Below are 83,533 nucleotides of genomic sequence, written 5' to 3' on the forward strand. Positions count from 1 at the left end.
GTCGCAGCCCTCCTCCTGGCCCTAGGCCGCCCCGGCCCACCCATCTGGCCCGACATAGACAACGAATGGTCCACCGCCGCCGCCCACCTCTGCCACGCCGCCCAAGTCCCCCTACTCGCCTTCTACATAGCCACCTCCGACCACCTCTACCAACCCCTGCTGGCCAACCCACTGGCCGCCTGAGACATGCAAAACTAAGCCGCGTACCGGGAGCGGGAAGGACGATCGATGAGCATCGCATTCGTGGGTCATGTCGGGCCGTGGACCATCGAAGACATCGAGGCAATCCCTGGTGGTCATCGACCGTGCTGCCACAGCAACTGACAACTGGCGATGCCCAAGCGCCGCCGTGCTGCTTGCGGTGGAAATCGTTTCACCTCACACGCAGCCGCAGGATCGGATCATCAAACCCCAGCTCTACGCCGAAGCGGGTATCCATCACTACTGGCGCCTGGAGCCAGACGGCCACCCGCACCTGATCGCATCCAAGCTCAGCAAGGGCAGGTACCGCCGGACGCTCACAGCGCTCGGGGGAGTGGTCTCCACGATCGAGGCGCCTTACCCGATCCGACTGGACCCGGCTGCTCTCGTCCGGCAATAGCCCTGCACAGCTGACCCCGGCTGGTCGACAACTCGCGGTCAGCGGACTCCGCGGGGGCGGAACTGGATGCTGATGCGAGGCCCGATGCGGCCGCTGGCTTTAGGAATGGCGTGCTCCCAGGTGCGTTGGCAGGAACCGCCCATGATGATCAAGTCGCCGTGGCCGAGCGGGTAGCGGATGGTGGAGCTGACCGGGCCGGCCGAATTGCCGGGCCGGGGCCGGAGGGCCAGGACGCGGGGTTCGCCGACGGACAGGATCGCGACCATGGTGTCTTCGTGGTTGCCGCGGCCGATGCGGTCGCCGTGCCAGGCGACGCTGTCGCGGCCGTCGCGGTAGAAGCACAACCCGGCGGTGCGGAACGGCTCGCCGAGCTCTTCGCGGTAGTGCTCGCTCAAAGCGTCACGAGCCTCGTCAAGGATCGGCACCGGAAGGTCATGACTCTCCTCGTAGAAGCAGAGCAGTCGCGGCACGTCCACCACGCGGTCATACATCTGCCGCCGCTCAGCGGCCCAGGGAACATCCCGGACCAACCGCTCGAACACCTGGTCCGCGCCGGTCAACCACCCCGGCAACACATCGACCCAAGCGCCCTGCCCAAGCTCCGCCCGTGTGATTCCATCGAGAGACCCCAACCCGGGATCCTCGAAAGCATCCAGCAACGAGCCCTGAAGATCAGCACCCATGCGAGGGACTGTACCTTAGATTCGAACATATGTTCCCCTCGGATCATGTAACGATGTCTCGTCCGTGGGCCCATCAACCTGGAGGTGCCGTGAAGCTTCTGCTCACATCCGGAGGCGTGTCGAACGACAGCATCCGCGATGCGCTGGTCGATCTGCTGGGCAAGCCGATCTCCGAGTCGCGGGCGCTCTACATCCCGACGGCGCAGTGGGGCCACCCGATGCTGGGACCCCAGTCCGTACGACGCAGCGTCGTCGGCGAGCCGCCGTTCCACAGGCTGACGAGCCTGGGCTGGGCGTCCTTGGGTGTCCTGGAGCTAACCGCGCTGCCCACCATCGGCGAGGAGCGGTGGCTGCCGTGGGTCCGAGAGGCCGACGTACTGCTGGTGGACGGTGGTGACGCGACGTACCTGTCGCACTGGATGCAACAGTCGGGGCTGGTCGACGTCATCCCGACGCTATCCGAGACGGTCTGGGTGGGGATGAGCGCCGGCAGCATGGTTCTGACACCGCGGATCGGTGACGACTTCGTCAGCTGGCCGGACGCGCCGGACGACCGCACGCTCAGCGTCGTCGACTTCTCGATCTACCCGCATCTGGACCACGAGCAGATGCCCGACAACACCCTGGCCAACGCAGAGAGCTGGGCCGCCGACATCGCCGGTCCTGCCTACGCCATCGACGACGAGACCGCCATCAAAGTGACCGGCGGCGGCACCGTCGAGATCATCTCCGAAGGCCACTGGAAGGCCTTCCCCGCCTAGCCGCCGACTGCTAACTCACTGGAACGGCCGGACCTCGATCTTGCGGTCGCAGACCTTCGAAGCCTCGGTGGCCAGCTTGAGTGCTGCATCCAGGTCAGGCGCTTCCCACACCCAGACACCGGCCAGATACTCCTTCGACTCCACGAAAGGCCCGTCGCTCAGCACTGCCTGCTCGCCACGGTTGTCGATCACCGTTGCCGCGCTCGTGTCGGCGAGGCCGCCCGCGAAGACCCAGTAGCCCTCGGCGACCAGCCGCTCGTTGAACTCGCTGATGGCAGCCTGCCGGTCCGTGCTGCCGGGGTTGGCTTTGTCGTCGATCACGGAAACCAGAAACTGCATCCGAAACTCATCTCCTCCGGGTGTCCTGTGGGGAACAATAAGCCAGCGTTCTCACTTCGACCCGGAGGTCCATCATGGCCAGCAAGCTCACCGAGTTGGCGATCGACTGTGCCGACCCGGGCGCGTTGTCCCGCTTCTGGTGCGCAGTCCTCGACTACGAGGTGCAACTCGTCGAGGAAGACCTCATCACGATCGGTTCCCCGGCAGTCCCCGAAGGCCGGAACCGCCCCGGCCCGCTGCCGCCCACGCTGACCTTCGTCTACGTCCCCGAAGCGAAGACGGTCAAGAACCGCATCCACCTCGACGTCAATCCCACCGATCGCGACCAGGACGACGAGGTCCGCCGCCTGATCGACCTAGGTGCGCGCCCCGCCGACGTGGGCCAAGGCAACGACGCGACCTGGGTTGTCCTCGTGGACCCCGAGGACAACGAGTTCTGCGTCCTCGCAGGCCGCCACCCGTGAGCACCTCTGGGAAGGTGCTGATCCGCAACGTCGACGTCCTGCTCGTCCCCTCGACTGGTGAATGCATCATCGCCACCGCCCAGGACATCCACCTGGCTGACTCGCTCATCACCGCCATCGTCCCCACCGGCACCAAGCCGCCCGAACCACCCCAAACAGCCGGTACGACGCCAGTCGCGCCCGTCGAGGCAATCGACGGCACCGGCCTGCTCGCCGTACCGGGCCTGATCAACTCGCACACGCATAGCCCGATGGTGATGATGCGCGGTGCCGCCGAGGATCTGTCGATCGACGACTGGTTCAACCAGCGCATCTGGCCGATGGAGGTGAACCTGACCCCCGAACGCGTTCGCGTCGGCGCCCGCCTGGCCTGCGCCGAGATGCTGCTCGCCGGAGTGACCACCTTCGTCGATCACTACTTCCACGCCGACCAGATCGCCCAGGCCGCCATCGAGTCCGGCATCCGCGCCGACCTCGCTCCGACGTACTTCTCCTCAGTTGGCCCCGAAGGCATCGACGCAGCGATCGCCACCACCCGCGACCTCGCCACCCTGCACCCGCGCATCACCGCCAGCCTCGGCCCGCACGCGACCTACACGGTCTCGGACGACGACCTCCGCCGTACCGCAGATGTCGCCCGCGCCGAAGGCCTCCGCATCCACCTGCACGCCGCTGAGACCGAGGCCCAAACCCAAGCCTCCGTCGACAAACACGGCGCCACCCCGATCGAGATCCTCGACCGCACCGGCGTCCTCGACGCAGGCGCCCTCATCGCCCACGGCTGCGGCATCCGGGCCACCGACCTGCCCATCCTGCAGCGCTACGCCGACCGCACCGCGGTCGCCACCTGCCCCAAGGTCTACCTAAAACTTGCCATGGGCAACGGAACGCCCATCAAGCAACTCCAGGAAGCCGGCATCCCCATCGGCATCGGCACCGACGGCGCAGCAGTCCACAACACCCTCGACGTCTGGGAATCCCTCCGCCTGCTGGCCCTCACCCAAAAACACCAGCAAAACAACGCCGAATCCATGCCGCTGTCCGAAACCCTCCGCCTAGCCACCCGCGCCAGCGCCGCCGCAGCCGGGCAGCCCCACTCCCTAGGCGCCCTAGAACCGGGCCGCCAAGCCGACATCACCCTCCTAGACCTCTCCGCTCCCCACAACCAACCCCTGCACGACCCTCGAGCAGCCCTCGTCTACTCCGTCCGAGCCTCCGACGTCCACACAGTCCTGGTCGCCGGCGAAGTAGTAGTCCGCAACCGCCAGCTAACCAAACTCAACCTCCCCGAAGTCCTAGCCGAAGCCAGCGCTCTAGCCCACACCCTGGTCGACCTGAGCAACGGCGGCACCATCCAGCACTACGCCCCCTGACCCCGCCACAGTCCGGGCGTCAGCGCCCGCCTTGAGCCCCCACCAGGCATCAACGCAGACCGCAGATGACTGAACGGTGCTCAAGGCCTCGCCTCGGTGGCACCTTGTGTCCGCATCAGTCATTTCTGCGGGCTCCAGATGACTGAACGGTGCTCAAGGCCGCCCGTCTTCACTTGTGATGGGCCGGACATGCGTGTACCCCGGCCATGATCGGCCGGGGCACACTCACATCAGCTGTGGATCCTGTGGATCAGGTGATCGTGAGGGTCCGGATGGCGCTGTAGGCCAGGGTGTGGTCGCCGTCGCTCGGGAAGTAGACGCGGTAGGCGATCTTGCCCTTGGCGGTCGGCTTGATGCCGAACGCGTAGGCGCCGGTGGAGCCCAGCTTGGCCGAGCCGGCTGCGGTCCACGTCTTGCCGACGAGGCGCTGCAGCTGGACGGACTTGCCGGAGTGCGCCGGGTTGATAACCCCGCTGAGCTTGGTCGACGAGCCCAGCTTGATCGACGACGGCGACAGCGTCGACGAGATGGTCGGTGTGACCAGGACGGTGATGTCGTTGGTCCGCGTACCCATCAGGTCACCGTTGCCGGCGAAGGTCAGCATGTAGACCGCCGAGTAGCCCGGCTTGAAGGTGTAGCTGACCGTGCCCGTCGAGGACGAGCCCAGCGTGGCCAGCAACTTGAACGCCGTCCCGTTCGCCGGCCGCGAGTAGAGGCTCATCGGCAGCGTCGGGTACGCCTTGCCGTCGATCCCCAGCGTGCTGCCCTTCAGCGTGATCGTCCCGCCGATGTTCAGCTTCGCGGCGGTCGTCGAGATCCCCGACTTCATGCCCTTCAGCTGCGTCGAGTTCCGCGCACTGACCTTGCCGGACCGATCCTTGGCCCAGGCGGCGTAGGTGTAGGTCACTCCCTGGGGGAGCCCGACATTCTGGAAACTCGACGCCGTCCCGGAGTAGACCAGGGTTCCGCTCGTCAACGTCGGTACCGAGGTGCCGTTGAACCGCCGCACGATGATCTGGTCGAGGTCACCGAGTGCCGGGATCTTCCACGACAGGTTCGCCTTCTGGAACGACCCAGTCGCGTCGAACGCCCCAACCGCTGCCGGCGCCAGATCGACCGTCGAGAACACACTGCTGAACGGCGCCAGCGCCGTACCGCCGGTCTCCTGCACACCACTCACAACAATCCGGTACGGCGAGTTGTCGAGCAACGCGGCCGTCGGAGTCAGCGTGACCGTCCGAGTGTCCTCGGCGTACGCCGGTGTCGTCGCGACGACTGCACCGGTCTTGCCGTTGACGAGCTGAACCGTCTGGTCGGTCACCGTCGCCGCGTCAACCGGCCGAGCGAACGTCACCGCGGGCTTGACCCCGACCGGCTGTCCGAGCGAGAGGTTGTTCGGCGTCGCATTGGTCACCGGGTAATCGGTGCCAGCGGCGCTGCCAGCGGTGCCGGCTTCGACCTTGACCGAGTAGGCCCGAGCATCACGAGTGCCGTTGGAGTTGCGCACCGCAATGTAGGTGTCGCCCTCCAACGCACTGACATTGGTTGCCGCGGTCAGCGGCGCCCAGATGGGGTTGCCGTCGCCGTCCGCGTCCGGATAGGCATTCTCGGCAGCGCCGATCGCCTGCAGCTGGCTGTTGTACACGTCGACTCGCGGTGCGAAGTTGGCCCAGCGCACGGACTCGTCGAACTTCGGCCCGGTCACGGAGATCCGCAGGTTCCGCGCGGCGGCTGAGCTCACCTTGTACCAGTCGACGTCACCTTCGGTCACGGTCGAGCCGGCGGCTGTCGTGGTGACAACGGTCGCCCGCGCCGGCTGGTCGTTGTTGTCTGCGGCGGCGACGGGGAAGTCTGTCGTCCACCGGCCGCCGAGTGCGCCGTACGCGTCAAGGACGCCGGCGCCGTAGAACTTGTCGGCACCACGCGGGCCGGCGTCCCGGGCAGCCGACTTGATCCGGGCCTTGATCTGGTCCGGCGTGAGGGTCGGCCACTTGTTCTTGATCAGGGCCGCGATGCCGGACACGATCGGCGCCGAGCACGAGGTACCGGTGCAGTACCAGTAAGGCACGTTCTGCGGAGGGGTCATCGACCGAACACCGGTGCTGAGGATGTCGGTGCCCGGTGCCGCGACATCCACCCAGTCGCCGTACGAGCTGAAGCCGACGAGGTTGCCGCCGGGGTCCGTCGCGCCGACGGTGATGACCTCGGGGTAGGCCGCAGGGTACCGCGGAAGCCCGAGGCCCTGGTTGCCAGCAGCAACCACTATGGTCACGCCCTTGGCGACCGCACGCTTGACGGCGTCGTGCATGATCGTGCTGTCGGTGCCACCGCTCAGCGACATGTTGATCACCTTGGCGCCATGCGCAACGGCCCAGTCGATGCCCTCGACGACGTCAAGGTCGTCACCGCTGCCGTCGGCGCGCAGCACCTTGACCGGCATCGCCTTGACGTTCCAGCCGATACCGGCGACGCCCGCCTTGTTGTTCGCGGCGGCGGCGATGATGCCCAGCGTCATGGTGCCGTGACCGTTGTCGTCGATCGGACCACGGTTCGGCGAGGTGGTGTTGACACCGGGAACCAGGTGCCCCACCAGATCCGGGTGACCGGCGTCGACACCCGTGTCCAGGACGGCGACAACCTGACTGCCGGTCGTCTTCGACACGTCCCAGGCCTGCGGCATCCGGATCGTGTTGAGGTAAACCTTCTGGTCCTCGTCGTAGTACGAGTCGTTCGGGATGGCGTCGATGTGCCGGATGTAGTTCAGGGAGGCCAGCTCGACAGTCGGGTCCGCCTTGGCCTTCTTCAGCAGTTCGGCTGCCGAGTCGGTGCCGGTCACCTTCACGATGTTCGGCGTCAGCGATGCCTCACCGGATGCGCGGAACCGCGACAGCGCGGCGGTCCGGGCCTTGCTCGTCGCACCCGGCTTGAACTTGACGATGACCTGGTTCGGCTGGAACTCGGTCTTGGCGGTCTGTGCACGGGACGTGAAAGCGGGCCGGTACGGCCCCGGCTCGGCCGCGTTGCCGGCAGAACCGGTCAGGACGACCAGCGAGCCGGCGATCATCGCCGCAGGAACGCCTACGCGCACCAAATGGGCAGGGCGGAACTTCAAGGGGACCCCCCCAAGGGTCTCAGAGTGTCAGTGACCGGAGTATCGCAGGATTTCGGTCCACTCCGCCTGCCTGCTGTGATGTCAAAACGCGCAACCCGGGTGTAGGCCACGCCAAGCCGGGGAAAATCGAGCCTTCGCCCGATCCGGACGTATCTATTCGTCGCCGATGGGTTCTGCAGCTTGATGCAAAAGAAGTAACGGAGCGATTGCGCGTAGCGATGAGCGGGTCGCTGGCCAGCTCTGCGATTGCCCGTCGCAGTTGCCGTCCCAGGTCAGCGTGAGCTGGGGAGTCATATGTTTGCCCTGAATCGTTCCCGAGGTTCCCGCCGCCAGAGGTTCTCGCGCGGTGTGGCAGTCGTCGTGTCACTTGCCTTGCTGCTCAGCGGGCAGGAGGCCCTGCAAACGGCTGAGGCTGCGCCGACGGCTGATCCACCGCCCTTCCCGACGAAGGTCGCTTCGAGACCGGATGTGGTTTCGGCTGCGGTCTCAGCACGCTCACAGGGGTCGAGAGTGGAGATCGAATCGCTCCGCTCGGAGACCGAATCCACCTGGGCGAACCCCGACGGCACCATGACGACCGAGGCGCACACCGCGCCGGTCCGGTACAAGAACGCTGCCGGCCAATGGCGTGCGATCGACCTGAACCTCGCGAAAGCCGCTGATGGATCGGTCGCTCCGAAAGGCCACAAGCTCGGACTGCGTCTCGGCAAGCGTGCCGCTGTCGCTGGGAGTACCTTCGCCTCGGCGGCCGCAGGCACGAACCACCGAGTCGACTGGATGTCGCCGTGGAAGTTACCTGAGCCGACGATCGTGGGCACCAAGGCGACCTACGCCGATGTGCAACCTGGGGTCGACCTGACCATGGATGTACGCCGGAACGGATTCGAAACAGACTTCGTCGTCAAGAGCCGTCCGACGACGGCGCCGGTCTGGCGCATCCCACTGCGCGCACAAGGGCTCACCGCTCGTCAGACCAAGAGCGGCTCGATCGAGTTCGTCGACGAGAAGAACGTCGTACGGTCTCGGGTCCCGGTCGCCTACATGTGGGACGCGGCTACCAATCCAGCGACGGGTGACCCGCTGAACAAGACGCTCGTGAAGTTGTCGATCGAGCAGGTGTCACCAGGTCGATTCACGCTGGTGGTCGCTCCCGATGCGCAGTGGATATTGGATCCGGCCCGACAGTTCCCGGTGACCATAGACCCGACTTACGCCTCGGCCACCGTTCTCCCGACCTTCGATACCTTCGTCCAGACCTCAGTCGCGACAGACCTGTCCAGCTGGGTCGACCTGCGGGCCGGGAAGAACGGCACTCACATCGAGCGGACGTTCTTCAACTTCCCGACCGGCGGATTCCACAACAAGGACATCGTCTCGGCGTCGCTGTCGCTCTACCAGTACGGCGCGATGACCTGTACGCCGACCGCCGTCAATCTGTACTCCGCCGGGGGAACATCAACCTCGACGAACTGGGCGAATCAGCCCGCGATGCGCGCTACGGCTTCCGGCGCGGTGACCGTGTCCAAGGGGTTCTCCAGTTCCTGCGCGGCCGGCCGGATCAGCATCCCGATGACAGACCTGGTCCGTGAGTGGGCCGCGGCCACGCAGTACGTCGGAGCCGGCGTCGGTCTGAAGGCCGCCAACGAATCCGACGCCAACTTCTGGAAGCGCTTCGGCTCCAGTGAGTCGTCGACCGACCCCTTCATCTCGTACACGTGGAACCGGCCGCCCGGTGCACCGGCCACAGTGACGCCGACCGAGGCGGTCTCCTACGCGGCTCCCGGCGAAACGACGGGGAACCTCTACTCGCCGACGCTGCGTCCCTGGGTCACGACCAAGGCGACCGATCCGGACGCGAACACCGTCAAGCACATCTTCGAGTTCTACACCGGCAGCGGATCGACCCTGAGCGTCAAGGGCACCTGTACTTCATCCGTCGTCGCCTCGGGCGCCACCTCCGGCTGCCGCCCGGCAGCCGATCTGCCGGACAACACCCTGCTGTACATTCGGGCGAAGTCCAATGACGGCCGGGCCGACGGTCCTTGGGTGGGCTACAACCAGCGGCTGCGCACCGCGGCGACGGCTCCGCAGACGCCGACAGTTTCCTGTCCGGCGCCGTACCTGAACGGAACGTGGCAGGACGATGCACCGGCTGAGGATTTCCAATGCACGGTGACTGCGCCAGGCAACGGATACAACGCACCTGGGTACCTCCACGTCACCCGGCTTGCGAATTTCTCGACCGACGGGCGGCCGGGTACCTCGACCGAGACCGTGAAGATCACGCCTTCCAGCGATCCCCTGGTTGCGCGGTATTCGTTCGTCGTCCACAAGACCCGCGGCGGTCTCTACCAGATCTCCGCTCAGGCCGAGAGCCCGTCTGGCAAGCTGTCCGCGACGTCGGACATCTACAGCTTCGGTTGGGGCAAGGCGACGATGATCTCGCCGGCCCCGAACGAGACGACAGTCGCGACCGGCAAGCTGAAGATTGTGGCGTCCGGCCCGCCGCGTCTGCAGTCACCGGTTCCGACGGCCAAGGTCCGCTGGCGGGTGTCGGGGTACGGAAGCGCCGACGAAACCAATGGCTGGAACGAGGACTCAGCCGAGCTGTCGGTTGCCGATCAGCGGGGCCTGAGCGTGCTCGTACAGGGAGAGTGGGACACGGCTTCGGCCAAGACCGACGCCTTCCTGGACTCGAACCCTGAACTGGCCGGAATCCAGCCGACAACGCTGAACCCGAATCATCCGGTCCAACTCGATGTCCAGGTCTGCCTCAACTACAGCAATGTGGTCCAATGCACCTGGTCGCAGTCACCGAAGACGACCGTTCAGCGGGTTCCGCATGCCTTCGACGATCAGTTCCCGGTGGAAGATGCCGGACCGGGATCGGTATCACTCTGGACCGGCGAGTTCACCACCCAGGCGACCGATGTCTCTGTCCCCGGCTACGCGGGTGATCTGTCGATCTCGCGTACACATGCGTCGTATGGCGACGAGGCTGACGGCCCGGAGGCTGTCTTCGGTCCCGGCTGGGTCGCCGAGTTCGATGGTGCGGATGCTGGTGGTGGGGGGTTACGGGTCGTGGACTCCAGCCGCGTCGACGGCACACTGGCACTCGTTTCCGGCGATGGGACCAGCCTGATCTGGAAGTCTCCTACCGGCGGACGCCGGGTGGTGGAGTTCTCCTCCGGTGTATGGCAGCCCGCTAACGACGATACCGGGACCAGCGGTGCCAGGTTAGTGGTCAGCGGCACTGGCCTCGCCACGAAGATCACCTACACCGATGAGGAAGGCGCAGTCACAACCTACTTACCCCTCGACGCGCCCTCGCCGTTCGCTCCGACCCGATTCCGCGTCAACACGATCGCGGAGCCAGGTGTCGAGTCGAAGACCAGCTTCAGCTACGACGACTCCGGCCGGGTACTGCGCATCCTTGCGCCTACTCCGCCTGGAGTTGCCTGTCCGGCGGCAGGCGTGCTGAACCCCGGCTGCCGTGCGCTGCGTTTCGCTTACGGCACGGATGGGCCGACAGCGAATCGGCTAGTCGATGTCTGGCTCGACATCTACAACCCGAACAAGACCGGCGGTGCCTCCATGGACGCCGTACAGGTCGCGCATTACGTGTATGACGGTAACGGCCGTCTTGCGTCGGTCACCGATCCGCGGTCGAGTCTCACAACCGAGTACACCTACAACTCGGCGAATCAGCTCACATCGCTCAAGCCGCCGGGGCAGATCCCATTCAAGCTGAATTACGTCCAGGCAGGCTCGCAGGCAAAGCTGAACACTGTCACCCGCGACCGTCCTGCCGGCGATTTGGCGGGCGGAACAGCCACACTCGGCAAATACGTCTACGACATCCCACTGTCAGGCGGCGGGTTGCCGGATCTCTCGGCTGCCTCCGTGGCTCGGTGGGACCAGAACGCCGTACCGGCCAAGGCCTATGCAACGTTCAGTGCCGACCACGTCCCGGCAGACCCCCCGAACGCAGACGATTGGCAGTACGCCACGCTCCAGTACGCCGACGACAACGGCAATGTTGTGAACACCGCGGATTACGGCGCCGGCGCTTGGCAACTGACCGCCACCGACTACGACGGTCAAGGCCATGCCGTCCGAGAACTGGACGAGCGCGCACTGCGACTCATCCTCGATGGCACGGTGCCGCCTGCAGCGGCGAACCAGTACGCGACGATCACGAAGTACAACAACGACATCCTGAATGTTACTCAGGACAGGGTGATCACACCGGCCGGCACCCTAATCACCGATGTTTTCGAGCCGGCTCGTTGGGCCGTCTTGAAGGATGGCTCCACTCGCTGGGCGAGGAAGCACCTCCACACGGCATACGATGAAGGAGCTCCGGACCAGGGCATCAACCCGGACACCGATACGCCGTACCGATTGGTGACGAGCGAGACCGTTTGGGCCAACGACGCAGCGACCGGTGCCGACATCGAGAAGTTCAGTCAGAAGCTGACCAATTATGACGCGCCGGTCAGCGGCGACGGCTCGTTGTGGAGGCTCGGTCAGCCCGGGAAGAGCGCCACCGACGCCAACCTGAACGGCGCTATGGATGCTGGTGACATCACGTCCGTAACTCGATATGACGCTGAAGGACGCATAGTCGAGACTCGTCAGCCGGGCTCGAACGGCGCAGACGCTGGAACGTTCAAGACGGTCTATTACACCGCGGCAACGGCCACTCCCGCCGCTTGTGGTGGAAAGGGGCATTTGGCCGGGCTTGTTTGCCAGGCGGGGCCTGCCGCCGTTCCGAGTTCAGGGCAGCCGTTGCCGACGACGACAACGGCGTTGTATGACTATCTGTTGTCGCCTACTTCGACCGTCGAGACCTCCGCCGGTGTGACGCGGACGAGAACCACGAGCTACCTCGCAGACGGTCGGGTCAAGACGACCAAGCTCGTTGTGGCTGGATTGTCTGGCTCGAAGCCGAACAGTGAAAAGGAGACGACGTACGACGCCGCAACTGGCCTGCCCACCAAGGTCACCGCACGCCAGACCGACGGGGCAATCAGCACAGTGACGACCGGCTACGACGGGTGGGGCCGCAAGACCAGCTATCAGCCGAGTGGCGACGGTGTCACGACTACGAACTACAATGCCACCGGCGATATCGCGTCGACGATCGATTCGAACGGATCGACCAGATACACCTACGACGGCGCTGACGTACTCGGACGCAACGAACATCGAGGATTGGTCACCAAAGTCGATGTCGAGGTGGCTGGCATCACCTTCACCTCAGCCGGTTCGTACAACGCGGCTGCCGATTTGACGGTTCAGAAGTTGCCTGGCGGTGTGTCCCAAATAAGCGAGTTCGACAATGCCGGAGAGCAGACCGGGCTCCGGTATACAGGCAAGGTGACGACGACGAATGGCGACGGCACCACCACGGTCGATCCCAATGGAGCATGGCTGTCGTGGTCACTTGAAAGGGACGTGTCCGGACGCATCATCCATGAATGGACACCAGACGGTGCCGCGTTCCAATCCGCAACGCCATACGATCGCGGTTATGTCTATGATGCGGCAGACCGCTTGATCCAGGTCCGCGACCGCACCGGGACGGCGTCGGCTGAAGGTGAATCATGCCAGACCAGGTCTTACCAGTACGACGTCAGCAGCAACCGCCGCAGTAAGGCAACTGCTGACGTCGCTGACGGTGCCTGCCCAACCGGTGGGGGCGTGGTCGAGAACCGTGACTTCGACACGGCGGATCGGCCATCGACGCACACCTATGACCAGTTCGGCCGAACCACTTCAATTACCGCAGCCGACTCTCCGAAGTCAGGCGTCGGGGCGACGAGCATGGCATATTACGACAACGACATGGTTCGAAGCGTTGCTGTCGGTTCAAGCACGACCACATATGAGTTGGACGCCGCAGACCGTCGAGCCAAGGAAACTACGGCGATCGCCGGTGGCGCAACAACGACAATTACCAGTCACTACAGCGACGAGTCGGACAATCCCGGTTGGGTAGAGACAGTTTCGGGCCCGCGCCGCTACGCGGTATTGGCGGACGGTTCCCTTGGCCTCACCATCGACAATGAGAGCGTCGAACTCGCCTTGGTGAATCCGCACAACGACATTGTCACCACTGTCGAGGTTCCGCCGGGGAGTGCTGTCGCCGAGACGCTGGGCGGATGGAATAAATTCGACGAGTTCGGTGAGGGTTCAGGCGATGGTGTGTCGACCGGTCCGATGGACTATGGCTGGCTGGGTGGTGCACAGCGTGCAACCACTCCGTCAGGCCTCACGCTGATGGGGGCAAGAGTCTACAACTCCGCCACCGGCACGTTCACGTCGACCGATCCTGTGCGCGGCGGTAATGCCAATGCCTACAATTATCCCGCGGATCCGATCAACCGCTCGGATATCACCGGAAAGCAGAATGATAAGGGTTCGGGGGGTGGTGGCGACCGTGGGAAGACTTCGTTAAAGCAGAAAAAGAAGGCACTGAAATGGGCTAAGAAAGTTATGAAGAGAGCCAAGAAGATTCTAAAGAAGGCCAGGAAATCGCCTGGTGCGAGACGGAATCTCACTATGTGCTACGCAGCCATCGCCGCCGTCGGAGTTGGCGTATTTGGAGTCGCCGCCGGCATCGTTTTCCTAGCTGCCGCTATCGGGTTAATCCTCTTGATTGTGTCGGTGGTTGAATTGCTGATTGCGTTGGTAGCGTTCTATGAGAAATGTGTTTGGATCTAATGGGTATCCTATTTGAAGTCAATCGACGGGGTAATCCTATGCATCCGATAGCTTCTGGCTTATTCGTTGTCGTTCTAGCTGCGATGGTTGCTATTTTTCGATCGTTTATGATCGTGGCGATCGGAGCCGCCGCGGTCGCCTTCGCACTGGGAAGTTTCGTGCCCGCACTAAGTTCCCGGCAGGCGAGTGCCCTGGGAATGCGTCGTGTCCCGAGATGGGGGTCTGCCCTGATGATTTGCCTGCATCTGTTCGTGTCGGCGCTCGCGGCGTACATCGCCTTGAAAGGCAGCACGAATGATCTACGTACGGCGGGGTGGGTTGGCCTAGGACTGTATGTCGTTGTCGGCGCGGCTGTCGTGGCGATGTTTCGCAGCGCAAACAGTGTAGATAATACTGAATGATGAATTTGAATCTGTGGACTGAGTTCTTGCTGGCTGACGGCGTGAATCGCGATGCATTGGAAGATCAAATTTTCCGCCAACTGATTTGGTAGCTGGATTGACAGAAGTAGCCCCCAATCGTACCCAATGCGGTTGGGGGCTGCGGGAAGCACTTTGTTCTAGGTCTAATTGGACTGGTGACGAGGGGGTGCGTGCGCGGATCCCTATAAGGCGGTGAAGTACCAGCGTTGGCAAGACCCGTCGTGGAAGGGCCAGACGATGACGTCGGCGCTGCGGGCCGCCAGATGCCGAGGCAAGTGGATGGTGCGGAACACTCGAGGCTGGCGCGAAGTGTGGGAGTCGTACTTCATCACTTACTACGCGATAACACAGGGTGGATACCGGCACTGCCCGCCGGGGCAGCCCCGGCCGAGCTGCCGATAGCTGATCGACTGGTCCGATGAGAGTGGTGCAATGGACGATGACGACCTTGCCGAGGAGATGCCGGTGCTGCGGCTCGGATTCTTCCTGGGCGAAGATCCCCGTGGTTATGGAGAAGGTCTGGCCTTCGCCGCCTGGGACCGGTGTTTCGACAGGGTCGAGGCCGATGCCGAGTGGGCGCAGTGGTGGCTGGAGCTCGGTGAGCGGACGGCTGAGTTTCACGGGCTGGTCGACGTGCAGGCGGTGGCGATACGGCGGTGGTGGAGCCGGGCTGGTGAGCGACCGAAGGTCAATGTGACGGTGCCGGTAGGTGAGTTGGAGGCGGCAGCGGATCTCGACCAGTACTTCGCTGAGTTGTGCCAGGAACTGTGGCAGCGGATCGCGGCGAAGTGTGGGTGGCCGGCGCCGCCCCAGCGGTTGCCGTGACGATGGGGTGGGGCTGTTGCCCCACACCATGCGCGCGGGGGACTACTACACGGCGGTGAAGTACCAGCGTTGGCAGGAGCCGCCGTGGAAGGGCCAGACGATGACGTCGGTGCCTCGGGCGGCGGAGCAGCCGGCTACGTCGAGGGACTTGCCGGAGCCGGTGCCGATGATCTTGTAGGCGCCGCCGATGATGGGTTCGATGGTCCAGGTCTGGCAGTCGGTGCCCTGGTCGTCGAAGAGGTCTACGGGGGTGGCGTCGGCGGTGGAGCAGCCGGCTACCTCCAGGGCTTTGCCGGTGTTGCCGTCGAGGATCTTGAAGGTGTTGCCGGCGGTGCGGACGATGTGCCACTGCTGGCAGGGGCTGTCGAGGATGCGGTCCCACATCCGGACGTTGGCGCCGTTCTGAGCCTGGCAGTCCTGGACGTCGAGGTCGAAGCCACCGACCTCGGCCTTGATCCGGTAGACGCCGTCGGTCATCGGGGGCGGCGGGTTACCGGCGACATCGAGGAAGTTGCTGTCGATGTTGATGGTGACGCCGCCCCACGTCTCGTTGTGGTCGCCCTTGTACTGGTGCAGGCGCTGGTGGTTGGACCACAGGCCGGCGGGGATGTACTGACCACCGTTGGTGTCGGCGGCGTTGTTCCACCAGGCGAACCAGAGGTGGTCGGGCATCAGCCAGCGGGAGTCGCCGGCGGAGTTGGCCAGGTCGCGGCCGCCGGAGCCGGCGCTGCTGTAGACGCCGCTGAGGTAGCCGCGCGAGTGCAGCGTCTCGGTCCAGCCGGAGATGTAGGACATGATCGCGTCGCGGCAAGCGACGGTGCTCGTGTATGCCTCGATGTCGGAGTAGAGAGCGCTCCCCGGGCCGATCCCGAGTGCTGCGGCCGCATCGGCCGACACGTTCGCTGAGCTGGCGCCCTGGGAGCGCGCGGTGCCCAGGTCGAAGGACATCTTCGGGTTCCGGCTACCGCACGGGGCCTGGTAGCCGACGTCGATCGGGATGAACGACCAGCCGTTGGCGGCGTTCGACGAGACCCAGGAGGCGGTCAGGTTCGCCTGGGTGCAAGAACGCGATGACCCGCTGATGTAGATGCCGACGGCTTTGAACGGCGAGGACTTCCAAGCGTTCATAGCGCCCAGCGACGGTGCCGTGCACTGGTCGAAAGCCTGCTGGTTGATCATGGTGCCGGGGGCAACGATCGACGCGGCGGGAGCCATGGCAGTCGCGCGTGGACGGACCAACGACGCCGAGGCGGCCTTCGAGGTGACGCGGCCGCGGCCGAGGATCTGCCGGACCGAAGCCTCCCCCGACGCACCGTGAACAGCAGTCACCAGTACGCCGGCATCCTCGACGCCGACCTGGATCTGGTTGTCGGCCGAGGGCGCGGAAGCGGCCGCCGTACCAACTGCGGCGACGGCGGCGGCTCGGGGAGCGGCGCCGGAGAGCGGTTCCAGGATCAGGCCGGCGGTGCGGCCGGCCAAGTGGGCCGGGCAGTTCTGCTGAGCGGCGGGCCGGCCGAGATAGACCGCGGGGCGGTCGAAGCGCACACAGGCCGACGGGTCCTTCGTCAGGTCGACGACCTGCCAGGACTTCGGTACGGCGATCTGGTACCCGTGGTAGCTGATGGTCCGTTCGTCCGGCGCAGCCTGCGCGGGGCCGACCGCGGTGGCTGCGGTGAGTACCAGCGCGGCGCCGGTGAGTAAGGTGAGAGGACGGTACATGAGCACTTCCTCGGTGGGGCGGGAGTGGTTGTCGTCTAGTGGACTGCTCCGGATCCGTCTTGCTCAAGCCTTTCGACTCTGGTGTTACATCGATGCAGGGAGTAGTCATGACAATGAGCCCCGAAGCAGCCGGCTGGCGGCGTGCTCCGTTCACCGGAGCCGGGCTGACCTACGACTGTTTCGAGAAGGGCGAGGGCCCGGGCGTCGTCGTCATCCCAGAGATCCCCGGCCTGACGCCGGACGTCCTCGGGTACGCCGAACATCTCGTCAGCGAAGGCTTCACCGTCGTCATCCCGTCACCCTTCGGTACGCCGGGAAAACCGGAGAGCGCTCTCTACACGCTCGGGATCGTTGCCCGGCTGTGTGTCTCGAAGGAGTTCCGCGCGTTCGCCGCCAACGCGGAGCGACCGATCACCCAGTACCTGCGAGCCGTTGCTCAAGATCTCGCTGCTCGGACGCCGGGTCAGGGAGTCGGCGTGATCGGGATGTGCTTCACCGGTGGCTTCGGCCTCGCCACAGCGGTCGACGACGTCGTGCTGGCGCCGGTCCTGAGCCAGCCGTCGGTTCCGCTGCCGTTGACGGCCAAGCTGCGCCGCGATCCCGGACTGTCCCGCCGCGAGCTCGACGTGGTCAAGCAGCGCACCCAGACCGACGGGCTGTGCGTCCTCGGCCTGCGCTTCAGCAAGGACGGCATGGCGCCGGCTGACCGCTTCGCCACCCTGCGTGCCGAGCTGGGTGACGCCTTCGAGGTCATTGAACTCGACTCCGCTCCCGGCAACGCCGACGGCTACAGCAAGAGCGCGCACTCGGTCGTGACGCGCGAGGTCAAGCAGAACCCGCCCAACTCGGCTTTCCAGGCCCGCATCCGGACGGTGGAGTTCTTCCGCGAGCGCCTGACACCTGACGCCCAGTAATCGGACCGTCCGGTCTCCCTGACCGTGCGTACGGCGATGTTTCGTTGCGGTGCGCAAAGGAGATAAAGCACTGGGTAACGCGCGGTGACAACCTCTGGTTGAAGCGGCGATGACGTGCGACGATCAGCCCCGGTGTCCATCCATGGGCACTGGTACGGCACTTCCAGGGGGCGGAAATGAACGGGCGGACTGCACAGGACAGCAGAGTTCCGGTGGAGCCTAAGCTCACCGAAGCGACACCGGAAGCAAAACCTGAGGCACCGGTGGCCGAGGAGGCGATCGCCGAGCAGCACTGGTCGGAGCGGCCGATCGGCCGGGTCGAGGTGCCACCGCTGGGAGAGTTCAGTACGCCGGTCCGTGTCGACGAGATCGCGGTTGCCGCGATGGCGCTGTCGGAGAACCTCGATGCCGCCACCCGCGGGATGCCGGAATCCGTTGCCCTGCGTGAGTTTCGCCGCGAGCTCGACCAAGCGGCGAGCACCTTTCGGACCTTGGCGGGCAAGCTCCAGGCGACCGCCGGAAGCCTGGTCAGACTCGCCGCGAACGACGGTGAGAGCTGCGGTGTCGGTTGGGGTGTCTGCCCCGATCACGGCCTCACGCTGATGAACGTGGGGGAGACCGTCAGCTGTCACATCCTCGGCTGCAACCAGGAGAACGAGGGTGCGGTCGAGCGCTGTGAGCATCCGGTGGCCTACCGCGTGGTTGATGCCGCAGGCCCGGCGCTGCTGACTTGCGCCGGGCATGCGATCGCTTGTCGCCTCTATCTGGAAAACCCGGTCATCACCGCGGCCGGCGACAGCATGGAGCTCTTCTAAGTACCAAGTTGCTTAGGTGATCCGAACCGACGTCAACTGGTCGTTGGCGTTGGGTGACAGTGTCACGAAGTTCGGGGTGTCGGCGGTCCGCACCCAGGTCTGTCCCGTGAAGTTGTCCTCGGCAAAGATTGTCACCGTCCACCCCGCCGGAACACGAACCGACGAAGCCCAGTTGTCCTGCACCCCGGCGCTCACCAGTTGCGCCCGGGTGTAGTTGCCCTTGGCAAGCAGCGCGCCAGCGGTGCCGCCGTAGTCGATGTGCTGGTAGAAGGTCACACCGCTACTGCCTTGGGCCGGCCAGGGCACGGTCGGCCGGGTCGCGGTCACCGGCGACTGACCTTTGAACATCCGGCCGCCGTCTCCTGTCAACCGCAGATAGTAGTCCGAGGTGCACGCCGTACCGTCTTCGTCGAGTGCCCGGATCCCAGACCCAGAAGGGATCCAGGCTGCGCTCTCCGCGGTCTTCGCGATCTGGTTGCCCTCGTTGTACTCGTCGAACATCGAGATGTAGAGACCCTGGACGCCGACGCGCGTGAGGTTGTAGAACTGCCGCCACATCAGGTCGCCGTGCCGCCGGTGTCCCGATGACAGATCGCCCGGAATCACGCACGGCTGATAGTCGATCCCGTGTGCGTTGCAGTCGGCTTGGTCCTGCTGATTCACGTTGTTGTAGTAGTGATCGGCGCCCGCGACGTCCTGGATCCGGCCGACCATCCACGGCGACAGCATGTTGAACGCGTGGTACACGTCGAGATAGCCAGGACGCGAGTCCTCGTTGCCGTTGCGCCAATGCGTCGGTACGCCGCCGATGACGTACAGGCCCTGATTCTTGAACCAGTTCACGACTTCCAGGCAGACCGAGGCCGGCCAGGTCTTGTTCGGCTCGTTGAATCCGAAGCCCCAGATGCAGATGACGGGCTTGCCGTTCTGCCGCGCGTACGCCGGTGACGAGGTGTACGCGCTCATCTTGTTGAGCCAGTCGGTTTTCATCTCCGACTGCATGTTCTGCCAGTCGGTGGCGTCGTACATGATGTAGAACTTGCGCCCGTACTGCTCCGCGGCCTGGCGCACCTTGACCGCCATCGCGTCGCGGGTCGGGCCTTCGCCGCCGGTCGGGTTGAACCGCTGCAGCGCCGCCGTGTCGCAGCCGTTCTGCTGCATCCATAGGAAGTGCGTGTCCACGGTCTGCTGCGTGTACGACGAGAAAAGCCTTGCAGGCTGGCCGTTTCCGAGATTCGAGTACGCCGTCTGGTACGTCGAGGTGTACTCGCGCATGTCCGGCCAACTCACGATCGCGGTGTTGCTGGGGGCCGGCGGCTGGCCCCAGTTGTTGCTCCAGTGCCACCAGGCGTTGATGGGGGAACCATCGCCGGGCGCTGCGAACCAGCCCTGGTAGCCGACGGTCACTTTGCCGACGACATCACCGGGGGGACTGGCCGCATAACTCAATTCTGGGAGGGATCCGGCCGCGGTGGCTGCGGCGGCGGAAGCGAGCAGGGTACGTCGAGAGAGCTTCATGGGCGGTCTCCAGGGAGGCGGAGAGTGCAAATTGTGAACAGGGTGTTGCAAGAAATCGATCGTGACAACCCCTTGACGCGAAACTCTCCGAAACTTAGTTTGTTGGTTCAACAGACAAAGTCTGTGATCGGGCTCACAACAGCATGAGGGGTGGGGTGGCATGACGCTGACTGACGGACGCCGTCCTGGCGATCGAGCAGTTGCCGCCGATCACGTTTCCCTGCGCCGCAACAACCTCTCGGTCGTCCTGCGCCACGTCCGCGAATCAGGCCCGAAGTCGCGGGCCCGGATCGCGGCCGACACCGGCCTGAACAAGGCGACCGTCAGCAGCCTGGTCGCCGAGCTCGTCGAGCGCGGTCTGCTCCGCGAAGGCTCCGCCGATTCCACCCGTGCCCTCGGCCGCCCCGGGCAGCTCGTCGAGCTCGACGGCACCGGCGTCTGCGGCGTCGGTGCCGAGGTCAACGTCGACTACCTTGCCGTCACCGCGCTCGACCTGGCCGGCGCCACCGTCCTCGAACGCCGCGTCCCGGTCGACGTCGCCCACCTCGACCCCGGTACGACGCTCGACCGGCTCGCCGACCTGATTCGGGAAGCCGTGGCGGCCGTGGAAGCGCGGTCCGGCCAGCTCGCCGGCGTCACGCTCGCCGTGCCCGGTCTGGTTCGCGATGACACCGGCGGTCTGAGCCTCGCCCCGAACCTTGGCTGGGGTGAGCTCGAGGTCGCCGCCGAAATGCGGTCCCGGCTCGGCGAACCGTCGTACGCGCTGCTGATCGACAACGAGGCGAACCTCGCAGCACTCGCGGCATACTCGGAGTTACGCAAAGATGGCAGAGTGCAAGATCTCGTCCTTCTGACAGGCGCGGTCGGTGTCGGTGGCGGTGTCGTCTCCAACGGGCACCTGCTCCGCGGTGGTCGCGGCTACAGCGGTGAGGTCGGGCACATGCCGGTCGCTCCGGACGGCCGGATCTGCGGTTGCGGTCGCACTGGCTGCTGGGAGACCGTGGTCGGCCTGAGTGCTTTGCTGCACAAGGCAACCGACAGCGACGACCCGGTCCGCGACCCGTCGCTCGATGTCGAGCAGCGGCTGGCCGCCATCACCCAGCGCGCCGAGGACGGCGACGCTCGGACCCTGAACGCGCTCAAGGATGTCGGTGCCTGGCTTGGCATCGGGGGAGCGATCCTCGTCAACATCCTGAACCCTGATGTCCTCGTGCTCGGCGGCTACTTCGCCGCCCTCGGCCCGTGGCTCAAGGAGCCGCTCGAACAAGCCATCCGCGATCGCGTGATCGCACCGAACGGCGGCGGCTGCCGCGTGGTCCGCTCCGAGCTCGGGTTCGCTGCTGCCGTCCGTGGCGGCGCACAGATCGCGCTCGACCAGGTTTTCGTCGACCCGACCATGATCGGCCGGGCGGAATCAGGAGTCGCTCAATGAGTGAGGCCGCTCTGCTCACCATGACTGGCATCGTCAAGGAGTTCCCGGGAGTCCGGGCCCTCGACGGTGTCGACCTCGACGTCCGGGCGGGGGAGGTGCACTGCCTGCTCGGCCAGAACGGAGCCGGCAAGTCGACGCTGATCCGGGTGCTGACCGGCGCTCACCAGCCCGATGCGGGCGCGATCCAGATCGACGGCGAGGACGTTCAGCTGAATAGCCCGACGGCCGCGATCGATCGCGGGATCGCCGCGATCTACCAGGAGCTGGACCTCGTCCCCGGCCTGTCCGTGGCGGAGAACATCTTCCTCGGTCACGAGCCGTCGACCTTCGGTTTCAGCCGCCGCCACGAAGCAGCGCTCCGGGCGCGCGAGATCCTCGAGGGCCTCGGCCACGGTGAGATCCCGGTACGGCGTGAGGTCGGCTCGCTGCCCGCGGCCGGTCAACAGGTCGTGAGCATGGCGAGAGCGCTCTCCCGTGACGCTCGCCTGATCGTCATGGACGAACCCTCCGCCGTACTGGATCCGGAAGAAGTCGCGAACCTCTTCCGGGTGATCAAGGGCCTGACCGAGCGCGGCGTGGCCGTCGTCTACATCAGCCACCGCCTCGAGGAGATCCGCGAGATCGGCGACCGCGTCACCGTGCTCAAGGACGGCGCGACCGTTGCGACCGGTCTGGACGCGCGGGAGACGCCGACGCAGGAGCTGATTCGGTTGATGACCGGCCGCTCGATCGAGTACGTCTTCCCACCCCGCGCCGAGATCCTGAGCACCGCCCCGGTCGTCCTGTCGGTCGAGGGACTCAGCCGCCCTGGTGAGTTCGCTGAGATCTCCTTCGACGTCCGTGCCGGCGAGATCGTCGGCTTCGCCGGCCTGGTGGGTTCCGGCCGCTCCGAAGTACTGGAGACCGTGTACGGCGCTCGCCGAGCCGCAACCGGATCGGTTCACGTCGACGGCAAGCGACTGAAGCCCGGCCGAGTGCAGTCCGCGGTGAAGGCCGGTGTCGGCCTGGCCCCTGAGGAGCGTAAGAGTCAGGCGCTGCTGATGGACGAGGCCGTGTTCAAGAACATCACGGTGTCGTCGATGGAGCGTTTCGCCAGCGTCGGTTTCCTGAACCGGACCGCCGAGCGCCAGGTCGCCACCCAACTCGCCGAGTCGCTCGACGTCCGCCCGCCCGGCGTCGACCGTCCGGTCCGCAACCTGTCCGGCGGTAACCAGCAGAAGGTCGTGCTGGCTCGCTGGCTCCTGCGGGACTGCCGGGTGTTGCTGCTCGACGAGCCCACGCGTGGTGTCGATGTCGGCGCCCGCTCCGAGATCTACGCCCTGGTCCGCAAGTTGGCCGCCAGCGGTGTCGCGATCGTGCTGGTCTCCAGCGAGGTCGAGGAAGTGCTCGGTCTGGCCGACCGGGTCGTCGTACTGCGGGAGGGGCAAGCCGTCCACACGGGACCCGCACAAGACATCGACGAGCACCAGGTGCTCGACTTGGTAATGGAGGGAAGCTCGGTGTGAGTGAGGCACCTTTGGATACAACGACTTCGACCCAGGCGACAGTGGTCCCGCCGACAGCGCAAAGAAACAGCGGTCTGCTGAGCACCGGAGTCGGCCGGAACCTCGGTCTCGTGGTGGCGTTGGTCGTGTTGTGCATCGTGGGGGCGGTGACCGCAGGCGACACGTTCGCGACCGGGCCCAACGTGCTGACGATCCTGCGGCTCGCAGCAACGATCGGCGTGGTCAGCATCGGGATGACGTTCGTGATCACCGGCGGCGGGATCGACTTGTCGGTCGGAGCGATCCTGGCGCTGTCCTCGGTCTGGGCCACGACGCTGGCCACCCAGCAGATGGCCGACAGCTACGGCTGGATCGTCATGGCCAGTACGGCGCTCCTGGTAGGCGCCGCGTGTGGCCTGGTCAACGGAATACTCGTTGCCTACGGCAAGATCGTGCCGTTCATCGCGACCCTTGCGATGCTGGCAGCGGCGCGCGGCCTGGCCGAGACCATCTCCGACCGCCGGACCCAGATCGTCGCGAACAACTCGTTCGTCGACTTCTTCGGTGGCTCGCTGATCGGCGTACCGGTCCTGGTCTGGATCTTCCTGCTGGTCGCCGCGGCCGGCTGGGTGGTCCTGAACCGGACCACGTTCGGGCGCCGTACGTTCGCCGTCGGCGGGAACGCCGAAGCGGCCCGCCTGGCGGGCATCAAGGTTCAGCGTCACACGGCGGCGCTCTACGTCCTGGCCGGGCTGTGCTGCGGTATCGCCGCGGTGATGCTGATGGCACGGACGACCACGGGCAGCTCGACCCACGGTCAGTTCTACGAGCTCGACGCGATCGCGGCGGTGGTGATCGGCGGCACGCTGCTGTCCGGTGGCCGCGGCACGATCGTCGGCACGGTGTTCGGCGTGCTGATCTTCAGCACTCTCAACAACGTCTTCACCCTGAACAACCTGAGTATCTCCGCCCAGTCCGTCGCGAAGGGCGTGATCATCGTGATCGCCGTCCTGCTGCAGCAACGCCTCGCCAGCCGCACCACCAGTTCCTAGGAGACACTGATGTCCCATTCCGCCCGTACCATCATCGTTGCCGGCATCGGCGTGCTCGCCCTGGCCGCCTGTACCAGCAACACCCCGAAGGCCGACCCCAGTGACGCGGCCAAGACGCAGGCCGTGAGTGCCGGCAAGAACGACGAACCCGGCAAGAAGGTCAAGATCGGCTTCTCCGCCCCGGCCGCCGACCACGGCTGGATGGGTGCGATCACCAAGGCCACCCAGGCCGAGGCGAAGAAGTACTCCGACGTCGAGCTGGTCGTTGCCGAAGGCACCAACGACGTGAACCTGCAGATCAGCCAGGTGGAGACCTTCATCAACCAGAAGGTCGACGCGATCGTGCTGCTGCCCTTCGACGGTGCCGCGCTGACCGCGGTCGCCACCAAGGCGATGGAGGCCGGCATCACGGTCGTCAACGTCGACCGGGAGTTCGGCAGCCCGGCCGCGGCGCGGACGACAGTGCTCGGCGACAACTACGGCATGGGTGTGTCGGCCGGCGGCTACGTCTGCTCGCAGTTGAAGGACAAGAAGGACTCGATCGTGGCGGAGATCGCCGGCATCGACTCGCTGCCGCTGACTCAGGACCGCAGCAAGGGCTTCAAGGACGCACTGGCCGGCTGTGGCCTGAAGGTCAACAACCGGGTTGCGGCCGAGTTCACGGTCGAGTCCGGTGAGAAGGCGGCGGCCAACTTGTTGCAGGCGGCCCCGAAGATCGACGCCATCTGGAACCACGACGACGACCAGGGTGTCGGCGTGATGGCCGCGATCAAGAACTCCAACCGCAAGGACTTCTTCCTGGTCGGTGGCGCCGGTTCCGCGAACGTGATGCGCGACATCAAGGCCGGTACGTCGTTGGTCAAGGCCACCGTGGTCTACCCGTCCACGCAGGGTGCCGACGGCGTCCGCCTGGCCCGGCTGCTGCTCCAGAAGAAGGCTCTCGGCGACCTGGTGGAGGTCGAGGTCCCGCGCAAGGTCCAGCTGTTCGCGCCGGTCGTCACCAAGGACAACGTCGACCAGTACCTGCCGACCGCCTTCGAAAGCTGACAGACATGACCGATCTGGGTATCGGGTTGATCGGCTATGCGTTCATGGGCGCGGCCCACTCGCAGGCCTGGCGGAGCGCACCGCGCTTCTTCGACCTGCCGATCAACCCCACGATGAACGTTCTGTGCGGCCGCAACGCGGACGCCGTACAGGCTGCTGCGGGCAAGCTGGGCTGGCAGGAGACCGAGACCGACTGGCGCAAGCTGCTCACCCGCGACGACGTACAGGTCATTGATGTCTGTACGCCGGGGGACAGCCACGCCGAGATCGCGATCGCGGCTCTAGAGGCCGGGAAGCATGTGCTGTGCGAGAAGCCGCTTGCGAACACGGTCGCCGAGGCGGAAGCCATGGCCGCGGCGGCTGCAAAGGCCAACGCGCAGGGCATCCGCTCGATGGTCGGGTTCACCTACCGCCGGGTCCCGGCGATCGGGCTGGCCCGGCAGTTGGTTGCCGAGGGCAAGCTCGGTACCATCCGGCACGTCCGGGCGCAGTACCTGCAGGACTGGATTGCCGACCCTGAGGCGCCGCTGTCGTGGCGCCTCGACAAGGAGCGGGCCGGCTCGGGTGCGCTCGGCGACATCGGCGCGCACATCGTCGACCTGACGCAGTACATCACCGGCGACACCATCGCCGAGGTCAGCGGTCAGCTCGAGACCTTCGTCAAAGAACGCCCGGTCGCCTCGTCGGAACACACCGGCTTGTCCGGTACGGCGGGGACCGAGCGCGGCCCGGTGACCGTCGACGACGCGGCGGTCTTCCTGGCGAAGTTCGCCTCCGGCGCACTCGGTGTCTTCGAAGCCACCCGTTTCGCGACCGGTCGCAAGAACGCGATCCGGATCGAGATCAACGGCAGCGACGGCAGTCTCGCGTTCGACTTCGAGGACATGAACGTCCTGCACTACTACGACGCAACCGAAGACTCCCGGACGGCCGGCTTCCGTCGCATCCTCGCGACCGAGGCCGTCCACCCGTACGTCGAGGCCTGGTGGCCACCGGGTCACCTGCTCGGCTACGAGCACGGATTTACCCACCAAGTCGTCGACCTGGTCACCGCGATTGCCGAGGGTACCGATCCGGCGCCGTCGTTCGCGGACGGGCTGCAGGTCCAGCGAGTGCTGGCCGCGGTCGAGACCAGTTCGACGTCTCGACAATGGCAGGAGATCTCCTCATGAACGCATATACGCCCAGCAGGGACGACAAGTTCTCGTTCGGTCTGTGGACCGTCGGCTGGGAAGGCGTCGACGTCTTCGGTACGGCGGTCCGGCCCCCGATGGACCCGGTCCACGCGGTCGAGAAGCTCGCGGAGCTCGGCGCCGCCGCGATCTCGTTCCACGACGACGACCTGGTCCCGGACGACAAGACCCGGACCCAGACCCTTGAGCGCTTCAGCAAGGCGCTGGCCGACACCGGCATCGTCGTCGAGATGGCGACCACCAACCTGTTCAGCCACCCGGTCTTCAAGGACGGCGGTCTGACCGCCAACGACCGCCAGGTACGGCGCTATGCGCTCGCCAAGGTCCTGCGCAATCTCGATCTGGCCGCCGAGCTGGGCGCGTCGACGTACGTGCTGTGGGGCGGTCGCGAAGGTGCGGAGTCCGGTGGCTCGAAGGACGTCCGCGCGGCGCTGGACCGGTACAAGGAGTCGATGGACATCCTGTGCGCGTACGTGCGCGAGCAGGGCTACAACATCCGGTTCGCGATCGAGCCGAAGCCGAACGAGCCGCGCGGTGACATCCTGCTGCCGTCGATCGGCCATGCCATTGCCTTCATCAACGATCTCGCGGACCCGGAGCTGGTCGGGATCAACCCCGAGGTCGGTCACGAGCAGATGGCCGGCCTGAACTACGCGCACGGAATCGCCCAGGCGTTGTGGCACGGGAAGCTGTACCACATCGACCTCAACGGTCAGCACGGTCCGCGGTTCGACCAGGACCTGCGGTTCGGGGCCGGGAATCTGCGTGAGGCCTTCTGGACCGTCGACGTACTGCAGGGAAGTGAAGGCAAGCCCGGGTACGACGGGTTTGTGCACTTCGACTACAAGCCGCCGCGCACCGAGGACGAGGACGGTGTGTGGGAGACCGCGCGCGGCTGTATGCGCAACTACCTGATCCTGCGGGAGAAGGTGGCTGCCTTCCGGGCCGACCCGGAGGTGACCGAGGCGCTGGCTGCGGCCCGCGTGACGGAGTTGTCCGAACCCACCCTGGCCGAGGGTGAGAGTCTGGCCGACCTCCGTTCCCAGACCTACGACCCGAACGCGCTGGCCGAGCGCGGACTCGGATTCGAGAAGCTGGACCAGCTGGCGATGGAGCACCTGCTCGGCGTTCGCTGATCCTTCTGCAGTACCTACACATCCCGCGCAGGGCAGAGCACGGGAATTGTTGGAGCGCGCACCTTATCCGACCCATGAGGAGCTCCGCATGATCCAGCTACGCAGGCATGGCACGATTGCCGTTGCCCTCGTGCTCGCCCTGGTGGCGACTGTGCTGGCCTCGTCGCCGGCCCGGGCCCATCCCGGGCACGGTGACGAGACCTTCAACGCCTTGATCTTCAGCAAGACCGCCGGGTTCCGGCACGACTCCATCCCGGCCGGCATCCAGGCCGTCAAGGACCTTGCCGCCGGCAACAACTTCACGGTCACCGCGACCGAGGACGCCTCGCTGTTCAACGACACCGAGCTGGCCAAGTACGAGGTGGTCATCTGGCTGTCAACGACCGGCGACGTCCTGAACGCGGACCAGCAGGCTTCCTTCGAGCGGTACATTCGCGGTGGCGGCGGGTACGCCGGTATCCACGCAGCTTCGGACACCGAGTACGACTGGCCCTGGTACGGCAAGCTCGTCGGAAGCTACTTCGACAGCCACCCGGCCGGTACGCCGACCGCGACGGTCAAGACCGAGGATCACGCGCACCCGTCGACCGCCGAGGCGCCGACCACCTGGCAGCGCACGGACGAGTGGTACAACTACAAGACCAACCTGCGGGGGACGGTGCACGTCCTCGAGTCGCTGGACGAATCGTCGTACAGCGGCGGCAACATGGGCGTCGAGCACCCGATCACGTGGTGTCAGGACTACGACGGCGGCCGCGCTTGGTACACAGGCATGGGGCACACGATCGAGTCCTTCGCCGACCCGACGTTCCAGAAGGTGTTGCTCGGTGGCATCAAGACCGCCGCCGGTGTGCAGCCCGCTGACTGTGGTGCCTCGCTGAGCGAGAGCTACGAGAAGGTCACCCTCGACGACAACACGTCGAACCCGATGGAACTGACGATCGCCAAGGACGGCCGGGTCTTCTACATCGACCGCAACGGCGCGGTGAAGATCGTCAAGACCGACGGCACCGTGCTGACCGCCGGGACCCTGAACGTCTATACCGGCCAGGAGTTCGGTCTGCTCGGGATCGCGCTCGACCCGGCCTTCGACACCAACGGCTATCTCTATCTGTACTACTCGCCGGCTGCGGCCGATCCGCACGACCGTGTCTCGCGCTTCAAGGTGACTGGTGACACTTTGGACCTCGCCAGCGAGAAGCAGGTCATGCGGATCGACACCCAGCGCGACCAGTGCTGTCACGCCGGTGGTGCGCTGGAGTTCGATGGCAACGGCAACCTTTTCATTGCCACCGGCGACAATCGGAACCCGTTCGACTCCGACGGCTACTCGCCGATCGACGAGCGTGCGGGTCGCGCGGCCTGGGATTCCCAGGGCAGTTCCGCGAACAGCAACGTGCTCAATGGCAAGGTGCTGCGGATCCACCCCGAGGCCGACGGAACGTACACCGTCCCGTCCGGCAACATGTTCCCGCCAGGTACGGCGAAGACCCGCCCCGAGATCTACGCGATGGGCTTCCGGAACCCGTTCCGGATCGGCATCGACCCGACCACCAACCACCTGTTCGTCGCCGACTACGGTCCCGACGCCGGCCAGGTCTCGCCGACGCGCGGTCCGGATGGACGGGTCGAGTGGGACGTCCTGGACAAGCCAGGCTTCTACGGCTGGCCCTACTGCGTCGGCGCGAACACGCCGTACAACGATCACGACTTCGCGACCGGTACATCGGGTGCGACGTTCAACTGCAACGCCCCGGTCAACAACTCGCCGAACAACACCGGTATCAGTCAGTTGCCGGCAGCAATCCCGGCCTCGCTGTGGATGGGTAAGTCGACCACCGGCTCGCCGGAGATCGGTGGCAGCGGCGCGCCGATGACCAGCGGTGCCTACAAGTTCGACGCCGCCAGTACGTCGGATCGCAAGTGGCCGGCGTACTTCGACGGCAAGGCAGTGTTCGCCGACTGGAACGACAGCCGGTTGTTCTCGGTCCAGCTGAACGACGAGCGGACGGGCGTCAGCGATGTGTCGCGGATGCTGGCGAAGCTGAACTTCATCCGGCCGCACGCGTTGCAGTTCGGACCGGACGGTGCTCTCTATGTCATCGAGTGGGGGAGTGGTTTCGGCGGCAACAACGCCGACTCCGGGATCTACCGCATCGACTATGTGCAAGGGAATCGGGCTCCGATTGCCCAGTTCTCCACCGACAAGACCTCGGGGCCGACGCCGCTGGCGGTCGCCTTCGACTCGACCGGGTCACGTGATCCGGACGGGCAGCCGATCACGCTGGCGTGGGACTTCGACGGCAACGGGACGACGGACAGCACCGAGCCGAAGCCGTCGTACACCTATACCGCGCCGGGTGTGTTCACCGCGCGGTTGACGGTGACGGACTCGGACGGCCGGACCGCGGTGTCGAACAAGACGATCACGGCCGGAAACACCGCACCGACGATCGCGATCGAGGCGCCGCTCGACGGTGGGTTCTTCGAGTTCGGCGACACGATCCGCTACAAGGTGACGGTCACCGATCCCGAGGACGGGACGATCGACTGCAACGACGTCATCACCCAGCCCGCGCTCGGGCATGACGAGCACGCGCACGACTACGAGCAGTACCACGGGTGTGAAGGCACGTTCCCGCTGCCCGGTGACCAGGGGCACGTCGGGGCGAACATCTTCGGCATCGTCAAGGTGACCTACACCGACAAGGGCGCTCCGGGCAGTGGCCGGATCACCACGCAGAAGATCGTTCAGCTGCAGCCGAAGACGCGCGAGGCCGAGTTCTTCAGCGAGACCGGCGGTCCGGGCGCGAGCGGCGGCGTACAGGTCGAGAACACCGGCGACACGGCCGGTGGCGGGAAGAACATCGGCTGGATCGACGACGGCGACTGGTGGGGCTGGAAGCCCACGAACCTGACCAACATCAACCAGCTCCAGCTGCGCGCGGCATCGCCGGATCTCGGCGCGACCGTGCAGGTCAGGCAGGGTTCGCCAACCGACGGTCCGGTGATCGCGACCATCCAGGTGACGCCGACCGGTGGTTGGCAGACGTACGGCGACTTCACCGCGCCGGTGAGTGGTGCATCGCTGGCAAGTGGCCCGCTGTACTTCGTGAAGACGACCGGGCAGCTGAACGTCAACTGGGTGAAGTTCATCGGTAAGGGCGTCACGGACAACCAGCGCCCGTCGGTGACAGTCCAGGCGTCGACGACGCAGGGCAAGGCGCCGCTGAAGGTCGACTTCACGGCGGCCGCGACCGATCCGGAAGGCGATCTGCCGCTCTCGTACACGTGGAGTTTCGGTGACGGTGGGACGGCGACCGGAGCCTCGGTCAGTCACACCTACACAACGGCTGGGACGCATACAGCTGTCGTGACCGTGACGGACTCCCGCGGTGCAGCCGGTACGGCGAAGGTCGTGGTGACGGTGGATTCGCCGGCGCTGCCGACTTGCCTGACCGGCCGGTCGGATGGGTTCGACGGGACTTCGCTGAACACCAGCCGCTGGTCGTCCGTTGTTCGTGGCAACCAAGAGCTCTCGGTTGCTGACGGCAACCTGAAGCTCCCGCTGACGGCGACCGACCTCTACGGCACCGGCAACACGGGGACTCCGAACCTCGTGCTGCAGCCGCTGCCGGCCGGTGCCTGGCAGGCAACCACGAAGCTGACTCTGCCGGCTCGCCTGGCGTATCAGCAGGCTGGGTTGCTTGTGTACGGCGACGACGACAACTACGCGAAGATGGTGATCCAGGGGCGATCGACCGGGGCACCGTCAGCGGCGGACCGGATCTTCCAGTTCATCCGCGAGGAGAACGGCGTACCGAACGAGGTTTCCGGATCGAACACGGCCAACCTGGGCGCGGCATACCCGGATACCGTGTGGGTGCGGTTCACCTCCGACGGTGCGAACCTGAAGGCGGCCTACTCCGCGGATGGTTCGACGTACACGGAGATGCCGGAGACCAAGCAGCTGGCCGGGATCTCGAACCCGCGGATCGGTCTCTTCGGCCTGGCCAACCGGACCGAGGCGCTACCGATCACGGCGTCGTTCGACTACTTCCAGCTGACGCCGGACGACACCGCCGAGCAGCCGGCACCGGACGACGAGTTCACCGGTACGACGCTCGACGCGTGCCGCTGGTCGGGCATCGTCCGGCCGGACCCCGCGGCGTACCGGGTGACCGGTGGCGGGCTCGAGATCGACACCAGCAAGGGCGACATCTACCAGGGCACGGCGACGAACCCTCGCAACCTGATGGTGCAACCAGCACCGGACGGTGACTGGACGATCGAGACGAAGGTCGATGGGTCGACATTCGACGAGGCTTTCCAGCAAGCAGGTCTCCTTGTCTACAAGGACGATGCGAACTATGTGAAGCTGGACTACCTGACCACGAACCCGCCGGGATCAACAGTTGCCCGAGGCATCGAGCTGCGCAGCGAGATCGGCGATGTACTGCAGCAACCGCAGCCTGGTGCTGGGGCGACGCAGGGTGTCTGGTGGTTCCGGCTGGCCAAGAAGGGATCGAACTTCACCGGGTCGTACAGCTCGGACGGGCTGACCTGGACGGCCATGCAGTCGGTCGCGAACACTGCGTTGGCGACTGGGGCGAAGTTCGGGGTCTACGCGTTCGGTGTGGACCAGGCGGCTTCGAAGACGGCTAAGTTCGAGTACTTCAAGCTGGTGCGGGACACGACGGCGCCGACTGTGGCGCTCTCGCTGAACCCGTCGACGCCTTCCGGCCTTGCCGGTTGGTGGACCGATGAGGTCGCGGCAACCGCTCTCGGAACGGACGACCAGGGTGGTCAGACGTACCTGGAGCAGAAGGTTGGCGACGGCAACTGGTCGGAGTACACGACTCCGGTGAAGTTCACCGCCGACGGCACCCACACCTTGCAGGTGCGGGCGTCCGACACCGCCGGCAACGTGTCGGAGCCGGCAACGGTGACGGTCAAGATCGACCGTACGGCGCCGACCGCGACGGTGACCGGTCTTGCGCCGGGTGCGTCGCTCGGGGTTGCTTCGACGGCGACGGTCAGTGCCAAGGCTGCGGATGCGGGTTCCGGTCCGGACGGCGTGACACTGGCGATCGACGGGAAGGCGGTAGCGGCCGGCGGGAAGCTTGACGGCGCCGTCCTCGGGCTCGGTGCGCACAAGCTGACCGCGACCGCGCTCGACAAGGCGGGCAACAAGTCGGTGACGACAGTGCAGTTCGCCGTCGTCTCGTCGTACTCGGAGGCGGTGAAACTCGTAGAGCGCTTCCGCCTCTCCGGGAAGGTTTCTCCGGCCTCGGCCGTGGTGATGAAGGTGCAGCTCGGACTGGCAGAACGTGCCGTCGCCCGCAAGCAGCCCTTGGTCGCACGGATTGCCATGGACTTGTTCCTCAACCAGGCCAAGACGGTGAAGGACGTGCCGACCCGCACGTTGCTGACCGCCGTCGGCCAGGACCTGAGGAGCAAGATCCGCTAAAGACGTCACCGCTGGAGAGCGCTTCCGTCCCCGGGTGGTTCGGCCCCATCCGGGACCGGGACAGAGCGCTCTCCGGCGGTCGGCGGGGGACCATGCGGTCCTCGTCCCCGGCGGCACCCGCGCTCCGGTGTCGCCGGGGGCACCCACCCCCTGTTCGATGAGTTTGTGCTAGTTGAGGAGTTTGTGATGGCGCGACCGATCACCCTGTTCACCGGCCAGTGGGCCGACCTGCCGTTCGAGGAAGTCGCCCGGCTGGCGTCGTCGTGGGGATACGACGGCCTCGAGATCGCCTGCTGGGGCGACCACCTCGACGTACGGCGTGCTGCCGAGGACTCGGCGTACGTCCAGGGCCGGCTGGACATCCTGGAGAAGTACAACCTCAAGGTCTGGACGATCTCGAACCACCTGCTCGGCCAGGCGATCTGCGACGACCCGATCGACCAGCGGCACGAGGCGATCCTGCCCGCCCACATCTGGGGTGACGGTTCACCCGAAGGTGTCCGGCAGCGTGCAGCCGCCGAGATGGCGACGACCGCCCGCGCGGCTCGTGCGCTCGGTGTCGACGTTGTGGTCGGTTTCACCGGCTCGTCGATCTGGAAGACCGTCGCGATGTTCCCGCCGGTTCCGGCGGCGATGGTCGAGGCCGGCTACCGAGACTTCGCTGACCGCTGGAACCCGATCCTCGACGTCTTCGACGAGGTCGGTGTTCGCTTTGCCCACGAGGTGCATCCGTCCGAGATCGCCTACGACTACTGGTCGACCGTTGCCACGCTGGAGGCTATCGGCCACCGCGAAGCGTTCGGCCTCAACTGGGATCCCTCACACTTCGTCTGGCAGGACCTCGACCCGGTCGGCTTCCTCTGGGACTTCAAGGACCGCATCTACCACGTCGACTGCAAGGACGCGAAGCGCCAGGTCGGCAACGGCCGCAACGGCCGCATGGGCTCCCACCTCGCCTGGGGCGACCCCCGCCGCGGCTGGGACTTCGTCTCCACCGGCCACGGCGACGTACCGTGGGAAGCCTGCTTCCGCATGCTCAACACGATCGGCTACACGGGCCCGATCTCCGTCGAATGGGAAGACGCCGGCATGGACCGCCTGGTCGGCGCCCCCGAAGCCCTCAACTTCGTCAAGACCCTTGCCTTCGACCCACCCACCGCCGCCTTCGACGCAGCCTTCTCCTCGTAATCCGACGGACCGGGCTCGCCTTTGTCGGCGAGCCCGGCGGGACATCTGGGGCTCATCAGAACTCAGGTGTGATCGTTGTCCCGGAACGCGTCTTTGCACTGCAGGTTGCGAACCGAGTTGTAGACGCACACCGTCACGCCTGCCTTCGCTACCCGCTTGCTGCTGGTGGCTCTGAAGCCCCCTAGGTTGGTGCCGTCGGAGCCGCAGCCGTTGGTGTCCGCACCGACGTAGTCAGTTTCGAAGGTTCCGTCGGTGTACACCATCTTGGTGTAGACACGTACCGGAAGGTTGTCACCGGGGCACACATCGCGCACCTTGAGGTTGGTGTAGTCGACGACTGTCGAGCTTCTGAAGGTGAGAGACGCCGACCCGATCCCACCGCTGCCGGAGCTTCCCTCGGTGTATACGCGAGCGGACACCGGACCGTCGGTCGCCTGTGCAGGACCCGCGACCAACGAGACGCTCAAGACCGCTGCGACCCCTACCACTGCCCTCAGAACGCTTGCCTTCATCGATCCTCCAAAGAGATGGTCCCCCGAGCCGGCTTGTGCCGCCCCGGTGAATGCGTCCCGAACCTATGCGTTGTCGCCGACGTGTCTCTGCCCGTACCGCACCCGTACCGCACCCGTACCGCGCGCGGGGCCTTGTCTGTCTGTCATGCGGGGCCGATAGGGTGTGGTGTCACTACTGCACCTAGGAGCAACGAGTGCCTCACGTCATCGCCGAGGTCTCGCGAACGTTCAACGGGTTTCTGCTGCTGCCGAATCGGACGCGGACCGATTGCTCGGCTCGAACCGGGCGCGCAACTGGCAGCCACGTCAACGTCACCGTGCGAGACACGCCGGCCCCATGAGTGGTTGGCCTGCAGCGCCGGAGTTGCGCCGGCCGCGGATCCTGCGGCAGCGGTGGCTGGATCTGACATTTCTGCACTGGGCGGTGAATCCTGCCGCGGTGGCGCATCTCTTCCCGCCCGGTGCACGGCCTGACGTTTTCGAAGGGCGCACGTACGTCGGTCTGGTTCCGTTCCGGATGGTTGGGACCGGGCTGCCGCATGGGCCTGCGATCCCGTACTTCGGTACGTTCCTCGAAACGAATATCCGCCTGTACTCGATCGACTCGGCGGGCCGGCGTGGTGTCATCTTCCTCAGCCTTGATGCGGACCGGCTCGCGGTGGTGTCGGCCGCTCGCGCGGTGTTCGCTCTCCCGTATCGGTGGGCTCAGATGACCCATACCGTTGCCGGGAGCACCCATACCTATGCGTCGACACTGCGCTGGCCCGGTGTGTCCGCGGCCGCCCTGATCGCGGTCGACACCGGGCCAGCCGTCCCGACTGATCCACTGGCGGAGTTCCTGACAGCTCGCTGGGGACTTCACACCCACCGAGCTCGCCGTACCTGGTACCTGCCGAACTACCACCCGACGTGGGAGCTGCACTCCGCCACAGTCACCAAGCTGCACATGCCGGGTCTGTTCCCATCAGTCGGCCTACCCGAGCCGGTCGGGCTGCCCGACCACGTGCTGCACAGCCCCGGCGTACCAGCGGAGTTCGGGCTGCCAGTCAACCCGTCATTGCGGCCGTCTGCTTCTCGATGAACGGGATGCCGGCCTGCCCGGCCCACCGGTTGACCTCGGTCGCCAACGCCTGCGATCCCGCCACCTCACCTTCGTCCTTCAGCAGCACGCACAGCAGCACTTGCTGAGCGAGCGCTCCCAGTAGATGCCCGATCTTCTGCCGTAACTCGGTCGACCGCTCCCACTGTGCTCGCGCGAGCTTCAGGTCACCGGCGGTGTGCGCATGGTCGCCGAGGTGCCGCAACGCGAGAGAAATCACGAGATCATCGAGAGCGCTCTCTCCGAGCTCCAGCGCCTCGGTGTAGTGCTTGAACGCCGCGTCCGAGTCGCCGACCAGATTGTCGGCGATCGCCCCCGCGTAGAACGCGGCCATCCCGGCCCGGCCGTTGTCGGGAGCGATGTCCTGCAGTAGAACCGCCTTCGCAACCAGCGAATCGCCACGCTCTTTGGCCCCGCTGAACAGCGCCGGAGCATATTCGGAGCGGAGCTGCAGCAACGCGGCATCCCAGCCAGCCGTTGCATCAGGCAACACTTCGAGCGCCCGCCAGAGAGCAGCGAGAGCGCGCTCTCCGGTCTGCGTCTGCCGCGCAAAGTCTTCATCCACCGCCACCTCGGCCAACGCCAACGCCACGGCGCGAACATCCGCCGCTTCCACCGGCTGCGTCGCCTCCAGTAGCCCCCGGGCAACACCCCACTGTCCCGCCAGCACCAGCTGTCCCGCCGCGGCAGCCACCGCTGACACCTCGACCTGCACCATCTGACGTCTCCTCACCGATCGCGAACCGAGCTCTCCGAAAGTACTTCGACGTCGAAATGTTTGACAACTAAGCTTCAGTGGGTGAAAAGTTAGACGAGTGAAAGAAGACTTCGTGACCTGGCACGTCGACCAGTGGGAGCGCGAGATCCCCGGCTTCGACCGCCGCGTCGAGGGCATCGCCGTCCGTCTGCAGTCCCTCGGCCAGTATCTCGACCGCAGTCGTGACGCCGTCCTCGCGAAGTACGACATGCAGTGGTGGGAGTTCAAGACGCTCCACCTGCTGCGCCGCAACGGGGCGCCGTACCAGGCAACTCCTGGCGAGCTGGCCAAACACCTCTCGATGTCACCCGCCGCCCTCACCAACCGCCTGGACGCCCTCGAACGCCGCGGCTACGTCGAGCGCCACCACGACCGAGACGACCGGCGCAAGGTCCTCGCGCGCCTCACCCCGGCTGGTCTGGGCATCTGGCAACGCGGTGTCGGCGACATCCAAGACGTCGAGCAGTCCCTGGTGCGCTCTCTCCCCGCCGCCGAGCAAGACCAACTCGAGGCCCTGCTGCGCACCCTTTTGCAGGCGACTGAGAACCCTTCTTCATGAAAGAGTTTTTGCTGTGATTGACGACAAGATCGCGCGACTACTGTCGGCGTACGACGAACAACTGCGGGGCACCAGCGAGAGTGCCGACGTCCCGACGAGCACCGACGGCCCGGTGATCCGCGTCGAGTATCCGCAGCGAGGGTTTGTGAGTTACCGCTCTCTCGACGGTCTCGACAGCGCCGAGATCGACGCGTTGATCGCCCGCCAGCGGGACTACTTCGCAGCGAAGGGCCAGCCGGTCGAGTGGAAGCTGCGCGGCCACGACCTTCCGGCCGATCTTCCGGACCGGCTGCGGGCAGCCGGGTTCGTGCCCGAGGACCAGGAAACCGTCCTGATCGCAGAGGGCGCTGACATCGTGCAGCGCTTGCAGGGACGCGACACGGTCGACGGCATCACCTTCCGCCTGGTCGGCGACCGTGCCGACTTCGAGCGGATCGCCGCGATGGAGTCGACAGTCTGGAACGACGACTGGTCCTGGCTCACCGACGACCTGGTACGACGCCACTCCAGCGGCCTGACCGACGTCTATGTCGCCGAGGCGGACGGCCACGTCGTGTCCGCAGCCTGGGCGGTCTACAAGCAGAACACCGAGTTCACCGGCCTCTGGGGCGGTTCAACCCTCGCCGAGTGGCGCGGCCGCGGCATTTACAAGGCCCTCGTCGCCGTCCGCGCAGCCCAGGCCGTTGCCAAGGGCTACAAATACCTCCACGTCGATGCCTCGGACGACAGCTCGCCGATCCTGCAGCGCCTCGGGTTCCAGGCCGTAACCACCACAACGCCGTACGTCCACAGCGTCCAGCCGTAACAGGCACTGGTAAGAGGGGTACTGACAGGGTCTGGTGCCTGCGCGGCTGTGACGTAGCGTGAAGTCATGGCCGCCAAGAACGACTCCAGCAGCAACGACCTCCGGGAGTTCCTGACTACCCGCCGGGCCAGAATCACCCCTGAGCAGGCCGGGCTGTCCATCTTCGGCGCCAACCGGCGGGTCAGTGGGTTGCGGCGCGAGGAGGTCGCGCTGCTCGCGGGGATCAGTGTGGAGTACTACATCCGCCTGGAACGCGGCAGCGCCGGAGGTGTTTCCGACGGCGTGCTCGACGGGCTCGTCCACGCGCTTCAGCTCGATGAGGCCGAGCGCGACCACCTCTACCGGCTGGCCCGTTCCGCTGCCAAGCCCGCCGGCCGGGCTCCACGCCGTACGCCGGCGAAGAAGCGCGTGCGTCCCGTCGTCCAGCGGATCCTCGACCAGATGGCGATGCCGGCGTACCTGCGCAACGGGCTTTTCGACGTACTGGCAGCTAACGATCTCGGTCGCGCCTTGTACAGCCCGCTGTACGAGCACGCCGCGATCCACACGCCCGGCCGGCCTCCGAACAGTGCGCGGTTCTGCTTCCTCGACCCCACTGCGACGGACTTTTTCGTCGACTACGACAAGTCCGCGAACGACTGCGTCGCGTTTCTGCGCGCGACGGCTGGGCACGACCCGTACGACAAGGACCTCTCCGATCTGGTGGGTGAGCTGTCCACCCGCAGCGACGACTTCCGGCGCCGCTGGGCGGCTCATGACGTCGGCTACCACCGAACCGGCCGTAAGCGCCTCCACCATCCGCTGGTCGGTGACCTCGAGCTCGACTTCGAGGCTTTCGAACTCGCCGGCGATCCCGGTCAGCGCATCAACGTCTACACCGCGCCGCCGGAGTCGGCCTCCGAGGAGGCCCTGAACCTCCTGGCCAGCTGGACCACCCGCGATCCCGCAACCACCGTTGCTCACCTCGACACGAAGGATTGACCATGCAATTCCGACCTCTCGGCCGTACCGGCGTTCAGGTCAGCCCGCTGTGCCTCGGCGCGATGATGTTCGGCCCCTGGGGCAACGACGACCGCGCCGACTCGATCCGCATCATCCACCGCGCACTTGATGCCGGTATCAACTTCGTCGACACCGCCGACGTCTACTCGGCCGGGGTCTCCGAAGAGATTGTCGGCCAGGCCCTCGACGGCCGGCGCGACGAGGTGTTCCTCGCCACGAAGTTCTTCATGCCGATGAATCAGGACGATCCGAACATGCGCGGCGGTTCACGGCGCTGGATCATCCGTGCGGTGGAGGATTCGTTGCGGCGGCTCGGCACCGACTACATCGACCTTTACCAGGTCCACCGGCCGAGCCCCGGAACCGACGTCGAGGAGACCCTCGGCGCGCTCTCCGACCTGGTCCGTCAGGGAAAGATCCGCTACCTCGGTTCGTCGTCGTACTCCGGCTCGCAGATCGTCGAAGCCCAATGGGCCGCCAGGGAGCGGAACTCGCAGCGGTTCGTCACCGAACAACCGCCGTACTCGCTGCTCGTCCGCGGCATCGAGTACGACGTTCTCCCAGCCACCCTCCGGCACGGGATGGGCACCCTCACCTACAGCCCGCTCGCGGGTGGTTGGCTCTCCGGCCGCTGGCGCAAGGACTCGGCTTCCGCGCCGACCTCCTCCGCGCGGCCGCCGGCGCGCTTCGACATGTCGACGCCGGCCAACCAGCGCAAGCTCGAAGCCGTCGAACAGCTCGCGGTACTTGCGGAGAAATCCGGTATGACGCTCATCCAGCTGGCCGTTGCCTTTGTCATCAATCACCCTGGCGTCACCTCGGCGATCATCGGCCCGCGCACGATGGAACAGCTCGAAGCATTTCTGCCGGCCGCTGACATCGAACTGCCGGCCGACGTGCTGGACCGCATCGACGAGATCGTCGTGCCTGGCGTGACCGTCAATCCCGCCGACAACAGCTACGGCGATCACGAGCTGCAAGCCGGCCAACGGCGCAGAACTCTCCCAAGGAGTGCATGATGCAGAACCTGACGCTGAACAACGGCGTACAGATGCCTGCCCTCGGCCTCGGTGTCTTCCAGACGCCGCCCGAGGAGACGCGGACCGCGGTCACCGCGGCTCTAGGCGTCGGCTACCGGCACGTCGACACGGCCGCTGCCTACGGTAACGAGCGCGAAGTCGGCCAAGCCATCCGTGAGTCTGGAATCCCACGGGACGAGTTGTTCATCGAGACCAAGGTCTGGATCAGCGACTACGGCTACGACCAGACGTTGCACGCCTTCGACAAGAGCGCTGCCAAGCTCGGCATCGACCAGATCGACCTGCTGATCCTCCACCAGGCGCTGCCCAGCGACTTCGGCAAGACTCTGGATGCCTATCGCGCGCTGGAGACTTTGCTTGCCGATGGCAAGGTTCGCGCCATCGGTGTCAGCAACTTCATGGTCGACCACCTCCGCGGCCTCCTCGACGCTGCCACCGTGGTGCCCGCCGTCAACCAGCTCGAGATCCACCCGTACTTCCAGCAACGCGAAATCCAGGCGCTCGGCAGCGAGCACGGCATCATCAACCAGGCCTGGTCACCGATCGGCGGCATCACCTTCTACCGCGACAGCGGCCACACCAGCGCGCTGGAAGATCCCGTCATCGGTGAGATCGCGCGAGCGCACGGCAAATCACCGGCCCAGGTGATGCTCCGCTGGGGACTCCAGCACGGCCGATCCGTCATCCCCAAGTCGACCAAGCCTGAGCGGATCGCGCAGAACCTCGACGTCTTCGACTTCGAACTCACCGCCGACGAGCTCACTGCCATCGACGCCCTCGAGACCGGCAAGCGTGGCGGTCCCGAGCCCGAAAACATCACGGTGGCAAACTTCGGAATCCAGATCCCCGAAGCCTGAGGAGGTTTCATGAGTACCTGGAACGCCGGCGAGCTGCAGGCCCTGGATCGGATCGGTGAGATTCGCGTCGCCGGGCGCCGGCAGGACGGATCGCTGCGTACGCTCACGATCATCTGGCACGTTGTTGTCGACGGGAGTCTGTACGTGCGGTCCGTGCGGGGTGCCGAAGGAAGCTGGTACAAGGGCGTCCGGCGGCATCATGAAGGCGCGATCGTCTGGGACGGCACGACCCGTGACGTTGTCTTTGTCCCGGACACCACGGTCGACGACGAGATCGACGCGGCTTATCTGCAGAAGTACGGCAACGGATCGCCGACCCGTGCGATCACCAACGCCGCGGCCAGAGCGACCACCCTCCGCGTCAAACCCAGGTAGCTTTTTCCGATCCGGGGGAGAACTCAGGATGCGGAAAGACCTGCTCGCCGGGCTCGCGGGTCCGACCTAGGATGCGGGGGTGGATGGCGAGTTGCTGGACGAGTTCTTGCGGGCGAACGTCGACGACAACCTGGGTGTGTACGGGATCTGCGTGTACCAGGACGGATCGCCGTTGGCCGAACGGCGGATGCGGTCCGACGACCGGGTGAACCTGTACTCGGTCTCGAAGACCTTCACGGCGGTCGCGGTGGGGATGGCCGAAGCCGAGGGGCGGTTGGGGCTCGACGAGGTACCCGTTCGCCGAGAGCGACTTGTTCCTGCGTACGTATGAGTTGGCACGGTTCGCGCAGCTTCTGTTGCAGGAGGGCGAGTGGGAGGGCCGGCAGCTCGTCCCAGCCGTCTATGTACGCCGGATGACGGACGACGCCTTCGATACCAGCCACCTCGTCGATCCGGGCGACCTCGACCACGGCGATCGCTGGACGCACGGCTACGGGCCCGGTGTCTGGATCGACAAGGGCGATACCTACCGGATGGACGGCCGGTACGGGCAGTACGCCCTGATCAGCCCCTCGGCGCGCACAGCGATCACCGTGACGGCGCACGCCGAGGACGATGGCAAGCTACTGGACGTGCTCCACCAATTGCTCGAGCGGATCTAGCTATCTCTCCCTGTCTCAGGCACGTCTCCGAGTCTTTCAAACTTTCCGGAGTCAGCTGAGGCGGAGGATGGTCTCCTCGATCTCGGCGCCGCGGGCGTTGGCGTAGCCGGTGTCGGTGCCGGTGATGACGAAGCCGGCTTTCTCGAGCACGCGGAGGGAGCCGGCGTTGTCGCTGGCGGCTCGGGCGTGGATCGGCCGGGTCGGCACGATCTGGAGCAGCAGCGCCAGCGCCTGGCCGGCGATGCCTTGGCCCCAGAAGGCGCGGCCGACCCAGTAGGTGACCTCGGTGTCGCCTTCCATCTCGAAGCTGCCGACGGTCCCGGCGAATTCGCCATCGCGGGTGATCGCGAGGAAGGTGAGCTCAGGACTCGACCGCAGCCGGGCGACGTGGGCGTCGAAGGCGGTGCGGTCGTTCGGGTCTTTGGAGGTGAAGGCGGCCATCCGGACCGACTCCGGGTCCCGCATCATCTCGAACAGTGCGTCGAGGTCGCCGTCCTCGACGTCTCGCAGTTCCACCTCAGCCATGGTTGCGTCCATGACCGCAACGTATCAACGGCTTCGGACAGTTTCAGTCGCGGAGGCGTCCGACGATGAGGTCGGCGACGGCGCGCATGCCGGCGGCGTTCGGGTGGTAGGGAGCGAAGCCGCGAGCGAGGCGGAACGGGTTCAAGGAGAAGCCGGTCGTCCAGGGTTCGGGGGAGCCGATGGCGTGGTCGCGGCTGGCGGCGGAGGCGGCGATCAGGTCGACGCCGGTGGCGGCTGCTGCTTTGGCGAAGGCGCCGGCCAGGCCGTCGGCCATGATCGCGATGCTCGGCAGTTGCTCCTCGTTGAGCGGTACGTCGAGGCGCGGGCGGGTGCTCGGACCGACCAGCGTCAGGTAGTCGACGAGCAGGATGCGCGCGTTCGGAGAGCGCTCTCGGACGTTCTCGACGACGGAGGTCAAGGAGTCCGCTGCCGCTTGGTAGGCGGTGTCGTCCTTGAGGTAGCTGACACGGGCCCGGATCCGGTTGGCGGCTCGACGGCCGAGGACGGTGGCCGGCTTGGCGAGAGTGTTGAGCGCACTGCCTCGCATGAACGTACCGACGTACTCGAGATCGTTGCCGCCGGCGGTGATCGTGACGAGCGCGGTATCGGGGCCGAGGGCATCGAGCTGCGGTGGCGCCTCGTCCTGTTGCGTGTCGAGCAGATGCGCGGTGGTGGCGCCGGAATATGTGACGTCGGTGAGTTCGAGTTCGAGGTCCGCAGCGACGAGGTGCGCGTAGTTGCGGCCCGATCGGGCCGCGGGCTTGTGCACGATCGGGCCGATTCCGGGACCCGCTGCGAACGAACTACCAAGGGCGACGTACCGGCTGCCGGGTGGGATCACGGCCCCACCCTAGCGGCGACCTGGCAGCATGGCTCTCGCACGGTGACTGACCGGAATGGGGTCGGTGATGTCACAACGCAGACAGCTCGCCGGTCATCACCTGGGAAACCAAAACACCCCTTGAAGGGATCCACTCATGCGCGCAGCAACTCGGGGAGCGCTCTCTGCGTTCTCGATCACCGGTCTGGCAGCGGCGACACTCGTCGGCGTACCGGCCACCGCGAACGCGACGCCGCCGTCCGGAGTCACCGGCGAGATCCTGTGGCAGAAGACGGTCGGCGACACCGACATCGTCTACCGCAAGATCACCATTCAGCCGGGCGGTACGACCGGCTGGCACTTCCACGACGGCAACCTGCTCGCCCGCGTCGCCGAAGGAACGCTCGACCACTTCGGCAGCGACTGCAAGTCCGACGGTCACTACCCGAAGGGCTCGGTCTTCCGCGAGCCCGACCACCAGACCCACATCGGGCGCAACCTGACCGATAAGCCGATCGTTCTGCTGGTGTACTACTTCAACCCGAAGGGTGCGCCGCTGTCCGAAGACGCAGCGAACCCGGGCTGTTCGTTCCAGTGATCCAAGGTCCGCCGGGGCAGATCACGACGCCCCGGCGGGCACCCTCGCCGTACCGGTCGCTCCACGCCCCGTCATAATGCACCGCGTGAGCGACGATGTGTTCGGAACGGCCGGAATTCGCGAACGAGTGCTGGCAGGGTGGTCAGCAGCACCAGTGCGGTTCCGGGAGGACGCGAACGCCGAAGAAGATCTCGCTCTCGGCGGGTACGTCGACCGCCTGGTCATCGAGCTCGCCCAGAACGCCGCCGATGCCGCTGTGCGGGCCGGCGTTCCCGGCCGAGTGCTGTTCGAGTTCCGCGGGAACACGCTGGTCGTCGCCAACACCGGTACGCCGCTGTCCGCGGAGGGCGTCGAGTCCTTGGCCACGCTCCGTGCGTCGGCAAAGCGCGACGCGGTCGATGCGACGACGGGTTCGGTCGGACGGTTCGGGGTCGGCTTTGCTGCTGTTCTTGCGGTGAGCGACGAGCCGGTGGTGTTGTCGCGCACCGGTGGTGTGCGGTTCTCCAAGGCCGACACCGCCGACGCCATTGTGGCGCTCGGTGCGGTTGGTCTGGACACCGAGGTACGACGACGTGACGGCAAGGTCCCCGTCCTGCGGCTGCCCTTCGATGCCGAAGGCGAGCCGCCCACCGGGTACGACACGGCCGTCATCCTGCCCTTGCGCGACGACGCCGCAGCCTCTCTCGTCAACCGCCTGCTCTCCGAAGCCGGCGACCCGCTGCTGCTCGCGCTCCCCGGTCTCGCTCGCATCGAGATCGTCACCGACGCCGAAACCCGCGTCCTCGAAGACGCTGAATCCCGCTGGTGGATTCACCAAACCGGCGGCACGTTCGATCACGCAGAACGCGAACAGCTCCTCGCCGACCGCCCGATCGAAGAGCGCTCTCGCCCGTTCTACTCCGTTCTCTGGGCCCTCCCACGCATCCCGGAAACCGCGCTCCCGAACGTCGTACAGGCTCCAACCCCCACCGAGGAAGCGCTCTCCCTCCCCGCGTTGCTCCTGGCAACCTTCCCCCTCGATCCAACCCGCCGCCACGTCGCGAACGGTCCGCTCACCGACCGCCTGGTGCAGGAGGCGGCGACCGCCTACGCCGAACTCCTCCGCCAACGCGCCGAGGAGAGTGGGGGAGCGGTACTGCAGCTGGTGCCGACCGGGCTGGCAGCTGGGGTGTTGGATCAGGCGCTGCGGGAGGCGATCCTGGCGGTTCTCCCCACAACGCCGATGGTGCGGGCGGTGGAGGACGGGGCGTTGCTTCGGCCGCGGGATGCGGTGGTGGTTGATGGAGCTGATGACGCGTTCAATCGCGTGCTGGCACCGATCGTTCCGGGGCTGATCGGGTCGGCTCGGCAGGACCGGTTGGCGCTGGATGCGCTTGGGGTCCGGCGGCTGGAGCTGGCCGAGGTGGTTGATCAGCTCGGGACCGCCGCCGCGGACGAATCTCCGGAGTGGTGGAGCGTTCTCTACGCATCTCTCTCCGGCATGGTGACGGACGCGCTGCTGCGGGAATCCCTTGGTACGTTGCCGGTTCCGCTCGCCGATGGCCGACTCGTTCGCGGCGCCCGCGGGTTGCTGCTGCCCGGCCCGGAGATCCCCATCGACGTGCTCAAAGAGTTCGGCGAGTACGGCGTTCGCGTCGTCCACCCGACCGCGGTTGACCCGGCGCTCGAACGGCTCGGCGCGATCCCGGCCTCACCACGTTCCCTGCTGGAAGACAGCGCCGTACGGGCTGCTGTTGAGCATGCCGCAGAGGCAGAAGACCCGGAAGCGGTCTCCCACGCGGTGCTCGGCTTAGTTGCGACAGATCCTGCGCAGGCGGAGGGCCTGTGGTGGCTCTCAGACCTCGTACTGCGTGATGCGGACGGCGAGCTGGTCCCAGCAAACGCTCTCGTCGTTCCCGGCTCCGACGCTGAGGCAGTGCTGGACGACGAGGAGGTCGCACCGGTCGATCCCGCCGTCCTCGAACGCTATGGTCTGCCGGCGTTGGCGGCGGTCGGAGTCCTCGCCACCCTCGGCACCGTCACCTCGGCGGATGTCGCGCTCGATCGGTTGCCGGAAGAGCTCAAGGATCTGGACGGCATCGAGGACTGGGCCTATGACGTTGCCCCGGACGGTTCCCGGTACGGCGCGACGGTCGGCGAACTCATGGCGATCCGCGACCTCGACTGGATCAAGGAAGACGCCTGGCCGCGTGTCCTCGGCATTCTCGGCAGCGAGCCGGACCTCCGTCGCGCCCTTGTCACTCAGGTCCGCGTGGTCGGGCCGGACGACCGCCCGCTCGGCGTACCGTCGTACTCGGCGTGGTGGATCAGAGAGCGCGTTCTCCTCGAGAACGGCGAACCACTCGCCGGCCGCGCCGATCCCGACGCCGACCCTGTCCTCGCCGCGTTCCTGGATGCGGCGCCGGAGTGGACCCGCGGTCTCGACCCCGAGGTGCGTGCTGCCGTTGGTCTGGTCCGCCAGGTCGGCGACCTCGACGCTGACGGCATCAGCCTGGTGCTGGAGCGCTTGGCCGACCCCGAGCAGGAGATCGCAGAGAGCGATCTCCTGCGTTTCTGGCGTCAGCTCGGCACGCTGCCGCTGTTCCCCGGTGATGCACCTGAGAAGGTCCGGGTGCTGGGGGAGGACGGCTGGACCGAGGTGGTCGACGCCGAAGCAGCAGTCGTCGCAGACAACCCGATGTGGTTGCAGCGCGCCGACCTGGGCGGCTTCGTCCTCGCTTCAGGCGCGGCGGCGGACGGTTTGAGCGATCTCCTCGACGTACCGCTTGCCCATGAAGTTGCCGAGGGCAAGATTGACGGCACCGGTACGGCGGCCGACGTACCGGACCTGGTGTTCGAATTCGTCCCCGAGGCGCCAGCCGTGTGGTGGGAACACGAGGAGCTCACCGTCGACGGCGTCGAGGTCTCGTGGTGGGTCGATGCCGACGGCGCCCCGCACGCCGCAACCTTCGACGGCCTCGCCAAAGCCCTCGCCTGGGCCAGCTCTCGCTGGGACCGCCGCCACGTCATCCGCGCCGTCCTCAACGAGCCCGACCGCACCTCCGAACTCCTCGCCGACGCCGCCTACGACGACTAGGGCGACGCCACGCGCGCGGTAAGTAGCGCGAGTCTCATCGTGAACACAGCGCCGCCTGCCGGTCCGGTGTTCACGGTGAGGCTGCCGCCGTGGCGACGGACGACATCGCGGGCGATCGCCAGCCCCAGGCCGGCGCCACCGTCGTCGCGGCTGCGGGCATCGTCGAGCCGGACGAACCGCTCGAAGATGCGCTCCCGCTGGTCCTCAGGCACTCCGGTGCCGTCGTCGGCAACCTCCAGTACGGCGTCGTCGCCGTCGCGGCGCAAGGTCAGGACCACCTCGGTTGCCGCATGCCGTTGCGCATTGGCCACCAGGTTGTCCACCACCCGGCCGAGCTGCGAGGCGGAACCTCGAACCAGCAAGCTGGTGCTCTCCGCGATCCGTACGCCGTCCGGTTCCAGCAAACCGGCCAGATCTACCTCGGCGGCCTTCGCGGATTGCTCGCCCGAGTCGAGCCGGGCGAGCAGCAGCAGGTCCGAGGCGAGCTTCTGCAGCCGGACTGTGTCTTGGATAATGCCGTCGAGGTTGAGCAATTCGGGATGGGCCGCACCGATCTCCAGCTGGGTCCGCAGCGACGACAGCGGATTGCGCAGCTCATGCGACGCGTCCGCGACGAAGCGGCGTTGCCGTTCCTCGGAGGCCTCCAGTGCGGTCAGCGTCTCGTTGGTGGTCCGGGCCAGCCGGGCGATCTCGTCCTGCGAGTCCGGCTCCGGGACCCGGCGGGACAAGTCGGTGCTGGCGGTGATCGCGGCCATCTCGCTGCGGATCGCCGCGACCGGGCGCAGCGCCCGCCGGGCAACCAGCCAGGTCAGACCGCCGACCAGCAGCAGCAACGGCGGCAGCCCACCGGCCATCGCCAGCCGGACGGTCCGTACGGCGCTGTGCTCGAGCTTGAGCGAGGAGGCCACGTAGACCGTGAACGGCTCACCGGCCGGGGTGGTCGCCTGTTGGCTGGTCCAACGGAATTCGAGTACGTCGGTGGCCCGGACCTCGGTCAGAGTGGGCGTCGGCCCGGCCTTCGGGCGGCCGGCCACGAGCCCTCCTTCGCCGGGGACGACCTGTACGGGGTCGCCCGGGGGCAGGGTGATCGACGCCGGCGGAGTGCCCGATTCGAGTTCCGTGACGACAAACGTGGCCTTGGCCGATGCATCGGTGCCGACGTTGTCCTCGAGGTCGGCCTGCAGGAACGCCAGTACGGCGACCCCGGTGGCCACCAGCGCGGCCCCGATCACGAAGGTGACCCCGATCGCTGCCCGGACCGGCACCGAACCGAAGAACCTATTCACTGCCGGCCAGCCGGTAGCCGGCGCCGCGCATCGTCTCGATCAGGCCGGCGCCGAGTTTGCGCCTGAGTGCACTCACGTAGACCTCCACGAGATTGGCGTCACCTTGGTAGGCAAGGTCCCAGACGTGCTCCAGGATCTCGGTCTTGGAGACGATGCCGCCGGCCCGGACCACCAACTGCTCCAGGACGCAGAACTCCTTGGCCGTCAAGGTGACGTCGGCCCCGTCGCGGGTCACCCGCCGGGCGCCGCGGTCGATCACCAGATCGCCGATGCGGACCACTCGCGCGACGATGCGGCCCTGCCGCCGCAGCAACGCCCGGATCCGGGCGATCAGTACCATGTAGGAGAAGGGCTTGGTCAGGTAGTCGTCGGCCCCGGCGTCCAGCCCCTCGGCCTCGTCGTAGTCGCCGTCCTTCGCGGTCAGCATCAGGATCGGCACCGGGTTGTGCGCCGCCCGCAGCTCCGCGCAGATCCGGTACCCGTTCATTCCCGGCAGGTTCACGTCGAGCATGACGAGGTCATAGGTCCCAGTTGTTGCCTTGAGCAACCCGTCCGGGCCGTCGTAACTCACGTCGACGGTGAATCCCTCGACCGTGAGACCCAGGGCCAGGGACGTTGCGAGCCGTTGCTCGTCCTCCACGATCAGCATCCGCATCGGTTCAGTATTGCCGACGCTTCCTGAACGAATCTTAAGAATTCAGGCTGGCCTCATAATTCAGGCTGGCTTCAGCATCGGTCGAGCAGTGTTGCCCTCGTCAACCGCTCAACCGGAGAGGTAACCCCCTCGATGAGGCACAAACTCAGCACCGCCGCGGCCGCCGCCACGGCGCTGGCCCTGGCCATCAGCGCCCTGCCCGTGATGCCCGCCGCAGCACAATCCATCGACGGTATGCCCAAGGCTGCCGTGTCCGGCTGGATCGCCCTGCCCACGGGCGACCAGGTCGCCGTCAATACCGCAGGCAAGCCGATCGGGGTCCGCCGGGCACCCGGCCGCGAACAGATTCCGCTCCAGCTCAGCCGGGACCGCGGGCACACCTTCGTCATCCCGCTGGACGCCGCGCGACTGGTCGACTCCGGCCGGGTGGACCGCCGCCTCTTCGACGTCACCCTGCTGAGCCGCCCCGAGTACGTCGCCTCCCGGCGCAAGGGCGTCAAACTCATCGTCGCCTACGACGGCGGCGGTCAACGGGCAGCAGCAGCCCGGACGTTCCCGCGGATCAACGCGGACGCCGTCACAGCGCCCGACTGGAACCAGTTGACCCGTACGACGACTCAGGGCCCGTCGGCGTTCCGGGAAGTTGCCGAAGGCATCAAGAAGGTCTGGCTCGACGGTGTCCGGAAGGCCAGTCTGGACAAGAGCGTGCCGCAGATCGGTGGACCGGCCGCCTGGGCCGCCGGATTCAACGGCAAGGGCACCAAGATCGCCGTACTGGACACCGGAGTCGACGAGACGCATCCGGATCTGGCCGGGCAGGAGATCGGCGGCAAGAACTTCACCGACTCCGGCGACAAGGACATGTTCGGCCACGGCACGCACGTCGCGTCGATCGCCGCCGGAACCGGCGCGAAGTCCAAGGGCAAGTACAAGGGCGTTGCGCCCGGCGCCAAGATCCTCGACGTGAAGGTGCTCGGTGACGAGGGCTCAGGTGATGACTCCGCCGTCATCGGGGGGATGGAGTGGGCGGCCGCGCAGGGCGCTGACGTCATCAACATGAGCCTCGGTGGCACGGACACACCCGGGATCGACCCGCTGGAGGAGGCGGTCAACCGGCTGTCGGCCCAGACCGGCACGCTGTTCGTGATTGCCGCCGGCAACGATGGCGAGGGCGGGGCCCGAACGGTCGGCTCACCGGGTAGCGCCGATGCCGCGCTCACTGTCGGGGCCGTCGACAAGTCCGACAAACTGGCCCCGTTCTCCAGCACCGGTCCGCGCGTCGGCGACGGCGGGCTCAAGCCCGATGTCACAGCCCCGGGCGTGGACATCGGGGCGGCTGCCGCCCCCGGCAATCTGATCGGCCAGCGGGCGCCGAAGCCGGCGGACGGCTACATGGCGATCTCCGGTACGTCGATGGCGACGCCACACGTGGCGGGTGCTGCCGCGATCCTCGCGCAGCAACACCCTGACTGGACCGGCGACCAGATCAAGGCTGCGCTGACGGGGTCGACCGTCGGCGGCGCGGGCTACTCGGCATTCCAGCAGGGCACCGGCCGGATCGACCTGCGCAAGGCGATCAAGCAGTCGGTGATCGTCAAGGACGGACCGCTCTCCTTCGGCACCCAGCAGTGGCCGCACACCGATGACAAGCCGCTCAGCCGGAAGATCACCTACCGCAACCTCGGCAAGACGCCCGTCACATTGGATCTGTCCGCCACCACGCTCGGGCCGGACGGCAAGCCCGCGCCGGTCGGGTTCTTCACGCTGGGCGCCAAGCAGCTCACCATTCCGGCCGGCGGCGAGGCCTCGACCACGCTGACGGCCAATTCCAAGCTTGGCGGCAAGGCCGACGGCTTCTACAGCGCGTACGTCACGGCGACCGGTGGAGACCAGTCCGTCCGGACAGTGGCCGCCATCGAACGCGAGGTCGAGTCCTACGACGTTGCAGTCAGCCACCTCGGCCGGGACGGCAAGCCGGCCAAGGCCTACAGCACCTTCTTCGATGGGCTGACGGGTCCGGCCAAGGATCAGCGGCTGTTCCTGGCCGGCCCGGCCGTGAGCATGCGGCTGCCCGCGGGCCGGTACCTGCTCAGCTCGACCATCTTCGTCTCGCCCGACCTTGGCGACTGGAAGGGCGCTGACTGGATCAACCAGCCGGTCCTCCAGGTCGGCAAGGCGGGCAAAATCACTGTCGACGCCCGGACCGCCAAGCCGGTCAGCGTGACCGTCCCCGATCCGAAGGCCGTCTCACAGTTCATCCTCATCGATGCCGCAGTAACGACAGCCGGGACCACGATGGGGCGCGGCTGGATGCTGGAGTCTTTCGCCGGATTCCGCACCGCGCACCTCGGGCCGAAGGCCAAGGCCGGTGAGCTCAACCAGCAAGTGCGGAACCAGTTCGCCAACGGAGACTCCCTCTACTCCGTTGCCGGAGCAAACAGCGGCACCAGCTATCTCACCGGGTACACCCAGCGGGTGGCCAAGAAGGACCTGGCGAAGGTTGTTGTCCGGCTCGGCGCTTCGGCTCCGGGCAAGCAGGGCTTTCTCATTCCTCAGGGTGAGGTCGACGGCGTAGGGACTTTCGACGCTGCCTACGATGATCGCCTTCCCCGCACGGTGACGGTCTACCTGACCACCGCACGGACGAAGTGGGCTTTCGGGTTCGGGCAGGTCGGCGCCGCCGGGACCGAAGCTGAGTACTTCAGCGACACGAAGGCCTACCAACCGGGCACGACCACGACCGAGGACTTCAACATCGGGGTGGCCGGGCCGAAACTTGCCAAGCACCTCGGACTGTTCCGCGATGGCGACAAGATCTCCGGATGGCTCCCGCTGCTCGCCGACGGCGCCGGGCACCTGGGCGGTTCGGAGCACGAGAAGGCGAGCACAACGCTCTACCGTAACGGCGTGAAGATCGGATCCAACGACGATCCGCTGCTCGGTAAGCAGCCGTTCACCGTTCCGGCCGGCCCAGCGGACTATCGCCTCACCGCGACGATCACGCGTTCAGCTGCTGTTGCGGCGACCTCGTCGAAGGTCAGCATCACTTGGGGCTTCCGGTCCGGGCATACGACGGCCAGGACGAAGCTGCCGGCCTCGGTGGTCCGGTTCCATCCGTCGCTCGGACTGGACAGCAAGAGCAAGGCCGGGGCGACGGTGAAGATTCCGGTGACCGTCGAAGGCGCCAAGCCGAAATCGCTCACGGTCGACGTCTCGACCGACGGCGGCAAGCACTGGTCGAAGGCAGCCGTTGTCGCAGGCAAGATCACCGTCAAGAACCCGGCGCCGGGTGGCAGCATTTCGCTCCGCGCGCACGTGGTCGACCAGCAGAACAACTGGGTCGACCAGACCATCCTGAAGGCCTACCTGGTCTGAGGCCGGTGGGGCGTCCAGCCGGACGCCCCACCACGCTTTACGACCTCGCAGAGTCCGGCTGAAGCAGCGCCTGCAGGTGGGGGCTGTCGATGCTGAGCGTGAGAGAGCGCGCTCTGGCGTTCCCCTGTGGGTCCCCGAGGTCGGCGAGGTGGAGGTAGGCGCGGGCGAGGAGTTCGCGAAGATCGCAACGAGCGGCGAGGTCTGAGAGCGCGGTGGCCAGTGGGCGAGCTCGGTCGGAGTCGCCACGGGCCAGCGCTCCGGTGACGGCGGCATCCAGGACATAGGCGTGCACCCACTGATACCGATCAGGTTCGCGACCAGCCCGGGAGAGAGCGCGATCCAGCCAGTCTCTCGCGGCTGCATGATCACCGCGTGCGGTGTGGAGCAGTGCGAGGCCGCGGCCCGCCATCCCTTCCCAGCAAGGGTCGTTGAGCTGGCATCCCAGCGCCCAGGCTTCCTCGAATCCGCTGGTGGCTTCGTCGAGATCCCCGGCGTACAGGTCGAGCTCGGCGGCCAGAGCCTGCGGCCAGAGCCTGCGGCCAAGGCAGGAAAGCGATCCAGCGCTCACGCCGGACCAAATCCAAAGCACCCCGTACGGCGACAGCCGCGTCGGCGTACTCGGCCCGCAACAGGTGTGCGCGCCCGACGAGTGACCAGGACCAGGCTTGTTGCCGCGGATCACCGCAGCGCGCAGCGAGCTCGACGGATTCGCCGAGTTGCGCGAAGGCGGCCGGGTAGTCGCCGCGGTCGGAGGAGTTCATCCCACGAACGCCGAGGACGGCAGCGCGTTCCTCGTCGGTCTCGGCGGCTTGCTGGGCGCGATCGAGCCAGCCGTCGGCGGTCCGGCGGCGACCGGCCTGGACCTCGATGAAGCCGAGTTCGCGGAGCGCGAGAACGGCAGTGGAGCGCTCTCCGGCCTGCTCTGCCACGAGAAGCGCTTCGTGCAGGACGATCGCGCCTTCCTCATCGTGACCGCGGATGGCGTGCACCAGTGCACCGCCGAGCGCCGCAAGCGCGCGGGCTTCGAGCGTTTTGTCGCGGCACTGCACCGCCAGGGTTGCGGCTTGGCGCAGGCACTGGAGACCGGCGTCGACCGCGCCCGCGCCGATCGCAGCCCGCCCAGCTTGAAGCTGGCTCACGGCAGCGGCCCGCCCGCTGAGCGCCGGGCTCGGAAGAGATTTGAGCGTCGCAGCTTCGTACAACGACGAGGTGACGTCGATGCCCAGCTCCCGCTGGAACAGGTCCACGCACTGCTCGATCTGCCGCAACGCCGTGATCCGGTCGCCGGACGTGGCGAGAGCGCGGATCAGGAGCTCGTGATTGCCTTGCTCGTGCGGATTGATGCTGACAGCCTTGGTAGCAAAGGGAATCGCCTCCTTGGCCTGGCCGGACGCGAGCCGGGAGATCGCTCTCTGGCGTAGCTGCGCCTCGATCTCACTCGCCACCCGGCGCCGCTCAAGCAGCAACCAGGACTCGAACTCCGGGCAGCCATCCAGCTCGATCCCCTCAAGTAGTTCACCGGCGTTCAGCAGCTCGTCCTCAGCCTGCAACCGAAGAACGTCGACGCTGATGGAAGCACCGAGAGCGCTGCCCACCGGATCACCGGTGAGGAGACCCGGTACGCCGATCGCCCGCCGCAGCTCGGCCAGCGACCAGCGCAGTGCGCCGAGTGGGTCATCGGCGTCGGCGAAGAACAGCTCGGACAACCGCCGTCGGCTGGGCGGCCGCTCGGCCAGCAACAGATAGCCGAGCAGTCCCCAAGCCTTCCGTCCCCGAGGCTGCCGAGTCACCGGCTCCAACCTCGGTGGACCGAGCAACCGGATCCCCACCACCACAGATCTCGCCCCCTCGCTGAGACCTACAGTCTGGCCTCTCAGCGCCGAGTTGCCACCACCTCGAGGTATTCGGCTCGCGCCGCGACCGTGCCGTCGGTCGCGTAGTCGAAGGCTCGCGGTACGTCGGCCAGGTCAGCCGCGAACCGGTGCTGGTCCTCGCCGTCGAGCGTGCCGGACAACCGAGTAATCGGGCCGTAGTTGTCGACGAACCACTGAGCGAAATGCTCCGGCGAGTGGTACCGGAAGACGAACTCCCGCTTGGTGATCGCGGTGAACTCGACCCGGTCGCCGAACAGCTCGTACAGGTGCTGTTCGGTGCCCCACAAGGTGGGGGACTGGACACCGGCCGGCGGCGGCGCCCACTTCGTCACGGTCTTGAAGAGCTGGCCGACCATCCCGGTGGGAGTCCAGCTGGAGAGCGCGATCCTGCCGCCCGGCTTGGTGACCCGGAGGAGTTCGTCCGCGGCCTGCTGGTGATTCGGCGCGAACATCACGCCGACCGTGCTCAGCACCACGTCGTACGACGCGTCCGGCAGCGGAAGGTTTTCGGCGTCACCCTCGATGAATGTCACCGGCAGGTGTTCGGCGGCGGCGCGGTCGCGGCCCTGCGCCAGCAGGTTGACCGCGTAGTCGACACCGGTCGCCTCCGCGAACCGCCGTGCGGCCGCCAGTGCCGCATTGCCTTGCCCGCAAGCAACATCGAGAACGCGCTCTCCGGCGCGGAGATCGGCGGCCTCGGCCAGCAGTTCCGCGATGATCTGCAACGTGTTGCCGACCCGCGGATAGTCGCCGGTCTCCCACCCGGCTCGCTGGTTCTTCTTGATCGCCTCGTAGTCGATCGCCGTACTGGTCATGCGAGTTCCCCCAAAGTTGCCGGATGTGGCCACGGCGGTGGCCGTCGTACCGAGGAAATCCGGTCACCGTGTGACGCGGCGTGTGATGGCCACGGTGTGATCGCTCGTTCACGCCGTCACGGACAGCGAAACATCGTTGTCAGAGGTTGGTATATCGACTGACCTGTGGGTTTGGCCTCGGTTTTGCAACGTGGCAACGAAGTCTTGCCAACGTTGTCATCGCTACTTATAGTCCGTGACACCTCTCGGTCGGTGATGCCGTGGTCAACGCAACGGAAACGGAGGTGACTTTCGTCATGGACGCAGAGTTCCCTGAGAACGGACACCCGCAGTTCGAAAACGTAGCCGAGGTAGTTCGCTACCAACTGAGCCGCCGAAGTCTGGTCGGCGGCGGCGCCGCCGCCGCGCTGACCGGAGTACTGGCCGCCTGCTCCGGCGGTGGCTCGTACTCCGACAAGCCCGCCAACGACAAACCCGTTGCGACCAAGTCGGTCCAGATCGGCAAGGCCAACATCCCGGTGCCTCGGGATCAGACGATCATCGTCGGTCAGACCGAGTTCACGGTCTTCGACAGCTTCAACAACATGATCCCGAACGGCGCGCCGGGCAGCGGCGGCTACGAGATGTGTCGCGAGGCGATGTTCTATCTCAGCTTCGCCACCGGCAAGCTGACACCGTGGCTGGCCACCGGCTACAAGTACAACGCCGGCAACACCGAGCTGGCGATCACCTTCGATCCGGCGGCCAAGTGGAGCGACGGCAAGCCGCTCACCGCGAACGACTTCAAGTTCACCGTGATGCTGCTGCGCGACCGCCCGGAGCTGTTCGGTGGTGGCGGCGAGCTGAAGGAGTTCGTCAAGGAGATCGAGATCCCGGACGCGCAGACTGCGGTGATCAAGCTGACCAAGGCGACGCCGCGGTTCCACTACAACTTCATCTCCGCGATCTACGCCGGGTTCGACATCATGCCCGAGCACATCTGGAAGTCGCAGGACCCGACGAAGTTCAAGAACAATCCGCCGGTCAAGAGCGGCCCGTACAAGCTCAAGCAGGCCATCCGGAACCAGAAGATGTTCGTCTGGGAGAAGGATCCGAACTACTGGAACAAGGCCAAACTCGACGTCGGGCCCCAGTACGTCGTCTACCAGAGCACGTCGAAACAGGCCGACCAGGCGGCTCTCGCGTTCGAGCGGGCCGAGTTCGACGTCGGCTCGATCGACGAGCAGCACGCCAAGCAGCTGCGCAACACCGGCTATCCGAACCTGGTCACCACGCAGTTCAACGACCCGAACCCGCGGGTGCTGTGGCTGAACTGCGACCCGTCGCGTGGGGTGATCTCCGAGCCGAAGATGCGCTGGGCGATCAACTACTGCCTGGACCGGGAGAAGATCGGCAAGTCGATCTGGCCGGTCGAGGTGCCACCGGCGATCTACCCGTGGGCCGACTACCCGACCAACGAGAAGTGGAAGAACGACGAGCTCGCGAACAAGTACAAGTTCGAGTTCAACCCGCAGAAGGCGGCCGCGCTCCTCGACGAGATCTGCCCGAAGAACCCCGCCGGCAAGCGGATGTACAAGGGTAAGGAGATCAACCTCGAGATCATCACCGCCTCACCCGTCGACGGTGGTGAGTACGCGATCGCCAACGTGCTCAAGACCGAGCTGGCGAAGGTCGGCGTACCGGCCACCCTGCGGGCGCTGTCCGGCAGCGTGCACGGTGAGAAGTTCGAGCGCGGTGAGTACGACATCGACTCCAACTGGGCCGGGATCGCGTTCGATCCCGCGCAGCTGTACGCCGACTGGGAGAGCACCAGGGCGCAGCCGATCGGCAAGAACGCCGCAGGCAAGAACAAGATGCGCTACCGGAACCCGAAGTTCGACGAACTGTCGCGCAAGCTCGCCGCGATGGACCCGGCCGCGCCGGAGGCGAAGCCGCTGCTCGACCAGGCACTGGAGATCTACTTCCAGGACCTCCCGCTGCTTCCGGTGATCCAGACCGGCTATCCGTCGTACTTCAACACAGCCTTCTGGACCGGCTGGCCGACCGACGACGACCTCTTCGAGGTGCCGCTGAACTGGTGGCAGCACTTCATGTTCATCCTCGCCAAGATCAAGCCCACTGGCCAGAAGGGCCCGGCGTGACGGCTGAAGCGCCGCCGGAGGAAGCTGCCGACAGGACCCAGGACTCCGCACCCTCGCCGGGGGTGCGGGCCTGGATGGCGCGGCATCCGCTCGCGGCGTACGCCGTCCGCCGGTTCGGGCTTTATCTGGTGGAGTTGTGGGGAGCGCTCACCATCGCGTTCTTCTTCTTCCGGCTGATGCCCGGTGACCCGATCCAGACGCTGATCCAGAGCCTGCAGCAGAACTACATCTACAACGCGCAGGCCTCGGCCGAGATCATCGCCCGGTACCGCTCCGAGTTCGGGCTCGACGGCAACATCTTCTCGCAGTACCTGAAATACATGGAGAAGCTGATCCTGCACGGCGATCTGGGGCCGTCGCTGATCAGTTACCCGACTCCGGCCCAGGACGTGATCCTGAGAGCGTTGCCGTGGACCATCGGTCTGCTCGGAATCGCGGCTGTCCTGTCCTGGATCTTCGGTCTGGCACTTGGTGCGGTCGCGGGCTGGCGGCGCGGCAAGCTGGGCTCCCGGATCCTGACGAACCTGTCGATCGCGCTCTCGCACGTTCCCTTCTTCTTCGTCGCGCTGATCCTGGTCTACGTCTTCGCGTACACGCTGGGCTGGCTACCGGCCCGCTCGGCGTACGACTCCAACATCAGTCCAGGCTTCGATCTCGCGTTCATCGGCAGTCTGCTGAAGTACGGGTTGCTGCCAGGACTCTCGATCGTGCTGATCGGAACGTTCGGCTGGATCCTGTCCACGCGGATGCTGATGGTTCCCGTTCTCGGTGAGGACTACCTCGTGTACGCCGAAGCCAAGGGCCTCAAGCCGTGGCGGATCCTGACCCGGTACGCCCTGCGCAACTGCTACCTGCCGCAGGTCACCGCGTTCGGTATCTCGCTCGGCTTCATCTTCAACGGCAACGTCCTGGTCGAGCAGCTCTTCAACTACCCAGGCCTCGGTACGACGCTCGTCACCGCGATCCAGCAGTTGGACTTCAACACGATTCTCGGCGTCACGGATATCGCGATCTTCTCGGTGCTGACCGCGGTCCTGCTGCTCGATCTTGTCCTGCCGCTGCTCGATCCGCGCGTGAAGTATTGGAAGTGATGCCGATGCGAATCCTGACAGCTGTCCTACGAACAATCCGGAACAGCCCGCGGTTGGCGATCGGGCTGGCGATCCTGCTCGTGATGGTGCTGATCGCGGTGCTGAGTCCGCTGATCGTGAAGGGGATCGGCGGATCGACCGATCCGCTGGAGCTGGCGGCGTACGAGCGGTGGTTGGTGCCCGGCCCGGGGCACCTGCTCGGCACGGACCAGTTCGGGCGCGACGTGCTGGCGATGGTGGTGAGCGCGCTCTCGGTCTCGCTGCAGATCGGCGCGATCGCGGGAGTGATCTCGACGGTGGTCGGTGTGGTCGTGGCCTTCGTGGCCGGCTACAAGGGCGGCTGGATCGACGGGATCCTGTCGACGTTCACCGGGATCCTGCTGGTGATCCCGACGTTCCCGTTGCTGATCGCGCTCTCGGCGTACGCGAAGAACGTGAGCCTGTTCCAGGTCGGCGTGATGATCTCGATCTTCTCCTGGCCGTTCGCGGCCAAGACGATCCGGTCCCAGGTGCTCAGCCTGCGGTCCCGCCCGTACGTCGATCTGGCCCGCGTCACCAAGGCGCGTGACCTGGAGATCATTACGACCGAGCTCCTGCCGAACCTGCTGCCGTTCATCGGGGTCGGATTCGCCTCGTCGGCGCTCGGCGCGATCTTCGGTTTGGTCGGGCTCGAGGTGATCGGGCTCGGTCCCGGTGGCGTGATCGACCTCGGGCAGATCATCTTCACCGCGATCAGCACCGGCGCGCTGACCCTGGGCGCCTGGCCGATGTTCGTCGTACCGATTGCGTTGCTGACCTTGTTGTTCGCCGCGCTGAACATGGTGAACATCGGCCTCGAAGAGGTCTACAATCCGCGGCTGAGGGGAGTGGCCGGTGAGTGAATCGGTGAAGGAATCCGCCAAACACAAGGGGACTTCGGCCGACTCCGATTCGGTGCTGGAGATCAAGGGGCTGGACGTCACCTACTCGACCAGCCGTGGCGACGTACAGGCTGTTCGTGGTCTGGATCTCGCCGTCCGCCGGGGCGAGATCCTGGGGATCGCGGGGGAGTCGGGCAGCGGGAAAAGCACGCTCGCCGTGGCGCTGCTGCGGCTGCTCAAACCGCCCGGCAAGGTGACTGCCGGCTCGGTGATGTTCCACCCGGCCGGGCGGTCGCCGGTCGATCTGCTGAAGGTGAACGGCGAAGAGCTCCGGGTCTTGCGATGGAGCGCTCTCTCGTATCTCCCACAGGGATCCATGAGCTCGCTGAACCCGGTGATGCGGGTGCAGGATCAGTTCAAGGACGTGATCCTGGAGCACGCGCCGGCGCGCAAGGACTCGCTCGGTGAACTGATTCCGCGGTTGCTCAGCCAGGTTGGCCTGGAGCCGCGGGTCGGCCGGATGTACCCGCACGAGTTGTCTGGCGGAATGAAGCAGCGGGTGCTGATGGCGATCGCGGTCGCGCTCGAACCTGACCTGGTGATCGCGGACGAGCCGACGACCGCGCTCGACGTGACGATCCAGCGGGTGATCCTGCAGTCGCTGGCCGATCTGCGCACCGATTTCGGTGTCACGCTGATGGTCATCTCGCACGATATGGGCGTGCATGCGCAACTCGTCGACCGAGTCGCGGTGATGTACGAAGGCCGGTTGGTCGAGGTGGGCGACGTACGGCAGGTGTTCAAGGATCCGCAGGATCCCTATACCCAGCAGCTGATCGAATCGATCCCGCGGGTCGGAAGGAGATCATCGTGAAGTCCGAACTGGAACTTAGGGGCGTGCAGCAACGATTCCACGCCCGTGGGGTCGCCTCCGGGTACATCACCGCCGTCGACGACGTGAGCTTCACCCTCGCCGCCAAGCCGCCGCAGGTCGTCAGCCTGGTCGGCCAAAGTGGCAGCGGGAAGAGCACGATCGCGCGCAATGTGCTCGGGTTGCAGAAGCCGACCGCAGGGAGCGTTCTCTATGGTGGCAAGGACATCTTCAAGCTGAGTCGAGCCGAGTACGACGCGTATCGGCGCGATGTGCAGCCCGTGTTCCAGGACCCGTACGCGATCTTCAATCCGTTCTACCGGGTGGATCGCGTGCTCTGGAAGGCGCTGAAGAAGTTCGGGCTGACCAAGAGTCGCTCGAAGGGTCTCGAGCTGATCGAGGAGTCGCTGCGAGCAGTGCGGCTGGAGCCGGAGAACGTTCTCGGGCGATACCCGCATCAGCTGTCGGGTGGTCAGCGGCAACGCATCATGCTGGCGCGCGTGCACATGCTGCGGCCGTCGTTCATCATCGCCGATGAACCGGTCTCGATGCTGGATGCTCAGGTGCGCAAGCACTTTCTGGACATCCTGCTCGACTTCCAGCGTGAGCACGCGATGACGACTCTCTTCATCACGCATGATCTGTCCACCGTGTATTACCTCGGTGGCGAGGTCATGGTGATCAACAAGGGGCAGATCGTGGAGCGCGGTCCTGTGTCGACGGTTATGCATGAGCCGTCCCATCCGTACACGAAGCTCCTGCTCGACTCGATTCCGCAGCCTGATCCGGATGCGCGTTGGACCAGTCGGATCAGTGTCGATGAGCTTGAAGAGCGTGCTGATGCCAAGGCTGCTCCGGCGCCGGAGGCTCCTATTCTCTGAATCCTTGTTCGAAGTCTCAGCTACCTCGCCGCTCCGGACAAGCCGGGCACGTCGCTTGTGGCTGGTCGCCGCGGCGGCCGCGTTACAGAAAGAGCTTGGCTGGGCCCGGCACGGGGTTGAGGTACTGGCGAGGTCGGCGATCGCGTTCCCGCCGCTTGAGGTGCTCGCTATGGTTGCGGCCGGTAGCGGGGAAGCCTGGAAAGTGACCCTTGCTGGTGGTGAAAAGCGCTGGCAAGGAGGCCGGGGGTACTGCCGTGCCCGGCTGACCCTGGCTGCCGCGCTGGTGGCCCTTTTCGTCGCGGCGCTGTCCACTGGTCGGGGGTTCGTGGGCTGGGTGGTGGGCGTGAACAAGTAATTACCTGTCCCGGCCCACCACTTCTTGTTCAAGCCCCCGGCTGTTGGCCCGGCTGGCCGCGTCGGCGCTCGCTACGCGTGAGTTTTTCGGCGTATGGACCCGAAAAATCCCCGCGTAGCGCGAAACGGCAGGCGGATCCGCCAGTGGAACTCCCCAGTGCCCGATTCGTCAGGTATCCGGGCGGGCTGGGGAGCGAAACTGACCTGGAATGATAGGTAAAGCTCCCCAGCCCCACCGACCAGCCCGCCTGGAGAGCTGGGTGGAACGTTTTGTGCAAATGGCGACATGAAGTTTCCACACTGGCGCCGCTTTTCCACCTCAGCCATAGCGGGCACCTCAAGCAGCGGGCACGCGATCGCCGACCTCGCCAGTACCTCAACCACGCGCCGGGCTCAGCCAAGCTCTTTATGTAACGCGGCCGCCGCGGCGAGCAACCCCAGGCAACGTGTCCGGCTTGTCCGGTGCGGCGAGCAACCACACACCCGCCATACCGGACCATCCGCCGCAGCCAACGTCCGAAGAGCCGGACCCGGACGTCAGAAACTGCGGCGGTCGCTGGGATCAAACAGTCCGGATAGCCGGATCGCTCAGACCCGGCTGGCCGGTTTCTACGTGGCCGGCGAAGCGGCGTAGGTACGACTTATCCGTTGCGGTGGTGACAGAGACGTCGTACCAGCGGCGAGTGGTGGTGACTAGGTGAGTTGTCTTGCCTGGTTTGAGGTTGAGGGTTTTGGGGCGGCCGCCGTAGGTGCTGGTGATGGTTACCGCACGGGCGATGTCGGTGGTGAGTATGAGTTTGACGTCGCCCGAGCTGGTGTCGCGCGCGGTGACCTCGAGGCCTGTGGCCGGCTTGCCGTTGAAGGTGCGGAGGTAGCCGTTCGCGCTGTGCACGGTGAGGTTGTAGACGCCGCCGTACGAGGTGGCGTTCCAGCTGTCCGAGATGGTTTTGCTGGCTGACGTGGTGTAGGTCCACGGGCCGTCGGTGCGGTTGTAGGCGGCGACGAGGAACTGCGCGCCGGCGTGTGCACCGGACGAGAAGGTCAGCGTGTAGCGGCCGCCTGCCGAGGCGCCGTCGACGGTCGATGCATAAGGCAACGGCCTCGTACGGCGGGAGCCACGCTCCTGCGCGGGGAGTTCGCCGAGCGGGGGCGCCGCCGGCACGTAGGTCGGGTGCCGCTCGTTGTCCGGCGGCTCGTAGGCGGCGGTGTCGGGGAGCGGGACCTTCTGAGCGTGTGCCGTGTCGAAGTCGAAGGCCGAGGTCAGGTCACCGCAGATCGCCCGCCGCCATGGCGAGATGTTCGGCTCTTCGACGCCGAACCGCTTCTCCATGAACCGGATGACGGATGTGTGGTCGAAGACCTCGGAACACGTGTAGCCGCCGGTGCTCCACGGCGAGACCACGAACATCGGGACCCGCGGACCCAGTCCGTACGAGCCCGCGCCGTACCGGCTGTCGCCCGGGAAGTTGTCCGGGGCAACGTTCACGGTGGACAGGCCCTGGTTCGCGTCCTTGGGCGGGAACGGCGGCACGATGTGATCGAAGAAGCCGTCGTTCTCGTCGTAGGTGATGAAGAGCGCGGTCTTGCTCCACACCTTCGGGTTCGAGGTGAGGGCGTCGAGGACGCGCGAGATGTACCAGGCGCCGTAGTTGGTCGGCCAGTTGGAGTGCTCGCTGAACGCCTCGGGGGCCGCGATCCAGGAGATCTTCGGGAGCCGGTCGGCCTTCACGTCCGCACGCAGCTGGCCGAAGTAGTCCTCGCCGGCCTTGGCGTTGGTGCCGGTCCGGGCCTTCTCGTAGAGCGCGTCCCCGGGCTTCGCGTTGCGGTAGTTGTTGAAGTACAGCAACGAGTTGTCGCCGTAGTTGCCGCGGTACGCGTCGTCGATCCAGCCCCAGCCGCCCGGCCCGTCCAGGCCGTCGCCGATGTCCTGGTAGACCTTCCACGAAACGCCGGCCTTCTCCAGCCGCTCCGGGTACGTCGTCCAGCCGTAGCCGGCCTCGTCATTGCCGAGCACCGGGCCCCCGCCGGTCCCGTCGTTGCCCGTGTATCCGCTCCACAGGTAGTACCGGTTCGGGTCGGTCGCACCGATGAACGAGCAGTGGTAGGAGTCGCAGAGCGTGAACTTGTCCGCGAGGGCGTAGTGGAACGGCATGTCCTCGCGGGTCAGGTACGCCATCGTGGCGACGTGTCCCTTGCCCGGGATCCAGTTGTCGTAGTTGCCGTTGTTGATCGCCGCATGCCCATCCGGCCAGCTGTGCGGCAGCCCGGTCAGGAACTGCAGCCCGAGATCGTCGGCATCCGGATGGAACGGCGGCACCTCCTTGCCGGTCTTGTCCCGCTGATAGAACACCGGCCGCCCGTTCTCCTGGACCACCGGCCGCGGATCCCCGAACCCCCGCACCCCCTTCATCGTCCCGAAGTAGTGATCGAACGACCGGTTCTCCTGCATCAGTACGACGATGTGCTCGACGTCGTTGATGTCGCCGTACCGGTGGTGCGCCGGGATCGCTGCGGCCTGCTCGATACTGTTCGCCATCGCAGCGAACCCGGCCGAAGCACCGGCCAGCTGCAGGAACCTGCGGCGATTGATGTCTGGCATGCGTATCTCCTGTCGGACGGGTGAGGCGGATGGAGTGTTGACCACCAGCACTGCATCGGAGGCACCCTAACCTGAACGATTAACCGACGGAAGATGAACTTTCCTGTTTCCAAGTGATCAGTTTCAAGCTGAAGTGAGCAAAATGACACCGCGCCTCCGATCTCGGGTGAGACCGAAGGCGCGGTGGTGAGGACTAGCGCTTGATGGCCACGCAGGTGGCGGTGGCGGTCTTGGAGGGGTCGCTTTCGGATTTGGCGGTCAGGGTGACCGTCGCGACCGGGGTGCGGCCGGCCTTGGTGTGGACCGGGACGCTGATCTGCTGGCCGGCGTTGGCGGTGGTGAGGGCGTTGGGGAGGGAGACCTCCCAGTCCTTGCCGTTCACCTTCGCCGACAGGCGGTAGACGTCGCCCTTGAGGTACGTCGCGACGTCCTCGGGGTGGGTTGACGCGGCGCCTGCCTTGCCGGTGTTGGTCAGCTTGAAGTTGCAGGTCTGGAGGCCTGCACGACCCGGTACGGCGACAGTCGGCAGGACGCGGACGCCGCGCTTCTGGGCGCCGGCGCCGTCCAGCGAGCGGATCGCCACCGTGTACGACAGCACGCCCGCGCGGTCGCGTCGTACGTTGGTGATGTAGAAGTGCAGGCGGTTCGCGGAGTCGGTGTACTCGTATTCGCTGCCCGAGTTCGTTCCCGCGTGGAAGAGGGCGTCGGAGAGCTGGCGGTAGTCGCCGATGGTGATCGGGACCTTGGTGCCGTCGGGCAGCACGTAGTCGGTCATGTTGATGTCCTGCGGGTTGGCGTCGATGACCCACTCGAACGGCGCTGCGTCCTGGTTCTTGGTCTTCGCCAGCAGTACGCCGGAGTCGGGCGTGAACGAGTCGGTGCCTTGGCGGTCCACGACCTCGACCGTGTAGTTGTTGTAGCCGCGGCCGTCGCAGAACGGGTCCTTCGACGTGTCACAAGCTGGCGCGAGGTCGCCGGCACCGCCGAGCTGAATGTTCACCCCGGACAGCCCCTTAGGACCTGGAACGTTGGTGCGCGCGGTGACGTCCGCGATCACCACACCGGAGGTCGCGAGCGCTTCCCGCGACAACCGGAGAACGTTCTGCTCGTCGACCATGTTGAGCTTGATCTTGTTGCGCAGCATGTGTTGCGCACCCATCGAGGCGCCGCCGGTCGCCGGGATCATCCACCGGCTGTGTGGACCGCCAGGCCCGTTGAACGTGCCGCGGCTGAGCATCTCCCACGGTCCGCTGTAGTCGCGGCGGGCCGGAACACCGAACGGGTTGTTGTAGTTGTCGCCGATCCCCAGGATGTGGCTGAACTCGTGCGCGTACACGCCCATCCCGGAGCTCTCCGCCTGCGTCGACGAACCACCTCCGGCGTTCGGCCAGATCGTCGAACCGGCGGCCCACGACGTCCATTCGACGTACCGGGTGTCGGACCAGTTCGGCATCGCGGGGTCCGGCGGACCGAACGCGTCGCTGACATCCTCCTTGGTCGGGAACTTCATCGACCCGAACTCCTGCCAGGTCGACGACTCGTCCTGACCGGCACTGAGGAAGAACACGAAGTCGAACCCGGCAGGTACCTGTGTGCCCTGATCCGCGACCCAGGCCGCGCGGCCGTCGGTGCGGATGTTCTTGGTGCAGTTGTCAACGGCCGGGCAGTCGCTCGGCTTCTGCATCTCCATGGCGTATTCGTACGACTTCCCGGGCATCCGGTAGGGACCGAACCCGGTGAGATCCACGCCGTACCGGCCGCCGGAGTCCTCCATCCAGTACTCGTGCAGCGTGCGACCGCGGTTCAGGTCACCCGGTGTGTTGAGGAAGTTCTGGTAGAACTTCGCGACCTGGTCACGCGGTACGCCGTTCGCCTCGACGCTCGGATTACCGAACACCGTCGCACCCTTGGCCTTCGTCACCACGAAGTCCTCGTTCGGGTAGTCCAGCAGCACCAGCGCACCCTTGAACGTCCGCTGCGACCCCTTGACGTTCGGGTCGGCCCAGTTCGTGCCGGGCGGCTTCTTGTAGTCCGACCACGTCATGTGGTCGGGGTTCTCCCAGTTCTGCGGATCGATTGGCCCCGGCAGCCCGTTGGCTCCGGAGGTCGCGATCCGCTGGTCGGTTCCTGACTCCTGCCACGGCTGCTGCTGCGGCCAATGGGGGTACTGCCACGAGTTCGCAGGATCCGGTGGAAGGGTCGCAGTGGGCGCGGCAAGCGCCATGGTCGGCGCCGAAATGGCGGCCAGTATGGCGGCCAGACGCAGGGCGACTCGATATTTCCGTTGCTCAGACACGGGCGGGCATCCGATCGACGATCAGGGGGGTACAGGGTCAATTTCAAGTACGGGGAGCAGCCATGAGCATGCCTGGTCATCACCCCTGACCACAACCAATGAGATGACTGTATACAGTATGTCGTTGAAGTGGTTACTCTGGCGGCGGCGGATGGAGGAGTTATGTACACGGTCACCGACCCGGCGACGGGAGTGCTGGTGGAGGAAGTACCGAACTCGACCGAGGCGGAGGTCCAGACAGCAATCGGGCGGGTCCATGCGGCCTACCCAGCCTGGCGGGCGCGCACGGTGGGGGAGCGGGCCGCGATCGTCGATCGAGCAGCTGACCTTTTCGAGGAACGAGCGGACGAGCTCGCTGCGATCATGACGCGGGAGATGGGCAAGCGGGTCAACGAGGGCCTGGGCGAGGTCGGCATCGTCGTCGACATCTTCCGGTACTACGCCGAGCACGGCCCGACGCTTCTCGCGGACGAAGCGCTGGACGTCAAAGGCGGTCAGGCGGTGATCACCAAGGGACCGCTTGGCCCCCTGCTCGGGATCATGCCGTGGAACTTCCCGTGTTATCAGGTGGCGCGGTTCGTGGCGCCGAATCTGGTGCTGGGCAACACGATTCTGCTCAAGCACGCATCGATCTGCCCGCATTCCGCGCAGGCGATCGAAGACATCCTGCACGACGCCGGCGTACCAGAAGATGTGTATGTGAACACGTTCGCGTCGAGCCGGCAGATCCCCGGGATCCTGGCCGACGACCGGATCGTTGGCGTCTCGCTGACGGGCAGCGAGCAGGCCGGGATCTCGGTCGCGGCCGAGGCGGGGAAGAACCTCAAGAAGACCGTGCTGGAGCTCGGCGGCTCCGACCCACTCATCATCCTCGACACCGCCGACATGGACGAGACCGTCAACGCCACCGCGACCGCGCGGATGCGGAACTGTGGTCAGTCCTGCAACGCGCCCAAGCGGATCATCGTCCTCGCCGACCTGTACGACGAGTATGTCGACCGCCTGAGTAAGCGCGTCGCGGAGTACTACGTGCCTGGCGATCCAGCCGACCCCGACACCAGGCTCCCGCCGCTCGCGTCGATCGCGGCGGCAGACGAAGTCGCAGCCCAAGTGGCCAAAGCCGTCGAGCAAGGCGCAACGCTGAAAGCAGGCGGCCGCCGGATCGGCCCCGGCGCCTACTTGGAGGCGACCGTGCTGACGGATGTCCGGCCCGGCACAGATGCTTACTACGAAGAGATTTTCGGTCCGGTCGCGATCGTCTTCAGAGCAACCGACGAGGACGATGCGATCCGGATCGCCAACGACACCCCGTTCGGCCTCGGCGCCAGCGTCTGGGGCACTGACCCCGCCCGCCTCCGCCGCGTCGCCGATCGCATCGACGCCGGCATGGTCTACGTCAACCGGGCCGGCGGCTCCCAGGCCGACCTCCCCTTCGGCGGTATCAAACGCTCCGGCATCGGCCGCGAACTCGGGCCCGCCGGCATCGAGGAGTTCATGAACCACAAGTCCATCCGGCTGTAAGCACTGGCAGCTTGGGGACACTGAGCGATTCGTCCGGCCAGAACGCTTCAAACTGAAGTTGTGAACCGATCAGTGATGAGCACTCTCAGGCGCCGGTGGATGTTCCTCGTCCCCGGCGCACTGGTGCTGGCACTGGTGGTTGCTGCAGGCATCGTTCGGTACGACGCCGGCCGCATCGACAGCGTGGTTGTCGGCGCGCGGGAGGCGGGGGACTGTACGACGGTGCAGCTCGCGGCTGCGCAGTTCGATTCGTTGCATCGGATCGTCGCTGCGGGGAAAGCGAAGCGGGCCAAGGAGGATGTTGCGGCCTGCGATCGGTTGGATGGCGCGGATGCGGAGTTCAAGGCGGCCCTGTGGTCGACGACCGGGCAAGCGAAGGGGGCGCTCGGGGTTCTTGATCAGGTGCTGGCGGATCCGCGGCAGCGGGGCACGACGACCGCGGTGCTCGACGACTTCCTGGCGAACCTGCGGGTGACGGATTCCTGTTCGGCGGTTGTGCTTGCTGATCAGTTGCAGGCGCGCAAGGTGAGTCCGGTGTTGCAGGAGCGGATCCGGTCGGCGCTGGTAGAGATCGAGCCGGCCGCTCTGCGGGCGTGTGCGGCTGAGCGGATGAAGGACTCGGCGTGGGATGAGGCGCACAACCTCTATCGACGTGCGGTCGATCGCTATCCCGACGATCTGCGCGCAGGCGAGGCGCGGGCCGGGGCGGTGAAGGCGAACCAGCAGCAAGAACTGGAGAACGTGCAGGAGCTGATTGACGACCCTGAGTCCTACTGCGACAGCCCCGCGAGGTACAGCGCGGCGCCGCCGTACCGGCGTGGGCTGAATCGGGCCGTTGTCCTCGGCAGCTCGATCGAGAACTATGCCGCGCGGCTGCCCAAGCAATGGCGGACGAACGACGCCGCCGCGGCCACGACCGTGACGTGTGCGGAGGTCGCGATGGGCAAGGCCGTGCGGACCTGTCCGTACTTGCCGAAGCTCGGCTTCGAATCGATCTACGTGACCTTCCACAAGATGGTGCTCTCGCTGAAGGTCTACGAGCTGCGGACCGGGAAGCGGGTGGTCAACAAGAAGATTTTGGTCGACGGACTGGCCTGCCCGAACACCCTGCACTACCAGTCGAGCACGGGCTTTTCTGACCCGGATCCCGCGCAATTTGTGGTGGTGCCGGACAAGAATCTGCGGGCGGCCTTCCAGCCGTCCATCGTTCGACCCTGATCTCACCTCTTTTCCGGGGACCGAGGAGCGTTTATCGTGGCGCACCTGATGTGACCGCCCAGTCACATTCCGTGAGGAGAGAGGCTGCAGATGAAGCGATTCCGCCCCCTTCGTTCCGCCCTGCTCGCAACCACCTGTGCGGTGGGGCTGGTGGCCGGCGCGACGACCGCGACCGCCGCCAACCCGTCGACGACGCATGAAGCCGCCACCACCAAATCCCAGCAGGCCGAAGTCACGAGCTTCTGGACCCCCGAGCGGATGCGATCCGCCGTACCGATCGGCCAGTTGCTCACACCCAAGCAGCGCATCGACACCGGCGCGATTCCAGCAGGTAAGCCGAAAACCGTGGCCCCGACTGCGTTCCCGAGCGGGGGAGGTGCGTGGACCGGCGGCGGGAAGATCGTCTCCACCGAGGGCCGCGTGTTCTTCACCTACACCGGCCGTACGGCGTCCTGCAGTGGAACGGCCGTCACCAGCGGCAACAAGAGCACGGTCATCACGGCCGGGCACTGCGTGAAGCTCGAGGGCGCCTTCCACACCAACTGGGTGTTCGTCCCTGCCTACAACAACGGCGCGACGCCGTACGGGACGTGGACTGCGAAGAAGACCTATGCGACGCCGCAGTGGGTGGCCAGTGAGGACATCAACTACGACGTCGGTGCTGCGGTCGTGAACCCGCTGAACGGCGCAAACCTGACCGATGTGGTCGGTGGGCAGGGCATCGCGTTCAACCAGGCGCGCGGCCAGAACATGTACGCCTTCGGCTACCCGGCAGCGGCGCCGTACGACGGCACGAAGCTCGTCTACTGCAGCGGCAAGGTCTTCAATGCGTTCATCTCCGACGGCATCGGCATGACGTGTGACATGACCGGTGGCGCGAGTGGCGGCGGCTGGTTCCTGTCGTTCAGCGAGTCGACCGGGGCCGGCATCGTCAACTCGGTCAACAGCTACAAGATCAACATCATCCCGACCTGGATGTTCGGCCCGTACTTCGGCGCCGACGCCCAGAACCTGTACGCCACGGCGCAGGCCGGCTGAACGGCGAGTCCTAAGTCTCGTTGACAGACCCAGCCGCTCCTGTGAAGCTCAGCTCTATGAGCGAACCTCAGGACGGCCCGCGCACCCGCACCTTCAGCTGGCCGGACCCGGCCGAGATCTCGGCCCACGTCGGGACGACGTCCGGTCTCGAGATGCTGCAGGCGATGGCCGCCGGGAAGATCCCCGCCCCGCCGATCCTCCAACTGGTCGGCGGGACCGGGATCGAGGTCGAGGAAGGCAGCGTCACGGTGATCATGCCGGTCCAGGAATTCCACTACAACCCGCTCGGCACGGTGCACGGTGGCGTGATCGCCACCCTGCTCGACACGGCCGCAGGCTGCACGGTGCACTCGACGCTTCCGGCCGGGACCGGCTACACCTCACTCGACCTGAACACGCGCTTCATCAAGCCGGTCACGGTCAAGTCCGGCGAGCTGCGCTGCACCGGTCAGATCATCAGCCGCGGTCGTCGCACTGCGGTCGCCGAGGCCAGGCTGGTGGACGAGCGTGGGACCTTGCTGGCCCACGCCACATCCACCTGCCTGATCTTCGAACTAGGCCAGTAGCTTCTCGACGGCCGACAACCGCACGCAGACGGTCAGGCCGGCGACCGCGGTCTCCAGCTCGTCGAGTTCCGGGTACGTCGGTGCGATCCGGATGATGCTGTCGGTCGGGTCGTCGCCGTACGGGTGGGTGGCCCCGGCCGGGGTCAGCGCGATACCGGCCGCCTTCGCCTTGGCGACGACATCGGCGGCGCAGCCCTCGGGCACCTGCAAGGTGATGAAGTAGCCGCCGGTCGGTGCGTTCCAGGACGCGAACCCGCTGTCGCCGAGCTCGGCGGTCAGGATCTTGTCGACGGCCTCGAACTTCGGCCGGATCAGGCCCGCCAGCTGGCGCATGTGCTCGGTCAGGCCGTCGGTGTCGCGCAGGAACTGCACGTGCCGGAGCTGGTTGACCTTGTCCGGCCCGATGCTGCGCTTGACGGTGTGGCTCGCCCACCACTTCAGGTTGGCCGGCGATGCGCCGAAGAAGGCGACCCCGGCACCCGCGAAGGTGATCTTCGAGCTCGACCCGAACACGAAGACGCGATCCGCGTTCCCCGCCTCGGCAGCCAGCGCCAGTACGTCGGCCAGTTCGTCGTGCTCGTCGGTGAGGTGGTGCACGGCGTACGCGTTGTCCCAGAAGATGCGGAAGTCCGGCGCGGCCGTGGTCATCGCGGCGAGCCGGCGAACCGTCTCGTCGGAGTACGTCGTACCGGTGGGGTTGCTGTACTTCGGGACGCACCAGATGCCCTTGATCGAGGCGTCGGCGGCAACCAGCCGCTCGACCTCGTCCATGTCCGGGCCGTCGGCGGTCAGCGCGACCGGGATCATCTTGATGCCGTAGCGCTCGCAGATCCCGAAGTGCCGGTCGTAGCCCGGCACCGGGCACAGGAAGCTGATCTCGTCGTCGGCCCAGCGGCGCTCGGCGCCCGGCACCTGGCCGAGCAGCGCGAACACGATCGCGTCGTGCATCAGCTCGAGGCTGGAGTTGCCCAACGCGAGCAGCTGGTCGGCCGGCACCTGCAGGCTGCCGGCGAAGATCGCGCGCAGCTCGGGCAGCCCGTTGGTCCCGCCGTAGTTGCGCAGGTCGGTGCCGTCGGCCGAGACCGCACGCTCGACCGCGCCGAGAATTCCGTCGGCCAGATCGAGCTGCCGCGGCGACGGTTTACCGCGGGTCAGGTCGAGCTTCAGCCCCTTCGCGGCAAGAGCGTCGTACTCCGCCTGGGCGCTGTCTCGCTGCGCCGTCAACTCTTCCACCGTCAAGGCTGAACCACCCACGACATTTCCCTTCGCTGCAATCGTTACGCACAGCTTAATGGGATCCGACGGTGAGCTATACCACGGGTCAACGCCCGCCGCAGTTCGGGAACTTCGGATTCCAGGGCGGGCAGGGGACGTGGCCGGTCGGCTTCGTCGGCGGCGGGCCGTTCGGCGGGATTACCGGCGGGATGCCGGGTGTCACCGGGGGAGTGACCGGCGGCGGCACCTTGCTGCCGTTGGACAGCCAGAGCGTGACCGTCGCGCCAGGTAGGGCGCCGTCCTCGGTGCGCGGGCTGGTGTAGGCGACCGTGCCGGCGACTGCGTCGGAGTCGACCTGCGTCTCGGCGATCGCGACCTTGAAGCCGAGCGCCTCGAGCTGGGCGGTCGCCTGCTCCGGCGTCATCCCCTTCACCGCCGGCAGGTCCTTCACGTTGCCGCGGATCGTCTTCTCGTCCGGCTGGACGAACTTCGACGACGGGAGCCCCTTCAGGATGCTGCGCATCACGGCTTCCCAGATCGGACCCGCCGTACCGGAGCCGGAGGCGTCGCGCAGCTTCCGGCCGTTGAAGGTCTGACCAATCAGGTTCCTGGCCGGCGGCGTCGCGTCGGCGACCACGGAGGCGGCCGCGTACTTCGACGAGTAGCCCGCGAACCACACGGCCTTGTTGTCGTCGGTGGTTCCGGTCTTGCCGCCCAGATCGCTGCGGCCGAACTTCAGCTTGCCGCCGGTGCCGCCCGGCTCCATCACTTGGTGCAGCACGTAGTTGACGCCGTCCGCGACCTGCGGGGTCATCACCGGCTTGCAACTGCGGCCGGGCGTCGCGATCGACTTGCCACGGACGCTGGCGACCGCGGTGATCACCTGCGGGTTGCAGAACACGCCGCGGGCCGCGAACGTCGCATACGCACTGGACATCATCATCGGCGTGATCAGACCGGCCGAGCCCAGTGTCATCGACGGCACCTGCTCGAGGGGGTCCTCGGTCTGGGCGTCACGCATGCCCATCTTCGCTGCGAGGGTGGCGATCGGGCACAGGCCGACCTGCTGGGACAGTTGCAGGAAGTAGGTGTTGGTCGAGGCGCGCGCTGCGTCGATCATCGACGGGTCCGGGACGGTCCTGGTCGAGTTCTTCGGGGTGTAGTCGGGGTCAGAGGTGACGCCGGTACACGTCTTGAAGTCCTGCCCGCTCATGTCGAGCACCTGCGGGGAGTTGATCCGGTAGTTGAGCGGGACGCCCTTCTGGATCGCGGCGGCGATGGTGAACGCCTTCATCGTCGATCCGTTCTGGAACCCGCCGAACCCGCCGGGGTAGGACTTCTCGACGTTGTAGTTGTAGGCCGTCTGGTTCTTCTTGAACCCGTACGGCTTGCTCTGCGCCATCGCCTTGACCAGACCGGTGGTCGGTTCGACGACGGTGATCGCGGCGACCGCGCTGTCGGTGGGCTTTGAGTGCTGGTCGATGGACTTCTGCGCGGCGGCCTGCATCTTCGGGTCGAGCGAGGTCCGGATCGTCAGGCCGGCCGTCTGGATGTAGTCCTCGCGGTCGTCCTTGGTCTTGCCGAAGACCGGATTCTCCTTCAGCTTCGCCCTGACGTAATCGCAGAAGAACGGGTACGGCGAGCTCGCGCAGCCGTTCGGCACGACCTGCACCTTGCGCGGATCGATGACGGCGGTCTTCATCGCCGCCGTCGCCTGCTTCGCGCTGATCATGCCGAGGTCCCGCATCCGGACCAGCACAGTGTCCCGCCGGGTCTTGGCCTTCTTCGGGTTGTCGGTCGGGTCATAGCCGACCGGGTTCTTCACCAGGCCGGCCAGCAAAGCGGCCTGCTGCAGGTTCAGCTTCGACGCGGGCACCCCGAAGTAGTGCTTCGCCGCGGCCTCGACGCCGTACGAGCGGCCGCCGAAGAAGGCGAGGTTCAGGTAGCGGCGGAGAATCTCCTCCTTGGCGACCTTCTGCTCGACCGCGATCGCGTAGCGCAGTTCGGTGAACTTGCGCTCGTAGCTGTCGGCGGTCGCGGCCTGCCGCTCCTGCGGCGTCTTCGCCTTCGCGACCAGGCTGAGCTTCACGTACTGCTGGGTGATGCTGGAGCCACCCTGCGACACCCCACCGCCGGACTGGTTGCGCAGCAGCGCGCGCAGCGTGCCCTTCGCGTCCAGCGCACCGTGCTCGTAGAACCGGTCGTCCTCGATCGCCACGATCGCCTTCAGCATGATCGGGTTGATCTGCTTCAGCGTGACCTCGGTCCGGTTCTCCTCGTACAGAGTCGCGATCCGTGAGTCGTCGTTCGCCAGGATGACCGTCGCCTGCCGCGTCGGAGCGATCTCCAGGTCCTGCGGGAGGTACTGGACGGTGTTGTGCGCGGTCTCGGTGGTCACGCCTGCCAGACCGGCCAGCGGGAGCGCCAGACCGGCCACGAGAGCGCCGGAAAGTGCGCTCACCAGCAGGAAGAGGAGCACCGAGCGGAGGGCATGCGGGCGCGCCGGCTCACTTCTGTGCATGGTCCGGCACAGTACGGCAGGACGGGGGGCTTCGGCAGGCTTGAGATCACGGAATTAACACATTCGACGCGCGATCTCACCCACCGTGATCGCGCTCTCACAGTTTGCTGAAGATCCAACCAATAGTTCGTGACCTGCGTCTCACCGGCAAAGAACAACAGTTGGGGGAAGAGCATGAAGCGATTGATGGCCGGTCTGGCCGCGCTCGGTACGACGGTGGTGGCGCTGGCGGGGGCGGCGCCGGCCGTTGCCGCTGGCAACAGCCTGGCATTCGGCAGCCGGTACTTCGACTGTGACCCGGAGTACGGATGTCATGGCTCCGCAGTGCTCCCGAAGTCCTGGAAGTACACCGGGCTGGGTAACGGCGAAGGCCGTTTCACCGACACTTCCGTGCCGCGGATGATCCGGATCGACACCGATCTGGACAGTCACCCGGGCACGGCAACGGCTGCGCTGAACAAGCAGAAGGCACTCAAGGGCACACCGGGGCTGAAGATCATCGGCCTGCAGAACGGCACGATGAAGTCGACCATGCAGCAAGGACCGCTGCGGATCTCGACGCTCGTCTACACCTATCGGAGCGGTTCGCAGACCCGTTGGGTGGCGACACGCTACATCGGCTTCCACGGCGACAAGACTGCGAGCGCCGAGGTGACGGTCGGCGGCCGCGTTCAGGACCGCACCCTGCTGGGCACGGTCCTGACGAAGGCCACAGAGTCACTGGCGATGGCCGGATAGCACCTCTGGCAGGTCGCCGTCGGCCAGCACACCAAGGCGTTTGGTGGCGCGGGTGACGGCGACGTACAGATCAGACAGGCCTCGATCCGACTCGGCGATGATGCCCGCCGGATCGGCGATCAGGACCGAGTCGAACTCGAGGCCTTTGGCCTGGGTGGCATCAAGCAGTGCGACCGGCGCATCGAGGATCGCCGGATCATTGCTACGGGCAACATCCTCCAGTATGGCGGCCAGCTCGTCGTACCGGGGTCTCGGCACGAGCACGGCGAGCCGCCCGTCGCCGATCGCCTCCCGCTCGGCCTTGATCGCGGCCGTCAAGGCATCGGCAAACTCAGCAGCCGGTACGGCGCGGAGCCACGGCTCGGCGTCACCTTCGCGAACCGAGATCGGCGGCCGAAGATTCGGGTCGATCGCGGCGAGCACGCCACCCGCGACCGTCATGATCTCCGTCGGCGTGCGGTAGTTGACGGTCAGCTCGGCGCTTCGCCAGCGTCGCGGCGCGTACCGGTCGAGTAGTTCGGCCCAGGACTTCACCCCGGCGTCCGTGCCGGTCTGGGCAATGTCGCCGACCAGCGTCATCGAGCGCCGCGGGCATCGGCGCATCAACAGCCGCCAATCCATCGCGGACAGCTCCTGTGCCTCGTCCACGATGATGTGGCCGAAGACCCAACTGCGATCCGCGGAAGCGCGCTCCGAAACCGTGCCAGGGTTGTCGACCAGCTGTGTCCGTCGATGCACGAGGTTGGCGAACTGCTCGATCTCCCAGGGCATCACCACGATGTTCGTCGCTTCCAGCTGGACCTGGACGACTTCCCGCGCGTACTTCCAGGCGTCCGCCGCTTCGGCCTCTGCCGCAGCAGCCTGCTGTCGCCGGGCGGAGACGGCTGCGTCGAGCTCGCCGATCAGCTCGGCTGCCTCGTCGAGCAGCGGTACGTCGGATGCTGTCCACGGCGCGTCGATCGGCCGGAGGATCGCGGTCCGGTCGGCCTCACTCAACTGCGGCGCCGCTTCGGTCAGACGTTCGGCCGACGACAGCAGCACACTGACCAGCAGTTGCGGCGTGAGCTCCGGCCACAGGTGATCGAGAATCCCTTGCACACGGTCGTCTTCGGCCAGTTCCTTGTGGACATCCTCGATGTCCTCCTCGCCGACGTACTGGCGACCGATCTTGTCGATGACCTGATCGGTGAGGACCTTGAGGATGCGCCGGACGAAGATCTTGCGGGCCGGGTTGTGCGGCTCGTCGGACTCGAGCGCCTTCTGCTTCGCCTTCCGGACCGCGCCCGGCCGCAGGACAAGCTCATGCTGATCGACCTTGAACTCGATCGGCGCGTCCGGGACGCGCTGAAAGTTCGCCACCGCTTGCGCGAGCACGTCGACCATTGTCAGATCGCCTTTGACCCGCGCAGCCGCCGCGCTTTCCGCCCCAGTCGCTTCGACGACTGGATACAGCTCACCAACCGTTGCCAGCACCACATCGGTCTCACCGAGCGACGGCAACACCTGATCGATGTACCGCAGGAACGTCGTATTGGGCCCCACCACCAGTACGCCGGTCCGCGCCAGCTGCTCGCGATGCGTGTAGAGCAGGTACGCCGCTCTGTGCAGCGCCACCACGGTCTTCCCGGTGCCGGGCCCGCCCTGGACAACCAATGCGCCAGGCAATTCGGAGCGGATGATCTCGTCTTGCTCGGTCTGGATCGTCGCAACGATCTCGTTCATCCGGCCGGTCCGGTTCGCGCCGAGCGACGACATCAGCGCAGCCTCGCCGATCAGCGTGCTGCGGTCGGCATCCTGCAAGGCATCAAGGTCCAGTACGTCGTCGTCGACACCGATCACCGTGCGCCCGTGCAGCCGGATGTGCCGGCGACGCGTCACGCCGAGCGGCGCAGCCGGGGTGGCCCGGTAGAACGACTGCGCGAGCGGCGTCCGCCAGTCGATCAGGAGCGGGTCGTACTCCTCATCGAACAACCCGATCCGCCCGATATGGAACCGCTCGCCGCCGGTCTCGTCGATCCGGCCGAAACACAGACCGCGCTCCACCGACGAGAGTTGGGCGAAACGGCCGGAGAAAAGATTGGTGAACGATTCGCGTTCACTGTACCCCTGAAGATTATCGACGGTGTTCTCCCCTTGAACCCGCTCGAGCTCGCCGCGTGCCCTTTCGCGCAATACATCAAGCCTTTCGTACATGGTCGTCACGTGGCCTTGCTCTTCGCCGATTTCCTGTGCCAGCAACTGATCCGTCACGCCGTCCCCGATCTTGCGAAACCCTTGGCTGTCTGATAATCTGGTCTTAGTTGCCCCACGAGGGCAACTTTTTTTGTTTCAGACACAAACACCCAACGGTAGCTATTCCCGGGGTAATCCGCAAGCAATGCCGAATGTCAGAGGGTGGCGGCGGAGCCGCGGATGATGAGGGTGGTGGCTAGTTCTACGTGGTGGGAGTCGATTGTTTCGCCGGCGGCGAGTCTCAATGCGGTGCGTAGGGCGACCGCACCCATTTCGCGCAAGGGTTGTTTGACGGTGGTCAGCGGAGGTGAGGCCAGGCGGGCGACTTGGGTGTCGTCGAAGCCGATGACGCTGAGGTCTTCGGGGATGCGGAGACCGCGGGCGCGGGCTGCCTCCATCACACCGAGCGCCGACTCGTCGCTGCCGGCGAAGATCGCGGTCGGGCGGTCCGGGAGGTCGAAGAGGACGGAGGCGCCGGCCACGCCGTCGTCGTACAGGAAGTCGCGTTGCCAGATGTAGTCCTTCGGCACGGTTTCGCCCGCGGCCTCGATGGCACTGCGGAAGCCGCTCAGACGCGCCTGGTTGCAGCCTGACGTGGGTGGGCCGCCGAGGTAGGCGATCCGCCGATGCCCGAGGTCGAGCAGGTGCTGGGTCGCGGCTCGGCCGCCGGCGAAATTTGTTGAGCCGACGCTGGTCACGTCCGGCTCGGGGATGTTGGCCGGATCGATGACCACCAAGGGAAGCCGGGCTCGCGACAGTGCGGCCAGGTCGGCATCGGTGAGCTCGCTGGTGATGCCGATGGCTGCTCGGCGGCTACCGGCGATGAGTTCGCGAATCCAGCGGTTGGCGCGGTCCGTCACGGTGGTCTCGTGGCGCGGGTGCGCGTTCAGTACGACGTCGACGTTCGCGGCCTGACCGGCCTCGACGACACCCTGGATGACCTCGACCGAGTAGTTGTTCAAGGCCCCTTGGTAGAAGAGCTCGACCGCGTCCCGGACGACGGTGTCGGGGCGGCGGCCGACGTAACCGTGCTGGGTGAGCAGGTCCTGGATGCGGGCCCGGGTGGCGGAGGAGACGTCGCTGCGGCCGTTGAGGACCTTGGAGACGGTGGCAATCGAGACCCCGGCGTTCTTGGCGACGGTGGCAAGGGTGACCGCGGACTTCGGACGTGGCATCTCGTTCCTCCTCATTCGTGTAGCCAGCAGATTATCGAAAAGTTTCGAAGGATCTGACAAGCCTTGACAGGTGTTTCTCCGAAACCTACGTTACGAAACACCTTCAGGGAGACGGAGATCACAGTGGAGCCGATAAAAGCGTCCCGACGGACATTTCTGAGCTTGGCCGCGGTGGGTGCGCTCGCGGCCTGCGGTACGTCCGGGCCGAAGAGCAGTACACCTGGTGCGGCCGGCGACGGGGCGACGTACTGGTTCCTCACCGGACAGCCGCAGCAGGCGATCCGGGAGGCGCAGGTCAAGCGGTTCAACGACGCGAACTCGGCGACGCAGCTCAAGACCACGACCTTCCAGAACGACGCGTTCAAGCAGAAGATCAAGACCGCCATCGGCGCCGGGCAAGGGCCGACGCTGATCTGGGGCTGGGGTGGCGGCGGGCTGAAGAGCTACGTGGATGCCGGCCAGGTCGAGGATCTGAGCGACTTCTTCGGGCAGAACACGGCGCTGAAGGACTCGATCTTCCCGTCGGCCTTCGGGGCGGCGACGGTCGGCGGGAAGATCTACGCGATGCCGGTCGAGACCACGACGCCGATCGTGCTCTTCTACGACAAGCGTGCCTTCGAGAAGATCGGGGCGCAGCCGCCGCAGTCGTGGGGCGACATCATGGATCTGGTGCCGAAGTTCAACGCCGCCAAGATCGCGCCGTTCTCGCTCGGTGGGCAGTCGCGCTGGACCAACATGATGTGGCTGGAGTTCCTGTTCGACCGGATCGGCGGCAGCGAGGTCTTCCAGAACATCTTCGACGGCGGGGCGAACGGCTGGTCCGATCCGTCCGCGCTGAAGGCGCTCGACGAGATGCAGAAGCTGATCAAGGCCGGCGGTTTCATCAAGGGGTTCTCCTCGATCACCGCCGACTCGAACGCCGATCAGGCGCTGCTGTTCACCGGTAAGGCCGCGATGATGCTGCACGGCGCCTGGACCTACGGGAACATGAAGTCCTCTGGTGGGGACTTCGTCACCGGCGGCCATCTGGGCTACATGAACTTCCCTGGTGTCGATGGTGGCAAGGGCGATCCGAGCGACACGGTCGGCAACCCGGGGCAGTACCTGGCGATCTCCTCGAAGGCCAGTGCGGCCGACAAGGAGACGGCGAAGAAGTTCCTGGCCAACAACACCATCGACGACGCCTCGGTGGATGCGTGGGTGAAGTCCGGAAGTATCTCGGTCGCGAAGAGCTCGAAGGATCGGCTGGCCGGGATCACCGACAAGAACGATGCCGAGTGGCTGAAATTCGTCTACGACACCTCGGCGAACGCGAAGGTCTTCGCGCAGTCGTGGGACCAGGCGCTCAGCCCGACCCAGGCCGAGACGCTGCTCGACAACATCGCGAAACTCTTCCAGCTCTCGATCTCACCGCAGCAGTTCGCCGACAGCATGAACGCGGTGATCGGCAAGTGAGCTCCGGTACGGCGGGTGGCCCGGGCCGAGCGGTTGCCCGTCGTACCGGCCCGTCCCATGGAACGGGTGCGGTGACCTGGATGGTGTTCCCGGCGCTGCTCATGTTCGTGGTGTTCGGCGTGCTGCCGCTGATCGGCGTACTGGTGCTGAGCTTCGCGCAATGGGACGGGCTGGGGGCGATTCGCCCGGCCGGGATGGCGAACTGGGGATCGGTGCTGTCCGATCCCGGACTGCCGCATGCGATCTGGGTGACGTTCGAGATCATGATCTTGTCCTGGGCGGTGCAGACGCCGGTCAGCCTGCTGATCGGGACGTTCCTGGCCGGGCGGCAGCGCTATCGCGGGTTTCTCGCGGTGCTGTACTTCGTGCCGTTGCTGCTGAGCTCGGCCGCGATCGCGATCACCTACAAAGCCTTGCTGGACCCGAACTTCGGGCTCGGCGCCGGGCTCAAGATCGGCTTCCTGACGCAGGACTGGCTGGGGGAGAGCGGTCTCGCGGTCGCGGTGGTGATCTTCGTGGTGTCGTGGCAGTTCATCCCGTTTCACTCGCTGATCTACCAAGGTGGGGTCCGGCAGATCCCGACCTCGATGTACGAGGCGGCGGCGATCGACGGCGCCGGGCGGATCCGGCAGTTCTTCAGCATCACGGTGCCGCAACTCAAGTACACGATCATCACGTCGTCGACGCTGATGGTGGTTGGGTCGCTGACCTTCTTCGACCTGATCTTCGTGCTCACGGCGGGTGGGCCCGGCGATGCGACGCGGGTGCTGGCCTTGGACATGTACAAACGCGGGTTCCAGGCGAACCTGATGGGTCCGGCGAGTGTGATCGCCGTACTGCTGGTGCTGATCGGTCTGGCGCTGGCGTTGCTGCTGCGCCGGCTCGGCGGCAGTACGACGGCCAGTCAGCAAGAGGGAGCCTGATATGCGCAAGCTCGTGCGGCTGAACTGGCTCGGCGGATCGGCCGGGTGGTTGTGGCTGGTGATCGTGATGGTCCCGCTGTACTGGATCGTCGTGACCAGCTTCAAAGACCAATCGGCGTACTTCAGCCAGAACCCCTTCGCTCTGCCGAACGCTCCGACGGCCGCGAACTACCTGCTGGTGATCCAGTCCGACTTCCCGCGCTACTTCGTGAACAGCGTGATCGTCACGGCCGGCACGATCATCCCAGCGGTCACGATCTCGTTCCTCGCCGCCTACGCCATCGTCCGCGGCGCCGGCAGCCGCTTCCTGGCCGGGGCGAACGGTCTCTTCCTGATGGGCCTCGCGATTCCCTTGCAGGCAACGATTATCCCGGTCTACCTACTGATCATCCGGATGCGCCTGTACGACAGTTTGCTGGCGATCGTGCTCCCGTCGATCGCCTTCGCGATCCCGCTGTCGGTCCTGGTGCTGACGAACTTCATCCGCGATGTCCCGAAGGAACTCTTCGAGTCCATGCGTGTCGACGGTGCGACAGAGTGGGGGATGCTGCGCAAGCTCGCGTTCCCGCTCACTCGTCCCGCGCTGGTGACGGTCGCCATCTACAACGGCCTAGGCGTCTGGAACGGCTTCCTGCTCCCCCTGATCCTGACGCAGAGTCCGGAGCAACGCACACTGCCCTTGGCGCTGTGGACCTTCCAAGGCCAATACAGCGTGAACGTCCCAGCGGTGCTGGCCTCCGTAGTCCTGACCACCCTCCCCATCGTCATCCTGTACGCCGTCGGCCGCCGCCAACTCCTCAGCGGCCTAACCGCCGGCTTCAGCCGCTGACCATTCCTGCTGGAACGACGCCGCTTTCTTAGTCCGGCCACAATCTGGGCCGGAATCGTAGAGGGCATGACGGAAACGATGAGCCGGCCACGAGTCCGGGCGAAGCGCTGGGCGCCGCAGTTGGTTGCCGACCTGATGGGTTTGCTCGCGATCGCGGCGGTCGTGCTGACGACGTGGATCTGGGCGCGCAACGGTGGAGTGCTGCAGACGTTCGTCTATCCGCAGTACCTGCTGGAATCCCAAGCCCTCTACACCGGTCTGCTCTCGCAGGTCCTGATGGTGTTGATGGTGCTGTTCATGGCGCGGATCCCGTGGGTCGAGCAGTCGTGGGGACATGATGTTCTCGCGCGCCGGCACAAGTGGCTCGGGTATGTGTCGTTCTGGCTGGCGCTGGTGCACACTGCGCTGTTCGCGCTCGATCGGGTCCAGCGGCGGCCTGCGGAGTGGGCGGGTGCGTTGTGGCAGCTGTTCGTCACCGACTCATGGATGCTGTGGGCAACGATCGGCACGCTGCTGATCATCGGCGTGGTGATCACCTCGATCCAGATCGCCCGGCGACGGCTGCGGTACGAGTCGTGGCACCTGCTCCACCTGTACTCCTATCTCGGAATGGCGTTCGTCCTCCCGCACGAACTTGCCGACGGCACGCATTTCCACGCTGCCTGGACGCGGGCGTTCTGGTGGATCCTGTACGTCGGCTCGCTGGCCGCGGTACTGATCTGGCGGGTGCTGTGGCCGTTGTGGATCTCGGGGCGGCACCGGCTGGTCGTCGAGGCGGTCGTTCCGGAGACAGAGAGCGCTTTCTCGGTCGTTCTCCGGGGGCGGAAGTTGCAGCGGCTCCGGACCGAGTCGGGGCAGTTCTTCATCTTCCGGTTCCTGGGCGGACCGGGGTGGACGCGCGGAAACCCGTACTCGATCTCCTCGGCCCCGACCGCCGACGGGCTGCAGATCACGCTGGAGGCCGGTGGTGACGGGGCTGAGCGAGCACGCACGCTGACCGCCGGGACGCGGGTACTGATCGAGGGCCCGTACGGAACGATGACCGCGGCCCGCCGCAGGCACCCGCGGATGGTGATGCTGGCGGCCGGTGTCGGGATCACGCCGTTCCGGGCGTTGCTGGAGGACACCGACTACGGACCCGGCGACGCGACGCTGATCTACCGGTACACCGATGCCGAGCACGCGATCTTCCGGACCGAACTCACGGAGCTGGCCCGGGAACGTGGTGTCGAGCTGATCCTGCTGCCGGGACGCCGCCGCGATGACGGGTCGTGGTTGCCGGCAGACATGGACGGTACCGATGCCGCCGTACTGGTGCGGTGTGTGCCTGACATTGCCCACCGCGACGTCTTCGCCTGCGGCCCGGTGCCGTGGCTGAAGTCAGTCCGCCGTGCCGCCCGCCGGGCCGGCGTCAAGACCCGCGACTTCCATCACGAGGACTACGCCTGGTGATGGCTGCCCTAGGAGGAACTATGCGCCGCTCCACCTTTGTCGCCGCTCTGCTCGTCGCCGCACTAGTCATCGGCTACGGCACCCTACTCAGCGCCACCCCCACAACCGGCAGTTCCAGTCAAACCGGAAAACCCGGCGAATCCCCCAAGGAGGCACCATGAAAAAGATCATCGCGTTCGCCCTCGGTACCGCGGCCCTCGTAGCCGGCGCCATCGGCATCCAAGCATTCGCCACCAGCAGCCCGGACGAAAGCAAACAACCCCCGGCCGCCACGCAGACGACGCCTGCCGATGGCACGCCCAAACCCGGCGACACCGACCGCCCCGGCTACACCGAGGACCACACCGGCAAACCCGGCGAGACCAAGTAGCCCGCCCTCTTTGAGCACCCATCAACCATTTCGCACCGCAATCCGTGCCTGGCGGGTGCTCAAAGCGCCCCACCGCTACCCAAAGACACGCCGACCCACCTTTGTGCGCGAAGGGCGTCTTTGGGTAGCCACCAGTCGTTTTCGCGCGGTGGAAATGGTTGGTGGGTACTCAAAGTTGGGCGCCCAGCCGGAGGGGGAGCCGGCGCGCGGGCGGCGCG

At 66.1% G+C, this 83,533-nt stretch carries 65 protein-coding genes; 45 read left to right on the plus strand and 20 right to left on the minus strand.

The annotated features are described in order from the left end of the window. Both E1263_RS42660 and E1263_RS11200 read left to right on the plus strand, forming a co-directional pair. A partial coding sequence (locus E1263_RS42660; RefSeq protein WP_165956574.1) for a hypothetical protein occupies positions 1 to 183 on the plus strand: 183 nt, incomplete at its 5' end. Positions 184 to 250: 67 nt separating this feature from the next. Continuing rightward, positions 251 to 601, plus strand: coding sequence for a Uma2 family endonuclease (locus E1263_RS11200; protein ID WP_132167173.1), 351 nt, complete (start codon positions 251 to 253; stop codon positions 599 to 601). Between the two features lie 38 nt (positions 602 to 639). Here E1263_RS11200 and E1263_RS11205 read toward each other — a convergent pair whose 3' ends face one another. Then, a complete protein-coding gene (locus E1263_RS11205; RefSeq protein WP_132167174.1) occupies positions 640 to 1,284 on the minus strand; it encodes an alpha-ketoglutarate-dependent dioxygenase AlkB in 645 nt (214 codons plus the stop codon). Between the two features lie 89 nt (positions 1,285 to 1,373). Here E1263_RS11205 and E1263_RS11210 point away from each other — a divergent pair, with 89 nt between their 5' ends. Next, on the plus strand, positions 1,374 to 2,045 hold the full coding sequence (locus E1263_RS11210; protein ID WP_132167175.1) for a Type 1 glutamine amidotransferase-like domain-containing protein: 672 nt from the start codon (positions 1,374 to 1,376) through the stop codon (positions 2,043 to 2,045). 15 nt (positions 2,046 to 2,060) lie between these two features. Here E1263_RS11210 and E1263_RS11215 read toward each other — a convergent pair whose 3' ends face one another. Then, complete coding sequence (locus E1263_RS11215) at positions 2,061 to 2,384, minus strand: YciI family protein (RefSeq protein ID WP_132167176.1); 324 nt, start codon at positions 2,382 to 2,384, stop codon at positions 2,061 to 2,063. Between the two features lie 74 nt (positions 2,385 to 2,458). Here E1263_RS11215 and E1263_RS11220 point away from each other — a divergent pair, with 74 nt between their 5' ends. Together E1263_RS11220 and E1263_RS11225 are read left to right on the plus strand one after the other, a co-directional pair. Beyond that, positions 2,459 to 2,848, plus strand: coding sequence for a VOC family protein (locus E1263_RS11220; protein WP_132167177.1), 390 nt, complete (start codon positions 2,459 to 2,461; stop codon positions 2,846 to 2,848). After that, positions 2,845 to 4,221: an amidohydrolase gene (locus E1263_RS11225; protein WP_202868827.1), complete on the plus strand. Its 1,377-nt coding sequence runs from the start codon at positions 2,845 to 2,847 to the stop codon at positions 4,219 to 4,221. The genes E1263_RS11220 and E1263_RS11225 overlap by 4 nt, the downstream gene beginning before the upstream one ends. Before the next feature lie 250 nt (positions 4,222 to 4,471). On the opposite strand, the gene E1263_RS11230 is transcribed toward E1263_RS11225, so the two are convergent. Further along, positions 4,472 to 7,333 (minus strand): S8 family serine peptidase, encoded by a 2,862-nt coding sequence (locus E1263_RS11230; protein WP_238161179.1) that lies wholly within the window; start codon positions 7,331 to 7,333, stop codon positions 4,472 to 4,474. Positions 7,334 to 7,843: 510 nt separating this feature from the next. On the opposite strand from E1263_RS11230, the gene E1263_RS11235 reads away from it, so the two are divergent. Together E1263_RS11235 and E1263_RS11240 are read left to right on the plus strand one after the other, a co-directional pair. After that, complete coding sequence (locus E1263_RS11235; RefSeq protein WP_165956576.1) at positions 7,844 to 14,062, plus strand: RHS repeat-associated core domain-containing protein; 6,219 nt, start codon at positions 7,844 to 7,846, stop codon at positions 14,060 to 14,062. Between the two features lie 854 nt (positions 14,063 to 14,916). Then, positions 14,917 to 15,309 carry a hypothetical protein gene (locus E1263_RS11240; protein WP_132167179.1) on the plus strand — a complete coding sequence of 131 codons (393 nt, stop codon included), beginning with the start codon at positions 14,917 to 14,919 and terminating at the stop codon, positions 15,307 to 15,309. Positions 15,310 to 15,354: 45 nt separating this feature from the next. On the opposite strand, the gene E1263_RS11245 is transcribed toward E1263_RS11240, so the two are convergent. Beyond that, positions 15,355 to 17,028, minus strand: a complete 1,674-nt coding sequence (locus E1263_RS11245; protein WP_132167180.1) for a glycoside hydrolase domain-containing protein — start codon at positions 17,026 to 17,028, stop codon at positions 15,355 to 15,357. Between the two features lie 107 nt (positions 17,029 to 17,135). Between E1263_RS11245 and E1263_RS11250 the strand changes: the two genes are divergently transcribed. Together E1263_RS11250 and E1263_RS11255 are read left to right on the plus strand one after the other, a co-directional pair. Continuing rightward, positions 17,136 to 17,942, plus strand: a complete 807-nt coding sequence (locus tag E1263_RS11250) for a dienelactone hydrolase family protein (RefSeq protein WP_132167181.1) — start codon at positions 17,136 to 17,138, stop codon at positions 17,940 to 17,942. A 212-nt stretch (positions 17,943 to 18,154) separates the two neighbouring features. After that, positions 18,155 to 18,757 (plus strand): hypothetical protein, encoded by a 603-nt coding sequence (locus tag E1263_RS11255; RefSeq protein WP_132167182.1) that lies wholly within the window; start codon positions 18,155 to 18,157, stop codon positions 18,755 to 18,757. Positions 18,758 to 18,769: 12 nt separating this feature from the next. On the opposite strand, the gene E1263_RS11260 is transcribed toward E1263_RS11255, so the two are convergent. After that, positions 18,770 to 20,275: a glycoside hydrolase family 99 protein gene (locus E1263_RS11260; RefSeq protein ID WP_132167183.1), complete on the minus strand. Its 1,506-nt coding sequence runs from the start codon at positions 20,273 to 20,275 to the stop codon at positions 18,770 to 18,772. Positions 20,276 to 20,435: 160 nt separating this feature from the next. Between E1263_RS11260 and E1263_RS11265 the strand changes: the two genes are divergently transcribed. From E1263_RS11265 to E1263_RS11300, 8 genes are all read left to right on the plus strand, one after another. Next, positions 20,436 to 21,707, plus strand: coding sequence for an ROK family transcriptional regulator (locus E1263_RS11265; RefSeq protein WP_132167184.1), 1,272 nt, complete (start codon positions 20,436 to 20,438; stop codon positions 21,705 to 21,707). Continuing rightward, positions 21,704 to 23,212, plus strand: a complete 1,509-nt coding sequence (locus tag E1263_RS11270; protein ID WP_202868828.1) for a sugar ABC transporter ATP-binding protein — start codon at positions 21,704 to 21,706, stop codon at positions 23,210 to 23,212. The genes E1263_RS11265 and E1263_RS11270 overlap by 4 nt, the downstream gene beginning before the upstream one ends. Further along, positions 23,209 to 24,243, plus strand: a complete 1,035-nt coding sequence (locus tag E1263_RS11275; protein ID WP_132167185.1) for an ABC transporter permease — start codon at positions 23,209 to 23,211, stop codon at positions 24,241 to 24,243. The genes E1263_RS11270 and E1263_RS11275 overlap by 4 nt, the downstream gene beginning before the upstream one ends. 9 nt (positions 24,244 to 24,252) lie before the next feature. Then, complete coding sequence (locus E1263_RS11280; protein ID WP_132167186.1) at positions 24,253 to 25,290, plus strand: substrate-binding domain-containing protein; 1,038 nt, start codon at positions 24,253 to 24,255, stop codon at positions 25,288 to 25,290. A gap of 5 nt (positions 25,291 to 25,295) precedes the next feature. After that, entirely contained in the window at positions 25,296 to 26,462 is a 1,167-nt protein-coding gene (locus E1263_RS11285; RefSeq protein ID WP_132167187.1) for a Gfo/Idh/MocA family protein, read from the plus strand. Beyond that, positions 26,459 to 27,619 carry a xylose isomerase gene (xylA, locus tag E1263_RS11290; RefSeq protein ID WP_132167188.1) on the plus strand — a complete coding sequence of 387 codons (1,161 nt, stop codon included), beginning with the start codon at positions 26,459 to 26,461 and terminating at the stop codon, positions 27,617 to 27,619. The genes E1263_RS11285 and xylA overlap by 4 nt, the downstream gene beginning before the upstream one ends. Before the next feature lie 88 nt (positions 27,620 to 27,707). Continuing rightward, on the plus strand, positions 27,708 to 33,089 hold the full coding sequence (locus E1263_RS11295; RefSeq protein WP_132167189.1) for a ThuA domain-containing protein: 5,382 nt from the start codon (positions 27,708 to 27,710) through the stop codon (positions 33,087 to 33,089). Between the two features lie 186 nt (positions 33,090 to 33,275). After that, positions 33,276 to 34,277: a sugar phosphate isomerase/epimerase family protein gene (locus E1263_RS11300; protein WP_132167190.1), complete on the plus strand. Its 1,002-nt coding sequence runs from the start codon at positions 33,276 to 33,278 to the stop codon at positions 34,275 to 34,277. Positions 34,278 to 34,339: 62 nt separating this feature from the next. Here the strand turns inward: E1263_RS11300 and E1263_RS11305 are convergent, their stop codons facing one another. Then, on the minus strand, positions 34,340 to 34,789 hold the full coding sequence (locus tag E1263_RS11305; RefSeq protein WP_132167191.1) for a hypothetical protein: 450 nt from the start codon (positions 34,787 to 34,789) through the stop codon (positions 34,340 to 34,342). A 337-nt stretch (positions 34,790 to 35,126) separates the two neighbouring features. Between E1263_RS11305 and E1263_RS11310 the strand changes: the two genes are divergently transcribed. Next, complete coding sequence (locus tag E1263_RS11310; RefSeq protein ID WP_132167192.1) at positions 35,127 to 35,870, plus strand: YqjF family protein; 744 nt, start codon at positions 35,127 to 35,129, stop codon at positions 35,868 to 35,870. Here the strand turns inward: E1263_RS11310 and E1263_RS11315 are convergent. Next, positions 35,836 to 36,606: a hypothetical protein gene (locus tag E1263_RS11315; protein WP_132167193.1), complete on the minus strand. Its 771-nt coding sequence runs from the start codon at positions 36,604 to 36,606 to the stop codon at positions 35,836 to 35,838. The genes E1263_RS11310 and E1263_RS11315 overlap by 35 nt on opposite strands. Before the next feature lie 112 nt (positions 36,607 to 36,718). On the opposite strand from E1263_RS11315, the gene E1263_RS11320 reads away from it, so the two are divergent. The 8 genes from E1263_RS11320 (at position 36,719) to E1263_RS43215 (ending at position 41,945) form a co-directional block, all read left to right on the plus strand. After that, complete coding sequence (locus tag E1263_RS11320) at positions 36,719 to 37,204, plus strand: MarR family winged helix-turn-helix transcriptional regulator (protein ID WP_132167194.1); 486 nt, start codon at positions 36,719 to 36,721, stop codon at positions 37,202 to 37,204. Positions 37,205 to 37,217: 13 nt separating this feature from the next. Next, positions 37,218 to 38,009 carry a GNAT family N-acetyltransferase gene (locus tag E1263_RS11325; RefSeq protein ID WP_132167195.1) on the plus strand — a complete coding sequence of 264 codons (792 nt, stop codon included), beginning with the start codon at positions 37,218 to 37,220 and terminating at the stop codon, positions 38,007 to 38,009. 66 nt (positions 38,010 to 38,075) lie between these two features. After that, entirely contained in the window at positions 38,076 to 38,990 is a 915-nt protein-coding gene (locus E1263_RS11330) for a helix-turn-helix transcriptional regulator (RefSeq protein ID WP_132167196.1), read from the plus strand. Between the two features lie 2 nt (positions 38,991 to 38,992). Then, positions 38,993 to 40,030 (plus strand): aldo/keto reductase, encoded by a 1,038-nt coding sequence (locus E1263_RS11335; RefSeq protein ID WP_132167197.1) that lies wholly within the window; start codon positions 38,993 to 38,995, stop codon positions 40,028 to 40,030. After that, positions 40,030 to 40,908: an aldo/keto reductase gene (locus tag E1263_RS11340; protein WP_132167198.1), complete on the plus strand. Its 879-nt coding sequence runs from the start codon at positions 40,030 to 40,032 to the stop codon at positions 40,906 to 40,908. Before E1263_RS11335 ends, E1263_RS11340 begins: the two co-directional genes overlap by 1 nt. Positions 40,909 to 40,917: 9 nt before the next feature. Then, on the plus strand, positions 40,918 to 41,283 hold the full coding sequence (locus E1263_RS11345; RefSeq protein WP_132167199.1) for a DUF2255 family protein: 366 nt from the start codon (positions 40,918 to 40,920) through the stop codon (positions 41,281 to 41,283). A 79-nt stretch (positions 41,284 to 41,362) separates the two neighbouring features. Continuing rightward, entirely contained in the window at positions 41,363 to 41,614 is a 252-nt protein-coding gene (locus E1263_RS43210; protein ID WP_202868830.1) for a serine hydrolase, read from the plus strand. Further along, on the plus strand, positions 41,595 to 41,945 hold the full coding sequence (locus E1263_RS43215; RefSeq protein ID WP_202868831.1) for a serine hydrolase domain-containing protein: 351 nt from the start codon (positions 41,595 to 41,597) through the stop codon (positions 41,943 to 41,945). The genes E1263_RS43210 and E1263_RS43215 overlap by 20 nt, the downstream gene beginning before the upstream one ends. A gap of 51 nt (positions 41,946 to 41,996) precedes the next feature. Here the strand turns inward: E1263_RS43215 and E1263_RS11355 are convergent, their stop codons facing one another. Together E1263_RS11355 and E1263_RS11360 are read right to left on the minus strand one after the other, a co-directional pair. Continuing rightward, positions 41,997 to 42,482 carry a GNAT family N-acetyltransferase gene (locus E1263_RS11355; RefSeq protein ID WP_238161180.1) on the minus strand — a complete coding sequence of 162 codons (486 nt, stop codon included), beginning with the start codon at positions 42,480 to 42,482 and terminating at the stop codon, positions 41,997 to 41,999. Positions 42,483 to 42,513: 31 nt separating this feature from the next. After that, positions 42,514 to 43,311, minus strand: coding sequence for an SGNH/GDSL hydrolase family protein (locus E1263_RS11360; RefSeq protein WP_202868832.1), 798 nt, complete (start codon positions 43,309 to 43,311; stop codon positions 42,514 to 42,516). A 136-nt stretch (positions 43,312 to 43,447) separates the two neighbouring features. Here E1263_RS11360 and E1263_RS11365 point away from each other — a divergent pair, with 136 nt between their 5' ends. After that, positions 43,448 to 43,888 (plus strand): cupin domain-containing protein, encoded by a 441-nt coding sequence (locus E1263_RS11365; protein WP_132167200.1) that lies wholly within the window; start codon positions 43,448 to 43,450, stop codon positions 43,886 to 43,888. Between the two features lie 85 nt (positions 43,889 to 43,973). Further along, positions 43,974 to 46,964 (plus strand): sacsin N-terminal ATP-binding-like domain-containing protein, encoded by a 2,991-nt coding sequence (locus E1263_RS11370; RefSeq protein ID WP_238161181.1) that lies wholly within the window; start codon positions 43,974 to 43,976, stop codon positions 46,962 to 46,964. Here E1263_RS11370 and E1263_RS11375 read toward each other — a convergent pair. Both E1263_RS11375 and E1263_RS11380 read right to left on the minus strand, forming a co-directional pair. Beyond that, positions 46,961 to 48,229, minus strand: a complete 1,269-nt coding sequence (locus E1263_RS11375) for a sensor histidine kinase (RefSeq protein WP_202868833.1) — start codon at positions 48,227 to 48,229, stop codon at positions 46,961 to 46,963. The genes E1263_RS11370 and E1263_RS11375 overlap by 4 nt on opposite strands. A 13-nt stretch (positions 48,230 to 48,242) precedes the next feature. Then, on the minus strand, positions 48,243 to 48,905 hold the full coding sequence (locus E1263_RS11380) for a response regulator transcription factor (RefSeq protein ID WP_132167202.1): 663 nt from the start codon (positions 48,903 to 48,905) through the stop codon (positions 48,243 to 48,245). 132 nt (positions 48,906 to 49,037) lie between these two features. Here E1263_RS11380 and E1263_RS11385 point away from each other — a divergent pair, with 132 nt between their 5' ends. Further along, complete coding sequence (locus tag E1263_RS11385; protein WP_132167203.1) at positions 49,038 to 52,280, plus strand: S8 family peptidase; 3,243 nt, start codon at positions 49,038 to 49,040, stop codon at positions 52,278 to 52,280. Positions 52,281 to 52,317: 37 nt separating this feature from the next. Here the strand turns inward: E1263_RS11385 and E1263_RS44320 are convergent, their stop codons facing one another. The 3 genes from E1263_RS44320 to E1263_RS11400 form a co-directional block, all read right to left on the minus strand. Then, positions 52,318 to 52,572, minus strand: a complete 255-nt coding sequence (locus E1263_RS44320) for a hypothetical protein (protein WP_165956573.1) — start codon at positions 52,570 to 52,572, stop codon at positions 52,318 to 52,320. Positions 52,573 to 52,645: 73 nt separating this feature from the next. Continuing rightward, positions 52,646 to 54,070 carry an AfsR/SARP family transcriptional regulator gene (locus E1263_RS44325; RefSeq protein ID WP_165956577.1) on the minus strand — a complete coding sequence of 475 codons (1,425 nt, stop codon included), beginning with the start codon at positions 54,068 to 54,070 and terminating at the stop codon, positions 52,646 to 52,648. Positions 54,071 to 54,153: 83 nt separating this feature from the next. Further along, on the minus strand, positions 54,154 to 54,969 hold the full coding sequence (locus tag E1263_RS11400; RefSeq protein ID WP_132167206.1) for a class I SAM-dependent methyltransferase: 816 nt from the start codon (positions 54,967 to 54,969) through the stop codon (positions 54,154 to 54,156). 296 nt (positions 54,970 to 55,265) lie between these two features. Here E1263_RS11400 and E1263_RS11405 point away from each other — a divergent pair, with 296 nt between their 5' ends. From E1263_RS11405 to E1263_RS11430, 6 genes are read left to right on the plus strand one after another with little or no spacing between them, the layout of a single operon-like run. Beyond that, positions 55,266 to 57,110: an ABC transporter substrate-binding protein gene (locus E1263_RS11405; RefSeq protein ID WP_132167207.1), complete on the plus strand. Its 1,845-nt coding sequence runs from the start codon at positions 55,266 to 55,268 to the stop codon at positions 57,108 to 57,110. Beyond that, a complete protein-coding gene (locus E1263_RS11410) occupies positions 57,107 to 58,201 on the plus strand; it encodes an ABC transporter permease (RefSeq protein ID WP_132167208.1) in 1,095 nt (364 codons plus the stop codon). Before E1263_RS11405 ends, E1263_RS11410 begins: the two co-directional genes overlap by 4 nt. Positions 58,202 to 58,206: 5 nt before the next feature. Further along, the gene (locus tag E1263_RS11415) at positions 58,207 to 59,082 is read left to right on the plus strand and encodes an ABC transporter permease (RefSeq protein WP_238161183.1); all 876 of its coding nucleotides are present in this window, start codon (positions 58,207 to 58,209) and stop codon (positions 59,080 to 59,082) included. Beyond that, positions 59,075 to 59,935: an ABC transporter ATP-binding protein gene (locus E1263_RS11420; protein WP_238161184.1), complete on the plus strand. Its 861-nt coding sequence runs from the start codon at positions 59,075 to 59,077 to the stop codon at positions 59,933 to 59,935. The genes E1263_RS11415 and E1263_RS11420 overlap by 8 nt, the downstream gene beginning before the upstream one ends. Beyond that, complete coding sequence (locus E1263_RS11425; RefSeq protein WP_132167210.1) at positions 59,932 to 60,813, plus strand: ABC transporter ATP-binding protein; 882 nt, start codon at positions 59,932 to 59,934, stop codon at positions 60,811 to 60,813. Before E1263_RS11420 ends, E1263_RS11425 begins: the two co-directional genes overlap by 4 nt. Positions 60,814 to 60,868: 55 nt before the next feature. After that, positions 60,869 to 61,168 carry a hypothetical protein gene (locus E1263_RS11430; RefSeq protein ID WP_132167211.1) on the plus strand — a complete coding sequence of 100 codons (300 nt, stop codon included), beginning with the start codon at positions 60,869 to 60,871 and terminating at the stop codon, positions 61,166 to 61,168. Between the two features lie 561 nt (positions 61,169 to 61,729). Here E1263_RS11430 and E1263_RS11435 read toward each other — a convergent pair. After that, positions 61,730 to 63,766: a phosphocholine-specific phospholipase C gene (locus E1263_RS11435; protein ID WP_132167212.1), complete on the minus strand. Its 2,037-nt coding sequence runs from the start codon at positions 63,764 to 63,766 to the stop codon at positions 61,730 to 61,732. Positions 63,767 to 63,959: 193 nt separating this feature from the next. Continuing rightward, positions 63,960 to 66,062, minus strand: coding sequence for a M6 family metalloprotease domain-containing protein (locus E1263_RS11440; protein ID WP_238161185.1), 2,103 nt, complete (start codon positions 66,060 to 66,062; stop codon positions 63,960 to 63,962). Between the two features lie 162 nt (positions 66,063 to 66,224). Between E1263_RS11440 and E1263_RS11445 the strand changes: the two genes are divergently transcribed. From E1263_RS11445 to E1263_RS11460, 4 genes are all read left to right on the plus strand, one after another. Further along, positions 66,225 to 67,583, plus strand: a complete 1,359-nt coding sequence (locus E1263_RS11445) for an NAD-dependent succinate-semialdehyde dehydrogenase (protein WP_132167213.1) — start codon at positions 66,225 to 66,227, stop codon at positions 67,581 to 67,583. A gap of 75 nt (positions 67,584 to 67,658) precedes the next feature. Further along, positions 67,659 to 68,801 (plus strand): hypothetical protein, encoded by a 1,143-nt coding sequence (locus E1263_RS11450; protein ID WP_132167214.1) that lies wholly within the window; start codon positions 67,659 to 67,661, stop codon positions 68,799 to 68,801. A 90-nt stretch (positions 68,802 to 68,891) separates the two neighbouring features. After that, positions 68,892 to 69,839, plus strand: coding sequence for a trypsin-like serine peptidase (locus tag E1263_RS11455; RefSeq protein WP_132167215.1), 948 nt, complete (start codon positions 68,892 to 68,894; stop codon positions 69,837 to 69,839). A 56-nt stretch (positions 69,840 to 69,895) separates the two neighbouring features. Further along, positions 69,896 to 70,405 (plus strand): PaaI family thioesterase, encoded by a 510-nt coding sequence (locus E1263_RS11460; RefSeq protein WP_132167216.1) that lies wholly within the window; start codon positions 69,896 to 69,898, stop codon positions 70,403 to 70,405. Here the strand turns inward: E1263_RS11460 and E1263_RS11465 are convergent. Both E1263_RS11465 and E1263_RS11470 read right to left on the minus strand, forming a co-directional pair. Further along, the gene (locus tag E1263_RS11465; RefSeq protein WP_238161186.1) at positions 70,394 to 71,644 is read right to left on the minus strand and encodes an aspartate aminotransferase type Ic; all 1,251 of its coding nucleotides are present in this window, start codon (positions 71,642 to 71,644) and stop codon (positions 70,394 to 70,396) included. The genes E1263_RS11460 and E1263_RS11465 overlap by 12 nt on opposite strands. A gap of 82 nt (positions 71,645 to 71,726) precedes the next feature. Further along, positions 71,727 to 74,141 carry a penicillin-binding protein gene (locus tag E1263_RS11470; protein ID WP_132167218.1) on the minus strand — a complete coding sequence of 805 codons (2,415 nt, stop codon included), beginning with the start codon at positions 74,139 to 74,141 and terminating at the stop codon, positions 71,727 to 71,729. Between the two features lie 174 nt (positions 74,142 to 74,315). On the opposite strand from E1263_RS11470, the gene E1263_RS11475 reads away from it, so the two are divergent. Continuing rightward, complete coding sequence (locus E1263_RS11475) at positions 74,316 to 74,879, plus strand: hypothetical protein (RefSeq protein ID WP_132167219.1); 564 nt, start codon at positions 74,316 to 74,318, stop codon at positions 74,877 to 74,879. On the opposite strand, the gene E1263_RS11480 is transcribed toward E1263_RS11475, so the two are convergent. Next, positions 74,859 to 77,129 (minus strand): HelD family protein, encoded by a 2,271-nt coding sequence (locus E1263_RS11480; RefSeq protein ID WP_238161187.1) that lies wholly within the window; start codon positions 77,127 to 77,129, stop codon positions 74,859 to 74,861. The genes E1263_RS11475 and E1263_RS11480 overlap by 21 nt on opposite strands. Before the next feature lie 137 nt (positions 77,130 to 77,266). Beyond that, positions 77,267 to 78,286: a LacI family DNA-binding transcriptional regulator gene (locus E1263_RS11485; RefSeq protein WP_132167220.1), complete on the minus strand. Its 1,020-nt coding sequence runs from the start codon at positions 78,284 to 78,286 to the stop codon at positions 77,267 to 77,269. 171 nt (positions 78,287 to 78,457) lie between these two features. Between E1263_RS11485 and E1263_RS11490 the strand changes: the two genes are divergently transcribed. The 5 genes from E1263_RS11490 to E1263_RS11510 all read left to right on the plus strand — a co-directional run bounded on the left by E1263_RS11490 (position 78,458) and on the right by E1263_RS11510 (position 83,315). After that, positions 78,458 to 79,741, plus strand: coding sequence for an extracellular solute-binding protein (locus E1263_RS11490; protein WP_238161188.1), 1,284 nt, complete (start codon positions 78,458 to 78,460; stop codon positions 79,739 to 79,741). An 80-nt stretch (positions 79,742 to 79,821) separates the two neighbouring features. Next, entirely contained in the window at positions 79,822 to 80,664 is an 843-nt protein-coding gene (locus E1263_RS11495; RefSeq protein WP_132167234.1) for a carbohydrate ABC transporter permease, read from the plus strand. A gap of 1 nt (position 80,665) precedes the next feature. Further along, positions 80,666 to 81,493, plus strand: coding sequence for a carbohydrate ABC transporter permease (locus E1263_RS11500; RefSeq protein WP_132167221.1), 828 nt, complete (start codon positions 80,666 to 80,668; stop codon positions 81,491 to 81,493). 66 nt (positions 81,494 to 81,559) lie between these two features. Further along, positions 81,560 to 82,945, plus strand: coding sequence for a ferredoxin reductase family protein (locus E1263_RS11505; protein WP_132167222.1), 1,386 nt, complete (start codon positions 81,560 to 81,562; stop codon positions 82,943 to 82,945). Between the two features lie 157 nt (positions 82,946 to 83,102). Further along, entirely contained in the window at positions 83,103 to 83,315 is a 213-nt protein-coding gene (locus E1263_RS11510) for a hypothetical protein (RefSeq protein WP_132167223.1), read from the plus strand. The last annotated feature ends 218 nt before the right edge of the window (positions 83,316 to 83,533 follow it).

Source organism: Kribbella antibiotica (assembly GCF_004349055.1).
Taxonomy (GTDB): Bacteria; Actinomycetota; Actinomycetes; order Propionibacteriales; family Kribbellaceae; genus Kribbella; species Kribbella antibiotica.

Excerpts from the sequence above, each read along its gene's own strand:
- E1263_RS11200 (WP_132167173.1), top strand. The coding sequence starts at position 251 with ATGTCGGGCCGTGGACCATCGAAGACATCGAGGCAATCCCTGGTGGTC.
- E1263_RS11205 (WP_132167174.1), bottom strand. The coding sequence starts at position 1,284 with ATGGGTGCTGATCTTCAGGGCTCGTTGCTGGATGCTTTCGAGGATCCC.
- E1263_RS11215 (WP_132167176.1), bottom strand. The coding sequence starts at position 2,384 with ATGCAGTTTCTGGTTTCCGTGATCGACGACAAAGCCAACCCCGGCAGC.
- E1263_RS11220 (WP_132167177.1), top strand. The coding sequence starts at position 2,459 with ATGGCCAGCAAGCTCACCGAGTTGGCGATCGACTGTGCCGACCCGGGC.
- E1263_RS11240 (WP_132167179.1), top strand. The coding sequence starts at position 14,917 with ATGGACGATGACGACCTTGCCGAGGAGATGCCGGTGCTGCGGCTCGGA.
- E1263_RS11245 (WP_132167180.1), bottom strand. The coding sequence starts at position 17,028 with ATGTACCGTCCTCTCACCTTACTCACCGGCGCCGCGCTGGTACTCACC.
- E1263_RS11250 (WP_132167181.1), top strand. The coding sequence starts at position 17,136 with ATGACAATGAGCCCCGAAGCAGCCGGCTGGCGGCGTGCTCCGTTCACC.
- E1263_RS11260 (WP_132167183.1), bottom strand. The coding sequence starts at position 20,275 with ATGAAGCTCTCTCGACGTACCCTGCTCGCTTCCGCCGCCGCAGCCACC.
- E1263_RS11265 (WP_132167184.1), top strand. The coding sequence starts at position 20,436 with ATGACGCTGACTGACGGACGCCGTCCTGGCGATCGAGCAGTTGCCGCC.
- E1263_RS11270 (WP_202868828.1), top strand. The coding sequence starts at position 21,704 with ATGAGTGAGGCCGCTCTGCTCACCATGACTGGCATCGTCAAGGAGTTC.
- E1263_RS11280 (WP_132167186.1), top strand. The coding sequence starts at position 24,253 with ATGTCCCATTCCGCCCGTACCATCATCGTTGCCGGCATCGGCGTGCTC.
- E1263_RS11285 (WP_132167187.1), top strand. The coding sequence starts at position 25,296 with ATGACCGATCTGGGTATCGGGTTGATCGGCTATGCGTTCATGGGCGCG.
- xylA (WP_132167188.1), top strand. The coding sequence starts at position 26,459 with ATGAACGCATATACGCCCAGCAGGGACGACAAGTTCTCGTTCGGTCTG.
- E1263_RS11295 (WP_132167189.1), top strand. The coding sequence starts at position 27,708 with ATGATCCAGCTACGCAGGCATGGCACGATTGCCGTTGCCCTCGTGCTC.
- E1263_RS11300 (WP_132167190.1), top strand. The coding sequence starts at position 33,276 with ATGGCGCGACCGATCACCCTGTTCACCGGCCAGTGGGCCGACCTGCCG.
- E1263_RS11305 (WP_132167191.1), bottom strand. The coding sequence starts at position 34,789 with ATGAAGGCAAGCGTTCTGAGGGCAGTGGTAGGGGTCGCAGCGGTCTTG.
- E1263_RS11310 (WP_132167192.1), top strand. The coding sequence starts at position 35,127 with ATGAGTGGTTGGCCTGCAGCGCCGGAGTTGCGCCGGCCGCGGATCCTG.
- E1263_RS11315 (WP_132167193.1), bottom strand. The coding sequence starts at position 36,606 with ATGGTGCAGGTCGAGGTGTCAGCGGTGGCTGCCGCGGCGGGACAGCTG.
- E1263_RS11330 (WP_132167196.1), top strand. The coding sequence starts at position 38,076 with ATGGCCGCCAAGAACGACTCCAGCAGCAACGACCTCCGGGAGTTCCTG.
- E1263_RS11335 (WP_132167197.1), top strand. The coding sequence starts at position 38,993 with ATGCAATTCCGACCTCTCGGCCGTACCGGCGTTCAGGTCAGCCCGCTG.
- E1263_RS11340 (WP_132167198.1), top strand. The coding sequence starts at position 40,030 with ATGCAGAACCTGACGCTGAACAACGGCGTACAGATGCCTGCCCTCGGC.
- E1263_RS11345 (WP_132167199.1), top strand. The coding sequence starts at position 40,918 with ATGAGTACCTGGAACGCCGGCGAGCTGCAGGCCCTGGATCGGATCGGT.
- E1263_RS11355 (WP_238161180.1), bottom strand. The coding sequence starts at position 42,482 with ATGGACGCAACCATGGCTGAGGTGGAACTGCGAGACGTCGAGGACGGC.
- E1263_RS11365 (WP_132167200.1), top strand. The coding sequence starts at position 43,448 with ATGCGCGCAGCAACTCGGGGAGCGCTCTCTGCGTTCTCGATCACCGGT.
- E1263_RS11380 (WP_132167202.1), bottom strand. The coding sequence starts at position 48,905 with ATGCGGATGCTGATCGTGGAGGACGAGCAACGGCTCGCAACGTCCCTG.
- E1263_RS11385 (WP_132167203.1), top strand. The coding sequence starts at position 49,038 with ATGAGGCACAAACTCAGCACCGCCGCGGCCGCCGCCACGGCGCTGGCC.
- E1263_RS11400 (WP_132167206.1), bottom strand. The coding sequence starts at position 54,969 with ATGACCAGTACGGCGATCGACTACGAGGCGATCAAGAAGAACCAGCGA.
- E1263_RS11405 (WP_132167207.1), top strand. The coding sequence starts at position 55,266 with ATGGACGCAGAGTTCCCTGAGAACGGACACCCGCAGTTCGAAAACGTA.
- E1263_RS11415 (WP_238161183.1), top strand. The coding sequence starts at position 58,207 with ATGCGAATCCTGACAGCTGTCCTACGAACAATCCGGAACAGCCCGCGG.
- E1263_RS11435 (WP_132167212.1), bottom strand. The coding sequence starts at position 63,766 with ATGCCAGACATCAATCGCCGCAGGTTCCTGCAGCTGGCCGGTGCTTCG.
- E1263_RS11445 (WP_132167213.1), top strand. The coding sequence starts at position 66,225 with ATGTACACGGTCACCGACCCGGCGACGGGAGTGCTGGTGGAGGAAGTA.
- E1263_RS11450 (WP_132167214.1), top strand. The coding sequence starts at position 67,659 with ATGAGCACTCTCAGGCGCCGGTGGATGTTCCTCGTCCCCGGCGCACTG.
- E1263_RS11455 (WP_132167215.1), top strand. The coding sequence starts at position 68,892 with ATGAAGCGATTCCGCCCCCTTCGTTCCGCCCTGCTCGCAACCACCTGT.
- E1263_RS11460 (WP_132167216.1), top strand. The coding sequence starts at position 69,896 with ATGAGCGAACCTCAGGACGGCCCGCGCACCCGCACCTTCAGCTGGCCG.
- E1263_RS11470 (WP_132167218.1), bottom strand. The coding sequence starts at position 74,141 with ATGCACAGAAGTGAGCCGGCGCGCCCGCATGCCCTCCGCTCGGTGCTC.
- E1263_RS11475 (WP_132167219.1), top strand. The coding sequence starts at position 74,316 with ATGAAGCGATTGATGGCCGGTCTGGCCGCGCTCGGTACGACGGTGGTG.
- E1263_RS11485 (WP_132167220.1), bottom strand. The coding sequence starts at position 78,286 with ATGCCACGTCCGAAGTCCGCGGTCACCCTTGCCACCGTCGCCAAGAAC.
- E1263_RS11495 (WP_132167234.1), top strand. The coding sequence starts at position 79,822 with ATGGTGTTCCCGGCGCTGCTCATGTTCGTGGTGTTCGGCGTGCTGCCG.
- E1263_RS11500 (WP_132167221.1), top strand. The coding sequence starts at position 80,666 with ATGCGCAAGCTCGTGCGGCTGAACTGGCTCGGCGGATCGGCCGGGTGG.
- E1263_RS11505 (WP_132167222.1), top strand. The coding sequence starts at position 81,560 with ATGACGGAAACGATGAGCCGGCCACGAGTCCGGGCGAAGCGCTGGGCG.
- E1263_RS11510 (WP_132167223.1), top strand. The coding sequence starts at position 83,103 with ATGAAAAAGATCATCGCGTTCGCCCTCGGTACCGCGGCCCTCGTAGCC.